This is a genomic window from Arenibacter latericius DSM 15913, from assembly GCF_000424985.1.
GTDB lineage: Bacteria > Bacteroidota > Bacteroidia > Flavobacteriales > Flavobacteriaceae > Arenibacter > Arenibacter latericius.
The window spans coordinates 20,755-136,097 of the sequence record NZ_AUKX01000006.1; the positions used below are offsets into that span (position 1 = coordinate 20,755).

The window sequence follows — 115,343 nt, forward strand, 5'->3', positions numbered from 1 at the left end:
TGCCGTATTATCATTAGGAAGTTTAACTGCATTTGCCCAAGAGGGAGAAGGAGTAACCCAAGAGGTTGCTACTGAAGTAGCAGTTGCCCAGGACGACTTTACAGCTATTGAAGCAAGTGAACTACCAGAAGCGGTAAGCACTGCATTAGCTACAGATCATCCTTCCGCTACTATTAATAAGGCTGCTGTGAACAAAGAAGAGCAGTATAAATTAGAAGTTGCTTTAGAAGATGGTACAGAGGCTACTTTGTATGCCGATAAAGAAGGTAACTGGATAGAATTAGAATAATAACTAAGGTTATTAGATTGTATAAAAAAAAGGATTTAATTATTAAAACATTAAAAATAAACATTATGAAAAAGATATTATTTGCTGCCGTATTATCATTAGGAAGTTTAACTGCATTTGCCCAAGAGGGAGAAGAAGTTACACAAGAAGTTGCCACTGAAGTAGTAGTTGCTCAGGACGATTTTACTGCTATAGAAACTAAGGATTTACCAGAAGCGGTAAGTGCTGCAGTAGCAACAAATTATCCAACGGCTACTATCAATAAGGCCGCTGTAAACAAAGAAGAGCAATATAAATTGGAGATTGCCTTAGCAGATGGTACTGCTGCAACCTTTTATGCCGATAAAGAGGGCAATTGGATAGAATTGTAGAATAACTTGAGTTATTTTATTTGTATTAAGTTTGGTTTGGTAAGAGAGGGGTCGCATTTAGCGGCCCCTCTCTATTTTTATGATAATTTTTAATTGCAAATCGCTTACTTATGGTATTTTTACTAATTCTAGCAAAAACGGAATAATATCACTATGTCCAAGTTACTTATCATTGAAGATGATGCTGCCTTTTGCCAGATGTTGCAAAAGTTTTTAATCCGTAATGGATATGAGGTTGAGGTGAGTTTTACCGGGGAGGATGCCAAAATTAAATTTAAGGAAACTACATTCGATTTGGTGTTGACAGACTTACGTCTTCCCAATTACGACGGAATGCAGCTGTTGACCGATTTTAAGGAAATAAATCCAACAATTCAGGTAATTGTTATGACCGGATATGCAGAGGTAGGATCTGCGGTAGAGGCTATGAAAAAAGGTGCTTACGACTATATTTCCAAACCCTTTACACCAGAGGACATCTTAATGCAAATTAAAAGTGCCTTAAGTGAAAAAGTAGTTCCCCAGCCCCCTAAAAAGTCAAACGAACCAAACAAATCCTTATCTGTAGAAAGTACGGATTCCGAAGGCGAAGTAATCACGGGATTAAGTGAAGCATCCTTAAAACTTAGTGAGTATATTAAATTGGTAGCTCCTACGGATATGTCGGTTTTAATTACTGGGGAAAGTGGAACAGGGAAAGAAGTTACTGCCAAAGCCATACACGATCAGAGCAAGCGTAAGGATTTTAATTTTGTTGCTGTAGACTGTGGTGCTATCCCTAAAGAGATTGCTACTAGTGAATTCTTTGGCCATATTAAAGGTAGTTTTACTGGTGCGGTGGAAGATAAAATTGGTCATTTTGAAGCAGCCCATAAAGGGACCTTGTTTTTGGACGAAATAGGGAATCTTTCTTATGGAAATCAAATTCAACTCCTAAGGGCATTGCAAGAGAGAAAGATAAAAAAAGTTGGGAGTACTAAAGAGATAAAGGTAGATGTAAGGATTGTAACAGCTACAAATGAAGACCTTGCTGAAGCGGTTGAGCAAGGGAATTTTAGAGAAGATTTATTCCATAGAATAAATGAATTTTCAATAGAAACCCCGTCTTTGGTGGATCGTTATGAAGATCTTATGTTGTTTGCTGACTATTTCCTAAAGAAGGCAAATAAATCCCTAGATAAGCAAGTACAAGGGTTTTCCGATGAGGTAGTTGCTATTTTTGGAAAATATCATTGGCCAGGGAATTTACGTGAGCTACAGAACGTAATTAAAAGAGCGGTGCTTTTGACTACAGGAGACGTGGTGGAGAAAGAAACCTTGCCTAAAGAAGTGTATAAAACCAAGGAAATTGATTTAGTTGATGAAAATTTTTCCAAAGCAGATTATGAAAAGGAGCAGATTATTAGAGCTCTAAAAAAGACCAATTTTAATAAGTCTCAAGCAGCAAAATTGCTTCAGATAACAAGGAAAACCTTATATAATAAGATTAACCATTATAACTTGGATCTTTAGATAAATAAGCTTCTATCGCTAAAATTAGTACCCTAACCTTATTATTAAGACTACTGTAGGTCTGTTGTAATTCTTTTGCATTGAGTTCTAGCGGTTTTAGGGTTTCCAATTGTTCTAGAATAGGGATAATTTCCTTTGCTTTTAACTGTCTGAACATGGGAAGCATTTTGTGCGAAATAGCATTTATCTCACTACTTTTTTCGCTAGCCATTACATCTTTTAGTTTTTCTAGACTGCTAGCGGTGTCTGTAATGAATGTGTTTAGCACTTCTGCAACCGCCTCTTTGTCGTCCCCTAAAAAAGAGGTTATTACTTCCAAACTAAATAGGGTAGAATTAGAACGGATTTTTTCTTCTTCAGCCATTTCTTGGTCTTTGGTGACCATGCTGGGGAAAAGTGCGCCTAGCATTCCTATAAACCTATCCTTGGCGAATGGCTTTTGCATAATCTCCGCGAAACCATGTTGAAGGTAGTCTTGTCTTTTTAAATCTTTTCTTCCTGTCATTGCTACTATAGGCTGTCCCTTATAATGTTTGTATTCTCCGTTCTGGAGTTTTTCTAATACTTCAAATCCACTAATATTAGGCATTTGAATATCGGTTAATACAATATCATATTCTAAATGGGTATTTTGATCAATATCAAAAAAATTGCTGAAGGTTTGTACTGTAAAATTGAGATGAAGACAGACCTCTTTTAGTAATTTCAACATGGCCGGATCATCGTCTAAGATTAGTAATGAGAGCTTGGCTTGTGGGAGAATTTTTATTTTCTCGTCCGGTTGCACTGGAGCTTTTGATATTTCAAAAGGTATATCTAAGGTGAAAATACTGCCTTTCCCTTCCTCGCTTTTCAAGCTGATTTTGCCCTTCAGTAATTCTGTTATCTTCTTGGAAATTGTAAGGCCAAGCCCATAACCACCATATTTTTTATCGGTATGGTCTTCTGCCTGAGTAAATTCCTTAAAAATCTGTTCTTGTTTCTCCTTTCTTATTCCAATCCCTGAATCTATAATCTGAATTTGGGTGCTATAGGTATCACCAGTTTGTTGAAGAATCTTAGCAGTAATCTTGATAAATCCTTCCTCAGTAAATTTATAAGCATTGCCTATAAGATTAGTCAATATTTGCCTAACTCTAAACGCATCCCCGAGAACCGGATTTTTTAAACGCTCATCCAAATCTAGCTGCAAGGCAATTTTTTTTCCGGAATTTAATTCTTTTAAGTTTTCTGCAGTCTCGGTTATAAGATCGGCTAAGATAAAAGGGGATTCTTCGATCTTTATTTTTCCTGCTTCCAATTTTGAAAAATCCAATAGGTCATTTACTAAACTATCCACGTAATGGGAGGCCGATTTTACATTTCTAAGGTAGGAGACTTGTAGTCCCGTAAGTCCGGTAGTTTCCATTAACTCAGAATATCCTGTTATAGTATTTAGTGGAGTTCGTAAATCATGACTTACTGTAGCTATTAGCTGTTCTCGACTTTTTAATAGGGATTCTGAATATTTCTTTTCCTTTTCAAGCTGTTGTCTAAATAATTGTACCTTCCAATAATCTTTTGTAATAAAAAAGGTGAACAAGGCTACAATTGCAAATCCTAATAAGGCTGCAATACCAGCAAGGCGTATACTTCGCTTAAGGGCTTCTTGTTTTTTTAGGTTATCGTTATAGGACTTAGACAAGACTTCCTGTTCAAAAGCGGAGATAATACTACGTAGCTGTTGGGATATTTCTAAATCTGCCCTACTGAGTTCCATCTCCTTTCGAGCTAGGTTCCGTGAAGTTCGTATATTCTGCTTCTTGGCTTCCTCTAATAGTATTTTTGATGCCGTTATAATAGAATCCATTTCTTTTGCAGTAGCTCTATTGCCTTCGTCAGTAGGGACATTTTCACTGAGGTATTCAACGTAGCTTTTGAGAATTTCTCGTGACTTTTCTGGTAGATCAGCGTAGTTGGGATTAAAACTCTCTGGAGGAAGTTTCCCCATAGATTGCTCAATTTTGCTGAGCTCCACTAGAGCATTATCTATAGAGCTATTGTTCTCACTATTTCTTATTAATCGTAATAGTTCTTTACTATTGAGAACCTTTTTTTTAAGCAAGCTCTGTACACTGTCCAACATTTTTATTTGGTGGTCATTGTTGGTTAGTAGTTTTATAGAATCAATGGAAATAAAAATAGAGTCTATTTTTTTACTATAGGCAGTAAAACTTATTTCTGATTTTTTCTGAATTGCTAGTTTAGAAAGGCTCTCTGCTTGGTACAATTCGGTAAGCAGAGATCCTGTTTTTAATAATTTTGTATCGTTTTCTGCATTGATTTCCGTGGAAACGTATACCTTAATTTCAGTGGTAATAAAATAGCCAGCTACTAAAGCTAATATGCCTAGAGTTAAATAACTGAATATTATTTTAAAGGTAAATTTATTTTTTGTTTTGTTCATAGTCGTTTCTCATTGAAAATGACACGTCTAAATTAAGGTTTTGACCTCCTATATGTCTATAAAAAAAGGTTAATTATTAATTGTGAAATATAATTTTGAAATTGATTACAGTGGATGTAAATTTGCGCCCATCTCAAAGGGGTGCTTGCTTTTGTAGGCTGAGATTATTCCCAAGGAACCTGGGCGGGTAATGCTGCCAAGGGATGCGAAAATCGCGTTCGGGAATTTCTAACGTTTTATTTCTGATACCGTTTTGTTGTCAGGAAAAAACAAAAATCAAATTTTAACAAGAATAATAGCCCCTTTTATTCGTAACAAATGTATTACGAATGAAAACTATGTTCACAACGGCTGCCATTTTTGGAGCCTTATTATCGGCCTATGGCCAAGAAACGCCTAAGGATTCTCTAGAAGGCAGTAAGATTACACTAGATGAGGTGCTAGTTTCCGCGGTTCGGGTTACCCAAGAATCGCCAGTTACCTTCACCAACCTCACCAAAAAACAGATGAAATCTAGGAACTTAGGTCAGGATATCCCAGTGCTAATGAATTTTTTACCAGCGGTGGTAACTACTACTGATGCTGGTGCAGGAGTTGGTTATACAGGTATAAGAGTAAGGGGTAGTGATGGAACTAGAGTAAACGTTACCATTAATGGTATTCCATATAATGACTCTGAGTCCCATGGGACCTTCTGGGTAAATATGCCCGATTTTGCCTCTTCCACTCAAAGCCTACAGTTGCAAAGAGGGGTAGGGACTTCAACAAACGGATCTGGGGCATTTGGAGCAAGTTTAAATGTCCTTACCGATGCCGTTTCAGAAGAAGCGTTTGGTGAGATTAACTCGTCTTTTGGGAGCTTTAATACCCTGAAAAATAACTTGAAGTTTAGTACAGGATTGCTTAATGATCACGTAGAAATCGCTGGTCGCTTTTCTAGAATTACTTCTGATGGTTATATTGATAGGGCCTCTTCCGAGTTAGATTCCTATTTTTTACAGGCATCTTATATGGATGATAAGACCTTGATAAAGGCACTTATGTTTGGGGGGCATCAAACAACTTACCAGGCATGGAACGGGATAGATAGGGACCAGCTCGAAAATAATAGAACCTACAACACCGCAGGGGAATATACCGATGAAAATGGGGTTGTTCAGTTTTATGATAATGAGGTGGACGACTATAAGCAGAATCATTTTCAATTACACTGGAACCAGAAGCTCTCCAATAGTTGGAGTACAAACTTAGCCTTACACTATACTCTTGGGGAAGGATATTTTGAGCAGTATAGAGAAGACGATAAGTTTTCTACTTATGGGATAGACCCCTTTATGAAGGATGGTGAAGAAGTAAATAGTACCGATCTAATCCGTAGAAGGTGGTTAGACAATGACTTTTATGGGGCTACATTTTCTGCTAATTACCAAGATGATAATTTAAATGTGATTATAGGTGGAGGATGGAACAATTATACTGGAGACCATTTTGGTGAAATTATATGGGCACGTTTTTCCAGTAATAGAGGCTATAAAGACAGGTACTACGACGATACCTCCACAAAGGAGGATTTGAATATTTACGCTAAGGCTAACTATAAAATAGATAGGAACTGGAGCGTTTATGGGGATGTGCAATTAAGGAATATCATTTATACTGCTAATGGAGAAGAAACAGGCTTAGTAGATGATACCTTTACCTTTTTTAATCCAAAGGCAGGGATTACGTACGATTTAAATACCAATAATAATTTTTACCTCTCTTATGCGAGGGCAAATAGAGAGCCAAACAGAAACGATTACAAAGGTGGAAGTCCTAAACCAGAAAAACTGGACGATTTTGAATTAGGATGGCGCCATACTTCACCGGGAGTTAGATTGAATACTAATTTGTACTATATGAAGTACAAAAATCAATTAGTACTTACCGGGGAGCTTAATGATGTTGGAGGTCCTTTACGTGCCAATGTTGGTGATAGTTATAGAATGGGGTTAGAAGTAGATGCTATATTTACTTTGGGGGATAAATTTATCCTACGTCCTAATATAGCACTTAGTGATAACAGAAATAAAGATTTTGTATTCCAGCGCGATGGAAATCTAGAAAACTTAGGGGATACCCATATTTCATTCTCCCCAAGTGTTATAGCGGGTAACATTTTAACCTATATGCCCAATACCGATTTACAACTAAGTTTACTTACAAAATACGTGGGCAAGCAGTATATGGGGAATATAGACGCTAAGAGTTCTGTGCTAGATGCCTATTCTCAAACCGATATCAATGTGCAATATGTTATTGAGACAAATAGCTTTATCAAGAACATTGTGCTTTCTGGTTTAGTTAATAATATTTTTGATAGCCTGTATGAGTCTAATGGTTACTTTTTTACATATGACGATGATTATTCTAACCCTGGTACTATTACTACCGTGGAAGGAGCAGGATATTATCCTCAGGCAGGTATCAATTTCTTATTAGGAGCAACATTAAACTTTTAGTTTAATATGTAGGCACGGTATAATTAGTTGATTAAAAGGCTGTAAGATTAGGAAGATGGAGACATGTCTTTTTAATTTTATAGCCTTTTTACTTATAGAAAAATCAAAGAAGTAATTTAGAAGGCACTGACAATGATATAATATATGTTTATCTTATTTAGTTTGTGACTGTTTACTTTCTTAGTGGTAAATTATTATCTAAAACATAATCTAAGTTGTATAGCCACAAGGTTATTAGGTGTCGCTTATTACATTTTAACCTTGTAGCTATATATCTGCCTAACCTTATAATAGAGTTTCTAGACCTTATTAGGAACCACATACGGCGCCCTGTATTCTCTAGTTAAAAAAGCATCTGCTTTTTTATTATCAATAAACGTTTCCGTCTTACCATCAAATTTCAAAGTTTCTCCCACGCGGTAGGCAATATTTGCTATTAATGGGAGTACTGTAGAGGTGTGTCCAACTTCAATATCGCAATTCAATACATCTTGATTTCCGGATCGAAGCCCGTCAATGAAATTCCCAAAATGTCCTTTACTGTCCGGAGCGGTGCGGAAGGAATTATCTCCACCAATAGCAGCGCCAGCTCCCATGCCCGATCCTGCAAAAGGTTCGGTTTCCGAACCCTTATAAGCCTTCCAAGTATCACCATTTATTTCTAGCCATCCCTCGGTACCGTAAAATATATTACCTATTTTAATACCTAAATTGGCTTCGTGGTTAGTGTACCTACCGCGAGTTTCAAATTCTAAAATTTTACCATCCGCATACTCTATGACTGAGGTTTGGGTATTGGGTGTTTCTTGAGAACACTCTTCAGGAGATATTCCGAAAATACCACCCATAGATTGTACTTTTATGGGGTGCTCATTCTTGTTTAGGCCCCATCGGGCAACATCAAATTGATGTGGTCCCTGGTTGCCAGTATCCCCATTTCCTGTGTTCCAGTGCCAATGCCAATTATAATGTCCTCTTTTTTCATTGTACGGTCTATACGTGGCCGGTCCTAACCAAAGATCATAGTTAAGGGTTGCAGGGGGAGTGCTATCTGGGGAGATGCCAAAGGAATCTCGTGGTTTAAAACAGGTTCCACGTGCCATGAATACATCGCCTATTCCCCCACTATGAAGGAATTCTATCGCTTGCATCACGTTACTTATAGAACGGTTTTGAAATCCTACTTGTACTAATCGGTTGTATTTTCTAGCCGCTTCCACCATTTTTCTTCCTTCCCATACATTGTGTGAACTTGGTTTTTCTACATATACGTGCTTTCCGGCCTGGCATGCCCAAATAGTAGATAGGGCGTGCCAATGATTAGGAGTTGCAATAACCACCGCATCAATCTCCTTATCGTCATAAACTTTTCGCAAATCTTCTTCCGTTCCTGGCCTGTTGCCATTTTGATGTGTTGCCGCTAAGGCTACCCGTTCTTCTAGAAATGCGGAATCTACATCGCAAATGGTCTTAATCCTCACACCATCATCATACATTTTAGCAAAACTCTCCATTAATCCTTTTCCACGACCCCTAACACCAATAGATGCCATTATAATACGATCATTTGCCCCTAGAATATTCCCGTAAGATTTAGCAGTAAAAGCCGATGCTCCAACGACAATTCCAGTACTGGCCAAAGTGGTTTTTTTAATAAAATTTCTTCTGTTGCCCATGGTATTTTTTTTAATGGTTGATTTTATAATGAAGTGCCTCAATAGGCTGTTAAAGTTGGTTACTCTTGTGAAAACTGGGAGAATTGTGAATCTAGTTCAGATTTCTTCAATTCTTTACTTGCCACAATAATCTTATATTTAAAAGTGATGTCTTTTCCTTTTTGAATACTTAGGTTTAGGCTTTCCTTACCATCACTAAAAATCTCTTGTCCCAAAGGGTTGGCTGCGAACAGACCATAGCCCCTAGCATGCCAATAAGTAGGATAACCTGGGTTATTCTTATGGTCCATTATTACCAAAGAGATTTTCTCTTTACCAATAGAGGAGGTTAAATTGACCCAATTAGACCTTTTTCCCCAACAATTATTTCCTTTAATTCCTTCACTGTTTATATATTTTCCATTTACCCCTTCGTTGTTGAGGGCTGGTACAGCCGTTGGGAGCCCATTAGTGTCAGTGAAAATACTAGGTTTGTCCGAAGGGTGTTCTAATTCTCTGGCTACTCTGATGCCCAATAGACCTTCCTTATTATCATTAAAGAGTACCTCTCCGTTGGGTGCACTTAGGTTTGTAATCCTATCTATGGAATACTCATTTTTCTTAGCTTTAAAAATGAAGGTGGTATTTTCTTGTAGTACTACCTCCCCATTGGGAGTAAGCCAATCCATGGCTACCCTAAGTAAGCCTTGTTCATTGCCGTCCTCCATTTTTAATATTTTATTATGCACTATGGTGCCGTATAAATGCCTATTTTCTAATTTGATGGAATCCGAATTATTCCAAAAATCTAGCCCGTTTACAGCACCATAATTAAACCATACCCCAACCTGGTGCGGATGATCTACGCGTTCCCCAACTGATGGTTCTAAAGGGAATTTTCTGGTTACAGTACTTCCGTTAGGGGTGATTAGTGGATATAGGATTGGTTTTTTAATGTTGTCTGGGTATTGGTAAGCAGTGAAAAGTTTGCCATCAATCAGTACCGTTACTTTTTTCTCGGCATCGTTCCTAACCAATTGAATTCTTTTTTCTTTAACTGTTTTTACCTTAAATTGACTGGATGTTTTCGATTTCTTTGGATTCCAAGAAGCAGTCCCAATAAAAAAGAAAGGGAGTATCAAGAGAAATGAATAGGCTATTATTTTTGGTGTTTTCATATGGTTTCTATTTATTTTACCCTTTATTATTTTAGATTGGCTACCTTAATATTTCTAAAACTTATAGTCATTTTATTATTAGGATGTACTTGTAAGCCAATGGGGCCCTGTTCTATGAAGCTCTCCGAAGTATAGCTCATTACATGGATATTATTTAGCCAAACTTCATAATACCCTGCAATGGCGATAACTTTTATAGTGTTCCAATCTCTTGGTTTTAGAATTTCCTTTATATTATGCGCCTCAACCGGATAACCGAGTCCTGAGATATAGGGAGATGCCGTCATATCTCGTTTTAAGGAACCGGAGATACCAAGCTGAATTTGCTGCTTATCATTTCTAATGAAGATTCCAGAATCTATCGTTCCTTCCCCAAAACGGAAGTCAGTTTCAAATTTAAAATCCCTAAATTCTTTGTCGGTCCATAATATGGAACCCTTAAGCTGAGGATCGCTTTTTCCAATAAGTACTCCGTTTTGTACAGACCACCATAAATTGTCGGTAGGGACATTCCAACCATTGAGGTTTCTTCCGTTGAATAGGTTTTTAAATTTAGGTTGCTGGGAAAATATCGAAAATGTGGATAACAGAATTAGGGTTAAAATAATTTTTCCTCTCATGATTAAAGTGAATTAAGACTGTGTTTTTATTATGAAGACTAATAGTATCATAGGGTGATAATTTATAGATTCAATTGGTCTATAATAATATTCAAAATCAATATCCCATCGGCATAGATAAAAGCAATTAGAGAGATTTGAGGGGAAGTAAAATCCTTAATAATTATTAAGAATAAATGCCTTTTACCTATAAATCTATTTAAAATAATTGTCAATTTGTAATTTTCATCCTCTTAATTCAGGGGTGAATTCACAGATAAGCAATATTCCATTATATAGTGATAAGAAATATGAAGTAAGAAAGTCGGTGGTGCCGAGTTTAAAGGTTTTTTAGTCGAATATTTTTATATTCTACCTTCATTGGTGGTCCAACATGAATTTGTAATCCTAAGTGCCCCGAGAATTTACGGTTAATAGTATCGTTATCGATAACCTCACTCATTAGAATACCATTCACATAGTGTTGTAACCTATTTCCGATCACAATTAATTTAAAGGAATTCCACTCTTCCTTGTTTATCTCTTCCTTCAAGGTATCAGGATTGCCTAGATGATCAACTATTTCCCTGCTTTGCCATGCATTGTGCTTTATATTTTCTTGTAGAGAACTAGATTCATTTAGATTGGGAGGTGATGTAATTTCTGCCTTCTCACCACGGTAAGCTAAGGTGGTCCGTTTTCTTTCTTCGTAATTCTGCCCCGTATAGTTGTTTTTTCCATCAATATCTGCCTGATATCCTCTTAGAGCATAGGGTATATCGTCTAAAATATCACTTCTATAATTTATCCCGCTATTCCCCGATTCAGAGATGCGAAACTCTAGTTCTAATTCAAAATCTTCTGGCTCTCCACCTTTCCAAATTAGAAACGTATTGTTTTTTAGGGTGGCGTTTTCGTCTAATTCTCCAATTAAAACTCCGTTTTTTGCCCGCCAAATACTGCGGTCTCCTTCCCACCCTTCTAAATCTTTCCCGTTAAATAGGGAGAGAAAACCTGCTTCAGTAGTTTGTATATTCTCGGTTTTTTGCTCCTGATTGGTCGTATTTTTTTCTTTACAAGATAGTACGGTGATAAGGGGGAGGAGGAAGATGAGTTTCCAGAAATTAATTAGTGTAATATCTTTTGTGTTTTTCATGGATGGCGACAGATAGTTGGTGGTTTATTATAGTTGGTGGTTTATTTTAGTGTAAAACGGACTATTTATTTGTAATAGCTTTACTAAAATACGGTTTTTATTTATCTCTTAGGTGAGCTCCTTATTATTTTCATTATAACCACCTTCTTATTCTGTTGATAGTAGTAATGTAACTGCTAATCCCTATTTTTGTTAATAGACTAATCAATAAAACACCAATCTTTTATATGGGTAACGATAAGTATCTTCTACCTTTAAAGTGGGGGATTATTGGGTGTGGAGCAGTAACAGAAGTAAAGAGTGGACCACCCTACCAACAAACTCCCAATTTTCAGTTATACGGGGTAATGAGACGTAATATTGATAAAGCAAAGGATTATGCTAAAAGACATGGTATTCCTAAAGTATATTCCAATGCCGATGATCTTATTTTAGATCCAGAAATAGACGCAGTATATATCGCTACTCCGCCAGACTCCCATAAATACTACGCCTTAAAAGTGGCTGAAGCAGGAAAACCTTGTTGTATAGAAAAGCCAATGGCTCCCAATTATGCCGATAGCTTGGCGATTTATAATAGTTTTTCGGTTAAAGGGCTGCCTCTTTTTATAGCCTACTACCGCCGATCACTACCGAGATTTTTGAAAATTAAGGAGTGGTTAGATCAAGAAAAGATTGGAGCCGTAAGGCAAATACAATGGCAGTATTATAGGCCGCCCAATAAAATTGACTTTAATCCATCTTATAATTGGCGTACCGATGAGGTAGTTGCTCCTGGTGGTTATTTTGACGATTTAGCAAGTCATGGCTTAGACTTGTTTTCTCTCTTATTGGGGGAGATGGAAGAAGTGGTTGGAACTAGTACAAATCAACAAGGTCTTTATTCTGCTAAGGATGCTATAGCTGCCTCTTGGCGGCATAAGTGTGGAGCGTTAGGTGTAGGAAGTTGGAATTTTGGTGCTTTTAATAGGGAAGATAAGGTTGTGATAATGGGTAGCGACGGAAGAATTGAGTTTTCAGTATTCAATGAGGAGGATATTGTTTTGGAAACGAAAGAGGGTGTTACTCGTATTTTTATTGAACATCCTCCCCATGTGCAACAATATCATGTAGACAATATTAGGGCACATTTACTAGAGAACAAGGAGCATCCTTCCTTGGGTAGCTCGGGCTTACATACCAGTTGGATTATGGACCGGATTCTAGGAAACTTGTAAGTTTTAATTGGAAATTACAACCGTATTTCCACTAAATGTAGCTTGGTAAAAAAGCAAATCATGGTACCGTTTTCCATCGTTTGGACGGTTCATCAGTTGACCGGTAAATAGATTGTATTCATACCCTTCGCAAGAACAGGTTACAGTTTGCCCATTTAGTGTCATGGTAGAGCAATTATTGGGAGCATGATTGGGGCAGCTGGCCTCCCATGCTAAAAAATTGCTGAATCCGGTATTGATTACAAATACACCACGAGTGCCTACAGCAGTATTACCAACATAAACGGCATTTCCAGTATTTGTAAGCGGACTGTATAAAGGAAGGTTAAGATTAATAGGAAACCTAAAACTTATCTCTTGTAAATAGGGATTCCTATCAGAGTTGTTTTTGTCACAGGATAAAAAAAAGGCTATTAGAAGCAGTCCAAGAATAGGTTTCATATGTCTTATGGCTATTTAAGATAACTTAAACAAAATTGAACAAAAATTATGTATATTTGTCTAAATCCTCTTTAAAAAAAGAGGATTTTCCTATTTATAAAACGCAGAAAGAATGAGCAAAGTATCTTATTATACAGCAGAAGGGCTGAAGAAGTTAAGGGAAGAGCTAAGTTACCTTAAAGATGTAGAGCGTCCTAAAGCCTCAAAGGCTATTGGTGAAGCGAGGGATAAAGGAGATTTATCTGAAAATGCAGAATATGATGCTGCCAAAGAGGCACAAGGCTTGTTGGAGTTGAGAATCTCCAAAATGGAAGAAACATTAGCTAACGCTCGAGTAATAGATGAATCGCAACTAGATACTTCTAAGGTACTCGTTTTGTCTACTGTTAAATTGAAAAATTTAAATAATGGGATGGAAATGAAATACACCCTCGTTGCAGAGAGTGAAGCGGATTTAAAAGCCGCTAAAATTTCTGTAAATTCGCCAATAGGTAAAGGCTTGTTGGGGAAAAAAGTAGGTGAGGTAGCAGAAATTTCGGTTCCTAACGGGGTTCTAAAATTTGAAATATTAGAAATTTCCAGATAAATTAATATATATAATTAGTGAAGACCTTAATTGTTTGCTGCAATTAAGGTCTTTTGTTTTATACTACACTCTCAGGTATCAATGTCTTTTAGTAACTTGTAATCCTAAAGTGAAAATATGGGTTTAATCACCTGAATTTTCACCCTCAAAATTATTTTTTAATAGTAAAACAGACAATTTCTAATGGCTTCTATCTTTACAAAAATCATAAAAGGAGAGATTCCCTCTTATAAAATCGCTGAGGATGAAAATTTCTATGCGTTTTTAGATATTAATCCAAATGCCGCGGGGCACACGTTATGTATTCCTAAGAAGGAGGTAGACCGACTTTTAGACCTTGATGAGGAAACCTATATGGGTTTAATGGCATTTTCTAGAAAAATTGGTCTAGCAATAGAGGCCGCTATTCCTTGTGATAGAGTGGGGATAACAGTAATTGGCTTAGAGGTGCCACATGTACATGTGCACCTTATACCGCTAAATGAAATGCGCGATGCTACTTTTCAGCATAAGGTGCCACATTCTAAAGAAGATTTTATGGAAATTGCAGAGAAAATTAAAGAAAAAATTAAATGAAATTCTGAACTATAAAGTAGGTTCCTGTAGCAATAATAGAGATTAATAGCAGTACAAGTACATAGAATAAGGTAGTAAACCTAATGGTGGCTTTCTGTGGAGTAGCCATCCTACGGTAGTAATCATATACCCTTTCTATATCCTCAGTCCAGGTTACTGGGTAAATTAAGGAATTGCATTTTTTGCACTTAATTTCGTGTGTAAGATCCTTTGTAGTCTTATCGAAAAACCTACCATAGGTGTGTTTTTGATAAAAAGTAAGTTTTAATTCTTGATTAAAACATTCGGGACAGTTATTGGTCAGGTCTGCTTCCTTCAGAACTACCATTTTCTCCTTTGCCATCACCTTATTTTTTAGCTTTTAATGAAATTTGCATTATGGTACCTTCTTTAGAGGACGAAAGTACTTTAATTTTACCATTATGGTATTCTTCTACGATTCTTTTAACCAAAGAAAGTCCTAATCCCCACCCTCTTTTTTTCGTAGTAGCCCCTGGATTAAATATGGATTGGAAGTTTTTCTTAGGTATTCCAGATCCAGTATCTGATATGAGAATTTTAACATTATTGTTGTTTGGAATTATCTCAATATTTATGCTTCCCTTCCCACGCATCGCGTCTATTCCATTTTTCACCAAGTTTTCAATAGTCCAATTGTAAAGGGCTTTGTTTAACAAGACTGGGTAATGGTCTACATGGGTGTGGAAAGAAAAGTTAATCAGCTTAGAGCTTCTTGCCTTTAAGTAATTATAAGCGTTTTCTGTTTCCTCTACTATATCATGTTCTACAAGAATGGGGAGAGATCCTATTTTAGAAAATCGGTCCGTTATAGTTTCTAATCGGTTAATATCCTTTTCAAATTCCTTGGTAATCTCAGGATTTATATGTTCAGATTTTAGTAATTCGTTCCATCCGAGGAGTGATGATAGAGGAGTTCCAATCTGGTGTGCCGTTTCTTTGGCCATACCTGCCCATAGTTTATTCTGTTCCGATGTTTTATTGGTCTTAAAAAGGAAGTAAATTACTGTTCCAAAGAGAAATATAATTAATAGTAGAGCAATAGGGTAAAACTTTAACTTATTCAAGACCTCCGAGTTACCATAATAAAGAGTAGCTAAATTCTCCCCTTTATATTCAACAAAAATAGGATGGTTCTCCGATTTAAACTTTCTAATTTTCTTATTTATGAAAGTGGTATCTGAAATATTAACCCCTTTCATATTATTAACTTTGATAGAGCCGTCCTTGTTCACCAATATCATAGGGGTAGAGGTGTTGTTCTGAAATATGGTGATATGTAGATTGCCAGGGTCTGCCTCTACAGGGAGGGAAAGAAATTCTGACTGAGCAGTGGCCCATATTTCCATTTTATAACGTTCCTCCTCCTTGAACTTTTTAAAAAAACTATTGGTATTCCATAGTATAAGGCTCACTATAGCAAAGGAAGCTATGAGCAAAAGCAGGTTAGACGTTTTCTTTTTTGGACTAAAATTCATCCATCAATATTATTAATCTTGATAGTTTTAATATAACGTAATTTTCGCAAAGATATTCTATTTTAGTAAGGCGTGGCATATTTCGTTTTATCCGTAATTCACTACCTTTGTAAGCTATGAAGAAAATGGTTTCTCATCTCGTTTCAGAAGTCTCGACTGCAAAATTGCATGGGATTTTGTTGGGCAGTGTGGGACCAAGGCCTATTGCTTTCGCTAGTACCGTAGATAAGGATGGGAGGCCAAACCTGTCACCGTTTAGTTTTTTTAATGTTTTTAGTGCCAATCCACCTATTCTAATATTTTCTCCTGCTAGAAGGGTACGTGATAATACTACTAAACATACCCTGGAGAATATTTTGGAAACTAAGGAGGTTGTCGTAAATATAGTAAACTATGCTATGGTGCAACAGGTCTCTTTAGCAAGCACTGAGTACGAGGATGGGGTGAATGAATTTATTAAAGCCGGATTTACCATGTTAGAATCCGATTTGGTAAAACCCTTTAGGGTGGCAGAATCACCTGTACATTTAGAATGTAAGGTAACCAAGGTAGAAGCCTTGGGGAATGAGGGTGGTGCAGGAAATTTAGTTTTCTGTGAAGTAGTGAAAATCCATCTGGATGCCGAGATTATTGATGAAAATGGAAATGTGGATCAATATAAAATAGATCAAGTGGCGCGAATGGGCGGAGGCTGGTATAGCAGAGCTAATTTGGGCTTGTTTGAAGTTCCTAAACCAATATCTACCTTGGGAATAGGTGTAGATCAGATTCCTAAACATATCAGATTAAGTTCTATTCTTACTGGAAACGACTTAGGGATGTTGGGGAATATAGAGCAATTGCCATCTAAAAAGGAAGTGCAAAATTACATAAACGAAAATAGGGAGCTTCGGACTTTAATTAGCTCTGGAGACCCCAATAATTTACATAAAAAAGCACAGCAGCTGCTAAAGTCAAAAAATGTATTGGGTGCTTGGATGGTTCTACTAGCAGAAAACGAAATCTGATAAAAGAAGGTTGTAACTTTGTACAATTACTCTCTAAGTTTAAAGTAGTCACCGTAAAAATGACGGTGAAAGTAAGTTATTAAAAATAAGGATTTAAGAATTGGGATGTTAAAATTAAGGAGCGGTTATAAGATGGAAGCTTTTGTTCTAGGTGTTCCTTCGCAAAATCCTTAATATTGACAAAAAAAGAATATCAATTAGAATTATATATAGAAAAACAGGAAAATGGAAGTACAAGGGAAAATTAAAATGATAGGTGAGACCCAGACTTTTGGTAGCAATGGGTTTAGAAAAAGAGAAGTGGTAGTAACCACAGAAGAGCAGTACCCACAGCATATAATGGTTGAGTTTGTACAGGATAAAACTGATTTGTTAAACAATTTTGGTGTAGGTCAGCCTGTTAAGATTAGTATTAACCTAAGAGGTAGAGAATGGGTAAATCCACAAGGGGAGACCAAATACTTTAACTCTATCCAAGGATGGCGTATAGAAAGCTTACAACAGCAAGAAGGTGGCGCTGGAATGCCTCCGGTTCCTCCAATGGATGCCTTTGAACCAGCAGATAATTTAAATGAGGAGGATCATGACGATCTGCCTTTCTAGGTGAATAAAGTGGTCTGTTAAGCTAGTAGAAATAGCTTAAGGCCTAAAATAAAGTATATAAAGACCTATCTAGTTTATAACTGGGTAGGTTTTCTTATTTTTAAATATCATAAAATATTAATGAATGTTCTTTTTAGATGACCGTTTTTTATTCCCTAATGTCAACAATGCTGATAAGGAAGGATTGCTGGCTGTTGGTGGGGATTTATCACCCCAAAGATTAATTTTAGCCTATAAAAACGGAATTTTCCCGTGGTATAATGAAGAGTCTCCAATTCTGTGGTGGAGTCCCAATCCAAGAATGGTGTTATTTCCAGACGAAGTTAAGGTCTCTAAGAGTATGCGGCAGTTAATTAATAAGAAGCCTTTTAAAATTACATGGAACTCCCAGTTTAATGAGGTTATAAATAAATGCTCCTCTATAAAAAGAAAAGATCAGGATGGTACATGGATAACAGAAGAGATGAAAAGGGCTTACCTCCGTCTCCATGAGTTGGGCGTAGCAAAATCCATGGAGGTGTGGGAAAATGATACCCTAGTGGGTGGTTTGTACGGGATAGATCTAGGGCATGTATTTTGTGGTGAGAGTATGTTTAGTAGCGTAAGTAATGCATCTAAATACGCATTTATTCATATGGCTAAAGAACTAGGGGAAAAAGGTTATAAGGTGATAGACTGTCAAGTGTACAATTCTCATTTGGCTAGTTTGGGAGCAAGAGAAATCCCTAGAGAATATTTTATAAAACTTTTAAAAGACCCTAAACTGGTTTCTAATAAAGAATCCGATCAAAATTAATGGGGAGTGCTTCCCGGACTTGTAAAAGGACACCATTAGAATTGAACAATAGTTTATAGTCTTGCCTAATTTTAGGTGTTATATTCTTCTTACCTCTCACTAATACTTCATAGGTATTTGTAGGGAGAATTAAATTTTGAAATGTACTTCTAATTGCATCGTCCGAATTGGCAGGATACCATTGCAAAATGCGCTTTACTTTTACTTTTAGAAAATTTCTTTCCATATAGTTAGAAATTTCGGAATAGGTGTCTTTTGGAATATCTATCTCTTTTACAACCAATCCCAATTGTTCAATTTCTCCAAATTGGTCTACATCAATTTCATACTTCATTCTTTTTAATGCAAACTTCACCTTAAATAGGGTGTTCGTAGAATCTACTTCCCTGTAATAGCGAATTCTCTTTGCGGCCTCTGGAATAGGATTTGTACTTATTATTGGAAACTGGGATTTTTTAATTCGATGTTCCCGCTCTTGTTTAGTTTGCGAATAACTAAGTGAACAGAGGACTAAAAAGAGTACTAGAAAAGGGAGGTTATACTTCATGATATCTAAAGCAAGTAGTTTCGTGATCGTTAACCATACCAGTGGCCTGCATGTGGGCATAAATTACGGTACTACCCACAAATTTAAAGCCTCTTTTTTTTAGGTCCTTGCTAATTAGGTCGGACAAGGGTGTTGTAGACGGAGCATCTTTGTAATGTTTAACCTTGTTTTTTATGGGCTTTCCATTTACAAAACCCCATATATAGTCACTAAAGCTACCGTGCTCCTCCTGTATTTTTAAATATGCTTGGGCATTGTTTACCGTAGCCCTAATTTTTAATTTGTTTCTAACAATTCCTGAATCTTGTAGTAGCGATGCGATTTTCTCTTCAGAATAGTTGGCGATTTTGTGGTAGTCAAATTGGTCGAATGCCTTTCTGAAGTTTTCTCTTTTTCTAAGTATGGTAATCCAACTTAATCCGGCCTGAAAGGTTTCTAATATTAAAAACTCAAATAATTGAGCGTCGTCCCGTAAGGGAACTCCCCATTCTTCATCATGGTATTTTTCGTAAAGCTCATCTCCCTTACACCAACCGCATCTATGTTTTTCCATCTGATGTTTAAGTAGTTTAGATTTATAAAAATCAATCTATTCAATTTGGATCAATAAATGATTAATTATATCACTTTTTAATTGATATGAACGATATAAAACTCCAATTATTGTAATTCTGAGCTTTTATAATTCTCAGTTTCGAGCTAGTATTTTTAAGGGTCAGATTTCTCTGATGTTACTAAGTTATAATGTTGATAGCGGTATTTAAAGGTTTTTTTTATGCTTTTGTGAAACGCGTTCTTATATCAGTAACTAATTGATTAATGTCATCTTTTATAGTCTTTGAAATTCTTATTTTTGTGGTTTACAATTATTTAAAATAGAATGGAGCAGAAATCAGAAACACTTGTAGATCATCAAATAATTAATCAGAGCTTAGAAAAAAGTATGAGTTATGATGAATATAGGCAACTGACGGCTAAGTTAGCGGCAGATGGTTTATCTACAGGATCGGTTCAGAATGATAATCTTAGTAATTATACCGCGTTAAATGAAAGGCGGATGAAGCGATTGGATAAAACAATAAAAATTGTACCAGAAATTGCGTCTAAAATAGAAGGTGTAGACAGGAAGATTACCTGGTTGGTATTAACTGAAAGTTGGTGTGGTGATGCGGCCCAAACCCTGCCTGTAATGAATAAGATTGTAAACTTAAATTCTAATATTTCCTTAAGGTTAGTGCTGCGTGATGATAATATGGAGCTAATGGAGCGTTTCTTGACCAATGGAGCTATGGCTATTCCTAAGTTGATTGCCTTGGATGATGCTAGTGGAGAAATTATTGGGGAATGGGGATCTAGACCTACAATTGCGAGGAAAATGGTGCAGGAACAGAAGGAAAAGGTTGGAGAATTTACTCCAGAATTTATAGAAGAATTACAACAATGGTATAATAAGGATAAGGGGCAAAATACAATACAAGATCTTTTACCGCTGCTTTTCTTGGAATAGGTAGGTTATAGTGCCTTTTTGTTCAGAGCGTCCGCCCGAATTAAATTTGGACCTTAAAGCGTACTCAATGGCATTGTCTACTAGACAGCCGTTTAAAGTATTTGAGCTTTTTTTGTTTACTTCGGCCTGTGTAACCCTGCCTAATTGGTCTACTCTAATGTTAATTACCACTTTTCCACCTTCTATACAGGTGTAAATAGGAATAGGGAGGCTAGTATGCCTCCTATTTACTAATGAATAGGAAACAGAGGTCTTACGTTTGGCTAAATTATTGGTCATTACTTCCTTGCTCGCATCTAATTCGCCCATAAGTTCTTGCCTTTCCTTACGTCGTTGAGCAAGTTCCTTTACTCTTGCGGCGTACTCGGAGTCCGACATAAGGAAATCTGTGGGTTCTTCACTTGCCGAAGCTTCTTCCTGTTCTTCCAAGATTTCTTCTAAAGTTTTTAAAGGTTCAGGGCTTCCATAACTAGGTTTATTAGCCTCGTTATAAGCCATGTGGCTTTTTATAGGGGCAGCACTTGCCAGATCTTCCTTCTCCTTAACATCTTCATTTAGCATCTCCTCAAGCTCCTCTTCATCGGGTAAAACTAATTCAATAACATATTCTTCCTTGTCCTTTTGCCCAAGGTGGATATTATAAAGGCACAATACCAACAACGACATGGATAAGAATGTTATTAAGAAAGAAAGCTGATTCTTATTTAAGTTCATAGGTTTATAACCGCGTTTATTCAAAAATATTTTAAGTTATCGATAAACGGGCAGCTTGTTTCTCAACAAGATGAAGTGTCTAGCCGTCTATCTCGAGTAATTTACCAAATTCCTCTGGGCTTATGGCTTTATTTACGTTATAATCACCTATTTTGGTTCTTCTGAGAGTAGAAAGATGTGCTCCCGAGGCTAAGGCTTTCCCAAAATCATAAGCTAGAGACCTAATATAGGTGCCTTTACTGCAGGATACTTTAAAATCTACCTCAGGTAGTGCTATTCGGGTAATTTCAAACTTGGTAATAGAAACAATACGCTTTTTAATTTCTACAGTCTTCCCTTCTCTAGCGTATTCATAGAGTCGTTTTCCATCTTTTTTAAGAGCCGAAAATACCGGAGGAATCTGTTCAATATCTCCTATAAATTGCAAGGTGGCCTTCTGGATCATCTCTTCATTTATATGTTCTATAGGATAGCTTTGGTCTACTTCCGTTTCTAGATCATAAGATGGAGTAGTGGCGCCTAAGGTTATAGTGCCTGTGTATTCTTTTTCTTGTCCCTGTAGTAGGTTTATGGTCTTAGTTGCTTTTCCTGTGCAAATTAATAATAAACCTGTAGCCAATGGATCTAATGTTCCAGCATGACCGATCTTTATTTTTTTTAGCTGAAATTTTTTGCGGATAGCCCATTTTAAGGAGTTTACAGCTTGGAAGGAACTCCAACCCATTGGTTTGTCTATGAGTAATACTTTGCCTCCCAAAAAATCTTCCTTGGTCATTATATAACGGTTAATGGACTAATAAAATAATGTATGATTAAGATTGCAACCCCTATAATAACCCTGTAGTATCCAAAAATTTTAAAACCGTGCTTACTTAAATATCCGATAAACGATTTAATAGCGAAAAGCGCCACTATAAAACCAACCACATTTCCTATAATTAAATAGTTAATCTGATCACTGGTCAAGGTAAACCCGTCCATGTAATAGTCGTAAGATTTTTTTAAAGTTGCTCCTAACATAGTAGGTACGGCAAGGAAAAATGAAAATTCTGCTGCAGCAGTTCTAGAAAGCTTTTGCGTCATTCCCCCTACAATACTAGAACCACTTCTAGACATCCCAGGAATCATAGCTAAGCACTGAAAAAGTCCAATTTTAAAAGCAGTGGAATAAGAGATCTCGGTATTTTCACAATCACCAAACCAATCATCAACCTTTAGGAGAACTAATCCACCTAATATTAAGGTAACTGCTACCGTAATAGGACTTTCTAAAAGAGAGTCTATAAAATCGCTTAATAGAAGTCCAAAAACAACTGCAGGGATAAAAGCAACTAATAACTTGAAGTAAAAATCGATGCTTTGAATAAATCGTTTAAAATAAAGTACTACAACTGAGAGGATGGTCCCTAGCTGAATAACGATTGTAAACAATTTAGTGAAATCTTCATGTGCAACTCCAAAAAATGATGACGCAACAATTAAGTGGCCAGTAGAAGAAACAGGTAAAAATTCAGTAAGCCCTTCAATTATGGCGAGAATAATAACTTTTAATATATCCAAAACTATTTTTTCTTATGAGGATTTAACAGAATAGCATAAACTTGAAACCCTAGACCGATTAATACCATGGTAGGGGCAAGACGAATTCTTCTAAAACTATATACTTGTGGGTTAAAAACGGAGGTATCATCCATTCCACCGCCGCTCATTAGGATAAATCCTAGGGCGATAAATGCTAGCCCAATAAACATAAATTGGTAGTTCCTCTTTTGAAAGACAAATTCCCTAGTCGGCTTTTTTACCTGATTATCATTTTTTTTCTTGCTCATGCTGCAAATTTAATAATATAAATCATCTGTCCTCAAGTTTAGGAAGCGTTGTGTTGCAAAAAAGGTGCTTATTAGTGAAATTAATACCCCTAAACTAAAAACTCCGATAAATAGAAGTATAAGAAAGGTAGGGTCTTGGAAAAGATTTAATTCTGGGAAACTCTGATCTACATAATATAGTACTACTCCGAGTGCAATTAATGCAAGAATCGCTCCTAGCATCCCTAGCTTTATATTTGTCCAGAGAAAGGGTCTCCTTATAAAAGATTTAGTGGCTCCAACCATTTGCATGGTCTTTATAATAAAGCGTTTAGAATAAATAGAAAGTCTTATAGAGCTATTTATTAGTAGCACCGCGATAAAGGTGAAGGCTCCACTTGCAATTAATATCCAGAAACTTAATTTCTTAACGTTATCATTAAGTAAAGTAATCAAGGGCTGGTCATAGCTAACCTCTTCTACATACCCTTTTGTGGATATTTCTTTGGCAATATTAGCAATAGAGTCCGTTTCTACGTAGGCTGCATTTAGCTTAACGTCTATGGAGTTTTTTAGCGGATTATATCCCAAAAAGTCTAAGAAATTCTCTCCAATCTCCTCACTGTGTTTCTCTGCTGCCTCCTCTTTGGAAACATAAGTGGCGTTTTTAGTGTATGGCGCCATAGCTAAACTTTTCTGTAATTGGTCTATTTCAATTTCTTTGGCGCTATCCTTTAAAAATACAGATATTGTTATTTGTTCTTTAAAATGGTCAGCCAACTTCTTGGTGTTTAAAACCAACAGCCCCAATATACCCAATAGAAATAGTACTAGTCCAATACTGAGGACTACCGAAAAATAAGAGGTAATTAGCTTTCTTTTTTGGAAACGTTCAAAAGATGTGCTCATAATGGAAAATGAATGTGTAAAAATAGTAAAGTTCATTGAATAAAAAATAGAAGGCACAACTTCATTTCTCAAATTCACTTTTATAAAATGGTGAAAGGAAGAGGCTTCTTAAAATTAGAGGTGAAAGTTGCAAAATTTAAAATAGTTTTAAATGGATATTTCTAACGCAAATGTCATAGATAGAGGGTGCTTAGTTTATAATATCTTTTCACCTTTCATAGATTAGGCTTATTTTTGCGGTTGATAATTCCTGCCGGATATTACGGGTGGGATGGTTGATAGAAACTAGGTACATGAATTACGATTTTAAGAAAATTGAAGAGAAGTGGCAAAGGTATTGGGCGAAAAACCAAACCTTTAAAATAGAGAACAACTCCGATAAGGAAAAGTTTTATGTGTTAGATATGTTCCCGTATCCTTCTGGAGCAGGGTTGCATGTAGGACATCCTTTAGGGTATATCGCTAGTGATATTTATACGCGATATAAAAGACATAAGGGGTTTAATGTATTGCATCCTATGGGGTATGATTCCTTTGGATTACCAGCGGAACAATATGCAATTCAGACCGGTCAGCACCCAGCTATTACTACCGAAACTAACATAAATAGATATCGTGAGCAATTAGATAAAATAGGGTTTTCTTTTGATTGGAGTAGAGAAGTGAGAACTTCTGATCCTAATTATTACAAATGGACTCAATGGATTTTTATCCAACTGTTTAATTCTTATTATAACAAAGATGCTGATAAGGCAATGGATATTGCCGATTTGATCACTGTTTTTGAAAAGGAGGGTAATAGTACGGTTAATGCGGTCTGTGATGATGATGTAGAACCATTTACTGCCTCTCAATGGAACGCCTTTTCAGAAACGGAAAAACAGCAGATCCTTTTACAGTACAGACTAACTTATTTAGCAGAAACGGAAGTGAACTGGTGTCCAGCATTGGGGACTGTCCTTGCAAATGACGAAATGGTGAACGGAGTTTCTGAACGTGGAGGTCACCCTGTAATCCGTAAAAAAATGACCCAATGGAGCATGCGTATAACTGCTTATGCACAAAGGTTATTAGACGATTTGTCTATGCTAGACTGGCCGCAACCATTGAAAGACTCCCAAACCAACTGGATAGGTAGGTCCGAAGGGGCTAGTGTAACCTTTAAAGTTCTTCCAGAAGGAAGTGGAGAGGATATTTCCGTATTCACCACACGCCCAGATACCATCTTTGGTGTGAGTTTTATGACCTTGGCTCCAGAACACGAATTGGTAGCTAAAATTACCACTCCCGAGCAAAAAGAGGAGGTGATGAACTATGTAGAAGCTACCGCTAAGCGTAGTGAACGCGATCGTATGGCCGATGTGAAAACGATTACAGGAGCTTTTACAGGGGCTTATGCAGAGCATCCGTTTACCAAAGAACCTATTCCGATCTGGATAGGGGACTATGTGTTGGCAGGCTATGGTACAGGGGCAGTAATGTCCGTTCCTTGTGGGGATCAGCGCGATCATGACTTTGCAAGACATTTTAATATTCCTATTCCGAATATTTTTGAAGGAGTAGATGTTGATGAAGAGGCTTTTGCCGATAAAGACAATACCGTAATTGCAAATTCAGATTTTCTAAACGGATTGCCCTATAAAAAAGCGGTGAAGCGTGCTATTTTTGAATTAGAACAGCTTGGGCAAGGAGAAGGAAAAATAAATTATAGGCTGCGTGATGCTGTATTTAGTAGACAACGTTATTGGGGTGAACCATTCCCTGTATATTATGTAGATGGAATGCCGCAGATGATAGCGGCAGAACACCTACCTATAGTATTGCCAGAGGTAGAAAAATATCTACCTACCGAAACAGGGGAGCCTCCATTAGGAAATGCTACCCATTGGGCATGGGATGTGGAAAAGTCCGCTGTAGTTAGTAATAAAGCTATTGATAATAAAACTGTTTTCCCGTTAGAGTTGAATACAATGCCAGGTTGGGCGGGAAGCTCGTTCTATTTTAATCGCTATATGGATCCTAATAATACTGAGGAGGTGTTCTCTAAGGAGGCCATTAATTACTGGCAAGATGTAGATCTGTATATTGGAGGTAGTGAACATGCTACTGGACATTTGTTATATTCTCGTTTTTGGCAAAAATTTCTGTTCGATAAAGGAATCGTTCCTAAACCAGAATTTGCAAAGAAATTGATTAATCAAGGGATGATTACAGGAACAAGTGCCCTTGCAAAAAGATTGCAGTTTGAGGTGGATTCTCGTCCGTTCTTTGTTTTTGTAGATGCTGATGTGTTGGATGATTATATAAAATTAGAGGATAAGACAAGTGGAGATAACCCAATAGTAAACCAAGTGAAGAAGCATGGAGAATTTGTGGTGCAGGACATCCATGCAGATGTTACTATGGTAGATATGTCAGATAACTTGGATGTGGAAGCCTTTAAAAAATGGCAACCAGAATATACTGAGGTTACTTTTATTTCTAAACCTGATGGCAGTTTTAAAGTGGCTAGAGAAGTAGAGAAAATGTCCAAGTCCAAATTCAATGTGGTAAGTCCAGATAGTATCTGTGAAGAATATGGGGCAGATTCCTTAAGATTATATGAGATGTTCCTAGGGCCTATAGAACAATCTAAGCCATGGAACACTGCCGGGATTTCTGGAGTGCATAGTTTTTTAAAGAAATTATGGCGCTTATATCATAGTGGTGCAGAAGGAAGTTTTGTAGTTACTGAAGGTGCACCTTCAGCAGACAACCTTAAAACGCTACATAAGACCATTAAAAAGGTAGAGGAAGACATTGAGAACTTCTCTTTTAATACTTCTGTTTCTACCTTTATGATTTGTGTGAACGAGTTAGGAGCACAAAAATGTACCAATAGGGAAGTGTTGGAGTCTTTGGCAGTATTAATTGCTCCATACGCTCCTCATATAACAGAAGAATTGTGGAATAAGTTGGGGCATAGTGATTCTATCGCTACAGCACCTTTTCCTAAATTTGAGCCGAAACATTTAATTGAAAGTAGTAAAGAATACCCTATTTCCTTTAATGGTAAGATGCGATTTAAAATGGAATTGCCAGTAGATCTTTCTAAAGATGAAATAGAAAAGGCAGTTTTGGCACACGACAAAACCCAAGATCAATTGAAGGGTCGTACCCCTAAAAAGGTGATTGTAGTTCCAGGAAAAATTGTGAATATAGTAGGGTAATCATTAAAAGTGAATATTAAATTACAAGGGGTTTTAGACATTTTGGCAGAATAATCCATATTAAAATGGAAAAGTAGACCCGTAATGGATTTGGCGAGGTTTTTGTAATTGATGTTTGAAAGCTTGTAAATGATTTTGTCAAATTATTAGATGAACTTTAAAAGGATATTGTTATGATGATGTATTATATATTGATTGGTGCTATTGCTTTAGTGAGCTGGTTGGTGAGCAATAAGTTGAAAAGTAAATTTAAGCACTATTCCAAAGTGCATTTGCGTAATGGGATGAGCGGGGCTGAGATAGCCGAGAAAATGTTGGCAGATCATGGCATTCATGATGTAAAAGTTATTTCTACCCCAGGAATGTTAACCGACCACTATAATCCAACCAATAAAACCGTGAATTTAAGTGAAGGGGTTTACAATCAACGTAATGCTTCAGCTGCTGCCGTTGCTGCGCACGAGGTAGGCCATGCGGTACAACATGCTACAGCTTACGAATGGCTTACTATGCGTTCTAAATTGGTGCCTGTGGTTAGCGTAACCTCTGGAATGTCTATGTGGGTTGTATTTGGAGGGCTTATGTTAGGTGGTGCCGCTGGTGTTGGACTTGGTTATTGGGTTGCCGTAGCAGGATTGGTGATGATGGGCTTTGCCACTTTGTTTAGTTTTATTACCCTTCCCGTAGAATATGATGCCAGTAATAGAGCTTTGGCCTGGCTAAAGAATAGGAATATAGTATCTCCTGAAGAATATGAAGGTTCTGAGGATGCCTTAAAATGGGCTGCACGTACTTACCTAGTAGCAGCTATAGGGTCTTTAGCTACATTGGTCTATTGGGCAATGCAGGTTTTAGGGGGTAGAGATTAATTCTAGAAAAGAATATAATTATAAAAAAAGGAGATGTTTTGCATCTCCTTTTTTATTTCTAGTGACTTACCTAGAATTATTTTTCGCGTTTATCTACGGCAATAAGCCTAAACTTATTCACCCCTCGTTACACGCTCATCAATTAATTTTAACGCTATGCCATCTCTTCCCATTAATTCAAATAGATCCAATATATTTCTAAGGGATTTTTCTTCTTCTAGTTGCTCCTGAACAAACCACTGAAGGAAGTTTTCTACTACATAATCTTGATCGTTCCTTGCAGTAGCCAATATTTTGTGAATAGATTTAGTTACCATGATTTCATGATCCAATGCGGTTTCAAAAACCTCTTCTAAATTAGAAAAATCATGATTTATATCTTCTACAGTAGGAGAGATGGCAATTCCTCCTGATTCCGAGATAAATTTGAATATTTTCATCATGTGATCCCTTTCTTCAGCAGATTGCGCATAGAAAAATTCAGCGCTATTGGTAAAAGCATTTTGATCACACCAGGAAGCCATCGCTAAATAAGTAGCGGAGGCATGGGCTTCTAATTTTATCTGATTATTGAGTAGGTCCATAGAGCTGACCTTTATGCTCATTTGTTGTCTTGCTATATTTTTCATCTTTCTATATTTTAATAATTAAGTGTTGTGTTTTAATAGGGTTTAAAGCAATATTATCGTCTTAAACAACGTATTGCTAGGTGTGTTTTCCCTCATTTTCTATAAAGGTATTCAAAATGAAACAGAAAAAAGAATGGAAACACTAATATGTAATTGGACTTAGACTGCTTTTAAATAAATGGCTTAAGAAGCAACCATCGTATTTTCAGAAGATATTCCTAAAAGAGCAAATCCATAACATACTAAATTCTTAAGATCTAAAATTTCAAGGGTGTTTAGTAGAAATAAATGTTCTTTATTGCAGAGCATTAATACTTCAAAGCCATGTTTGTTGAGGTCTGCATCAAAATGAGCCTCTATGGAGATGGAATTTACTTTTTGACGAAGCGCCAGTAATTGACAAAAAGATAGCTTAACTACTTTTTGGCCAAAATCTATGTAGAAATATCTATCCGTGTTGGACTGATATAGTGTGTAAAATTTAGATTGATATACTGATGTCATTGGGGGCAAAATTAATGCTTATTTAGATTCAATCCAAATATTATATTGTAATTTGCCGGTCTATTTGTTGATCAAGGGAAATGAAGGTTTCTGTTCTCGATATACCTTCTATATGTTGTATTTGTTTATTCAGTACTTGCATTAAGTGCTCATTGTCTCTGCAGAGTACCTTAATTAATATAGACCAATTTCCCGTTGTGTAATGGCATTCTAATACTTCAGGGATTTTTGAAAGTTCTCTTACAGCTAAGGGGTTGCTCATAGCCTTGTCTAAGTAGATGCCTATATAGGCCATAGTAGTGTATCCTAAAACCTTAGGGTTTATAATGAACTTTGATCCTGAAATTAAACCTGAAGCTTCTAATTTGCGCAATCGTTGATGGATAGCCGCACCAGAAATACCTATGTTTCTGGCAATTTCTAAAACTGGCTTTCTAGCATCCTCCATTAGGAATCTTAGGATTTCCTTGTCTATGCCATCTATTTTAACGCTTTCATTAGAAGATTTCATTTAATGCTTTTAAATTTCAATATAAAGATATTAAAATAGTTTCAGTTTACATTTTATAAAACCTATCGTTGCAATAGAAAATTAGACGTTTGGATTGTAACCAAGGTATGGGACTTTGAATTCCTTAAATTTAATATCGTAATTCTCAAGCTCCTTTAAAATTGGCTCGTAAGCTTCTTTATTGATGGGAATTTGTACTCCAGGGGTGGTTATTTTTTTATTTAAGATAAATAAGGTGGCCATAGCTACCGGTAAACCCACTGTTTTAGACATGGCAGTATGGGTTCTGTTTTCTCCAATTACAACCATATTAGAATCTATCTGCCTTTTTTTGCCATTGAGTACATAGCCAAATTTGTGGTACATAACAATCATGTCCTTATCATGTTCTCCAAGCGTCCAGCTTTCTTCTAGAATCTGTTGTAGTATTTGTGCTGGTGTAGCATTTTTAAGAGTGATTTTTTTATGATCATCAAAAAGATTAAGCTCTTTAAGTTTGTCCCACATGATATCATCTTGGTCTATTTTTAAATAATGGCGCATTTTTAATTCTACGCTATCAGTGGGAGAATAAGAGAGAAATAGATTTACAAATTCCCTATAAGACATGCCTTCTGAGTTCTCTATGGTATAACTATCATCCGTCATTCCCATTTGTACAAACATATTCCACCCTTTAGAAAAACCAACCCTTCTAATGGTTCCTCTATATAAGGTGAGAGCATCTTGTAATCCGTAGGCCTCGCGATATTTAAGAGAATCTCTATTGGCATAGGCCTCAAACTTACCATGGCCTTCTACATCTAGGAATTCTGTACGCCTAAACAACTTGTGGTATGGTATATATTTGTAAGTACCTTCCTGGAAAAATTTTGCGGCGCCACCTTGTCCAGCTAAAACTACATTTCTAGGGTTCCAAGTAAACTTATAGTTCCAGAGATTGTTGTCGCTTTGTGGAGCTACAAGGCCTCCAGTAAAAGATTCAAACAAAATTAGTTTGCCTCCTTTTTTCCTAATTTTGTCTATTGCCTGCATGGCACTCATATGATCTATCCCTGGATCAACGCCAATTTCGTTCATAAAGATTAGTCCATATTCTTTTGCCTTTTTGTCTAACTCCCTAATCTGGTCGCTAACATAAGAAGCTGTAACTAGATGTTTTTTATGTTCAATACAATCCTTGGCTACATTGATGTGTAGATGTGCAGGTAGCATGGAGATAACAATGTCGGCAGACTTTACGCTATTTTTTCTTTCGGTCTCGTTAAATATATCTAGCTTAAGAGTGCTACATGCTTTGTGTTCCTTTATTTTGTTGGGTAACATCTCTGGAAACAAATCACAAATGGTGAGGTGAAGTTTTTCTTCTTCAGATTTCTCTAATAAATAATCAAGTAAGTATGAAGTGGATTTTCCTGCACCAAAGATTACTATTTTTCGTAACATGTGTAATTTTACTTTCTAGTTAGACGGTTACTAAGATATCAAAATGTTATATTTGTAAAAAATACGAGAACATAAGTTATGAACAAAACAATTTTGGGGGCTGGAGTCTTTTTCGGGGCAACTGCGGTTATGTTAGGTGCTTTTGGTGCTCACGGTCTCAATAACTTGGTAGATTCCAAAGCTGTGAATAGCTTTACTACAGGGGTTCAATACCAAATGTACCATGCTTTTTTTCTATTGATTTTGGGGACAATCAATTCTTTGTCAGCTAAGCAAAAAAAAGTGATCTCTTATTTTATTATTCTCGGAATTGTATGCTTTTCTTTTTCTATCTACCTCTTGGCAACTAATGAATTAACTGGATTCGACTTTACTCGAATAGCCTTAGTTACTCCGCTTGGGGGACTGCTATTCATTGTTGGTTGGGTGCTTTTGGGTGTTGCAATTCTGAAAAATAAATCTACTGAATAGACTAAATTCTTATAATTATAACTTATATTATTAATAGCTAATCAAAACTCACTTATTATGGCTTCATCTACTTCAACTACGAAATCGATTTCGTTAAAACAGTATGGATTGAAAAACAGTATTATACACTATCAGTTGCCGCCTTCAGATTTACATCGGATTACCGTTGAAAAGGAGATGGGAGTAACGTCCTCAACGGGTGCTCTCGCTATAAATACTGGAGAATTTACCGGTAGATCACCATTAGACAGATTTATTGTTAGAGATGCCATTACCGAGGATAAGGTTTGGTGGGGAAATGTTAATATCCCTTTTGAAGCCGATAAGTTTGATGCCCTTTATAATAAGGTGATACAGTATCTAGATGAGAAGGAACTTTATGTTAGGGACTGTTTTGCATGTGCAGATGACGACTATAAAATGAATATTAGGGTGATTAACGAATATCCCTGGTCTAATATGTTTGCATATAATATGTTCTTAAGGCCTACAAAAGAAGAGCTAAAAGAGTTTGATCCAGAATGGACGGTAATAAACGCTCCTGGTTTTATGGCTAATAGTGAACTAGATGGAACAAGGCAGCATAATTTTGCCATTTTAAATTTTAGTAGAAAAATTGTCCTTATTGGAGGAACTGGCTATACTGGGGAAATAAAAAAGGGAATTTTTTCAGCGTTAAACTTTATTCTTCCGGTTTATAAAAACTGCCTTCCAATGCACTGTTCTGCTAATGTTGGAGAAGATGGGGAAACTGCTATCTTTTTTGGACTTTCTGGTACAGGGAAGACTACCTTGTCTGCTGACCCCCACAGGAAATTAATAGGGGATGATGAGCATGGGTGGACAAAAGGTAATACAGTCTTTAATTTTGAGGGTGGTTGTTATGCTAAGGTAATTAATCTTTGTGCAGAGAATGAACCCGAGATTTTTGGAGCTATTAAAGAAGGGGCTCTTTTAGAAAATGTAATCCTAGATGCTAATGGTGAGGTAGATTATAAGGATACTTCAATAACGCAAAACACTAGGGTTAGCTATCCCATTTATAATATTGAAAATATACAAGTACCTTCTATTGGTGGCAACCCAAAAAATATTTTCTTCTTAACTGCCGATGCTTTTGGCGTGCTACCTCCAATATCTAAGCTTACCCCTAGTCAGGCTGCTTATCATTTTATATCTGGGTATACGGCTAAGGTAGCCGGAACTGAGGCCGGAGTAGTAGAGCCTGTTCCTAGCTTTTCAGCTTGTTTTGGAGCTCCATTTATGCCCTTGCACCCTACCAAATACGCCGAGATGTTAAGTGCAAAAATGAAGGAGGCAGGGGTGAACGTCTGGTTGGTTAATACAGGTTGGACCGGAGGTCCGTATGGGGTAGGGACTAGAATGAAATTGAAATATACACGCGCAATGATTCGCGCGGTGCTTAACGGTGATCTAGGATTGTATAGTTATGATAAATACCATATTCATTCCGTTTTTGGGGTGGCGCAACCAAGGGAGTGTCCAGGGGTGCCTACAAGTGTACTAAGTCCACGGACTACTTGGAACGATGATGAGGCCTACTATAAAACAGCATTTAAACTGACTAATGCCTTTCGAGAGAACTTTAAGAAGTACGAGTCTTATGCTAATGAAGAAATAAGACGGGGAGGACCGCAGCGATACTCATTCTAAAAATAAAAACCCGAGGGAAGCCTCGGGTTTTTTTATTAATATTATTAGTTCCTTAACTCTTCCCAAGGAAAAGGGAGATTAGTAAGGTGTTACTTTTTGTTAGCTGTAGAAATATACTTTTGCAAGGCCATGGTTAGGGAAGGAGTTTCTGGCGTAGGAGCCTGAATGTCGATCCTTAAACCAGCTTCAGTAGCTGCCTTAATTGTAGAATTCCCATAAACTGCAATTCTAGTATTGTTCTGCTTAAAATCTGGGAAGTTCTTTAATAGTGATTCAATTCCAGAGGGGCTAAAGAATACTAATACATCGTAATAAACATCCCTTAAATCAGAAAGATCACTAACTACCGTTTTGTAGAATATACCTCTAGTCCAATTTATTCCTAAACCATCCAAGGTTTCCGGAACTACAGGTTTTAAAACATCTGAAGAAGGTAAAAGAAACTTCTCGTCCTTATATTTTTTTAATAGCGGTACAAGGTCTGGGAAATACATTTTCCCTACATAAATTTTACGCTTCCTATAAACCACATATTTTTGAAGATAGTATGCTACCGCTTCAGACTGACAGAAATATTTCATGGAGTCTGGTACCTTGAATCTCATTTCGTCTGCAATCCTAAAAAAGTGATCCACAGCATTCCTACTAGTAAGAATGATTGCTGTGAAATTATTAAGGTCTATCTTCTGTTTCCTAACATTTCTAGCATCAACTCCTTCAACATGTATAAACGGCCTAAAGTCTACTTTAACCTTTTCCTTGTCTATAATTCTTGAATATGGGGAGTTTTCAGTCTTGGGTTCTGGTTGTGAAACCAATATTGTTTTTACTTTCATATGCTGCGTTCTAACAAGTAAGTGCCAATCAAAATTATCGGTGCTACTTCTAGGGCGCAAAGATACAAAATAAAATAGACAAAATTGCTGGTAATGAATTTTCTATGACTTTTCAAAGTAGTGAACCAGCCAATGCCATTTATGAAAAGAATCAGTAAACTACTTGCTAAAATAACAATTTTTGACCCAGGATATACGAAATTTAAAATTACACTAGATATCAGCATAATTATGCTACTATAATTAAAATAGGAGAGTTTCTTAAAAACAATTTCAGATATGGGTTGTTCGGAATTAAATATAAAACCGTTCCCCAGTTGGAAAAATAGTTTTAAAACAAAAACAAGCGCTAAACCCAAAAAAAGATACCCGTATGTTTCTAAAGCATATTTTTCTAAGGGAGCGAAGAAAGTTTCGTTTATAAAAAATAGAAAGAGTGATAGATTTAGGACTTGAAAAACAGAAAGGAGTACATTAAACCAATTAAAGATTCTGTCTTTCTTGTTATACATAAAAATGTATTTATTGTTAAAAGGAAGAATAATAAAATCCAGAAATCTTCGGTAGAATAGGTTCTTTGCTAGAACAATTAAAAGAAGGCTAGAGAATAGGATAATGCTTATCCAATCTGCAGTGGTCGGATTTCTTAATATGGCTTCCATGCTTCTAGCTTTATGTTTTTTTCGTTATTTCCTAAATATAGACCGTTTTCAAAGATATCCATTGTTAAACAAACGCTATTAGTAGCTGTTAGTTTAGGAAGTGTTGGTTTAATATATATAGTGATGCGCTGTGCAGAATTTAGTACAGCGCAGGTTAATGCTTTGAAAAATAGTTTAGTTTTTGGTGTTTTTTGATACATTGGATGTGGTTTCCACGGCAAAACTACAAATTATAAAATGACCCTAAAGTTTAAAAATATCATAAATAGGGTCCGATGTTTCCCTACGGAATTTAAAATACTATTTTTGCTAAAAACGGATTTATCTAGATGACGGATAGCTTGGTGATTATACCTACCTTCAACGAGATTGAAAACATTGAGCTTATTATTAAAGCTGTCTTTGCATTGGAGAAGGATTTTAGTATTCTTATTGTTGATGATAACTCCCCGGATGGGACCGCCCAAAAAGTAAAATCATTACAGGGAGATTATATTAATAGGCTCTTTTTAGAGGTAAGACAAGAGAAATTTGGATTGGGGACAGCCTATATTCATGGATTTAAATGGGCTATTGAAAGAAAATATGAGTATATTTTTGAAATGGATGCCGATTTCTCCCATGCTCCTACAGATTTAATAAAATTGCACCAAGCGTGTGTAGAAGGTGCAGATGTAGCTATAGGTTCTAGATATAAAAAAGGGATTAATGTTGTAAATTGGCCCTTGCACAGAATTCTTCTCTCCTATGGGGCATCATTTTATGTTAAAATGATCACCGGAATGAGGGTGCACGACCCAACAGCAGGCTTTGTTTGCTATAAAAGAAAGGTTTTGGAAACTATTAAATTAGATTCCGTTAAATTTATAGGGTATGCTTTCCAAATAGAGATGAAATTTAGAGCCCATCTTCAAAAGTATAATCTTGTTGAGGTGCCTATAGTTTTTACAGATAGGATTCGAGGGAAATCTAAAATGAGTACGTCTATAGTAGGAGAGGCAGTGTTTGGGGTGCTCCAAATGAAGTTAAGAAGTCTGTTTCAAAAAAATAAATTTTAATATGAGCAAAACAATATTAAAGAACGCTACCATTGTTAATGAAGGGCAGATATTTACCGGGGATATTTTATTGGATGGAAAAATCATTCTAAAGATCGATAGCCATATCACTTTAGAGGGGGCTAAGGAAATTAATTTGGAAGGGAAATATGTTTTGCCAGGAATAATAGATGATCAGGTTCACTTTAGAGAACCAGGACTTACCCATAAGGGGACTATTGCTACAGAAAGTAGAGCTGCGGTAGCTGGTGGTATTACAACCTTTATGGAGCAACCTAATACCAATCCTCAAACCACTACAATTGCTAAACTAGAAGAAAAGTTTGCGATTGCTAAACAAACCGCATTTGCCAATTACTCCTTCTTGTTTGGGGGAACTAATGATAATTTAGAGGAGCTTAAAAGACTTGATAAGAATGCCTGTTCTGGAGTTAAGCTTTTTTTGGGTTCTTCTACCGGAAATATGTTGGTAGATGATGAGGTGGTTATTGAAAAAATATTTAGGAATACCGAGATGGTAATTTCTGCCCATTGTGAGGATGAAGCCACAATAAGGAATAATATGGCGCTTTACACTGAACGCTACGGAGATGATATTCCTATGAAGTACCATCCACTTATAAGAAGCGCGGAAGCTTGTTACCTGTCTTCTTCTAAAGCAATAGCCTTAGCGCAAAAGACAGGAGCAAGGCTCCATGTTTTTCATGTCTCCACTGGGGCAGAAACAAGCCTTTTTAGGAATGATATTCCTTTGGAACAAAAGAAAATAACCGCCGAGGTTTGTATTCACCATCTTTGGTTTGCCGATGAAGATTATGAGAATAAGGGTACGCTAATAAAGTGGAACCCTGCAGTGAAGACTGCTGCTGATCGTGATCAATTATGGGAGGCATTACTAGATGATCGCATTGATGTTATAGCAACCGATCATGCACCACATGCCCTAGAAGAGAAAAATAACCTCTACACTTCAGCGCCATCTGGTGGGCCATTGGTACAACATGCGTTGCCAGCTATGCTAGAAAACTACCACACTGGGAAAATAACATTAGAGAAGATAGTGGAGAAAATGTGTCATAATCCTGCAAAGTTGTTTCAGATAGAGAAACGTGGGTTTGTTAAAGAGGGATACTTTGCAGATTTGGTAGTGGTGGATCTAAACGACGCATGGAAAGTAACAAAAGATAATATTGCGTATAAGTGTGGATGGTCTCCTTTTGAGGGGGATACATTTCGCTCCAATGTAAGTCATACTTTTGTAAACGGACATTTGGCATATGAAAATGGCCGATTTTCGGAGGATAGAAATGCAATGAGGTTAACCTTCAATAGATAGTTATGGTAAAATACTTACTACCCATAATTCTTTTATTCCTTATATCCTGTAATGAGGAGGTGGTGAAAAAACCAAATAATCTTATTCCAAAAGATAAGATGGTTACCATTTTATACGATGTCTCCTTATTAAATGCTGGAAGATCTATTAATCAGAATGTTTTGAATGAGTATGATATTGTGCCCATGGAGTATATCTATAAAAAGCACAATATAGACAGCCTTCAATTAGTGGATAGTGATACTTATTATGCTTCGCTTCCTATAGTGTATGAAGCTATTTATACACAAGTAAAGGAGAAAATAGAAAACGAAGAAAAGTCCATAAATGCTAAAAAGGAAGAAGCTGCCAAAAAGGCCTCCGAGGAAGCTAATAAGTTGAAAAAAGCCGATTTAGATAGAAACTAAGGATGTTCTTCCAAAAACTTGGTGCAGGAAAAATCAATAATGTCATCTAAAGGCGTATAGGAATAATCTAAGAGTTCCTTGGATTTATTATTGTTATATAATTGTACTTTTCTGAGTGAGCGTACCGAGTTTTTAGAAAGTTTTCTTCCCCGTTTGGTAAGCAGAGCAGCTAAATAATCTAACCTCCATAGTATTTCCAATTGCCAAGATTTAAGTTGAATGGTAGGTTTGGGTTTGTTAAAGGCTGTAGTTAGCCGATCTAAAATTTCCTTGTAACTAAGGTTTTTTGCAATGGTTATAATTTTTTCGTTCTTAACGGTAGAATCCATTAATTGGATCATTAAAGATACTACATCCTGTACAGCAACAAAAGCAGTGCCCCCAGGAGGATAGAACTTTCTGGCCTTAAATGCATTTTTAAAAAGGAGTCCCGTGCCAGTATCCCAAAAACCAGGACCTATAATAACTCCAGGGTTTACAATCACTGCTGGTACATTTTCTTGTGTTCCGCGCCATACCTCTAGCTCGGCTTCCATTTTGGTTAGGGCATATACATTAGCACGATGGGTGGTCCAGTCCGTTTTTTCTGTAGCGGGTTGTCCATTTAATGTTCTCCCTATTGCCGCTATAGAGCTTACGTAACAGAGCTTTTCTATTTGGTGCGCTATACAAAGGTTTACTATATTTTTTGTTCCTTCTATATTTACGGTCCTCAACAACTCATAGTCGTCGGGATCAAAAGAGATAAGGGCCGCGCAATGATATACGTGAGTAACGTTTTTAAAGGCTGTTTCTAATGCGGGAATATCCATAAGGTCTGCCTCTACCCAGTTAATTTTATTAAATAATAATTGGGATTCCTTACTGTAATAACCAAAAACTTTTTCTACCTGTTTTAGATTACTGGTAGTTCTATGTATGGCCCTTACTTGTTTACCCGACTGTAATAATCGTAAAAGCAAATGTGCTCCTACCAAACCTGTACCTCCTGTGACTAAGATCATGGCTCAAATTTACTCATTTGCATTGATAAATCTAAAAATTCATTAGTACTAATAATCAGGTTGCAATATGGGGCACCCTTCCTCAGAAATTGGCTTGTAGAAAAGGATTATTCCATCATTTGGAAGAAGAAAGCAAGCTATTTACTTTATCTTTGCCGCTATTATAGAAAAGTAAACTTTAAGCATGACTTCAAATTTTGTAGAAGAATTAACCTGGAGGGGGATGTTGCACGATGTAATGCCCGGAACCGAAGAGCATTTGTTAAGTGGAATGCAGTCTGCTTATGTGGGGATAGATCCTACAGCAGATTCACTTCATATAGGACATTTAGTAGGCGTAATGATGCTTCGGCATTTTCAATTGGCCGGACATAAACCTTATGCTTTAATTGGGGGTGCCACAGGGATGATTGGCGATCCTTCTGGTAAATCTAATGAGCGTAATTTACTAGATGAAGCTACCTTGGCAAAGAATCAAGCTGGAATAAAAGCACAGCTTACACGTTTTTTAGATTTTAATAGCGGTAAGGATAATAGCGCTGTCTTGGTCAATAATTATGATTGGATGAAGGAGTTTTCCTTTTTAGAATTTATCCGTGATGTTGGTAAGCATATTACCGTGAATTATATGATGGCTAAGGATTCCGTTAAAAAACGACTAACATCAGAATCTAATGATGGTTTGTCCTTTACAGAGTTTACCTATCAATTGGTACAAGGATATGATTTCTTACATCTTTATAGAACCCATAATTGTACCCTACAAATGGGAGGTAGCGATCAATGGGGGAATATTACCACCGGTACCGAACTAATTCGTAGGATAGGTGGCAGTAAGGGATATGCACTTACCTGTCCATTAATTACAAAAGCCGATGGTACTAAATTTGGTAAATCTGAAGGAGGTAATGTTTGGTTGGATGCAGAAAGAACATCACCCTATAAATTCTACCAGTATTGGTTGAATACCTCTGATGAAGATGCAGAAAAGTATATTAAAATATTTACCTTCCTAAGTAAGGAGGAAATTGAAAGCCTGGTAAATGAACATAAGGAAGCGCCACATCTTAGAGTGTTGCAAAAGCGTTTAGCAGATGAAATTACGGTAATGGTGCATTCACAAGAAGATTTGGACAATGCAAAACAGGCTAGTAATATCCTTTTTGGAAAATCTACTTCAGAAGACCTTAAGAAATTGAATGAGAAAACATTTTTGGATATTTTTGAAGGGGTGCCGCAGGCTGAGATTGCTAGAGAAGAGATTGAAAATGGCTTGGATATGATAGGAGCTTTAGCCGCTAAGACCAACTTTTTGGCATCTAACGGTGAGGCAAGACGTGAATTAAAGCAAAATTCCATTTCTGTTAATAAGGAAAAGGTAAAAGAAGATTACTCCATAACCACAGAAGATTTAATCAATAATAAATTTGTGCTTTTACAGCGCGGGAAAAAGAACTATTTTGTACTAGTTGTGCAATAGTTTCAATTTAATACTGTAAAGTATAAATACCCTGAGGGATAAGAACCCTCAGGGTATTTTGTTTTTATACCCTAACAAAGGGGTGTAGTTAATCCTTAAAAAAGTGTTGGAGCTACTTTTTTTTACCTGTTTTTAAAATTTGGATGATAGCAGAGAAATATATTTTTTCTTTTTCCGTTGTAGAGATAGAATTTTAGAATTTATGAAGAGATATTTGATGATTTTTGCCATTATTGCTGGATTTAGTGCTTGTGATAAGTTAGATGAGCTTACCAAGTTTGAAATGGATTATAGCCAGCGTGTGGTTATTCCATCCTCTACAGGAGTAGATTTACCCTTTGATGTTTATTCACCGGAAACGGAAACCAATTCTTCCTCTGAATTCGCAGTAAACGATACTCGAAAAGATCTTATAGAAGAAATTATTTTGCGAAAACTAACCCTAAAATTGAAATCTCCGGAGGAAGAAGATTTTAGTTTCTTGGAATCTATTAAGGTGTATATGTCTGCGGACGATCTTCCAGAAATCCGAATTGCATGGAACGAAGAGGTGGCTGCTACAACAGGTGGAACCTTGGAATTATTGACCTCTGGGGATGATCTAAAGGATTATATTAAAAAAGACAAATTCACCCTGAGATTAGAAACGGTAACGGATGAATTTTTATCCTCCGACCATGAGATAGATGTACTATCTGTATTCTTTGTAGATGCTAAGGTCTTAGGCTTATAGTACCATTAAATTGCAGCCTCGTACGTCCGAATGATCATAGCGCCCCAAAATTTCGAAGCTTCCATCCATATGTACTTTTCCTAAATCTTGTGTGGCTATAAAAGCGCAAGAATGCACATTGGCAAGATCTATTATGTTCACTCCTCCACTTTTCCCAGGTTCTTGTAAAGATAAGGGGTCTTCCGTTTCTCTAGTGAATATTTTCATCCACTTTGGAGTGTAAAAAATGCCATTCCCATAGGAATATGCTTGAGATAGTAATTCTGTCATCCCATATTCGGAGTGGATTTGTGGAACCCCAAATCCGGACATTAATAATTGATGGAGCTCTTCCCGTATCATTTCCTTTTTACGCCCTTTCATGCCACCAGTTTCCATGATAACCGTGTTTTTCAGCTGTAAATTGTATTTTTCAGCCATATCTAATAAGGCAAAAGAAACCCCAATTAGTAATGTTTTGGTGTTGGCCTCTTCCAATTTAAGCAAGGTCGCTCGCAAGTGTTTTAAATCATCTAGGTAAAAGCCGCTATCAGGGTGGTTACTCTTTTTAATCAGATCGTCGGCCATATATATCAAAGAAGATCCTTCTCGTTCTAAATAAGAAGGAAGAAGGGCCAAGATGCAATATTCGTTTATGTCACCATAAAAAGCTTCAAATGCGCTTAGGTAACTCTTTTCATATATGGAAAGGTCCCTTACAGCATGTTTACTAACCTCGCTTCCCGTAGTACCACTACTAGTAAATATAATCTGGGGCTTAAAATTGCCTGTGACTACTTTGTGAGTTTTAAAAAAGGAGATAGGAAGGAAAGGAATATCTTCTACACGATTAACATTGGATTCGTTTTTTCCTAAATGCTGGCAGAATTCGCGATATACTATATTGTTTTGAAATTGCGAACGAAAGGTCTGTAGTGCCATAGCGTTAAACTCAGCCATACTACTAATCTGAAATATATTCTTATGGAAATTGTTCTGATTCACGGTACAAAAATAGTAATATAAGCAGTGGGCGTGAACCAAAATTTAAATTTTATTGAGTCGCATAAATCGGCGCTCATTTGGAGTACAATTTTATATCAAGGAATACTAATGTGTACTTATTTAATTACCAATTTTCTGGTCATTACTTTTAGATTTTCCGTAACCTGAAGCGCATAAACTCCAGGGGCTAGTTTGGAAACATTTAAATGTGGGGTGGCAATTTTTTCTTGTAATACTAAGGCCCCAAAGATATCGTAGATAACGATTTCTTTTTTCGCATTGTCTTTTGTAGTGATATATACCTTACCATCATAGGATGGATTAGGATATAATTTAAAATTAAGGGTAGGGGTTTCCTTGTTATCTGAGTGATTGGTATTTTCCTGTGCTGTTAGGGCAATGGTAAATAGTGTAAAAACTAGGGTGCAAAGTACTTTCATGGTTGCTATTGATTTGGGGTAAATAACCTAAATATAAAGCAACAATAATAGGACTAGATTAGTTTGTTGTAAACGGACGGATTTTGTATATCAAAATCGTTTTTAAACTCAATACTGCTCTTAATCGTTTAAAGTGAGGTGGTTATGTTCTGAGGAATTTACTTAATGATTAATTTACGGGTGGCGGTTTTGTTATTTTCCGTTACCCTTAACATGTACACCCCAGAATCTAGATTGTCTAATTTTAGTTCCATTCCCAAAAGTGTAGTTTCTAAAACCATGCTACCGAAAATATCAAAAATAAGCACCTTTTTTGGGGCTTTTAAAGTAGTGCTAATATAAACCCTGCCATTGGTAGCCGGATTTGGATATAGCTTGAAGCCATCAATATCCCCGCTTTTCCCTTTGGAATCTTGTCCATAGGAAAAAGAAAGAAATAAGAATGTTACAATTAAGTAAAGTTGCTTCATATAAATTGGATAGACAGCAAATTGTTTATATACAAATGTAATAAATTTTGGGACAGAACGTTAGGTGTCAGACATTTTTAGGGAATTGATAAATTGATTACAGGTTAAACGTATTAATCTTGTAAGTATTTACTGTAAAAAAGCGAAGCTATCTTTTGAGTAGGATGGATAGCTTCGCTTGCAAATAAAATGTAATCTTATTTGGGTTTAAACATATCTAAGTGTATTAGAATTTTATACTGTATCCAAGAGAAAATGTCCTTCCGGGTTTCCTTTTTGAAAAGGTCTTGTTTGTGGCTCCGTAAGATTCATATTCGCTAACAATACTATCATCTAGCAGATTTTCTACTTTAAAGCTTATGCTTTGCTCTTTATTAGCTCCAAAGCTTTTAGAAAAATTAAAGTTTAAATGATTAAAAGGCATTGTATATACGTCTGGAACAAAACCGTTACCAACTACTTGTAACGTTTTCCCTTGAACATTGTAACTGAGACTTAAATGTACTCCATTCTCTTCTCCTTTGTAATGTAATCCGGTATTGATCATATACGGGGATTGTCCCTGTAGTTCCCTGTCTTTGCCTAATTTTTCTCCATCTCTAAGTCCTAGTTCTCTAAGCTTACGCTCACTTTCTCCATATTTTTGTGTTGATTTTATTAACGAGGTGTTTACGTTAAAACTAAAATTGGAAAGGCTAGCAGCTACAAATCCTAAGTTTTTTCGCATTTCAAATTCCAATCCTACAACTTTCGCATCACCTAAATTTTTAGGAGTAAAATTATCTGATGACGACTCAAAATAGGTAAGTTCTATAGGGTCGGTAAACGTTTTATAAAAACTACTTAGGGCAATCATTTCGGCACCTTCCCCAAACCATTCCATTCTAAAATCGAAGTTGTTTATATATGTGGGCTTCAAGTCAATATTCCCTATAAAGGTATTATTAGACAAGGGGTCGTATATTTTAGCAATAGACGCTTCTTTAAAGGAAGGTCTTGCCGTGGTTAGCGCATAGGAACCCCTTAAATTTATGTTTTCATTTAGTTCATAAATTAAATTAGCAGTAGGAAAAATATCTAGCTTATCTATGATACGCTCGTTATTATAGATTACTTTTTGTGGATCGTTAATGTCCTTATTATCTTCCCCTGTATATCTAGATACAAATTGCTCTGCCCTTATTCCTAGGATGGTTCGTAATTTTTGACCAATCTTAAATTCATTAGAAATATACCCTGCAATGTGTTGTTGCTTGGCCTGGTACATATTAGCAGGCTCGGAAATGGAGATGTCCGGATCTATATAGCTACCAGAATTGTTATTAACTGTCCATAGGTTTTCATCAAGTAGTATATTATCTGCAATACCGTTGAATTTCGAGGTTTGACTATTGTTTTCTATTTCGAAATTTAAAATGCCGAAATCTCGATCCTTATACGCTCCATATGCACCAAATTTCAATTTGGCATCTCGGTTAAAAAACTGATATCTTTTGGTTAAGTCCAATTTTGCTATAGCATTCACCTCTTCTAAATCCCTCCATATTCTTTTAGGTTGATTGTTCTGAGGAATGCTATAGACGCCATCTTCTACTCTAAATGAAGTTGTTCTAATGTCTTTATCTTGAATTTTAGAAAGGGTAGGACTTAAGGTCCACTCTGTAGTCCAAGAAGCATCAGAGCTATTGTGAATACCAGAAAGCTGTAGATTGGATATTGCCCTTTGGGTATATTCCAAGTTGTCTTTAGAAAAGTTCACAAAATCGGAAAAATTTAAGCTTTGGCGGAAATAACCGGCTGTAGATTCTCCATTTTGTAAATGTAACATATTAAGCTTGTATTTAGATCTTTTAGTTTTAAATGAAGTGCCTAAAAGTCCGCTAATTAGCACATTGTGCTTACCTAAATCTCCATTCTGAGTTCTATCTGTTTCTAGTTCAAAAACGGAAGTATCCGCATTCCTTCTGTAAAAATTGTTTTCAGCACTCTCATAAAAGGTTGTTTTATTTTTGTAGGATATAGAACCAAAAAAACCAATTTTGTTTTCACTTTCTCCTATTTGATATTGATTTCCAGTGGTGAAGCCCAAGCTGTAGTCCATTCCGCTTTTTTCTCGCATAGCAGATAGTGTTGGATTAAATTTCTTGGTGATAGCCGTTAATAATGGGTTGTACTCAAAAGTGTTAGGGATATATTGGTTACGATTGATTGGAACGCTTCTAGTGCCATTGTCAAAACCTAAGAAATCAGTAGAACTGCCTTTGTAGCTTAAATAGTTCGAATTAAAGTGCATATCTGGGTTGTAACTACCACCTAGAGAGAGACTATGTTCTTTTTTGGTAGGGTAGTCTTTGGTGACAATATTTACGATTCCTCCAGTGAAATCTGCCGGCAAATCTGCGGAGGCCGATTTAAGGATTAATATATTGTCGATGATATTGGTGGGGAATATATCGAGCTGAATTGTATTTCTATCAGGATCAAGACCAGGTATATCCACACCATTTAAAATAGATTTGGTGTAACGATCACCTAGCCCCCTAACATATACATACTTTCCGCCTTGTACAGATACCCCTGGAACGCTTTTGATGGCACTGGCCACATCGCCAGATCCCATTTTTTTAAAAGATTCCGCAGAGAGTCCGTCCAATAGGTTAACGGCTCTTTTTTGGATTCCTAATACAGATTTCTCGGTATTCTTTTTAACACTTACTGAAACTACTACTTCGTCCAGACCTTCAGCAGATGTTTCTAAGGTAACATCTAATTTTATAGTTTCTTGTTTAGAAACTACAATGTCTGTAACTTCTACTGTTTTATAACCTAGATAGGAGAATGCAAGGGAGTAGGTACCTTCCTCTAGCGCTAACTTATACTTGCCGTCAAAGTCAGAAGTGGTCCCAACACTGGTCCCCTTAACAATTATATTGGCAAATGGTACTGGATCTTGGAAATCTGCATCTATAAGAGAGCCGACAACTTCACCGCCTTGGGAATATATAAGTTGAAATAGGAAGTAGGTAAGAATAGAGAGTTTAAATTTCATGTTGAAGTTAGTTAAATTATAAAAAAGACCAATTGCCCTGATATGTTCGTTGGCGGGCAATTGGATAATAGTTTAAGAAGTTGTTGTTAAGAATTAAAAGGCAGCGGCACCTTTACTATTTGCGTAAAAAGTCCATGAGAAAACAGAGGTGTCTGCACCTACAGATTGTGCTCCTTTTTCAACTTTTGTTGTCCAAGATGCTGCTCTTTCTGTAAAAGAAGGTTCTAAGATTATTTTAGACTGCACTTCATTTCCGTTTTCATCCTTTTTTACTTTTTCAGAGAATATAGAATTGTCAAAACCTACCACTTCCCAGGCTTCAAAAATTAATTTTCCGTCCAAATAGTTTTGGGCTACATCATTAGCGTCCAATTCCACATCCTTTCCTTCTGGAAATCCATAGGCATATATATTAGAAGTAGTGCCCATGGCATTACTACGGTAATCTGCATATTCCCCGTCTGCGGCAGTTGCGCTTCCAATAATTGTAGCATTTTTTAAGGTGAAAGACCCTTCAAGTGATCCTTCTGGACCGTCTATTTCAAAAGCGTGATCAGAAGCTTCCCCTAAAATAACTACGGCATTATCTATAGTACCAGAATAAGCCTGATCTATGTCTAAGGCATCATCACCCTGAGCCCATACTAAAAGATTGGTCGCGTCTACGGTACCTCCAAAAAACTCAATACCATCATCTACATTACCTACAATCTCAATGTGGTCTATTTTAGTGCCCTTTCCTACAGACCCTAGAGTAAGTCCGTTTATTTCATTTCCCTCTCCAATTAATGCACCTCCATGACGGATAGAGATATATTTTAGAACTCCAGAATTGTCATTGTCATTTAAATCATCTCCAGGGCCGTAGAGACCATAAGTGTCGTCTGCAGGAATACCTTCTATCTGTACTTCTGAAACATCTCCCTTAAAGGAACCACTAGCTCTACCTAGAACAATAACACCGCCCCAAAGTCCTCTTTGGGTTTCGTCTAAGTTGGTTCCATGTTTTTGACCTACTCCTATATTATCAGCTTCTGCTGTAAAAATAATAGGCTTATCTGCGGTTCCTTCAGCCATAATCTTAGCCCCTCTCTGTACAATTAAGGCAGATGCTAAGGAACCACTACCAGGTTTTCCTTTTATAATGGTACCCGGCTCAATGGTAAGGGTTTTGCCTACTCCCACTACAACTTTACCTGCTAATAGATACATGTTGTCAGCGGTCCATGTAGTGTCTTCGCTTATCTCTCCAGAAATAGTAATTATTTCGGCACAAGAGCCTCCTATATCTATTCCGGTTTCATCCCCGTTTTGAATTCCGTCATTGCAAGTGGCAATCTCATCAACGCAAGGTTGACAGTTGGGGCCGCCGCAATCTATACCCTTTTCTCCTTGGTTGCGAATACCATCATTACATGTGGCAACTTCATCGGCAATTGGTGGCTCGTCGTCGTTGCTACAAGAGGTGATTACAATACTGCTAAAAGCTATTGTGGCTAATAACATTTTTCTTGAATGGAATAATTGTCTAAGATTCATTTTTTAATGTTTTTATCGATTTATAAAACACTGCAAAAAAATGACCTTATTGTAAAGGTGAAGTTAGATAGATATTAAGCATCTGTTGGCTTAAGGTTATGAAAATGTTACTATATCAAGTGAAGGTTAATTGGTTGGGGGATTAGTATTATCTTTACTTCGGATAGTGAATCTCAACAGAAAGCAAGGAAAATATAATCCTATTTAAGGTGTTTAGATTTTCTACGAAATCGACAAAATAATATATCATTCCCTACAATAGGGAGCTGTAAAACAAGTAAATTAAATAGATGAAAAAGAAAGATATTAAGATACTCTTGGTAGATGATGAGCCGGATATATTAGAAATTGTAAGTTATAATCTAACTGCTGAAGGGTATAATGTCTTTACGGCAAAAAATGGGATTGAAGCTGTAGCAAAAGCAAAGAAGAAAAAACCTCATTTAATTATATTAGATGTAATGATGCCCGAAATGGACGGGGTTGAAGCTTGTGAAATTATTCGGAAAACAACCGGCTTAGAAAACACCATTATAACCTTCCTTACCGCAAGGGGAGAAGACTATTCCCAAATGGCAGGTTTTGACGCTGGAGCAGACGACTATATAACCAAGCCTATTAGGCCTAAGCTTCTAGTGAGTAAAGTAAAAGCTTTATTGAGAAGGTTAAAGAATAGGGAGGAGGAAGAGGCAGATATCATTAATGTAGGGAATATTACCATAAATAGAGAAGAGTATAAGATTGTAAATCTGGGGGAAGAGATTATTCTGCCGAGAAAGGAATTTGAACTATTATCACTACTAACCTCTAAGCCTAATAAGGTTTTTAAAAGGGAGGTTATATTAGATAGGGTGTGGGGAAATGAAGTTGTTGTTGGGGGAAGGACCATAGATGTTCATATTCGGAAATTACGTGAGAAATTAGGAGATGATTATTTTAAGACAGTAAAAGGAGTGGGATATAAGTTTGTATTATAATGGGGACGAAAATTAAAAAATCGTACCGATTTGCAGTGCGCTCTAGCCTGTTGATTTCCGCGGTATTAAGCCTGTTGCTTTGGGCGTTACTATCGATATCTGGAAAAGTATTGTGGTGGCAAATAGTTGGATTTGCCATAGGAGCTGGTATCTTTTCGTTTTTTATTCTTCAAATAAGGGTAGAGCGATTTATTTATAGTAAGATAGAGAGGATATATAAAGATGTATCCCTGCTACAATCCACTTCTTTGGCGGCTAGGACCGTTACCACTGATATGCGAACTTTGACCGAAGAGATTGAGAAATTTGCTAAGGACAAAAAAATAGAAATAGATACCCTTAAAATTCGGGAAGAATATAGAAAAGACTTTTTAGGTAATGTTTCTCATGAATTAAAAACGCCGCTTTTTACAGTACAGGGATATATATTAACGTTGTTAGACGGCGCAATGGAAGACAAGGCGCTGCGTAAAAAATATTTGCAGCGAGCTAGTAAAGGAGTAGAGCGGCTAATTTATATCGTCAAGGATTTAGACCTGATTACCAAACTTGAAACAGAAGGACAAAGAATGCATCTCGAGGATTTTAATATTCTGGAATTGGTGCAAAACGTTTTTGAGCTTCTGGAAATGAAAGCTGCCAAAAAAGATATTGTCTTAAGCTTTGATAGAGAGTATAAAAAGCCCATTTATGTAAGGGCAGATAGAGAAAAAATTCAGCAAGTACTTACCAATCTCTTAGTAAACTCTATAAAATACGGGGAGAAAAATGGAACTACGGAGGTGAGTATAGAAAACTTGATTAAGAATAAGGTTATTGTAAGGGTTACGGATAACGGAGAGGGAATTTCCAAGCAGAATCTAGGAAGGATATTCGAACGATTTTACAGAGTAGATAAAAGTGGTAGTCGAGCTGAAGGCGGCTCCGGGCTTGGCCTTGCTATCGTAAAGCATATTATTGAGGCTCATGACGAGAAGATTTATGTGGAAAGCGTTCGTGATATAGGGTCAGAATTCTCTTTTACCTTAGAAAAAGCACTTCATCCTAATACCTAAAAGGGCTAATCTTGGTTTTTTATATTAGTTTTTAAATCTAATTCAAGCGTTTTTATAGTACCTGCTAGTCTAATAATAACTTTGGCGATGGTTATTTTTAATAAGAAGTTGGCGCACTGGTGATGAAGAACTTAGATTTCCTTAGCTTTGCCAAATTATTAATTAGTTGTAATCTGTGGGAAGCAAAAATAAACTTAAAAGATTCAAAGAGAACGAAACCTTTGATAACGTAATTCAGCCTACGAGGGAAGAAGTAGTAAGTGGACAATTTCAGCATAAAGGCAAGTGGAATGAGTTTTTCGGAAACAATAATCCTATTGTTTTAGAACTTGGTTGTGGAAAAGGAGAATATACCGTAGGCTTGGCAAAGCAAAATACGGAGAAGAATTTTATAGGAATAGATATAAAAGGAGCTCGATTTTGGCGAGGAGCTAAAACGGCAATTGAAAAGGAAATAAAGAATGCCGCATTTATTCGTTCGCAGATAGAACTTATAGATCAACTTTTTGCAAAAGATGAGGTGTCCGAAATTTGGATTACCTTCCCAGATCCTCAAATTAAATATAAACGCACCAAGCATAGGTTAACCAATGCTCGTTTTTTGGAAAAATATAAGAGTATTTTAAAAGAAGAGGGTACGGTAAATTTAAAGACCGATAGTGAGTTTATGCACGGCTATACCTTAGGGCTCCTGCACGGTAGTGGTTTAGAAGTGCTTTATGCTAATCATGATGTGTATAAGAATGAAGGTAGTCCTAAAGAAGTTCTAGAAATACAAACCTTTTATGAAAAACAGTATTTAGAGAAAGGAAAGCCAATTACCTACATTAAGTTTAGAGTGCAATAGTATATGACGCATATTTTAATTCTTTTCTTTGCCACCTTTTCAGCGGCTTTTATGGCTACAGTGCCACCAGGTTTGCTAAATATGAATGCTGCCAAAATTAGCGTGGAAAAAGGAAAGACCAATGGTATAATTTTTAGTCTTGGCGTCTCTTGCATGATCATGGTCCAAGCCTATATTTCGGTGTTGATTTCCAAATTTCTATTTAATCACCCAGAAATAATAGATTGGTTATTAAAGATCGCACTTGTGGTATTTGCCTTCTTTGCTATCTTCTTTTTTTTAAAGGCTAAGAATAGTGAAGAGCACGACCCTTTAGAGAAGGTAAAAGTAAGTAAGAAAAACAGCTTTTTTAAGGGGGTGTTATTAGCAGCTGTGAACCTGCTGACTATTCCGTATTACAGTGGTCTTAACGCGATGTGGAATGCATCTGGGTGGATTAAATTCCAGTTTAAAGATATTGCAACCTTTATTTTAGCAGCAGGTTTTGGAACATTTACTGTACTGTACTTATACACTATTTATTTTACCAAGTTAGAGGCAAAATCTAACCGCTTCTCTAAAAACTCTAATTACATTCTTAGCGTTTTAATGGCGCTTTTGCTTGTAATTACCCTGATCCGTATTTTATATACCTAATGAAATCCAAAAACGATAACTTTTTTCAAAAAGTGTATGCCGTAGTTAAGAAAATACCATATGGGCGGGTAACTTCTTATGGCGCTATTGCCAAACACTTGGGTATGGCAAGGAGTGCAAGGATGGTAGGATGGGCAATGAACAATGCACATGGTATGGAAGATGTTCCCGCACATCGTGTGGTAAATAGGAAAGGACTGTTAACTGGGAAGCACCATTTTGAAGGAACTAACCTAATGCAGCAGCTGTTAGAGAGTGAGGGGATTAAAATAAAAAGTGATCAAATTTTAGAATTTGAAAATTTCTTTTGGGATCCTTCTAAGGAGCTAAAATAATACCCTCCTTCCATTTTATACCTACCAATTATAGGGGGAAAGATTTTGGTTGCTCTAAGGAGTTACTTTTCAGTTCCATTTTTCCTATTCTCGGTCCTAAGCCTTATCTTTGTAATTTAGAATCAGTTTTAATAAAGACTGTTTAAGAACGTATTAGGATGAAATTGAACAAGAAGGATGTAGTAAAGGCACTGGAGAAAATTACTGTTCCCGGAGAAGGCCAAAATATGGTTGAAAGCGGAGCGCTAAAAAATGTAATGGTTTTTGGCGATGAGGTAGTTGTAGATATAACTATTGCAAATCCCAGTTTGCAAGCCAGAAAGAAAACAGAGGTGGAGATTTTAAAAATTATCCATGCTGAAGTTTACGAAAAGGCCAAGATAAAAGTTAATATAAAAGTAGATGCTCCTGCCAAACCTAAGGTAAATGAAATTAAAGGGAAGGCTATCCCTGGAATAAAGAATATTATTGCTGTAGCATCTGGTAAAGGTGGGGTAGGGAAATCTACCATAACTGCAAATTTAGCTGTTACCCTTGCTAAAATGGGATTTAAAGTAGGGTTGTTGGACGCAGATATTTATGGTCCTTCCATGCCTACTATGTTTGATGTGGTTATGGAAAAGCCTCTAGCGGTAAACGTAGATGGGAAATCTAAGATGAAGCCAGTTGAGAGTTATGGAGTGAAAATTCTGTCTATCGGCTTTTTTACAGAACCTAATCAAGCAGTAATTTGGCGTGGTCCTATGGCAGCAAAAGCGCTTAACCAGATGATATTTGATGCCCATTGGGGAGAGTTAGACTTCTTATTGCTCGATCTTCCACCAGGGACTGGAGATATTCATTTGAGTATTATGCAGGCGTTACCTATTACGGGATCGGTAGTGGTGAGTACGCCACAAGAGGTTGCTTTGGCTGATGCTCGTAAAGGAGTCGCTATGTTCCAACAAGAATCTATAAACGTTCCCGTTCTGGGGATTGTAGAAAATATGGCCTACTTTACTCCTGCAGAGTTGCCAGATAATAAATACTATATATTTGGTAAAGAAGGTGCTAGAAATTTGGCAGCAGATTTAAAAGTACCTTTCTTAGGTGAAATCCCGTTGGTACAAAGTGTTAGAGAAGCTGGAGATATTGGTAGACCAGCAGCAATGCAAACAGCTACCGTTGTTGAAGAGGTTTTTGAGGAGCTTACCAAGAATGTAGTGAGGGAAGTTGTAGGAAGAAATGAAAGCTTACCACCTACCGAAGCAATTAAAATAACTACTATGGCAGGTTGTTCAGCCGTGAAAAAGAAATAACTATGACGTCTATTGAAATAAAGAATAATGTAGAAAAGGCCTTGGAAGAAATTCGTCCTTTTTTGCAGAGTGATGGAGGGGATATTTCCCTTGTCTCCATTGATAACAATACTTCCGTTAAAGTTAGGTTAGAAGGGGCTTGTGCAGGTTGTAATATTAACCAGATGACCCTGAAAACTGGTGTTGAAATGACCATAAAAAAACATGCACCGCAAATACAAGAGGTGATTAATGTGGAGTGATTATCTGATTATTATCATTTATAGATAACACCTCCTTAAATAGCTTTGTAGCTACTTTAAAATTATTTTCCATGATTAAAACAGATATATTAATAATAGGTGCTGGACCTACAGGACTTTTTGCTGTTTTTGAAGCAGGACTTTTGCAGTTAAAGTGCCACCTTATAGATGCCTTGCCACAGCCGGGCGGACAATGTGCTGAGATTTATCCCAAAAAACCTATATATGATATTCCGGGATTCCCAGAAGTATTAGCGGGGGATTTGGTAGATAATTTAATGGAGCAGATAAGACCGTTTCAGCCTACTTTTACTTTAGGGGAACGCGCGAATACTATAGATAAATTAGAAGATGGTACGTTTGTAGTTACTACTAATAAAGGAACTAAACACCATGCTCCTATTGTAGTGATAGCCGGTGGATTAGGTAGCTTTGAGCCTAGAAAACCCTTAATTCCGAATATTAAAAATTACGAAGATAAAGGGGTTTCCTATTTTATAAAAGATCCTGAAATTTATCGCGATAAAAGAGTGCTTATTGCAGGTGGGGGTGATTCTGCCTTGGACTGGAGTATCTATTTAGCGGATGTTGCTTCGGAAGTAACCTTGGTACATAGAAGAAATGAATTTAGAGGAGCATTAGATTCTGTAGAAAAAGTGCAGTCCCTTAAAAACCTAGGTCGTATTAATCTTATTACTCCTGCAGAAGTTGTAGCGCTCAAGGGAGATGGTAAATTAGAATCTGTAGTAATCAACAAATCAGGAGATACTGAAGAAGAAATTATAAAAGAAGTGGATGAGTTTATCCCCTTGTTTGGTCTTTCTCCAAAATTAGGTCCTATAGCGAATTGGGGGCTCGAAATTGAGAAAAATGCCATAAAAGTAGACACTTTTGATTATCAGACTAACATACCAGGTATTTATGCTATTGGAGATGTAAACACCTATCCTGGTAAATTAAAACTGATCTTATGTGGTTTTCATGAGGCAACCCTAATGTGTCAAAGTGCCTACCAACGTATATTTCCAAATAAAAGGTATGTAATGAAGTATACCACAGTAGGAGGAGTCTCTGGGTTTGATGGGACCAAAAGAGAAGCGCCTAAAGCAGTAGTAAAAACAATAGATTAATAAAGGAATACTAAATTATAATTTTATAAAATTCATCATTTCACCAAACATAATGAGCGATATAAAGATTAAGATTAAAGATAGAGAGGGTGTGTTGCACGATGTAGATGCCCCAACGGATATGAACATGAACCTAATGGAAGTAGTACGTTCTTACGAACTGGCTCCAGAAGGAACTATAGGTGTATGTGGGGGGATGGCTATGTGCGCTTCATGTCAGTGTTATGTGGAATCTGATCATACGCTTCCCGAAATGTCGGATGATGAGGATGCTATGCTAGCAGAAGCATTTCACGTTCAAGACAATAGTCGCTTAGGTTGTCAGATTCAAATGACCGAAGATATGGATGGGCTAGAAGTTACTCTAGCGCCTGAAAGCTAAGGGATATAAATTATCTGTAGTATATATTGTAGCAAATGCCTTTTTAGTTTTCTTGATCATTTAAAGAAACTGAAAAGGCATTTGTATTTATATTAAAGTGCTTAGTTATTTTAAATTCTTGCCTGATAGGTGAATAGGTTGTAATACCTGCCTTCTTTGGCAATTAGTTCGTCGTGGGTCCCCCTTTCAGCTATTCTGCCATTTTCTATAACTAAAATTTTATGGGCCTTTCTAATAGTACTCAAACGGTGAGCAATTACAAAGGTGGTTCTTCCTTCTGTAAGCGTGGCCAAACTTTTTTGTATCAATGCCTCGCTCTCGGTATCTAAATTAGAAGTAGCTTCGTCTAATATTAAGATTTTAGGGTCTGCCAATACAGCTCTAGCTATAGCGATACGCTGTCTTTGTCCGCCCGATAATTTTACTCCGCGTTCCCCAATAAGGGTGTCTAGGCCTTTTTCAAATCTATCGGTAAATTCATCTACATAGGCAGCTTTAACTGCTTTTTGTAACTCTTCTTCTGAAGCATTAGGTCTAGGGAACATAATATTTTCTCTAATAGAACCTTCAAACAAAAATTCATCCTGTAAGACCACTCCTAGATTGCTGCGATAGCTATTGAGGTTTACCTTAGAAAGGTCTTTGTTATCAATGGTTATCTTGCCAGATATGGGGTTCAGGAAGCTTGCTGCTAAGCCAGCAATGGTAGATTTACCAGATCCTGAGCTGCCAACAAGAGCTACCACTTCTCCTGAATTCACCATGAAATTTATATCGTGTAAAACTTCCTTATCTTCTTCATAAGCAAAGGAAACGTTCTTGAAGGCTATGTCACCCTTAACATCTTCTAAGATGATAGTCCTTTCCTCTTCCATAGCTTCTGCAGTCATATTCATAAGTTCTTCAGTACGGTCTAGGCCTGCAAGCGCTTCAGTTAGCTGACTTCCTATATTGCTCATTTGAACTATTGGAGCTACCATAAGCGCTAATAAAAAAGTGAATTCTAAAAATTCACCAATGGTAAGTTGATCCATCATTATCTTGTAACCGCCTATTCCCATGATTCCAGTAGATGCAATACCCAATAAAAAAGTAGAGGAGCTGGTCATAAAGGCAGTGGCTGTTAAACTCTTTTTTACATTTTGAAAAAGTCGCTCTACCCCTTCCTCAAATATTTTGTTCTCCTGCTCCTCGGCATTAAAGCCTTTAATAACTCTAATACCCCCTAGAGTTTCAGTCAGCCTTCCTGTTACCTCAGCATTTATTTTTCCCCTATTCCTAAAAATAGGCCTTATGAATTTAAAGGCTCTTTGGGCTATTAATGCAAAAATACCTAGTGGTACTAAAGTAAAAATAGTCATGGAGGGGCTTATAAGAAATAAAAGTACTAGGGCGACCACGGCGGTTAGGGTGCCGCCTACCAATTGTACCAATCCTGTCCCAATAAGATTTCGCACCCCCTCTACATCAGTCATAATTCTAGAGACTAAGGCGCCGGACTTATGGTTATCGAAAAACCGAATGGGAAGGGTGAGAATCTTTTTTTGTACTTGAGCACGTAGTTCAGAAATTAAAAACTGAGCTTGAACACTAAGTATTTTGGTTAGAAGAAAGGATGTGACTGCTTGGACTAGGATGGACACTCCTACGGCAATTACTAGAATTTTTAGGAAATCTAAATCCTTATTTGGGATGATGTCGTCCATTAAATAAGGTAGTGACATTGGGGCAACAAAACTGGCAGCCCTACTAATAACAATTAATAGCAGGCCTATGAAAACCAATTTTCTTCTGGGCCATATAATTGTTTTAAAGGCGGTAAGCACGCTAACTTTTTTTTGGGACATGTATACTGTTTTATTTAAATTTAAAGTAGAATGCAAAAGTAACTAAGTTATTTTCAACATGTTCTAATTTGTTTGGTAGAGCACTTAATAGGAGAAGATTTTTTGATTTAAGTATTATAGTCCCTTAAAAATTACTATTACCTTAGTCTATAAGCTTTTATAACAGTAAGTTTTAAAATTAGCATTATCGGAAATTTACTGCAAATTAGAATTAAGATATGGGTGCCTCATTACCATAAGTCAAGTTTAACTACCTACCTTTTAAAAGAATACCTGTAATAACCAATAATAATCAATATATGAAACTGTTATATTTTTTTCTTTCCTTTTCCTTATTGTCCTTTAAAGTGAATGATGCCAATACGGAAATAAAAGGGTGGAAGACGCAAGCTGAACGGGTGACTATAATACGGGACGATTTTGGTGTGCCGCATATTTATGGTAAAACAGATGCCGATGCTGTTTTTGGACTGATGTATGCACAATGTGAGGACGATTTTAATAGAGTAGAGCAAAATTATATTTGGGCAACGGGTAGACTAGCGGAGGTGGAAGGAGAGGAGGCAATCTACAGTGATCTTAGGGCCAAGATGTTTATGACAAAAGAAGAGGCTATTGCTAACTATGAGTCTAGTCCCAATTGGCTAAAGGACTTATGTAAGGCATTTGCCGATGGCATCAATTATTATTTGCATACCCACCCCGAAGTTAAGCCTAAATTATTGACCCGATTTGAGCCATGGATGCCAATGTATTTTAGTGAAGGCTCTATTGGTGGAGATATTGAGCGGGTGTCTACTAAGAAAATAAAAGCTTTCTATGAAAGTGGAATGGCTATTCCGAAAATGGAAGAATATAAGTTAAAAGAAGAGAAAAAACAGGAAGAACCTCAAGGTTCCAATGGAATAGCGATATCAGGAAAATTAACGGAATCGGGGAATACGCTCCTTTTAATAAACCCACATACCTCTTTTTATTTTAGAGGAGAGGTTCATGTGGTCAGTGAAGAAGGGCTAAACGCTTATGGTGCGGTTACAAGGGGACAGTTTTTTGTTTATCAGGGTTTTAATGAAAAAACTGGGTGGATGCACACCTCTACCTATACAGATATAATGGACGAATTTATGGAGACCATTGTAAAGCAGGACGATGAATTCTATTATGTGTATGGGGAAGAGCTTAGACCAGTAAAAAGAACTGACGTTATCTTAAAATACAAACAAGATGGGGTAATTAAAGAGAAATCGTTTCATACCTACCGTACCCACCACGGTCCTATTACGCATGTGGCAGAAGATCGATGGGTGGCTACTGCTATGATGTGGGCACCTAAGAAAGCATTGGAGCAATCTTTTATTCGTACTAAACAAAATGGCTATAAAGGGTTTAGGGAAATGATGGATATCCGTACCAATTCCTCTAATAATACGGTTTATGCAGATGCTGAAGGGAATATTGCCTATTTTCACGGTAATTTTATTCCAAAAAGAGATACTGCCTTTGATTATACCAATCCTGTGGACGGTAGTGACCCTAGAACTGATTGGAAAGGATTGCATACGGTAGATGAGAATATATTACTATTGAATCCCGAAAATGGATGGCTTCAGAATTGTAATTCCACTCCTTATACTGCAGCAATGGAATTCAGCCCTAAAAAAGAAGATTACCCTAATTATATGTCTATAGATCAGGAGAATTTTAGGGGAGTACATGCAATTAGCTTACTTAAAGATAGGTCTAACTTCACTTTAGATAATTTAATAACCTTGGCTCATGATCCCTATTTGCCCGCTTTTGAAAAGCTCATTCCTGGTTTGGTAGAAGCCTTTGATACAGTAGCTCCCAAAAATGAAGCCTTGAAAGGTCCTATTGAAGTATTGAGGAATTGGGATTTTAAAACCTCCACTGAAGCTGTAGGGATGACCCTTGCTCATTATTACGGTACATTGTATGGTAGAAATGGTGTGCTGCCACACGAAATGAGTGATATGGAAGCTATGGTTTATTTTGGGACTAAGTCCCCATGGTCAGAGCGATTAGAGATTTTTACAGCTGTTGTTTCACAGTTGGAAAATGATTTTGGGACTTGGAATATTCCATGGGGAGAAGTAAATAGATATCAGCGTTTAAATGGCGATATTGAGCAACCGTTTAACGATGAACTTCCTAGTATCCCAATAGGTTACGCTTCGGGCCGTTGGGGTGCCCTAGCAGCTTATGGAGCTAGATATAATAATAACACCAAAAAAATATACGGTACCCGTGGTAATAGTTTTGTGGCTGTAGTAGAATTTGGGGAGAAGGTAAAAGCAAAAAGTATATTGGCAGGCGGACAGAGTGGGGATTCATCTTCTCCACACTTTAATGATCAAGCCATACCATATGCCAAAGCAGAATTTAAAGATGTACCATATTATAAGGAGGATGTGCTAAAAAGGGCGAAAGAAACTTATCATCCAGGAAAGAGAAAACGCTAATTTTAATAGAGGATGCTTCTGAGAGCCTAGGTAATTATTAATCTTTAACCACAATTATAGTGGCCTTAGAACCAGTAGATAAGTTCCATAAATTGGAATGAATCAACTTTCCTTGGTCATCATAAACATTAACTTGAGCGGTATTGGGGCCAGAAGTTCCTTGGTTTAAAGCCTCAAAATCTATTCTATTAAATCCTTTTTTAAGGTCTAGATTAATGCCTTTAAAAGCACCGGTGAGGAAAACGTTGGGTTCTACTACTTCATCATTTAATATGACTCTTATCCGATCTCCATCAACATATTCATGGTCGCGGTACATAACTCCAACAAATTTGCCATTGGTCTTAACATCTCCCAAATACATATCCCCAAAATAAGTAGAAGAGTTCTTACTTTCTTTTTCTCCTACTTTGGGGTCTAATTTTAAATCGTGACCTGCCTGAACAAGGTTTCTAGTAGGAAGCATATTTATTTGTCTCGCCGTTAAAGAATCCCTTAGATTAGTTTTAGGCTTTTTATCAAGAATTGAAGGGATTTTTAATGGGGTGCTTTCTTCTGGCTTATCCATTATGCTCCTATCTCCTTTTATAATTAAAGGCTGAGTACTAGGAAGATCGGTCTGCGCCATTCCCAAAGCGGAAACTAGAAACACGATATAACATAAATATATAATTCTCATAAGGCCAGATCAAGGTTCAGATGACTTACAAAAATATCAAATACCTTGCCAATTGTATTTTAAATAGTTGTTAAATTAAAGATTGTTATATGGTTAGTGTAAGGAGATAGGTCGGTTTAGTTTTTTTTACTCCCACTTATAGTTATTAGCCAATGCTTTGTGGTTTAAAATAGGATGGTTTTAGATGGAAGCGTATCATGTTTTTTAGATAGTAATGAAGATTTTACTTATTATCTGAATGACACTAGAAGGGGGTATCTCCTTTTTGATGGTTCTAGGAGTTTCTTTTCTGTTGGTCTGCATTAAGGTAAATGTAGCTTCCCCTTTGTTTTCTAATTTTTAGCGTTTTTAGATACTTATTTTATTATTTCGTGCTGCTACTTTCCAACTTCCTGTGATAGTGCCTTCAATGGCCGTTAAGACCTCATTGTACTTTGCAACCGTTGGGCAGATATGTTTAGGGATGGCATAGGCAAGATCGCCCACTCTTGGCTGAGATTTTGGCGGACAAGCTACTACCAAATGTTCTTCGCTCTGACTTATTTGCTCGGTGTTATCAATATTTAAAAATTCTACTCGTGGAAAGTTCATTTCTGAGGCCACCCATTTATGGCCAAGATCAAAACATATTTTGCCCATATTAGGCTTGCTAACCACTCTCGTTAAAAGTACAGCCGCAGGAAGAAATTCTAGCTCACTAAAGGAAGTGCCGTAACCGGAATCCCATAATAATGTGGTTCCTGGACTAGTTTCTACGCCTTTCCGAATCGCATGAAAAGGAAAAGTGGGTGAGCCTCCTGCTATAATATTCGGAACCGGAATTTCCGCATTTTCCAATTCCTTTTTTAGGGATAAAACAGCTGCAAAATCCTGATCGCATTCTTTTTTTCTCTCTTTTGGATCTTTGGCTCGGATATGACCGTCATATACATGTAGTCCGCAAGCGTTAACATTCGGATTATGATGTAGCCATTTATAGAGCTCATGAGCAGACTGGTTAGGTAGTATTCCGCTTCTATCCATACCATTATTAATGTCTAACCACAGGGATATTTTTAGGTTCTTTTCTGCAGCCATTTTTGCCATTTCTTTGGCGGTTTCTATATTATCAGTTAATGTGGAAAAATTGGAATCTGGAAAAGTCGCCATCAAGCTAAAAAACCGGGCAATATTGGCTGCAACAGGTTGCATTGCCAAAAGGATGTCCTTGGCGCTGCATTTGCTTAAGAGCTCGGCCTCTGCAATAGTGGCGCATTTAAATTTTTCAATACCATGATTCATTTGCATGTGAATGATTTGGGCAGTCTTATGGGTTTTAATATGAGGCCTTAAATGCTGGGCGCCTCCTGCTATCCTAATCATGGTTTTAATATTCGCTTCTATCCGCTCCGGGTAGACTACTAGAGCAGGTGTATTGATATGATTGGAGTTGGTTATGGTATACCAATCTTTATTGGAGATATATTTTTTACTTTCCATAGATTATATAAATAAACTTAAGATTAAGACACCTAATAGTCCCATTACTCCAACCGTAGTTTCCATAACAGTCCATGTGCGTAGTGTATCATTTACAGATAAATTAAAATACTCTTTAAATAACCAAAATCCACTATCGTTTACATGGGAGAGCATTAGACTGCCCGACCCAATAGCTAATACCATTAGCTCTGGACTGGTCCCAGTGGCAGAAACAAGAGGTAATACAATTCCTGCCGTAGTTAATCCCGCTACAGTAGCTGAACCTACACATACCCTAATAATTGTGGCTACCATCCACCCTAAAATAAGGGGAGATAAGGCAGAGTCTTTTAAAATTTCTGCAATGTATATACTTACCCCACTATCTATTAGGACTTGTTTTAAGGCTCCGGCCCCCGCTATAATAAATAGAATCATGGTAATCCCAGAGATGCCACTACTTACCGAGTTCATAATTTCCGGCATTTTCTTTCCTCTATTTAAGCCTAAGGTATAAATAGCAACTAAGACTGATATGAGCATGGCCACTGCTGGGTTTCCAATAAAATTGATAAAGGGCATAATGGGATTGTCCGCAGTTATAAAGAGATTAGCGAGGGTTGCTAGCATAATTAAAATGATGGGTAATAGTGCCGTAAAAATACTAGTAGCAATCCCAGGCATTTCGGATTCTTTTAAAATACGAGGGTTTACAAATTCTTTTAAGGGAGTGGCTTCAATAGTTTTTATTGTTCGTGAAAATAAGGGGCCCGCAACAATGATAGCAGGAATGGCGATTATTATCCCATACAGGAGGGTTTTTCCAATATCCGCATTAAAAGTGGTGGCTATAGCAGTAGGAGCAGGATGCGGTGGTAAGTACCCGTGGGTAACAGATAATGCAGCTATCATGGGGAGTCCAACGTACAATAACGGAAGCCGAGTGGAAGCAGCAATGGTGAAAATTAAAGGAATCAAGATTACAAAACCTACAGTATAGAACATAGGAATACCCACAATAAAACCTGTAAGTACCAATGCCCACTGTATATTTTTAATTCCAAATTTAGCTATCAATCTGGTGGTAATCTGCTGGGCAGCTCCGCTATCTGCTACTAGTTTGCCTAACATAGCGCCCAATCCTAATATTATTATTAAAAAGCCAAGCGTACTACCCATTCCATCCTGTATGGATTGTATTAGCATTTTCAGTTCCATACCCTGTGCAATTCCTACCGCAAGAGAAACGATAATAAAGGTAATAAAAGCGTTGAGTTTAATTCTGGCGATTAGGATAAAGAGGAGTAGTATCCCAAGGACTACGATTAGTAAAGGCATAGGGTAAATTTAGTGGTGTATATAGGTTTATGCCATTAAATATACTGTTTAATTTATATAAAAATACTGGACCATTCATGAAGTTTCTATTTAAAGTTTGTTAGAAAGTAGTATGTAGGAATTAAATTAAATTGTTCAGGGGAATGGATTCTAAGTGTAAATTAATAGATAAATGTTTTATATTGGGTGGTTTTAATTAGAACCAAGCTTATTGAATTTTAACCACATTCAGCTATCACCATAGAAATCAATATTTATGAATGAAGTAAATACAAATAACAGCCAAAATTCTAATGGACAAACCATTATTGTAAATCAAAAAACCGAATCTAATGGGTTGGGAACAGCGGGTTTTGTACTATCTATTATAGCTCTTGTTGCTGGATGTTTGCCATTTGTAGGGTGGACTGTTTGGTTTTTAGGATTGTTGTTTTCTTTTATAGGAGTTTTTAAACGACCAAGAGGACTTGCTATCGCCGGCTTGGTTATTTCTTTGATAGGATTTTTCCTTTTCCTATTTGTGTTTTCAACCTTGGCTTTGTTCGGAGCACTTGCAGAAGGAATTTAGGGGTTGAGTAAATTTATATTTTATAGGTGGTTTAAAAAGAGTAAGTGAACCTTAAAGAGTAATTATCCTTATATCTAGAAAAGCCAAGATCAACTCGTTTCTTTTGATGTGGTTTTGTAAATAAGTAGGTGCTTCCAATTCCGATAGCCGCACCGGCAAATACATCCCAAAAGTCGTGAAATCCATCTGGCCCCTCAGTTCTACTTACTGCAACTATAGTAGCAAGTAGATAGGCGGGGATACCATAGTTCCACCCATACCTTCGTTGAATAAAGGAGGCTCCGGAAAAGGCAGATGAGGTATGGCCAGAGGGGAACGAGTCATATAGGTCTCTACCCTCGGGTCTTTTCTTTTTAGTCAATTCTTTTAAGGAGTAAGTGAGGGCTAGGGTAGTAGCATAGGAGAAAGCTAGTTTTTTTGTCCCTTGATAATCTTTATGAACTAAAGTCATTATTCCCGCACTGAGAGGTAACGCCAATTGAAGTACATCTCCAGTGTCTTCTAACACATATTCCCATTTTTCATGCCCCCCTTCTGTATCCTGCGCAACCCCAACACTACTTAATAATAGAAAAGCCCATAATAGGGTAGTAGCAGTGAATTTCATTTGGCGCTGTTTGTATAAGTAAGTTAATGAAAATATGTGGTGTATAAAAAATATACAGCTAGGACCTTAAGGTTTGGATAAAGTAATGTTTAGGTTTACATGGGTTTATTTCGTAACTTTAAATATAGCCCCTAATGAAACGGAAAGCTAGCTACTTCCCTTTTTTGACGTCCCCCGTCGATGGAGAATTATTATTAAATCAACCCCGCCCCTTCATCTTGTATTTGTGAATTTAATAGTCTTCATCTAATAGTTACGCTATGGCACCACCATTCATTCTTATCGTCTTAATTGTTTTATTTTTCTTATCTGGGATCCGAATTGTATATGAATATAAGCGGGCCCTAAAATTTAGGTTCGGGAGGTATGTGAATACCTTGCAACCGGGATTTAGGTGGATTATTCCTATAGTAGAGACCATTCAGGTGGTAGATATCCGGGTAATTACTATCAATATAATTTCCCAAGAAGTAATGACCGAAGATAATGTGCCCTGTAGTATAGATGGAGTGGTGTTTTTTAGGATAAATAGTCCAGAAAAAGCTGTTTTAGAAGTAGAGGAATTCCGTTTTGCCATCACCCAATTATCCCAGGCTGCTTTAAGGGATGTCTGTGGGAAAGTGGAATTGGATACTATCTTATCTAAAAGGGAGGAGATGGGAAAAAATATAAAGGCTATTGTGGAGTTGGAAACCAAGGAATGGGGAATAGAAATTATAGATGTTAAAATAAAAGACATCCAATTGCCCGAAAATATGAAACGTATGATGGCTAACCAGGCCGAGGCGGAACGCTCTAGAAGGGCTAGGATTATCCTAGCATTGGCAGAAGAACAGGCTGCTGGAAAATTGCTAGAAGCCGGGAAACTTATAGATCAGTCTCCATCAGCAATTAAATTAAGACTCTATCAGACCCTTTCTAATATAGCGGCAGAGAAAAATTCTACCATTCTCTTTCCTTTCCCAGAAGAGATGATGCCTAGGAACCCTAAAAGTAAATAATGGAATTTTATGCCATTGTTCGCTAAGCTGGACTTATGTTTCTAGACTCCATAAAACTACACTCTTAAAAATACCTTTTGTTTATATAAGAAGTATAGAAACCACACTTTTACTGCAAGTAAGCATAATATCATAACTACGCCACCATAAGGTTCTCCTATGAGTTGATTTAGCCATTGGAACAAGGAGTTTGTAGTGTATTTCCAATCTATAAATTTATCGGACATATAGATCAGGATAGAATTCATGCCTATTATCTTAAAGATAAACGCCCATTTCTTATATCCTTTTATATCAATTATATAGTAGAAAAGTGCCATTAACAGGCTACTTATTCCTCCACACTGTAAAACAAAAGAGCTAGTCCAAAGGTTTTTGTTAATAGGGAATACTAAATTCCATATTTGCGCAGCTATAATTAGAGTTACTCCAATTATGACTAAACGAAGCGCTGTAGCTTTATTTTTATCGGGAGTAGTGGCCTTTAAAAGATTCCCTACATAAATTCCCAAAAGAGCGGTAGAGATCGCAGGAATGGTAGCGAAAATACCTTCTGGATCGTGAATGCCTTTGTACAGTTTTCCGGGCATAAGCAACCTATCTAAATAGGAGACAAAATTACCTTCCATAGTAAGGTCTCCCATTGGAAAACCGGGTGCAGAATTAAATAGCAACAGAAACCAATATCCTATAAGTAGCCCAAAAAACCAAAAAATTTGAGCTCGCTGTTTACTGTAGAGATAAATAATATTCGCAAACATATAGGCAAGTCCAATACGACCTAATACACTGCCAAAGCGAATCTCTTCTATGGGGCGTAGTTGTAGTCCATTGTTGTAAACAATACCTAAGAGCACTAAAACAATTCCTCGTTTAATTACTTTAATCAATAAATCTTTTTTGCTTGCTCCCCTTTCTAACTGCTTGCCAATAGAGTAAGGGGTTGCTACTCCTGCTAGAAATAGGAAAAGCGGAAAAATTATATCGTAAAAGGAAAATCCGTGCCATTGTGGGTGATGGAATTGATGTGATAATTCATTCCAAAATGGGGAATGGGTAATATCTGCCATACGGTGGAATATTGCATCGGCTCCAATAATCCAAAACATATCAAAACCCCTTAGGGCATCTAAAGAGTAAAGGCGTTGGGTAATAGGTGATTTCACAGTTTGTATTGGTTTGGTTGGTGTGTAAATATGGTTGTGTCATTAAAGATATACTTTTTTTGAAATAATTAAAGCGAACTGATAATTATCATATGAAAGGTGGGATTTTATGGTGAAATTAATGATATAAAATTCTTGGGCCATGAAACTTAAAAAGAACCCCAAAGCAGATTTGAACAAAAAAAGCGGACTTTTTTTTGTTATCGGGCTTGTATTGGTTCTTTTTGTAGTTTGGAGAGCCCTAGAATTACGCAGTTACCCAAACGAGAAAGAATCCATAGAAATATTTACTGTTGTCGATGATATTGATGAGGTAGTACCAATTACAGAAACGCTTAAGTTGCCGCCACCGCCTGCACCTCCTGCCGCTCCAGAAATTATTGAGGTTGTAGAAAACGTAGCTGAGATAGAAGAGACCGTTATCCAAAGTACGGAGATTAATCAAGAAACGGTGGTGGAAGAAGCGACCCTAAAAGTGGAAGATGTTGTTGTGGTTGAAGAAGAGGAGGAAGATGTGGAAGTACCATTCGCAGTAATAGAGAATGTGCCGGTATTCCCTGGATGTACTGGTCAAAATAATGAAGCATTAAAAGCATGTTTCCAAAAGAAAATTCAGGAACACATTCAAAAGCACTTCACCTATCCAGATGTTGCAGTAGAGTTGGGGATAGAAGGTAGGGTGTATGTGCAATTTATTATTGATAATACTGGAGAGATTATTCAAATAAAAACTAGGGGCCCAGATAAGTTGTTAGAAAAAGAGGCCAATAGAATTATAGCTGCATTGCCACAGATGGTACCAGGGAAACAACGCGGAAGATCCGTTAAGGTATCATATATTATTCCCATAACTTTTAGACTACAATAATAAAAATATACGGTTTGGATAGTTTTATGTAAAACCTGCAGAAAAGGTTTTCCCTTACGGCATCATTAATAGGCTGATCTTTTTGTAATTTTACGGCCTGATATAAGACTAAGTCTTTATTAAAAGTGGATACATGGAAAAGATGTTGCCTTTACAACATATCATCAGCTTTAATAAGTTGTTGCAGCAATATGAGGATATAGCCAAAGGTTCAGATGAATATTTGGCCAAAAGGGCTAGGTATATTATAGATAAGCAAGCGCCATTCCCAGAACTTAGAGCAGGTTTTACTGAATTATCTCTTTTGGAAAAACATAAAGAGATAATAGATTTGTTGTTACAGGATTCTTTTTCTCCCTTGTTGTCTGATAACGAGATTAAGACAGCATCCTTGCCCTATAGCGATATCATCTTTAATGCTAGTAATCGGTTTAATCGTATTTTAGAGGCTGCAGGTCCAGATTATAAACCTAAGATAACTAATCTAGAGCAAGGAGTTGACTATATTATGGCCTGTGTGGTTATCCTTAATTATTATTATGGTTTTAAACTCGATTTTAAGCGAATTTTTTTCTATAATATACCGGACGCCCAAGGAGTAATGCGTCATTATCGAATTTTGTATAATGCAGAATTTATGGAAATAATTCCCAACGGCACTCCCTTGGAGATTACTCAGGATGATGTTGATGAATTATTGGTAAATATAGACGACTTAGCACTTTGGAAGCAGAAAATACCTCCCAATAGCTTTATAAGCAAAGGCTTTGTAATTTCAAATATGTTTGATGTTACTGCCGAGCATGTTATCTCTGAAATTAAATCGAACTTAATAGTTTGGGATTATAATAGTGGAAACAATTTCTTGAAAGAGGTTGAGGAATCCTTTAAATCCCTTTTCGGTCTCTCTGGATTGAGGTTAGGATTTGTAAAGTACAATGCTAAACTACAGCAATTTGAAAGTGCTTTTTATGAAGGGATAAAAAGCTATCTTTTAAAGAAGAACAACTTAGAAAAATGTAATACCTCGCTGTGTTTAGAAGCCTATGATAAATTGTTGGAGCAGAATAGCATGTTCGTAATTTCCGATGTGGAAAAAGAATATATACGTACCGAAGGAAAGGCACCATTTAAAAATTTATACGATCAAAATATTAAAAGTGCATTGTTTGCACCTATTGCAAAAAAAGGTAAACTAATTGGAGTTTTAGAACTGGTTTCCGATAAAGCAAATGACCTTAATAGTATAAATGGACAAAAGTTAGAGGATATAATGCCCTATATTGTATCTGCCGCACTGCGCTCTATGGAGGAGGAAGAAAATTTAATAGACGCGGTAATTCAGAACGAATGTACCTCGGTGCACCCATCAGTATCTTGGAGATTTGAGGAAGAGGCCAAACGCTTTATTAAAGAGAAATATTTAGGGAACGAGCCCTCCTTTAGGGAAATTGTTTTTAATGATGTGCATCCATTATATGGGCAAATAGATATTAGGAATTCTTCCCAAATAAGGAATGAAGCTATACAGCGTGATCTAACAATCCAACTGTCTGAAATTAAAAATGTACTAACTAAGGTATTGGAGAGTCATAAACTCCCTATTTATGAGGAGCTTATCTTTAGGGTGAATAACTATTTGGCCGATATAAAAGATTCGCTTCATAGTACTAGTGAACAGGATATTTTTGATTTTGTTACCAAAAATATAAATCCTGTATTTGAGTATTTGTCTAATTCTGATGATGAGATAAAGAAGCGCATATCTTTATATAACTCACATATTGATTTGAGCACTGGGACGTATTATGATCATCGTCGTAATTATGATGAGAGCGTTACTTTTATTAATAAAAAGTTGGCTGGAGTTTTAGATAAAAGTCAGGAACAGGCCCAGAAAATGTTTCCTCATTATTTTGAGCGCTATAAAACCGATGGCATAGAACACAATATGTATATTGGAAGTGCTATATCTGCAGAAAAGAATTTTGCCCCAATATTCCTAAGTAATTTGCGTTTATGGCAGTTGCAAATGATGTGCGAATTGGAAAACGCCCATTATAGGTGTAAGCCAGAATTGAAGGTAAAATTGGATGTGGCTTCATTGATTCTGGTGTATAACACCTCACTGTCTATTAGGTTTAGAATGGATGAAAAACGTTTTGATGTGGATGGTACCTATAACGCCCGTTATGAAATTATAAAAAAACGTATAGACAAATCTTTTATAAAAGGTACTCAAGAAAGGCTAACACAATCGGGAAAGCTGGTAATCGTATACGCTCAAAAGCGAGATGAGTCGGAATATCTTAGGTATATAAACTTTCTACGTTCAAAAGGCTATTTTAATTCCGACATTGAGATTGTGGAACTAGAAGGATTGCAAGGTGTATCTGGACTAAAAGCTATCCGTGCCGGGATTTTGTACCGAACAGAGAAGAAAAGCGATAAAACCTATACCTATCAAGACCTAATGAACGAACTTAAAGCATAATCTTCTCCTAGATTATAGTAAAGACATATGGTAATTAAAGGATATAAAGAAAGCAACCACAGATAAGATCATCCCAATCATAAAAATAGTATAGGTCCATCTTAGTAATTTGTATTTCCTGTCTAATACCAAACCTAAAAAGTATAGATCTTTGGTAAGGGAGTTGTATACGTAGTCTTGGTCTTTAATCATTTCCTGAATGGCCCATTCAAAATCTTGAAGCTCCATCTTATGGAAATTTCCAAAAAATAATAGGTTTACCTTTTTTTGTTTTACATCTTCCTTGGTGAATTCTCCTCTAGTGATATTGGGTCTTGTGGCCATAATAGACATAATCATAGATACCACGCTAAAGAGAATAAAGATAGATGTTGGATAGATAAGAAACTCGTTCTTAGGACTATCCATTTTTGGAATTAGGTTGGTAAGTAAAAGAGAGATGATGATTGCATTTACAGAAAGAAGAATGTTGGCTTTTGTGTCGGCTATATCACTTAATTTTAAATGATTTTGCATAGCAACTCGAAACATAGTTTGAATGCCTCGTTCGGGGCTTTCATTTTTTAATTTAACTTTTAACTTCTCTTTGCTAGCTGTACGTTTATGCTTAGCCTCCCTTTTAATCAGTTTATTAAGATTCTTAGTTTTAGTTTCTTGCCACTGCTTTTTTGCATGGCCAGTATAAAATCTATGCTCCTTACCCAACATCTTTATGTTTTCTTGGTCCCACTCTTGGGGGGTGAATTCAGCAATTCCAAGAAGGAATAGTTCTTCCCTAAGTAATTCAGACGTTTCTGCATAATTACTGCTTCCCAGATGGGAAGTGTCTGCGTCTTTAATTATATCTTCGGATAAGTTGGTAGGAGTATGGTGCCTATTGGTGGCCATAATGAGCTGTTGCACCTGTTGAATATCATGAGAGGAATAGTTCTTTTCAGCAAGAAATTTGGATGCAATGGCAGCGCTTTTCTTTTCGTGATTTTCATAACCTTGGGTATATCCCGTGTCATGTAACCAAGCAGCCAAAGTAATTATTTCGTTTTCTTTTTCATCCAAATCATAAGCTTCCAATAATTCTTTAGTAATTTTGACTACTCTTTGGGTGTGGCGAAGATTATGGTATAAATAGTTGGCATTTAGTTGTGTTGTCAATAACTCAACAACAAAATCTTCGGTATCTTTAATTATATCTGGCATTCGTTATTTTTATAACTCACAAATTACAAAATTAAATTATCTATTTTATTTCGATGAACAAACTTATTTCAGTTTTCAGCTTGTTGTTATTTTTTTCGAGTTGCGCAACTTACGAATCAAAGTATAGCTTAGATAATAAGGATGTTAGGGATGTGCCTACCAACAAGGAAATTGCTCATACGTTCTATTTAATCGGAGATGCGGGATTGTCACCAATGGAGGGAATGAATCCTGCCCTTAAAACGTTTAAGACCAAGTTAAATAAGGCATCTAAAAATAGTACCGCTATTTTTTTAGGAGATAATATTTATCCTGCTGGGCTACCAGACCCTGACGAATCTAAACAAGCTTATTTGGAAGCTATAAATCATTTGGATGCGCAGTTAGCGTCCTTATCCGAATTTAAGGGGAATTCTATTTTTATCCCAGGAAATCACGATTGGTATAGCGATGGATTAAAAGGCTTGGAAAGACAGCAAGATTACATCCAAGAAAAGTTGGATAGTAAAGATGTGTTTTTCCCGGAGGATGGTTGTCCTATAGAAAAAATAGATATAGATGATAATATTGTACTAATCGCTATTGACTCGGAGTGGTATCTTACCAATTGGGATAGGCACCCTACAATAAACGATGAGTGTGAGATAAAGGATAGAGAGACATTCTTTGAGGAAATAGAAAGTCTAATCAAAAAAAATAGGGGAAAGACTACCCTATTGGCACTCCACCATCCTTTGTTTACATATGGTTCTCACGGAGGACAATTTTCCTTTAAAGAAAATTTGAATCCCGCAGGAAAGGGCTTCCCCTTTCCTATTTTAAGCTCTATTTTTAATCTGTTAAGAAAAACAAGTGGGGCTTCTATTACAGACCTGCAGAATAAACGGTATCGAGAACTGAAAAATCGACTGATTACTTTGGCGCAATTTTCAGATAAAGTGATTTTAGCTTCTGGTCATGAACATTCCCTTCAGTATATTGTTGAGGATAACACTCCCCAGATTGTAAGTGGTTCTGGAGCTAAAGAAGGTACCACAAGATTATTGAATGGCTCTATGTTTTCTACGGGAAGAATGGGTTTTGCACAATTGATAGTATATGTAGACGGCTCCTCTGAGGTAAAGTATTATGGAGTTGGTCAAAATAATGAAGCAGAATTTCTTTTTGCCACACAAGTGTTGCCACCAGATAGGAATAAAGACTATATATTTCATAGTGTAGATTTTCCGAAGGAAGTAAAGGCATCGGTTTATACTGAAGATGAAATCGATAAAAATGGATTTTTTAAAACTGTTTGGGGTGACCGCTACCGAAAGTATTATGCCATTGAAGTTACTGCTCCCACTATAAATTTAGACACCCTGTATGGGGGAGTAAAACCGGTTAGAAAAGGAGGGGGAAACCAATCTAAATCGTTGCGATTAGCCGATAGTTCTGGAAAAGAATATGTGATGAGGGCTGTTAAAAAAAGTGCTGAGGTATATCTACAAGCGATGGCCTTTAAGGAGAAGTATGTGATGGGTGAGTTTAAGGATACCTATACTGAAGGCTTATTAATGGATTTTTATACGGGTGCCTTCCCCTACGGTCTTCTTACCGTGAGTACACTTTCCAATGCAGTAGATGTGTATCATCCCATCCCTACATTGTACTATATTCCTAAGCAATCTGCCTTGGAGGAGTTTAATGAGGAATTTGGTGGTGAACTTTACATGCTAGAAGAGCATGTAGGTGATGGGCATGGAGAAAAGGAGAACTTTGGTTATGCCAATAAGATTGAAAGTACTACGGATATGCTAGATAAGATTAGACGTGATGAAAAGTATGAAGTAGATACCGATAGATACTTAAGAGCACGTTTGTTTGATATGGTCTTAGGGGATTGGGACAGGCATGATGATCAATGGCGTTGGGGAGAAGTTAAAGATAAGAAATCAGGAAAGATTATTTTTAAAGCAATTCCTAGAGATCGTGATCAAGTGTATTCCATTTGGGGAGATGGAGCCCTAATGGGCGTGGCGACCAGAATAATACCAGGCCTAAAAATGATGGAGGGATTTAATAATGATATTAGAAATATTGAAGCCTTTAATAAAAGTGCTTATGCGCTAGATATGACATTGTTGTCTCAAACAACAAAGGTAGATTGGGAACGGCAAGTAGCAATTATTCAAGAAAACCTTACTCCAGAAATTATAGACGAAGCGTTTACAAATATTCCTAAAGAAGTTTTGGACGATGATATATTAAATCTTAAAAGCATTCTTTTATCACGAATACAAAACTTATCTAAGAATGCAGATGATTATTATAAATACCTCAATAAGTTCGTTATCATAAAAGGTACCGACAAGGATGATTGGTTCGAAATTAATAACCTGTCCAAAAATGAAGTTGAAATTAAAGCTTATCGCAATATAAAAGGTGAAAAGGAAAAATTGTTTTTTCAAAAGACCTTCAATAGAGATATAACAAAGGAAATATGGGTGTATGGGCTAGATGATACCGATATTTTTGAAGTTCGTGGCAGTAATAATAATCGGATTAAGGTTCGACTTATCGGCGGTCAAAATAATGATACCTACGATATATCCGGAGGAAGAAATATCTGGATTTATGACTATAAGACTAAAAAGAATACGGTAGATAAGATTGATGTAGCTAAGCTTAGGCTTACGAACGATTATGAAACCAACACCTTTATACCCTTAAAAACAAGGAACAGTACCCAACAATTTATACCTACAATAGGGTATAATCCTGATGATGGTGTTAAGCTTGGCGTTAGTGCTACAAATACCTTTTATGGATTTAGAAAGAATCCTTTTACTCATCAACAAAATTTTAACGCTGCTTATTATTTTGCTACTAATGGGTTTGAATTTGGCTATAATGGCGAGTTTGCCCATGTCTTTAATAATTGGAACTTAGAGTTGGCTGCCCGTTTTACTAGTCCTAACTTCAGTATTAATTTCTTTGGAATTGGCAACGAAACCGAGAATTTTGATGACACCTTAGGGATGGATTATAACAGGGTAAGAATAGAACAATTTAGATTTTCCCCCTCTTTGGTATGGCGTGGACATTTGGGGGCAAAATTTATGGCAGGTCTTTCCCTAGAAAGTTTGGAAGTAGAAGAAACGGTAGATAGGTTTGTAAATACTTTTTATCAAGCTAATGGAGAGGAGAATAGAAACAGTTTTCTGGGAGTGAATGCAGCTTATTCCTTTGAGAGTCTAGACAATAATGCTTTTCCAACTATGGGAATGTCTACTGAGCTGCTTGTTGGATATAAGACTAGTTTAGCGAATAGAGATCAACATTACGCCTATATTGTCCCTAGTCTAGCTTTTAATTATAAGTTAGTGGCAGATGGAAGATTGGTCTTGGCAACCAAATGGAAGGCGCATTTTAATCTGGGTGAGGAATATGAGTTTTATCAAGCTGCTAGCTTAGGTGGAACTGATGGCCTTAGAGGATATAGAAATCAGCGATTTACTGGAAAAACCAGTTATTATCAAAATACCGATCTAAGATATAGTCTAAAAGAATTAAAGACAGGATTGCTACCTGTTACTATAGGTGTTTATGGTGGATTTGATTATGGTAGAGTTTGGACCTCAGGTGAAAACTCAGATTTATGGCATACCTCTTATGGGGGAGGTTTTTTCTTTAATGGAGTTGATGTGCTAACAGCAAGACTCGCCCTATTTGCCTCAGAAGAAGGAGGCCGATTCACATTTGGAGTAGGTTTTGGATTTTAATAGGGTTGAATGTTGAAGGTGTTTAAATAAGGGTGATAAAAATATATTAATGACCTAGTATATTTTTATCACCTTATTTATAGATAAAGGACTACGCCTGATTGATTATTAAAGGTTATTGTTTATTTGATGCAAGTTCATTGGGCTTGGTCATAGATAGTTTGTCCACAACAAAATTCCCTAAATCTTTACCTTGCTTAATCCCTAATTCAATGGCGCTCCTGTAGTGTATTCCTCCGTACAATCTACTCATAGCGGCTTCTTCTGCCGCATGCTTAAATGAATTAAAGCTTCTAATGGGGAGTCCATACGGTACTTCAGTATCATCATCAAATGAAAAATCATCTCCGAAGATTTCGGTTAGTGCAATGGACGCAGCTCCTGAAACAACAGAGTGACCACTGGTGTACTCTGGAAATGGAGGTGTTTGCAATATTGGTAGCCAATTCTCATCTAAATATTGATTGATTAACGTTTCTGGACGGATGAGATTGCTACGGTATTTTTCATCCCAACAACTGATAAAAGCATCGGCAATGGCAATTGAGGTTTTAGTATAAGCATATATAGTTTTAGCAAAATCCGACTCTGCTTTCTTGCTTGCAATTTTAGTAATACCCATCCAATGTGCCCCAGGAGATATTTTCTTGGTCGCAAACATCAGATGCCCCCTTGTAACCGATACATAGGGATTGCAATCCCAAAATTTTGCCATTGCAATTTCCTCGGAATCGTCACCTTTTGCGGTTATCTCTTTGCTAATTTCATATACCTCCACAACTTCTTTGTAAAATTCCGAATCCTTTTCCATAGAGAATGGTGGTGGAGAAGAAGGAGTGAACTGATTGGCGGAGTCCAACACAAAGGGCCTAATCTTACCCCAGTGAGGCTCAATTCCGTCCATATAACCAGGCGGGGTAGGTTGCCATCGGGAAGGGTCGTCTGTATCTACCGTAAATTTTTGCATGGTCCGTGTCTGATTGTAATTGTCCTTACTCATCCACTGGGCAATATGCTCGCTTACTTGAAGTCCATAATCCTTTGAAGCATTAAATAATTTAGGGTTCTTCTTATTCCATTTTTGATACAGGCTGTCCCTAAAGGTTACGAGGGTCTCTTCTGAAAAAATCAACCTTCTTCCCAGCTCCATATGGGCTATTAAAGCAGACAGTTCGTAATTTATAGTTGCTTCTGCTGCGGGTTGGGGAATAGGGGTTAAGTCGGTTACTTGTCCTGCTAAAGAGGTATAGTCCTCGTTGTTGAGTGCCATAATCTCGTAAGCAGCAATATTTGGATACGCAAAGATTCTACTGGCCACTGGCGGAGAGAAGATATCGTGTACCATAATGTCTGTTACCTTCTGTATAGACTGATGTAGGTCTTCGGTGCTTACTATTATAGGTTCAGAATTATCATTACAGCCAAGGAGGTAAAATACTATAATAATATAAGTAAGTTTTTTCATAGATATATTTTTCAACTAGTTCTCTTGGGTAGCAATATTGTATTAGGTTATAAATTTAGGATGATTAAAATCTACCCAACCTAGCCTATCAAAAATACATCATTTTTATAAATAATGACCACTGTAGATTTTGGAGGTAGATTTATCAAGTACAACTAATGAATTATATATACTTGTGTTCTCTCTTTTATGCATCAGCAATTCTTTCTATTATACTTGCTTATCTAGTTCAAACAGGTTAATGATGATAGCTATTATTTTAAATTAAATGGAGATAAAATCTGGAAAGCCCCTTATTATTTCTAAATAATCCAATATATTTAGCCCTATCAATCCAATTAACTCTTATTTACCATGTTAGGAATAATTTCTTTTGTAGGCTTTACATTACTGGTAGCCATAATAGCTTATTTGGCAACAAGAAAAACAGATGAAACTTCCTCTGATGGTTATTTTTTAGGAGGTAGAAGCCTTACTGCTGGGGTGATTGCAGGTTCCTTGCTATTAACCAACCTTTCTACAGAACAAATTGTTGGGCTTAATGGAAGTGCCTATACCGACGGATTATCGGTTATGGCTTGGGAGACTTTGGCAGCTATTGCTATGGTGGTTACTGCAATATTTTTATTACCTAGGTATTTAAAAGGCGGACTAACGACCATTCCACAGTTTTTGGCAAAACGTTTTGATGTAACCACTAAGACAATTACTTCGGGCTTGTTTCTAACAGGTTATGTGGTGGTATTGTTGCCTGTGATTCTTTATTCAGGTTCTGTCGCTATTAGTGGGATGTTTGATTTGCCGGGACTTTTAGGAGTTTCAGACAGAACTGCTTTAATAATCTGTATTTGGGGGATTGGGGTTATTGGATCTATTTATGCAGTTTTTGGAGGATTAAAAGCCGTTGCGGTTTCCGATAGTATTAATGCAATTGGACTTTTAACTGGGGGACTTTTGATTCCTATTTTTGGTTTGATGGCAATCGGGGACGGTAATGTATTTGCAGGGTTAGAAAATTTGATGACCACTAATGCAGATCGGTTCGATTCTACGGGTGAACCCGGACAAGAAGTGCCTTTCTCTACCATTTTTACTGGAATGATGTTGGTGCAGCTCTTCTATTGGGGAACCAATCAACAGATTATTCAACGTGCCTTGGCAGCCAAGAACTTGGCAGAAGGACAGAAAGGATTGTTATTAGCTTCTTTTCTAAAAATATTAGGACCTTTAATTTTAGTGCTTCCTGGAATGATTGCTTACCATTATTTTGATGGTAGCCTTGCTTCTAGTGATCTTGCCTACCCAGAATTGGTTAGGGCCGTACTTCCAAAACCAATGGTTGGTTTTTTTGCCGCTGTACTTTTTGGAGCAATTTTAAGTTCGTTTAATAGTGTGCTTAATAGTTCTGTAACGCTTTTCGGAATAGATATCTACAAACAGCACATTAATCCAGAGGCTCAAGAGCGGACTATTGTTAAATACGGAAAGGTATTTGGAATTTGTTTAGCACTAGCAGCTATGTTTATTGCACCGATGATTGCAAATGCAGGAAGTTTATTCAATTACTTGCAAGAAATAAACGGTATCTACAGTATACCTATATTCACTATTATAGTAGTGGGATATTTAACGAAAAGAGTACCTGCAATTGCAGCTAAAATTGGAATTTTTTCAGGTTCTATCCTTTATATTATCAGTCAATTTTTCCTTAAAGACCATTTTGTAGATAAAGCTTTGGTAGCGGCGGAAGAAGCAGGTATTACAGATGCCGCGGCGCTAAAATTGATAGAGGCCGATGCGTATCCCCATTATTTACATATTATGGCAATCTTATTCCTATTAAATGCTGGAATAATGTTGATTATCGGAAAACTATACCCTAGAAAAGAGGCCTTTAAATTGGAGTATACCAACCAAGTTTCTATTGAGCCTTATAAATATGTTTATCAGGTAGGGTTAGCTATCTGCGCAATTGTTATTGGAATCTATATCTATTTTGCAAAATAAAAGTTTCTATGTGCACATTTTGGCTAACCTCCCCTTGTTAGGGTAAATACCACTCTAAGGTATAGGCTTTGCCATTATTAGAAATCACTAAATATTTATTGTTGGCTATTTTCTCTATTCTACGAACGCTTAATCCTTTAGGGAGGTTCAGGTTTTTATAGGTAGTGTATGTCTCGTTATTAAAATTGGTGAGCACGCCTCCAGAGTTAGCAAGACTGTTCCCTAGCTCGTTAACATAACCCAAATAGTTGCCCACAAAGAATAGTGCGGGGGAAGACAAATCCTCATCTAAATGAAACCCTTCAATTGTACTCATTTGCGCCTCTTTAGGGAGTGGGGATCCTGTAAATCCATTTCCTGAGTTCATATATACCATAGACCTAAGTTCCTTAATATGCTTAATCTCTAGGATGTCTGATTCCTTTTTTCCAGTTAGATCCTCAATATTTTTGATTTTAGAAAAATCGGAATAGCTTAAGAATTTTTTTTGAAGCATGGGTAATTGCCGCATAAGTTGATCCTTGGAGGCAAAGGGAACAGGATTGCCAAAGTAATCATAGAAAATAATGGGGTCCGATTGTTCGTTACCGTCATAATCATCTATATAGAGTTTTACTGGATGGTCTTCGGAAGCTTTCCATTTAAAGTTAAGCCCTGCATTCCCTGCAATGATATCTAGATAGCCGTTCCCGTCTAAATCGGCAAGTAGGATAGAATTCCACATTCCTGTGGTGTTCTGCAGTCCTAGCTCTTCTGTGCGATTAGTAAAACTAGAATCTCCGTTGTTAATTAGCACAGTAATAGGCATCCAATCCCCAACCATAATTAAATCTAAATGCCCATCGTTATTCAGATCTGCCCATTGGCTGTCGGTATTCATTCCGTAGGCACCACTGTCTACTATTTCAAAATTGTTTTTCCCAGTATTTTTAAGGATTAGGCTTATTGGTGAAAGTCCATAACCTCCGGGTATAGATCTAGAACCAATAAAAAGATCCATGTATCCATCTTGGTTAAAATCTCCTGCTGCAATACTCCCTCCATTTGTCCTTGGCAAAGCTGCTTTTAGTCGTTCAAAATTCCCTTTACCATCGTTAATGTACACGCGGTCTTCAAGGTAGGTGTCTCCTTCCGGAACGTCGTTACCTCCGCTCATTACATATAGATCCAAATCGCCATCATTATCTAGGTCAAATGCTACGGCATCTACATCTTCAAAAGTTTTATCGCTCTCAAAAGTAGCTCTAAAAGAGGTGGTATAAGTGCCATCAGGTTGTTGAAGGAATAAAGTGGCGGACTGATATTTTGCTCCTCCAATGAATATATCATCTAGGCCATCAGAATTAAAATCGGCCACCACTACCGCAGGGCCTTCCTCTGATAACTTTTCTGGCATTAAAGGTTCCAGTTCATAATCATAATAAACATTCTCAAAATGGATATAAGGAAATTCTTCAACTACAAACTCCGACTTTTTTTCTTGCTCTTTTAGGGGTAGCGATGCGGAACTATCCCGTTTAATTATATGATATTGACCCGATGTTGGTTCTGTCACTATTTGGCGCAACCCATCGGGCCAAATAATGGAAATTGAATCTATTGTAGCGGCGATACCCAATCCAAAATGGAGCTTATGTGAGGAGGAAGATTGAAACCCCCTAGTGGTAATCAGTTCCTTAAAGAAGAGTTGCTCTTTGGAATGTACCGTTACCTTGGATCCGATAGTTACTGGGTATTCTTTGTTGCCAATTAATTGTACCCCAATCCAATTATTTTCAGGGCCGCTAACGGTTTTATTTTCCAGGATAAAGGATTTTTCATTAAGATTGTTCACTACTAAATCCATATCTCCATCATTATCTAAATCTGCTGTGGCAGAGCCGTTAGAGTATGAGGGGGCGAATCCGGCTTCCTCGGCATATCTGTCAAACTCAAAATTCCCTTTGTTATGGAAGATAACATTAGGAATCTTTAAGGAAGGCATGGTCTCTATTAGTTTTTGCTCCGCTTCTAAGGATTGGTTTTGATTGTATTGACTAAAATTAGTACTGCTTAGATAATTTATATAGTCTAAGTCATTGGGGCGTTTATAGATGCCATTTGTAATAAAGATATCCTTAAGTCCGTCATTATCAAAATCTTCCAACAGAACAGACCAGCTCCAATCCGTAGCATGAGTTTCGGTCATCAAAGCAATGTCAGAAAAGGAGTTGTTATCTTGGTTAAGTTGAAAATGGTTACGAGCATACTGGGTCCCAAAACCAAAATTTTCTTTTATTTTACTCACCTTGTCCGAATCTTCGCCACCAGATTTCAAAAAGATATTGTGTTGGTTAGGCATCATATCTAAGGAAAAGATATCCTGTCTACCATTGTTGTACATATCCCCCACATCTACTCCCATGGTAAATCTACTAGTGTGATCTAATAACTCTTCTCCAACCTCCTTAAAGGTTTTGTCGCCTTGGTTGAGGTATATATAGTCGTTTTCATGGAAATCGTTTCCTACATAAATATCTATCCAACCATCTTGGTTTATATCAGTTGCGATTAATGCAAGTCCGTATCCCAAAGGACTACTATAAATTCCTGCACTTTCCGTTACATCTACAAAGGATAGCGTTCCTGTTTCTAGTTTGTTTTCAAATAATCGATCTCCTGCCAAGGAATCTACTTCCATTCTTTTATTAACCTTACCATAGCTTCTATTGCTGTGAATGGAGTGATTCATAAGATACATGTCTAAATCCCCATCCCTATCGTAATCAAAGAAAGCTACTTGGGTAGAGAATCCCGAGAAATTTAGTCCTACACTTTCAGATACTTCAGTAAAGGTGTTATCTCCATTGTTGAGGTACAGTAAATTATGTGCCTTTAGATCCTTATAATTCCCCACTTTAGATACATAGATGTCTAGGAAGCCATCATTATTTACATCAGCCATTGTAGCCCCAGTAGACCAGGTGGAATCCATTTTTATGTTTGCAGATTGGGTAATATCTTTAAATTTAAGATCACCGAGGTTTAAGTAGAGTCTGTCCGGTGCCTGATTGGCAGTAAAATATAGATCATCTAAACCATCGTTGTTAATATCCCCTATGGCCACACCGCCACCATTGTAATAATAGAGATACTCTAAAATGTTTAAGCTGTCTTTTAAATTCAACTGATTGATAAAATCCAAGCCACTGATGCTCTCGGGAACTGGCTCAAAATATATGGGGGCTTTAGTTATGGAATCCTCACTTTTTTTACAACCAAGGAAAAGTAAGGTGAAAGCCAATATAGAAAGAAGATTTTTTATCATGATTTAATCCTAAAATTTAAACACATCAATTGAATCGTTGTTTTTAGTCACGATTAAATATCGTTCCATTACTTCCATATCTCTAATTTCCCCATCCAAGAAGAGGCCGCGACCATCTCTGTGGTATTTAAATTGGTGATCGCCCAAATTTTCCAAATATATCCCATAGGAAGCATCGTATCTTCCCAGCTCTGGCTTTACGCCGTATAAATTTCCACCCATTACAATATCTACATCTCCATCCTGGTCATAGTCGTGTGCATGTATGGCATAGATAGGAGAGAACTGCGCCTCTATGGGAAGCTCTACCACTTTGAAATTGAAATTGCCTTCATTTATTAAAACAATGGAGGATAAGGTATTGGCCTCTAACTTTAAGGCGCCTTGTAATTCCTCCTCTGTGAATATTTCGGTAATACTAGCATCTTTAAAGGATTCGTAGTTAGGGAATTTCTTTTTAAGGTCCTTTAATTGCTCAATTAAATTGTGTCTCAAATTGTAAGGGTAGTGTTTTCCATTTTTAGCGGTAAAGGTCATAACTGGGTCGCTAAATCCGTTTTGGTCAAAATCTTTAACAAATAAATTTATAGGTTTTTCTGCACTAGCTCTAAACCTAGAATTTAATCCATGATTGCCAACTATTAAGTCTAGGTCCCCATCATTATCTAAATCTACGGCATGTATTACATTCCACCATCCTTTTAATTGGGACAGCGGGTTATCTTTTTTACGAACTAATTTCCCTTCTTTATTGAGGAATATTTCTATTCCCATAAACTCTCCAATAACAATAAGCTCCAGAGTTCCATCTCCATTTAAATCTTCAAATTTGGCATCGGTGATCATTCCTATATCAATAAGTTCAGGAGCCACTTCTTTAGTAACGTCCTCAAAGATTCCTTTGCCATTGTTTCTCAAAATAAATCCCGACCCAGGTAGGCCGTACTGTCCGGGGACCGACCTTTCACCTACTAATAAATCTAGATCCCCATCCATGTCTAAATCTGCGGCGATGACTATGGAGGTACTATGGGTTCCTGTTACCGTGGGTAAATGTTGATCAGAGAGGGTAAAATTCCCCTTTCCATCATTAATATAGAGTCGGTCTTTTAAATAACTGGAAAATTGAGAAAATTCTACTCCACCGCTACAGATATATAGGTCTAGGTCCCCATCATTATCTGCATCAAAAAAGAGCATTCCAGCATCTTCGTATTCGGTATCATTTATAAAATCGGTGCCTTCTGCGGCAACAAATTTATCACCCTTTCCAAGCAATAAGGTTCCTGGGCTGCCTTTTGATCCGCCAATATAAATATCGTCCACTCCATCATTATTAACATCGGCAATAGCCATTTTTGGACCCTGGGTGCTTAGCATGTGGGGTATTAGTCGGTCCCGATCAAAGTCCACAAATCGGTTCTCTTTATGTTTGTATTCTATTTTTAAATCGGAACGTACAAATATAGGCCTTGGTGTTGGAATAGATTCTAAAACAGGAGGGTGCCCGTCTTTCTCGTGTAATGTTATAGTTTGGTTGACCGGAATTTCCTTTAATTCTGTAACTTTTCCTGAAGGCCAGGTAACCTGTAAAGCTACAGGGAGGCTATCCTTTAGTCCAAAGTTAGGCCTTAGATCTACACTAGATTGGAACCCTCGTATGGGTTGTTGCTCCAAATATTGATTCCCCGATTTTGAAGTGAGTTTTAATTTGGCTCCTATGGCGTGCGCATTTTTATTTTCGCCTTTGAGGATAACTTTTAAATAATTATGGTTCGTCTGCGAATCAGCATTGTTTCTATAAATAAACGAGGGCATATTTACGTTGTTTACCACTAAATCTAAGTCCCCGTCATTATCCAAATCCCCATAGGCGGCTCCGTTAGAAAAACTTAAGGTGTTTAGGCCGGAGTTCCATTCTCTAGTGAATTTAAGATTACCCAAGTTTTTAAAAGCGTGATTCTCTACCATATTGGAAGGAATGATGTCTATCAATTTATTATAATCTACTTTATTATTGGCCACGATGGATTGTATTACTGCCTCACTGGAAACGTACTGTAAATAATCTTGGTTAGTGAGGTCTTTGTATATTCCGTTGGCAACAAAAAGGTCTTTCTGGCCATCATTGTCCATATCAAAAAGTAAGGCACCCCAGCTCCAATCAGAGGCTTCTACGCCGCTTAATCTACCAATCTCACTGAAGGTGTCATTACCATTATTCAGTTGTAGCATATTGCGGGTGAACTGATGATAATAATCGTTCCTTAAATTCAGTTGATATTTGTTCCAATCCTCAAAGGTGGTAACCGTCTTTAACCGCGAGTATTCTGAGGGCAGCATCTCGGTGACAAATATATCGTTTAACCCATCGTTATTAATATCCGCCATATCTGCTCCCATGGAGGCACCACTAATAGATTTAATCTGTTCTGTAAGGACCTCCTTAAAGGTGCCGTCTTGTTGGTTGATATATAAATAGTCCCGTTCAAAGAAATCGTTGGAAACAAAAATGTCTTCCCAGCCATCGTTATTTACATCTCCAACGGTAACTCCTAAGCCAAAACCAATTATACTACCGTAAATTCCTGCTTCTTCGGTAACATCTACAAAAGTACCTCCATCGTTTCTTAGGAGTTTATCTCCGCCTAGCACGTCGCGTTCATATCTTTCGTTCCGTTGTAGATTAAAACTCCCTATAGATCTATAGGAGTTATTAAGTAAGTACACATCTAGATCCCCGTCCTTATCGTAATCAAAAAAAGAAGCGTGAGTGGAAAATCCTTGGTCGTCTAAACCATATTCTGCTGCCGCTTCGGTAAAGGTAAGATCACCATTATTTATAAAGAGTTCGTTTTGCTTATTATCTCCTGCAATATCGCCAGAATTACATACGTAAATATCCAAATGACCATCCCCATTAATATCTACCATGGTAACTCCAGTGGACCACGCTTTTTGTCCGGCTACCCCTGCTATTTCAGTAATATCTTCGAACTGAAAATTCCCCTTATTTAAATAAAGTTTGTTTCCGGTAAGATTGGCGGTAAAATAAATGTCCAATAATCCATCATTATTAATATCGCCAATAGCTACTCCGCCTCCATTATAGAAATTACGGTACCTATATACATTAAACTCTTGGTCGTAACTAAGGTCATTTTCAAAGTTGATTCCTGTATGGGTGCTATCCATTAATTGAAAGAGGGGGGTTGTATCGGTACTGGGGCTATTTGTTCTGGAACAGGACAATATAAACATTCCCACACATAATAAGTATATATAGACCTTCATTCGCATAATCATCATTAATTATATTTTTTTGGGTATTTCAGCCTAAGATCCTCAATTTTTACCACAACATCCTTATCATCTTTAGCATAAGTCATTATTTGCCGATTCCCATCGATCTTAACGAAAGCTGACTTTTCTGTTTGATCTGACTTCACTGCTATAAAATCATTCCCAGGGAACCATTTTATTAAGGTATCCTGCACAATAGGCAATAGTTTTTGGGCCGATAGTTGGGAGTTCCAAGGAGACCATGCGGTGTATGAAAACGACATATCCATTCCTATCATGGTGTTTTGTTCATCAAAAGCACCATAGAACAATAATGTTATGGCAGATGTGGATTCCTGTTCTGCTGTCATTGGAAGTTGGTACTTTACCGAATTATTATTGGGACCGTGGGTTACTGTCCCTTTCTGGTTTAGCTGCCAACAACGCTTAAAAAAGTCGGCTTTCTTATCTCCCAAGGTCATTCCAAAGATAAGGCTATCCTTCAGTATGTTCTTTTTTGCCTCCTCGTTTAACATTTGAGAATATTTGGATTCACATCCAACAAGACCTAATGTTAATGATGAGATGATAAATACTATTATTAATCTAGGGTACTTCATGGAAAAGTAGGTCATTATTGTTTATTGCTGTCAGTAATAGTTGTTTTTCCTTATATGGGATTAATTGAAATCCTCGTATTTGTCCTGGTATTCCTAGGGGTTTTACATCTCCGAAACCAAAATCATTTTCTTCTTTACTTTGCCCAATTACCATCCAACCCTTAGATGCATCTAATCTACCAAATTGAGGTTTTACTAGATATTGATTCCCTCCCAAAAGTATATCCATTACACCATCTTTATTAATATCCATAACCGCTATGGCACTAACATTTGAGTATTGTATTTCTGGCGGCAATTCCTTTTGGATAAAATGATCTCCGTTATTTAAAAATAAGCTAGAAGCCGTAACTTGAAGGTCAAGCTTATAGGCCTTATCTAAATGCTCTTTCTCAAAAATATCGGTCATGGTAGCTTTAGCATAATCCTTATAGAAAAGTAATTTGTTTTTCAACTCCGGCAATTGTGCAATAAGTTCATCCCTATCTACAATTGGATAGTAGTTGTCGTTTAATTTATGGCAAATGATCTGTTCGGCAAAACCATTACGATCAAAATCATTTAAATATAATCTGGTGCCGGGTTTGTAAAAAGAATTTTGGCCAATATTACCTGCCAAAATATCCTTTTTTCCGTTTCCGTTTATATCGGCAATTTTTAAGGTAGACCACATGCCTGTGGTGTTAGAGAGGCCGTAGGATGCAGTCTGATCAATGAATTTACCCTCTTCATTAATAAAGATTTTTATGGGCATCCATTCTCCCACTACTATTAGGTCTTGCCATCCGTCTTGGTTAATATCTACCCAGGCGGCATCGGTAACCATTCCTATATTTTCTAGTTCTGGAGCGTTGTATAAAGCATATTTATTTTGGCCCAAGTTTTCTAAGATGTAACTCGTTACAGGACTTCCATAGGTTTGTGGATTAAATCTTCCACCGATAAAGAGATCCAAATCCCCATCATTATCAATATCCACAGCCTGTACTGTGGAGGTGCTTAAGGGGAGTGTAAAGGGTAGTGGAGTAGGTGAGATAGTAAAATTACCATTTCCATCATTTATATATAAGCGATCGTTTAAAGCCCAATCGTAGGTAGAGAATGCCTTTCCACCGCTACTAACATATAGATCTAAATCCCCATCATTATCACTGTCAAAAAATAGGGCATAGGTATCCTCCGAGCTTTTATGAGGCAAAAAGGGTTCTTTAATTTCTGTATAGCCAGAAGAGTTTGGAATGGAGAGAAAAAGACTTCCAGGTTGATTTTTAGCACCTCCTATATACACATCTATAACACCATCCCCATTAATGTCAGCCGTCGCCATAGCGGGACCTTCATTATTAAACATTTGTGGTAAAAGTCTTTCCCTATTAAAATCTACATAGTTATTTTCCTTGTGGGTGAAATTGAAGAGGGGCTGAATAGGATGTAGAGAGTTAGAGTTTTGGAATTTTTTAACAGCTACGCCCAGGTTACCTAAATCGGGCTCCAAAAATGTATAGGTTTTGTTGGAGTCTAGATTAACCTCTTTTGAGGTAGCTCCATTAGGCCAAATTATTTTTAGACTGTCTATAATATCATGTGATCCCATCCCAAAGTGAACGCCATGATTTACGGAACTCTGAAACCCCCTTGATGGAAAGTTCTCTGCCATATCTCTTTTGTCATCTCCGTAATATATAATGGCTTTGGCTCCTATGGCCTTGGTGTTTTTTGTGTTGGATTTAAAGTTGATGTACACACTTTTATGGGTAGTGGTATCCGTTTTGTTTTCATAGATAAACGCAGGCATATTTACATTGTTGACTACTAAGTCCAAATCTCCGTCGTTATCTAAGTCTGCATAGGCACTTCCATTGCTGAAACTAGGGGTTCCTAGTCCTAAGCTATCCGTATTATTAATGAACCTAAAATCGCCCTTGTTAATAAATGCCGCATTAGGTACCGCTTGTGACGGCATTAGGTCAATCAGCTTCATGATTACCTCCTCTTCGGTCTTCATCATGTTCTTTACCTTCTCCTCATTAGCCATATAGGTAAGATAGTCTCTGTCCAATAAATCCTTGTAAATGCCATTGCCAATAAAAATATCGCGTAGTCCGTCATTATCCATATCGAATATTAAGGAAGCCCAACTCCAATCTGTTGCAGATACCCCAGCGTATCTTCCAATCTCATAAAATCCGTCTTCACCCATATTCCTTTGCAGTACATTTCTTGGGAATTGATTAGCATAACCTTGTTTTACCATTAAGCTGTATTTGTCCCAAGAATCGTAAATAGCTTTGGTACGTTGTCTTTCTATGGTAGAAGGAAGCATTTCTGTAACCATTATATCGGGCATTAGGTCATTGTTAAGGTCGCCAGCATCTGCGCCCATAGATCCCATGGAAAAAGAGGAGATATATTCTTCTGCTACTTCATCAAATCCTCCTTTTTGGTTGTTGAGGTAAAGATAATCGCGTTCAAAAAAATCATTGGAAATAAATAGGTCCGGCCAAGAATCCCCGTTAAAGTCGCTCAGCGTAATTCCCAAGCCAAATCCAATACCACTTGTATATATTCCTGCTTCTGAAGAGATGTCTACAAATTTACCGTTATCGTTTCTTAAAAGTTTATTTCCAGTAGCGCTGGGTATATTGCGTTGATCTTTGATTAAATCGAAGGCTCCCACCGATTTTATGGAATTATTTAAAATATAACAATCTAAATCACCGTCTTTATCAAAATCAAAAAAAGCGGCATGTACGGAAAGCCCTTCTATGTCTAGCCCATATTCTGCGGACATTTCGGTAAAGGTGAGGTCTCCATTATTGATAAAAAGTTCATTATGCCTATTGGCTCCCCCAGGCTTTCCTGATTTACAGACATACAGATCTAGTAGACCATCATTATTAATGTCTACAAAGGTTGCTCCTGTAGACCATACGTCTTTACAGGCTACCCCGGCCAAATCTGTAATATCCGCAAACTCCCAATTGCCCTTATTTAGATAGAGTTTGTTGTCTACCATATTTCCAGTGAAGTAGATGTCTGGTAGGCCATCGTTATTTATATCGCCAATAGCTACGCCACCCCCATTGTAAAAATTGCGATAAGTATATGGGTTAAAATCTTCTGTATAGGTGAGTTCGTTTTGGAAATTTATTCCAGAATTAGTCCGCAACTCAAATAAGGGGGAATTTATATTACTTGGAACTTCCTTTTCCTGAGTACAGGAAAGTAGGAAAATAAAGTAGAGGGGAATTAAAAAGTAACATTTCATTCTAGTGGTAAAATTAAAAGAGGGTTACCCGAAGATACCCCTCTTTTTAATATAAACAGCTTTAGGATTAATATCCCGGATTCTGCGTTAAAGTACCGTTACTGGCATCAATTTGTGGTTGTGGGATTGGGAATAGTTTTTTGTGAGGGTCACTATTTGTTTTTTCCCACCATGGATCATTAAATTTCCCGAAGCGTATTAAATCCTGCCTTCTAGTAGTTTCCATAAACATTTCACGTCCACGTTCTTCCAAAAAGTTATCGGCGTTTAATCCAGCAAGTGGGGCTAATCCTGCTCTAGCTCTAATAGTATTTACATCTGCTTCTGCCAAAGACCAGTTATTTGCTGCTCTTGCTCTTCCTTCCGCTCTGATTAAATAAAGGTCACCAAGTCGAACAATAGGCATATCATTATCTTGGTCGTCCCTACCGAAGAGTCTAAAACTAAACTTTCCTAGACGTGCACCACCTTTACGGGAGGCATTAGGTTCCAATTCATCAATATCTGGTGTATAGTTTAATTCTAACTGACCATCGGTGGCAGCATAATCTAAAATTGCCGATCCATTATAATCAAACTGAGGACCTACAATAAAGTTTGCTTTTTTTCTAGCATCATTATCGTCATAAGAATTGTAAAAATCTTCTAGTGCAGAATACCCGTTCCATGGCTGTGACACCAAATTCCAAGTAAATTGACTAGAATAATGCAAGGTCATATGTGCAAAATTCATTCCTCCACCAGTAACACCATCATAAGCAATAGACCAGATAATTTCTGGGTTGTTTTGGTTGTTTGGAGCAAAGACTGCTGCATACCCTTCTAAGGTTTCGGGATCGGAATCTACCGCAGGTCTTTTTCCAGGGTTGGGAACGCTACAGCCAACACCGCAAAGTACATAGCCAGAATTGTCTATTACATAAGAGGCCGCATTAGCTGCTTCGGTATATCTTGGTGTCCCAGTATATACTTCTGCATTTAAATATAATTTAGCTAAAATACCTAATGCTGCATACTGGTTAACTCGATAAGGATTTACGTCTGTAGTCAATGGGCTATTAGTTAGGTCCATGGAGGCACTTACAGAGGAAACACCAAGCGCACTTAGTAATTCGCTTTCTACAAAGGCAAATACTTGTGCACGGCTAGATTGTGGAGCATCCTGCCCTGGGGTGGTAACTAGTTTTACTCTACCATAGGTGTCTAATAATCTGTAGTAAAAGAATGCTCTTAATACTTTAATCTGTGCTTTCTGATTGGCATCTAAGCTAGTTTGCAAAAGATCGTTACAAGCTGCTATAGCTCCATACTGAGAGGTCCAAGTGTCATTGATTGGTCCGTTTGATGGGCCAAAGGTATGTCGGTGCATATCTATCCAGATACCTCCATCATACCAATCTCCTCCTTTTTGTGTTACGGCCACTTCATCAGAAGAAACAGATTGGATCGCCCAATAACCACCACTAGATGCGCTACCGTCCCTTAATTTGCTGTAGGCCACACTAAGGGCGTCATTTCCGCCATTGCCACCGCCATCAAAAGCAGTGCTAGGTTCGTCTATACTGACAGGGCGGTCAATTGCTCCGATTAAATCTTCTTCTAAGTCCGTACAGGACCAAAATAGGAGACCGCCACATAGGAATAATGCTTTATAGATATTTTTCATTGTGAGTCTTTTAAAAGTTTATGTTCAGTCCCAATGTATAGGTTCGGGAGGAAAAATAGTTGTTTCTACGATCAATACCGGGAATAAGAGGGTCATAGCTTGTTCCTGGGAAACCTCCGTTATCAATGGTACCAGCATCCTGTAACGCTGGTTCCGGGTCAGAACCTGTATAGTTGGTTATGGTAAATAAGTTTTGCCCACTAGCGGTTACGCGTATTCCTTTAATATAGTTGTTTTCCTTAAGATTAAAGGTGTAGCCTAAGGAAAGGTTGTCTAGTTTAAAGAAATCTGCTTTTTCCACATATAGAGAGCTGAATTTTGCATTGGTGATTTCTGGATTTGCCAATTCGGTATTTACAAAGTTATAGGAACCCTGACTTCCTACGCGAGGCTCGTAAAATGCTCTGTAAGTGTTTATAAGGCTATGTCCAAACGCCCCTCTGAAGAAAGCATTTACATCCCAATTTCCAAATTGTAGTTGGTTGGTCCAACCCAACTCAAAATCGGGAGTTCCTTTTCCTAGTACTTTAAAATCTCCGTCAGGATCCAAGGCGTTATTTTGGTTGGTAAGTAATTGTCCGTCATTGTTGATATCTACAAATTGCTGACTTCCATCCACTACTTCTCCGCTAAATACCGGGCCCCAAATCTGACCTATTTCTTCCCCTTCTTTAATACGAATCATATCCGTATCATTCTGACCAGGGGCTCCTAGAGAACCTCTCATCTCTTGTGGGGTAAGATATTCTTTAAGTATGGTTTTATTTCGTGAAACTATGATACCAGCATTATATTTTAACTTCTCATTTCGCAGGATATCATAATTTAATGCAATTTCAAATCCACTAGAGCGCAGTTTTCCTGCGTTTTCTACACGTCTTCCAGTAGGGTAAATGGTAACATCCACATCTCTTTCAAGGATAAAATCACTCACATCCCTAGAATAAATATCTATGGTACTAGATAGTCTGTCCATTTTAAATTCTACACCAAAATTGGTTTCTGCTTTCTCCTCCCATTTAAGGTCTGGGTTGGCGTCTGTACTCTGGTTGCTACTTAGCTTACCATCTGCAGGGGTATACAAAGCCCTAGACAACCCATTAGAAGCAGGTAGTGCACCAGTTACACCATAACCTACTCTTACCTTTAAGAGATCTACATTGTTAAGTTCCAAATAGTGATTAAGGTCTGCACCAAGTCCTACAGCCGGAAAGTTCGCCCATCTGTTGTTTTCACCAAATTTGGTAGAACCTTCCCGTCTTAGGGAAGCGTTTAAAAAAATGGCGTTGTCATAAGTTGCGTTAATCCTTCCAAAGAACGCAATAATACGATCGTCAGGAGAAGCATCACTACTAGCGTTTATGAATCCCGCATTTGCTAAATCTTGTGACCACTCCAGGGCATTGATGTATTCTATATCGTTATTTGGGAAATCGCCCATTTCCAGAAAGTAATTGTACTGATTTTGCTGTTGCCACGAATACCCTCCTGTAAGCGAAAAATCTATCAGTCCAATACTCTGGTTATAGGTACTGTATAGTTCAAATAATTTGAAATCCCTGTTTTCCGTATAAAGTCTAGCTCTACCTTTTCGGTTAGGGCTAGTAGCATTACCTCTAAAATGGGAAGTTGTTCTATAATAGTCCTGATTAGTTAGTTTATTGGTCTGTTGTGAAATAAGAGCGTTTACTTCCCAATTATCTAGGATATCATAGTTGAAGTTAGCACTATAGGTAAACTCATTTTTATCTCCTGTATTGGTGTTCTGATTTACGATGGAGAGTGGGTTAAAACTATCGAAGAGTCCTAATGTTTCAAAATACCCACCAAAAGTAGGGGAGTCAAATTGAAATGGAGAATCCTTTCCAAATACTGGAGCGGTAGGGTTATACAGCAAGGCATAACGCAATGCTTCCTCATAACTAAATTCACTTTTTCTATTGGTAAAAGAAATATTGAAATCAATTTTTAACTTGTCGTTAAACGTTAGGGTAGATATACTTCCTCTAGTGTTAAATTGTTTAAAACCAGATTCTCTCAATATACCTTGTGCATCTCTAAAGTTTCCAGAAAACCTATAGCGAGTATTTCCGTCCCCTCCAGAAATAGAAACATTGTTCACTTTTGTGCTTCCATCTATAGTTACTAGGTCTAACCAATCATTTCTACTTCCCAAATCTACACCCCCAGAGGCTACAAATTCATCTGCAGTCATTACATCTACATGGTTTGCTATAGTAGATAAGGCAAGTGACCCACTATAATCTACACTAACACCGCCAGGTGTTCCTTTTTTTGTAGTCACTAGAATTACCCCACTAGAACCTCTTGTTCCGTAGATAGCTGCGGCAGAACCGTCTTTTAAAACGTTGATGCTTTCAATATCATTTGGATCCACGTTGTTTAAGGAGGCACCAACTACACCGTCTATTACAATAAGTGGTGAGGAGTTAGCCCCTACTGAAGAAATACCTCGAAGTCTAATTACAGCATCTTTATTGGGATTACCTCCTTTGTTGTAGATACTTAAGCCGGCAACTTTACCCTGTAATAATTGGGAAGCATCGTTAACCGTTCCTTGGTTAAAGTCTTCATTACTAACTACGGTTACAGCAGAGGTAATTTCCTTTCTTGTCTGAGATCCATATCCGGTTACTACCACTTCATCCAATGCTTGAGCATCTTCGGTAAGAACAATATCTATGTTAGTTCTACCATCCAGAGATACTTCTAAAGGTTGATATCCAATATAGCTAATAAGCAAAATGGCGTTACTTTCTACATTGGATAAGGTAAATAATCCATCAAAATCTGTTTGTGCGCCATTTGTAGTACCTTTTACCACAACGCTGGCACCAGGTAAGGGTCCAGAAGCATCAGATACCGTACCTGATACCTCTTGTGCTACTGCCATTCCGAAGCATAAAAAAACTCCAAAAAGCAAAAAGCTCTTTCTAAGAAATCTGATTTTCATAAATAATTGGTGTTAGTTGAGTTATTTAAAATATTAAAATTCCGTTAATATTTTTAGCTTGGCGCCAACGCTGTTAACGAAAACGTCTTTGTAAAATAAAACTATAATTGCTTAATAGTTGTCAATATATCACATTTTTAGTATGTAATCCTAATTATTAATCAATAAAAAACAGTGATATTTATTATTTTCTATGCAAATGTAATTTTTTTAAGCATATGTTGTATTTGCAATTTACGATATTTTTTTTGCCTACCCTTCTTCTTGCTATAAGGTAATAATAGGTTGCAGAGGGCTTAATTTTCTTTTTTAGTATTATCTTTCAATCCTATTACCGATAACAAGGAAAAAACTGGAATTTGAAAAGAAAAATTACACTGAAACACATTGCGAGAGAATTAGGAGTTTCTATTTCTACCGTATCCAAAGCGTTGAAAAACAGTGAGGAAATTGGGGCTGAAACAAAAGGAAGAATCCAGGCTTATGCCAAATTGCATAACTACAAGCCCAATAATATAGCCATTAGTTTAAAGAACAAAAGAACTAAAAATATTGGAGTTATTATTCCTGATATTGTTCATCATTTTTTTACTACTGTTTTTAGAGGGATAGAGAACTATGCTAATGCTAAGGGCTATAATGTAATTGTATGTCTTTCCGATGAATCTTTTGATAAGGAAGTCATAAATATGGAGTTATTGGCAAACGGGAGTATAGATGGATTTATTATGGCGTTATCTGCAGGCACGCAACAGAAAGGCGATTATAATCACTTAAAAGAAGTTACAGATCAGGGTATACCCTTGGTATTGTTTGATAGGGTTGCAGATGAGATTAACTGTGATAAAGTAGTCATAAACGATAGGGAAGGAGCATACAAAGCAGTTACAAAGTTTATTAAAGATGGCAGGAAAAAAATAGCCTTGATTACAACCGATGAGCATTATAGTGTAAGTAGAGATCGTGCAGCAGGTTATAAACAAGCGTTATTAGATCATAATCTTGAGTATGATGAGGGCTTAATCCTTAAGTTTCCAACTATGGAAATAGATGAAAAAGCCATTGAGGACTTTTTTAATAAAACTGAGGTAGATGCAGTGCTAAGCGTAAATGAAATTTTTGCCATAGCTAGTATGCGTTTTGTTCAAGCCAAAGGTCTGCAAATTCCGGAAGACATCTCCTTTATTGGTTTTACAGACGGAATATTATCTAAATATGCTACTCCCGGACTTACTGCAGTAGCACAGCATGGAGAAAAAATGGGAGAAATTGCAGCCCAATTGCTTATAGAAAAAATTGAAGTAGAGGTAGAGGAGGAAATTTATGTTACAAGAATGTTAGAGCCTACTCTAATAGAACGGGGATCCACTAGAAATAATAAATAGAAAGTTGGAATGAGGAAAGCAGGATTCATTTTTGATCTGGACGGCGTAATTGTAGATACTGCCAAATACCATTATTTGGCTTGGAGGAAATTGGCCAATGAATTGGGGTTCGAATTCACGAAGGAACAAAATGAAATGTTTAAAGGGGTGAGTCGCAAGAGATGTTTAGAAATTCTTTTGGACATTGGGGGAGTAACGGCAACGACTGAACAGTTTAATAGGTGGTTGGTAGAAAAGAATGAAGATTACCTTTCCTATATTGAAAAGATGGATGAATCAGAAATCTTACCAGATGTGAATAGGGTGTTGTCTTACCTAAAGTCTAAAGACATACCTATCTCATTGGGATCTGCAAGTAAAAATGCGATTCCCATATTGGAGAAGGTTAAACTGACAGATTATTTTGATACGGTGGTAGATGGAAATCACGTAACCAAAGCCAAGCCAGATCCAGAAGTTTTTTTAATAGCGGCAAAACAACTCGGAGTTCTTGCCCATAATTGTGTTGTTTTTGAAGATGCAATTGCGGGAATAGAAGCTGCAAATAATGCAAATATGGTTAGCATCGGAATAGGAGATGTCCAAGTTCTTACTGAGGCAGATTATGTTTTTAATAATTTCACAGAAATGGATGCTTCATTTCTAGATAGACTTATTGGGAAAGTGAATTAAATATTAGATTTACCTATCCCAATGATTATCCATTTCAATAAAATCTCACTAGGATATTTATTGTTAAGAAATGAAAAGGGTATTTCTCTAAATGCATCACCAAAACTAAACAGTATATGACCAATACCAAGAAAAATGAAGGAGGGAAGCTAGTGGTATACCAAGTTTTCACTAGGTTATTTGGAAACACCAACACTACAAATAAGCCGTGGGGAACCATCGAAGAAAATGGGGTGGGTAAATTGGCCGATTTTACCAAAAAAGCACTAGAAGAGATTAAGGATTTAGGAGTTACCCATATTTGGTATACCGGTATTCCTCATCACGCTCTAATTGGTGATTATACGGCTTACGGCATCTCCAATGACGATCCCGATATTGTAAAGGGTAGAGCGGGATCGCCGTATGCAGTAAAGGATTATTACAGTGTAAATCCAGATTTAGCGAAAGATCCTAGTAAAAGGGAATCTGAATTTAAGGCTCTAGTGAAAAGGAGTCACGCCGCAGGTTTAAAGGTAATAATAGATTTGGTGCCCAATCATGTGGCCCGAAAATATGAGGGAAGGAATAACCCCAAGGGGGTGGTAGATTTTGGTGCCAATGATAATAGAGAAGTAGATTACGATAAGCACAACAATTTTTATTACAATCCACATGAGGTGTTTAAACTCCCAGAATGGCGTAATGGATACCTGCCGTTAGGAGGTGAACAATATGATATGGGTGAGGGAAAATTTGTGGAAGATCCCGCAAAGTGGACCGGTAACGGATCCAGATTATCACAACCCGATTTTAATGATTGGTATGAGACTGTAAAAATTAATTATGGTATTCGTCCCGATGGTACTAGGGATTTTGATTCTCTTCCGGAAGACTATCATCAAAAGCATTATTCCGATCACTTTGCCTTTTGGAAAGATAAAGAAGTGCCCGACTCTTGGATTAAGTTCAGAGATATTGCACTGTATTGGTTAGAATTGGGGGTAGATGGATTTAGGTATGATATGGCCGAAATGGTGCCAGTAGAATTTTGGAGCTTTCTAAATTCTACGATAAAAATGAATAACCCCGAGGCCTTTCTAATGGCCGAGGTTTACCAACCCCATCTTAATAGGGATTATATTTTTAAGGGGAAGATGGATTATCTCTATGATAAAGTGGAATTTTATGATGGTTTAATTCCGATTATGCAAGGTTATGGATGGACAGACCATATTCCAGTGGTGCAAAAAGGTGTGCTAGATATTGAACACCATATGCTTCATTTTTTGGAGAACCATGATGAAGTGCGGATTTCAAGCCCTGAGTTTTTGGGTAATGCCGAAAAAGCAAAGCCTGGGATGGTAGTATCTGCAACTATTGGAACCTCGCCAACAATGATCTATTTTGGTCAGGAAGTAGGGGAGCCAGCCGTAGAAAACCCTGGATTTGGATCTCCTGGGCGTACCTCTATATTCGATTATGTGGGAGTGCCCCACTTGCAACGATGGGTAAACAATAAAAAGTTTGACGGCGGACAATTATCTACTCAAGAAAAAAACCTTAGGGAATTTTATAAAAGTCTATTGAATTTCACTATAAATAGTAGCGCTTTAATGGGGGAATATAGGGAAATCCACTTTTATAACCGGGACCATACTGAATACTATAATTATCGGGTGTTGTCCTACGTTCGATGGTCTAAAAATGAAAAACTAATTATTATCGCTAATTTTGACGCCCATGACGGTTTTGGTTTTGAGCTAAAACTCCCCGAGGATGTTATTAGGGAATGGGAACTACAAAATGGAGTTTATCAACTACGAGACCAGTTGTCAGGTTCAATAGAAAAGTCCTTGAATGTTCATAATGGTGTTGGGGAAGTTAGAATAGATTTACAGCCATTGGAATCGTTTATTTTAAGATTAGAAAAATAGAATCATACATATATGAAGTCATTAAAAACATTCGGATTTTTCTTTGTCGTATTATTGATCTTAAGTTGTGAAAATATGAATACACCATTGGTAATTGGACATAGAGGAGCTATGGGCCACGAAACCGAAAACACTTTAGCCTCCATTCAAAAAGCATTGGATTTAGAGGTAGATATGATTGAAATAGATGTTTTTAAAATTAGAAGTGGAGAAATAGTGGTGTTTCATGATGGTAATGTGGAAAAACTTACAGACGGGACAGGAAAAATTGAAGGCTACAATTATAATGAGCTACAAGAACTAACACTAGAGGGAAACCATAAGATTCCCACCTTGCAGGAGGTCATTAATCTGATAGATAAAAAAGCCCATTTAAATATAGAGTTGAAGGGAGCTAACACTGCAGATAGAGTAAACTTTATAATTAATTACTACGTAAAGGAAAAGGGATGGCCACTTGATAAGTTCTTGATTTCTAGTTTTAAATGGGAGGAATTAAAGCGAATGAGGGCATTAAATCCGCAGATAGGCATAGCTATATTAACAGATAAAGATCCCTTACAGGCAATTTCTATTGCCGAGGATTTAAAGGCCATAGCTATAAACCCGTATTATAAAACCCTGACCTTAGAGAATGTAGATAAAATACAAAAGGCAGGCTTTAAAGTATATCCTTACACTATAAATGAAAAAGAGGATATAAAATCCATGAAACAAATGGGAGTAGATGGTATTATTACCAATTATCCCGAACGCATAAAATAATGTACGACGTACTTATATTGGGAGGAGGAGCAGCCGGATTTTACGCTGCAATTCATATAGCAGAGGCAGATCCAAAATTAAAGGTGGCCATTATTGAAAGGGGTAAGGATGTTTTGGGGAAAGTAAAAATTTCTGGTGGAGGTCGATGTAATGTTACTCATGCCGAGTTTGACCCTAGGGAGCTGGTTAGATTTTATCCCCGAGGGGAAAAGGAATTGTTGGGGCCCTTTCATTCTTATTGTAGCGGAGATACCGTTGCATTCTTTGAAGAAAGAGGCATCGCATTAAAAATAGAGCCAGACGGACGTATGTTTCCCACTACCAATTCTTCCCAAACTATTATAGATTGCCTAGTAAATGAAACCGATAGATTGGGAGTTAAAGTTTTTAGGAATAGTTCCGTATCAGGTATTACCAAGGTTCTTGAGGATGAAAATAAAGAATTAATCAGTTGGAATGTCCAAACCATAAGAGGAACTTATAATACAAGAAACCTCTTGGTAAGTACAGGAAGTAATCCTAAAATATGGGGGATGCTACAAAAACTAGGACACACCATTGTTCCGCCTGTTCCCTCTCTGTTTACTTTTAATATTAAAGACGATAGAATTTCAGGAATCTCAGGAGTAAGTACTCAAGCCAGGATAAATATTATTCCTAGTAAGGGTCATCTAGAGAAGTTTCATGCAGCGCTAAAAAAATACAGCTTACAGCTTTCTGATTTGGAAACAGAAGGTCCTTTATTGATTACCCATTGGGGGATGAGTGGACCTGGGATTTTGAGGCTATCTGCTTGGGGAGCCTTATTTTTAAATGAATTAGATTATAAATTTACTATACGAGTAAATTGGTTGCCTAGTTATCACGAAGGGGCAGTAATGGATAAACTACAACAGGTAAAAGAGATAGAAGGCAAGAAAACGGTGCTCCGCACCAAATGTTTTGATCTTCCCAAAAGACTGTGGAGTAGCTTGGTTAAAGCTTCCGGAATAACAGAAGCCCATAAATGGGCCGACATTACCAAAACCCAATTGCAAGACTTGGCTAAGGAATTAACGGAATGTCAATTTCAAGTAAATGGCAAAAGTACTTTTAAGGAGGAATTTGTTACCGCAGGCGGAATTGACCTCAAGGAAATAAATTTTAAAACCTATGAAAGTAAATTACTCCCCAACCTGTATTTTGCTGGGGAAATTATCAACGTAGACGCTATTACTGGCGGCTTTAACTTTCAAAATGCCTGGACAGGAGCCTATATTGCAGCCCAAGGAATTGTGAAAAACAGCAAGTCTTAGTTTAAAGCTAACATTAAAAGCCCTGCTAGTATAGCTCCTAATATTGGGCCAACTACCGGAATATACGAGTAGCCCCAGTCGTTTCCTCCCTTGTTTTTCATTGGAATAAGAGCGTGTACAATTCGCGGGCCTAGGTCTCTAGCTGGGTTTATGGCATACCCAGTGGTGCCACCAAGGGAAAGGCCAATAGACCATACCAAAAACGCAACAGGCAGTGCGCCTAAAGATCCTAGTCCTATTGCTGTGCCCGTCTCTACAATGGTAGCATCGGTAAAATAGAGTACTACAAATACTAGGGCAAATGTGCCTACTACCTCACTGAAAAAATTAGATATGGGATTTCTAATCGCAGGAGCTGTACAAAAGACAGCCCTCTTTAGTTCTTTATTTTCTGTAGCATCAAAATGATCTTTATATACTAACCATACGATAAATGCACCCAACATGGCTCCTAAAAATTGGGCTAACGTATAGGAGGGTACCAAGGCCCAGCTAAATTTTCCGGCTACTGCCAAACCAATACTTACTGCGGGGTTTAGGTGAGCACCGCTATAGGGGGCAGCAACTACGACCCCTACAAATACGGCTAGTCCCCAAGCAGTGGTAATTACCATCCACCCAAGGTCGTTAGATTTCGTTTTTTCAAGAACAACATTGGCAACTACACCTCCACCAAGTAGAATAAGAAAGAAGGTGCCAATAACTTCGGCAATAAATGGACTCATATAAGGTTGGTTTATTATTTAAGAATTTTGATCGGACCAGAATTGTACAGCTTTTACGGCTCTATACCAGCCCTTAATGTTTTTATCAATCTCTTCACGCTCTTTACTAGGCTCAAAATTGGCATCCGTCTGCCATATTTCCTGAATTTCTTCTAAACTTTCCCAAAAGCCCACGGCTAGTCCTGCAAGGTAAGCGGCTCCCATAACGGTAGTTTCTACTACTTTGGGGCGTACGGTAGCTGTATTTAGTACATCGGACTGAAACTGCATTAGCATTTTGTTTACAGTAGCTCCACCATCTACACGTAATTCTTTTATTTCTATATTGGAGTCGGCTTCCATTGCTTTTAGCACATCCATGGTTTGAAAAGCGATAGATTCTATAGCAGCTCTTGCTATATGTGCATCAGTACTGCCCCGGGTGAGGCCAAAAATGGTGCCTTGAGCATGCTGATCCCAATGAGGAGCGCCCAATCCTGCAAATGCAGGAACAAAATATACCCCATCTGTGCTCTCTACAGATTCGGCTAGAACCTCTACGTCAGATGACTTCTTAATAATCTTTAAGCCGTCCCTAAGCCATTGTACTACGGCGCCAGCTATAAAAATACTCCCTTCTAGAGCGTATTGCGTCTTTCCGTTGATTTTCCAAGCAATGGTGGTTAGGAGGTTATTTTCGGAAACAATAGGTTTTTCTCCTATGTTCATCAACATAAAGCAACCCGTGCCATAGGTGTTTTTTACCATACCCGGTTTGGTGCACATTTGTCCAAATAAAGCGGCCTGCTGATCCCCTGCAATTCCAGCAATAGGAATTTTACAAGCGAAAAAATTAGGGTTAGTAAGGCCGTAAACTTCGCTAGACTGTTTTACCTGTGGAAGCATTGACTTTGGAATGGTGAACAAGTCTAGTAGCTCTTGGTCCCACTCTAAGGTATTTATATTAAATAGTAAGGATCTAGAAGCGTTAGTGACATCAGTGATGTGTAATTCTCCTTTGGTCATATTCCAAATTAACCAAGAATCTATGGTCCCCAATAATAAATCACCGGCCTCAGCTTTTTCTCTTGCGCCTTCAACATTATCCAATATCCATTTTACCTTGGTGCCAGAAAAATAGGAATCTATAACTAATCCTGTTTTTTCACGGATCATTTGTGATTTCCCTTCCTTCTTTAATTGGTCACAGTAACCTGAGGTTCGCTTATCTTGCCATACAATTGCATTGTATATAGGTTGACCACTATTTTTGTCCCATACTACTACAGTCTCTCGTTGGTTAGTGATGCCAATTGCAGCAATATCGGTACCGTAGATGCCCTTTTTAGAAGTTGCTTCGGCTGCCATGCCTGCTTGTGAAGACCATATCTCAATAGGATCATGCTCTACCCAACCGGGCTTTGGGAAATATTGGGTGAATTCTTTTTGAGCAACAGAAACTATGTCGCCCTTTTTGTTAAAAACAATTGCGCGAGAACTTGTAGTCCCTTGGTCTAATGCCAAAATGTAATTTGCCATATTGAAGTGTTCTTTTTTTATAAAGGGTTTAAGATAATAAATTAAGTATTCAATCTTAAAAAGTCTTCATTATAATTTAAAATAGGGGAAACAATCAATACTATCGTGCTATCCGAGAAACAGCTATTCTCTAGATTTAAATGGGTGGGGTGCTAGATCTCTTAATCGTTTTTTGGTCTGTGGGCCTTTTATTTAATTAAAATGGTGAGAGCTAATTTTTCAACAATTGAAGTGTTAGGATATAGATTAGCTTTAGCTGAAATTGGAATTCTTGGGCCTGCCCATAGGAGGGACTCAATACTTAAAACTGAAAGGCTTAATTTAATTCCCAAATTTTGTAGTTTAGAATAGCGGCAAAACAAACCCATAGTAAGTAGGGTATCATGAGATAAGCGGAAGTCTTATTTACTATTTTAAACCACTTAATAGTAAAAATTAATAAGACCAAAAGAGTAAGGATAATTAGTAAGGCTCCAAAGATATTTTGAAATCCAAAAAATACGATGCTCCACAGGGCATTGAATAAAAGTTGTATCCCAAAATGATATAGGGCGGTTTTTACCCAGATATGATAAAACCCTTTCGCCCATACTAAACCAACGGCAATGCCCATTAAAATATAAAGAAGGGTCCATACAGGTGCGAAAATCCAACTAGGAGGATTAAACCAAGGTTTGTTAAGTTGTAAATACCAATCGTTTACCGAACTTTGCGTGGCAAAACTAGATAGAAATCCGACCAAAAGGCAAATTGCTACGGAAATTGCGATATAGGTATATTGCTTTTTCAAAAACTGGCAGTTATTCCCCCTAAAGTAGGAATTTATTTTAACAGCAACTAGGGCAAACCCCCTTAAAAGCTATCTTTGTACAAATTTTTAGCATTATGAGGGAAAAAGACTTTGTTGCGGGGAAATATTCTGCCTCCGTTATAGATGGAAAGGTAACTTATAAATCTCCTAGTAATATTGCCTTGGTGAAATACTGGGGAAAAAAAGATAATCAGGTGCCAGCAAATCCTTCTGTTAGTTTTACACTGGATTCTTGTGCTACCACTACCAGCCTTACTTATTCTAAGTTGGAAGAACCAGGAAAGGATTTTTCTTTCGAATTGCTATTTGAAGGGAAGCCTAAGCCAGATTTTAAACCCAAAATCCAGACGTTTTTTACTAGAATATCCAATTATTTGCCATTTTTAAAGTCCTATCATTTTGTTATAGAGACTTCTAATTCCTTTCCTCACAGTAGCGGGATAGCCTCATCTGCAAGTGGAATGTCTGCACTAGCATTATGTTTAATGTATATAGAGAATCAGTTAGATCCAGCAATGGAAGAGGATTATTTTAATGCGAAAGCCTCATTTTTGGCCAGATTGGGATCTGGGAGTGCAGCAAGGAGTATTAAAGGACCTATAATGCAATGGGGTCACCACCAAGATACAGAGGGTAGTTCGGATTTTTATGCCATAAACTATCCTTATAAAGTGCATGAAGTATTTAATAATTACCAGGATACTATTTTGTTGGTAGACAAAGGACAGAAGCAGGTAAGTAGTACCGTTGGTCATAACCTTATGCACGGCCACCCCTTTGCTGAACAACGTTTTAAACAGGCACATGATAATCTATCTAAATTGCAGAGGATTTTTGCCGAAGGCGATCTTCCAAATTTTATAAAGGTGGTAGAGAGTGAAGCCTTAACGCTACACGCCATGATGATGAGCAGTTTACCGTATTTTATGTTGATGAAGCCGAATACTTTGGAAATTATCAATAAAATATGGGAATTTAGGGCAGAAAGTAAGTCGCACCTCTGCTTTACTTTAGATGCAGGGGCAAACGTACATGTGTTGTACCCAGAGTCAGAAAAAGATTTGGTATTGCAGTTTATTAAGGATGAGTTGGTTGCATATTGTGAAAACGGGCAGTATCTTTGCGACCAAATCGGGAATGGTGCGGTTGAAATTTAAAGGAGTGATATAATTAAAATGGTGAAGCTATAAGTAGGTGTGACTTGTCTGCCTAAGGGATAGTAGCTTGCTATCAATTATCGATTCTTCAATTTTAATTATAAAATAATTAGTAACTTAATAGAATGAAAGGACCACTATTTTACTCTAAAATTCTGCTATTTGGGGAGTATGGAATTATTAAAGATTCCAAAGGACTTTCCATACCCTATAATTTCTTTAAAGGTGCCTTAATATCATCGAATAAGGACACGGAACAAGCTAAGAAATCTAATGCCAGTCTTAAAGCTTTTGCTTCTTATTTAGAGGAAATGCAAAAGGATAATGCGTCCTTAGTGAGTTTTGATCTAGAGGCCTTGAAGGAGGATCTTGATAACGGAATGTATTTTGACAGTTCTATTCCGCAAGGGTACGGAGTTGGGAGTAGTGGTGCATTAGTAGCTGCTATTTACGATAAATACGGGATAGATAAGATTACGGTCTTAGAAAATCTTACCAGAGAGAAATTATTGAAATTGAAAACTATTTTCGGTAAAATGGAATCCTTTTTTCATGGCAATTCCTCTGGATTAGATCCTTTAAACAGTTATTTAAGTCTTCCTATTTTAATAAATTCTAAGGACAATATAGAGTCTACCAGTATTCCTTCCCAAAACCTCGATGGTAAAGGAGCTGTTTTCTTGTTAGATAGTGGCAGTATTGGAGAGACCGCTCCCATGGTAAATCTTTTTATGGAGCAAATGAAGCAAGAAGGGTTTAGGGCCATGTTAAAGAATCAGTTTATTAAACATACCGATGCCTGTGTAGAGGATTTTATTACCGGTAATATTAAAAGCCTCTTTGGAAACTTAAAACAGTTGTCTAATGTAGTCTTGGATAATTTTAAGCCTATGATTCCTGTAGAATTCCATAATCTTTGGAAACAAGGAATAGAGAGTAATGATTACTATCTAAAATTATGTGGTTCTGGTGGTGGTGGTTACATCCTAGGGTTTACAGAGGACATCGATAAAGCCAAAAAAGCACTAAAAAATTATAATTTAGAAGTAGTTTATAACTTCTAAGAATCCAAACTATGTTTAGTAGACAAAATAAGCTCTTACTTTTAAAGTTTTTGAGCTTGTTTTCGGTTATTCGAGGGTATAATATCCTGATAATAGTTCTAGCACAATACCTGGCATCTATTTATATTCTTGCGCCAGATTTGCCTTTAAGAGAGGTGCTCCTAGATTTAAACCTCTTTGTTATAGTGGTTGTTTCTGCTCTAGTAATTGCAGGCGGTTATATTATTAATAACTTCTATGATGCGGAAAAGGATCTTATTAATAAGCCTAGGAAGAGCATGTTAGATCGGTTGGTAAGTCAGCGTACCAAGCTTACTACCTACTTTGTGCTAAATTTTATTTCTGTTTTTTTAGCAAGTTATGTGTCTTTCAGGGCAGTTTTGTTTTTCTCTGCTTATATTTTTGGAATTTGGTTTTATTCTCATAAACTAAAAAAGGTGGCTTTTTTAGGGAATTTTGTTTCAGCTACCTTGGCCATTACTCCGTTTTTTGCCGTTTTTGTTTACTATAAAAATTTTGACACGGTTATTTTTGTACACGCTCTATTTTTGTTTTTGTTGATTATAACTAGGGAGTTCATTAAAGATCTTGAGAATATTGCAGGAGATTTGGCCCAGAATTATAAGACCATACCTATTCTTTATGGGGTTTCCTTCTCTAAAGTCTGCATTACAATCCTTATGGTGCTTACCTTAGTACCTTCGTTTATGTTGATAGAATATTTTGATATAGGTTATATGTATCTGTATTTTATAAGCTGTATCTTTTTTCAGATCGGATTTTTAATATTATTGATGAAAGCCAATAGCAAAAAGCACTACGTTTGGCTTCATGCTATTTTAAAATTGATTATCCTTACCGGGGTGTTCAGTATTTTGTTAATCGATATTGATCTTGTTTTAAATAGAATTCTTCACTAATAACGAATTAGCCATTCTTTCTCACAATCATCCAATAACCTTTGTTATCTTTGCCTCAAATTAATTAAGTATGAGTAGGTCAAGTTCAAATGGCGATAAGAAGGCATCAGGAAGACAAGGTGGAAATTTTCGCAAGAAAAGTTACGCTAGAGGTAATGCGCCAATAAAGAAAAAAGATGAACCGAAGGCACCATCCGATCCCAATGTAATGAGATTAAATCGGTATGTAGCCAATTCTGGAGTGTGTTCGCGTAGAGATGCAGATATCTTTATAAAAGCGGGTAGTGTTACGGTAAACGGAAAGCCGGTCACTGAAATGGGATTCAAAGTAAAACTTACCGATGAGGTGAAGTTTGATGGACGTTTATTAAATCCCGAAAAAAGAGAGTATGTACTTCTTAACAAGCCTAAAGATTTTGTAACCTCTACAAAAGATGTGTATGGTAGGAGAGCAGTTTCTTCTCTAATTTCCCAAGCTTCTAAAGCTAAACTTACCCCAATCGGGAAAATGGATAAAACCACTACTGGCTTATTGTTGTTTACCAATGACGGGGAGATGACAAAGCGTCTTACTAAGCCTAAAAACGGACTTAGGAAAATATACCATGTAGAGCTTAATAAAAACCTTAGAGGAGAAGACCTTAAGAAAATTAAGGAGGGCATAATGGTAGATGATAAAGTAGTTAAGGTAGATGACATTAGCTTTATTGATAATTCTCCTAAGCGAGAAATTGGAATTGAGCTGAGAAGTACCCGAAGTAAAATTGTACAACGTATTTTTGAAACCTTGGAATATGAGGTTGTGAAAATGGACCGAGTTGTCTATGCCGGACTCACTAAAAAGGATTTGCCAAGAGGACATTGGCGATACCTTACCAAGCAAGAGGTTATTAATCTAGGAATGATTAAATAATTTTATTTCAACAATATAAAATGCCCTTTGGAGAATTGCTCCAAAGGGCATTTTTGTTTTCTTCAATCCTTTTTCTTCCCATCATTTATTATAAGTTGCTGTAAAGAAATAATTACATATCTTGCCGCCATGAGAAAGCTTCTTTTAATTTTATTGGCAGTACCGCTCCAAATGATGGCGCAGGAGGTGCCTGGATCTGTTCAGTTTTGGAATACTTTAACTACGCATTGTGGCAAAGCCTATGAAGGGGAGATTGTTGCCGGAGGAAAGGAAGGCGATGGCTTTACAGGTGAAAAATTGGTGATGCATGTTCGTGCATGTGGGGAAAAGGAGATTAGGATTCCATTTTTCGTAGGTGAAGACAAATCTCGGACCTGGGTGCTTACCATGGGGGAGGATAATTTAATTCTCTTAAAACACGACCATAGATTAAAAGACGGTTCCGATGATGAGGTAACTATGTATGGTGGACTTAGTCCAAACACAGGATTGGCAGGGATTCAGTTTTTTCCAGCAGACCAATTCACTTCAGACCTAATTTCCTATGCTTCTAATAATGTGTGGTGGATTACTGTAGACGATACCTCTTTTACCTATAATCTTCGTAGAGTAGGTTCGGATAGATTTTTTTCGGTGAAGTTCGATCTTACTAAAGAAGTGGCCACACCAGGTGCTCCTTGGGGTAGTGAGAATTAATTATAGGTAGGAAGTTGATCCAAATACCCACCTAAGTTCATTTTCTAGTTAAGCGGGTGCAACTGCATATTACCAAAGCATTTTCCTAGACCGAATAAATTTCGATATCTTGTTTGTTCACTACGGACAATCAATAATGAGTTTAGGAAGGATGAAAGAAACATTTGCTGCTAAAATTATTAGTTTTAATAAAGAACTCAATTTTTCTAAGGAACTGTATAAAGGAATACAGGTATTAAATCCTTTTAAGGATAATGCCGAAATCTTAGATATTATGGATTCCTTCTACCGTAAATTCTATAACGATACTAATAAAAGAAAATTAATTGTTGGTATTAACCCTGGTAGATTAGGTGCCGGTGTCACTGGCATTCCATTTACAGATACTAAGAGGCTGACGGAAATTTGTAACATTTCCATAGATTCCGTTAGCAGCCATGAACCCTCCTCTGTTTTTGTATATGAAGTAATAGAGGCATATGGGGGCGTAGAACGGTTTTACGGGGACTTCTTCATTAATTCAATGTCACCCCTAGGTTTTATTCAGCAAAACACCAAAGGGAACTGGGTGAACTGCAATTACTACGATTATCCGCAGTTGTTTGAGCAAACTAAGCCATTTATTATATCGAACTTAAAAAAACAGATTGCAATGGGAGTCGATACTTCTAATTGTATTGTGCTAGGTAAGAAAAACGCCAAATATTTGAAATCTATCAATACCAAAGAAAAGCTTTTTGATTCTATTACAGTCTTAGACCATCCCCGCTATATTGTACAGTACAAATCCAAAGAAAAGGATAAGTATCTCACCGAATACTTAAAGGCATTGAGTTAACATTCCTGTTGGTTATTTTCAATACTTGGGAAGAATGCTATGTTGTTAAATATAAAAATGATCTTAATGCTAATAACAATTATCCCCCTCTGTAATGGAGGGGGATAAGTTAAAATATATTAGGAGGTACACTAAGCAATCCGCTCCATCTTTTTTTGGATCTCTGCTAGGCACAAATTTCCTAGGCTTCCCTTGTGGGTGTGTTTTATATCCCGTTTTGGAGTAAAGGTCCCTTCATTAATTTCTTTCCCCATTTTTTTATAGGCATCTCTAAACGGGACTCCGCTCAATACCAGCTCATTTAAAGTGTCTACGCTGAATAGATAATCGTATTTAGGATCTTCTAAAATAGCGTTGTTTACTCTTATCTCGCGTAAGCTGAAGGTAAGGATCTCTAAACAGGCTTTAAGATCTTGAATGGCTGGTACAATCACTTCTTTTACCAATTGTAAATCTCTATGATAGCCGCTGGGTAGGTTATTAGTTATTAGGATTAATTGATTAGGTACTGCCTGTAGTTTGTTACACTTACCTCGTACAAGTTCAAAAACATCTGGATTCTTCTTATGAGGCATAATACTACTTCCTGTAGTAAGTTCATCTGGGAAGGAAATGAAATCGAAATTCTGACTCATGTACAGGCAAATATCCATCGCCATTTTAGATAAGGTAGCGGCAACATTACTCATTCCGAATGCTGCTGCTTTCTCTACTTTACCACGTCCCATTTGAGCGGCCACAACATTGTACTTCATGGTTTCGAAGCCCATTTCCTCTGTAGTGAAATCACGGTCAATTGGGAAAGAACTTCCATATCCTGCTGCACTACCTAACGGATTCTGATCTGCCACCTTGTAGGCGGCATCTATGAAGTACAAATCGTCTACCAAACTTTCTGCATAAGCAGAAAACCACAGCCCAAAAGAAGAAGGCATTGCAATCTGTAAGTGGGTATAACCAGGTAATAAAACGGATTTATATTTATCGGCTAAGTTTATAAGTAGATCAAAAAGAACTTTTACCTCACTTTTTATTTCTGCAAGTTCGTTTTTAAGATAGAGGTGCATGGCAACTAAAACCTGATCGTTCCTAGATCTTGCCGTATGTATCTTTTTACCGGTATCGCCCAATTTTTTGGTTAGGACATATTCAATTTTGGAATGCATATCCTCAAAATTGTCTTCTATAACAAATTTCCCCTTCTCAATAGTTTTTGCGATATTATCTAACTCCTTTACTAAATCCTGGGTTTCATTTGGCGTAATTAGGCCAATTTTACCCAGCATCTTGGCATGTGCCTTAGAGGCGATTACATCATACTTTGCTAAGAGCAGATCTAATTCTCTGTCGTTTCCTACTGTAAAATGATCAATTTTTTTATCCGTGCTAAAGCCTTTGTCCCAAAGTTTCATTTTCTATATGTTTTTATTTCCCAATAAGAGGGAATATGGTTTGTTGTTGTTAATATCTATCAATCTTTGCTTAATTGACTATTTATTCAACAGAAATCCTTCTAATATTTTGATGTACAAGTCAACTCCTTCTTCAATTTCGCTAAGATAAATAAATTCGTCTGCAGAATGAGAACGCGTACTATCTCCAGGCCCTAATTTTAAAGACTGGCAATATAAACATGCCTGATCCGATAGGGTAGGAGAGCCATAGGTTTCTCTGCCAAGTGCTATACCTGATTGTACCAAAGGGTGTTCCTTGGCTATAGAGGATGAGTTTAGACGTAAGGACCGCGGTTCCATCTCGCAAGGGGCTTCTTGGGCTAGAATGTCTGCAATTTCCTGATTGCTATAACGGTCGTTTACCCGTACATCAATAACTAAATCTACATGACCAGGGACAACATTGTGTTGATTGCCGGCTTTTAGTTGAGTTACCGTAAGTTTTACTTCACCTAATGCTTCAGAAACTTTAGGGAATTTATAATCTTTAAACCATTGCAATACCTCAATAGTATTGTAAATAGCATTGTTGTTGTTAGGATGTGCCGCGTGCGAAGGCGTACCACTCACTTTTCCGTCGAAAACTACCAGTCCTTTCTCGGCAATGGCCAATTGCATTAATGTAGGCTCCCCAACTATAGCAACGTCAATTTTAGGAAGAAGGGGTAACATACTGTTTAGTCCATTTGGGCCCGAACTTTCCTCTTCTGCAGAAGCCACTATAATAATATTATGGCTTAAGTTTTCTTTGTCATAAAAATAGGTGAAAGTAGCCAGGAGAGATACTAGGCATCCTCCCGCATCATTGCTTCCCAATCCATAGAGTTTCCCGTCTTCTACATGTGGATGAAAGGGGTCTTTGGTATAAGATGAATTGGGTTTAACAGTATCATGATGCGAGTTTAATAAGAGGTTTGGCTTATTAGCATCATAGTGTTTGTTAAAGGCGTATACGTTATTTTTCTCCCTTTTAAATGGGATGTTGAAATCGCTCAACCATTTTTCAATGGTATCCGCGGTTTTATCTTCTTCGGAAGAGAAGGACTGAATACTGATCAATTGATGAAGTAATTCAATAGCTTTTTCCGTTCGTTGTTTCTGATCCATAATAATTTATAAGGTAATTGTGGTATACAAAGTTGCGTTGGGAGCTAACATGCTAATATTTCCAATGCAAACCTTGCCTACGTTTTTATGAAGCGCATGAAAGCAATTTTCCAATTTGGGTAGCATGCCATCCGCTATAATTTTCTTTTCTAATAATTCTTGATAGTTGCCTGGCTCCAAGTGTTTTACTACGGAGTCTTCGTCTGCTATATCAAACAATACCCCTTTCTTTTCAAAGCAATAATATAAGGTGGTGTCAAAGGCGTCACTCATCCCAATAGCTACTTCTGAAGCAATGGTATCTGCATTAGTGTTTAATAATTGCCCCTCTTTATTGTGGGTGATTGCGCAGAATACCGGAGTAAAATCCGCTTGCAGTAATTGATAAATAGCAAGGGTGTTTACTTCTTCTACATCACCAGCAAAACCGTAATCTATATCTTTTACTGGGCGTTTTACAGCTCTGATGGTATTGCCATCGGCACCGCTTAATCCTATTGCATTGGTGTCGCGAGCTTGTAATTGGGCTACGATATTTTTATTGGCTAGGCCGCCATATACCATAGTGATAACCTTTAAACCTTCGGCATCCGTAATTCGGCGTCCTCCAATCATTTTGGATTCTACTCCTAGTTTGTTAGCTATTTGAGTAGCTAATTTACCTCCTCCATGGACCAATATTTTTGGGCCTTCCATGGTGGAAAAGGCATCTAAGAATTTATGGAGTTCTGCTTCGTTCTCTATTACGTTGCCTCCAATTTTCACTATGGATAACTTCTTTTTCATAAGCCCTAATTAGTCGCTCCTATTCGGAGAAATTGATATATCTTATTTCCTTTAGCCTTTCATTAGGCATCGGAATATGCAGATTACTTGTCTAAACTATGTAAAACCTTTTTTAGCACTATTTGTGCGGCATAGGTCCTGTTGTTGGCTTGTTCTATCACTAAGGATTGTTCCCCATCTAATACTTCGTCTGCTACTACTACGTTTCGTCTAACTGGTAAACAGTGCATAAACTTGGCTTTTCCCAATTTTTTTTCGGTCATAGTCCAGTTTTTATCCTGATTTAATACCTTCCCGTAGTCCTGGTAATTGCTCCAGTTTTTCACGTATACAAAATCGGCATCTTCTAAAGCCTTGTCTTGGTCGTATTCAATTTTTGTATCCTTGGTGATTTCGGGGTTTAAATCGTACCCCTTAGGATGAGTAATTACAAAATCTGCATCTTGTAATTGCATCATCTCTATAAAAGAATTTGCTACAGCATGCGGTAGCGCTTTCGGATGCGGAGCCCATGAAAGAACTACCTTGGGTTTTTTCTTGGTATTATTTTCGGAGAGCGTAATGGCGTCTGCTAATGCCTGTAACGGGTGCCCAATGGAGCTTTCCATATTAATTACAGGTATACCAGCATATTTTTTAAAATTATTAAGTACTACCTCGGCCTCATCTTGTTCCTTGTCGGTTAAGGAGGCAAAAGCTCGTATACCTACAACATCACAATACTGTGCTACTACTTTAGCGGCTTCCTTAATGTGTTCGGATGTGCCTTGGTCCATAATAGTGCCATCTTCATACTCTAAGGCCCAGCCCTCACTACCAAAATTCATAACTATAACTTCCATTCCAAGGTTCATTGCCGCCTTTTGAGTGCTAAGGCGGGTTCTTAGGCTATTATTAAAAAATAATAGGCAAATGGTTTTGCCCGCACCTAATGTTTTGTATTGCATAGGAGCAGCTTTTAAGGATTTTGCTTCTTCTACCCATTGGGGAAGCGAGTCAATGTCTTGTAAGGATAAATAATGTTGCATGTTTTTATTTTATTGTGGTAAAGGCAATTTTATTTTCTAAAGCGTTAATTATAAAATTTTCCTGGATGCCGTTTACTATCCAGGTTTCTATATTTGCGTTTTGTGCAATGGTGGCTGCTTCTATCTTAGATTGCATTCCTCCGGTTCCGTGCGAGGATTTGGAGTTGCTGATCTCCTTTTCTAAAGATGCCAAGCTTTGGACTTGCGTTATAGTTTTGGGATCGTTGGTTTCTATAGACTCCTTAGTGTAAATACCATTAGTATTGGTGGCAATAATCAATAAGTCTGCATTGATTAGAGCCGCAGTAAGAGCGGCAAGTTTATCATTGTCACCAAATTTTATCTCATCAGTTGCCACGGTATCATTCTCGTTAATAATTGGGATAAAATTATTAGCAACTAGGACGTTTATGGTATTACGAATATTTTCTTTGGATACTTGTTTTTCAAAATCGGAATAAGACAATAGGCATTGGGAAGTAAACAATCCTAATTCTCTGAAATTTTCTTGAAAAATTCGCATTAGATGGGGTTGTCCAATGGAGGCCAAAGCTTGTTTAACCGTTATTTCTTCCCCATTATGCTCCAGTTTTACAAATTGTTTTGCTGCTGCAATAGCACCTGAACTTACTATTATAAATTCGTATTGGTCATTCAGTTTAGCAATTTGTCGGCCAATATCCTCAATTTTTCCTCGTGATATATGATCGGTTTCCTTGGTGAGGGTATTAGATCCTATTTTTAATAATATTCTTTTTCGTTTCATTTTCCTTGCTTTAACCGATTTGTCCAAAGTACTCTGGTGACGTACAGGTCATTTTGCTCCCCTATGACCTGTACTTTATTACTCTAACTCTTTTTTAAGAGCATCGAAAAATTGATCTAGATTTTCCTTGGTTATATTCAATGCCGGTAATATTCTTAATACATGTTTGTTATTGGCACCACCGGTAAACATATGCTGGTTGTAAATTAATTTCTTTCTCAGTTCGCCTACCTCAAAATCGAACTCTAGCCCCAACATAAGTCCCATTCCTTTTACCTGTTTTACTTGAGGTATAGTAGCTGCTTTTAATTTAAAATATTCAAAGAGTTCAGCTGAGTTTTCTATGAGATTTTCTTTTTCAATCACCTCTAAAACAGCTAGCCCTGCAGCACATGCCAAATGATTTCCTCCAAAAGTGGTACCCAAAAGTCCGTAAGATGCTTTTATGCTATCATGAATCAACACCCCACCTATAGGAAAACCATTCCCCATTCCTTTAGCTACGGTAATAATATCTGGTTTAATATTAAAGTGTTGGAAAGCAAAGAACTTACCACTCCTTCCATATCCACATTGCACTTCGTCTGCAATCAGGATAACCTCATACTCCTTACATAGTTTAGCAACATTCTCATAGAAGTCTGGTGAAGGCATATCTAAACCACCAACTCCTTGAATTGTTTCTATGATTACGGCACAGACGTCTTTTTTACTAATCTCGCTGATAAAAGCTTGTAGGTCATTAAAAGGAAGAATGCTTACCTTTTGTTGTTTGTTGATAGGGGCATTAATTTTTTCATTATCGGTAACAGCTACCGCCGCTGAGGTTCTACCGTGAAATCCATTTTTAAAGGAAATTACACGCGATTTTCCGTTTTGGAAGGAAGCTAGTTTTAAAGCATTTTCATTCGCTTCTGCTCCAGAATTACAAAGGAACAGATTGTAGTCTTCACAATTGGAAAGTTTACCCAATTTGCTAGCCAACTCCTCCTGAATAGGGTTTTGGATGGCATTACTATAAAAACCAATTTTCTCTAACTGATCTTTTAATCGGTTTACGTAGGTGGGATGGGAGTGCCCTATAGAAATTACAGCGTGACCTCCATAAAAATCTAAGTAATCTTGGCCTTTGTCATCGGTAACCACGATTCCCTTTGCTGATACGGGGGTTACATCGTAAAGTGGATATACGTCAAATAAATTCATCTGTTATAATTCTTTTTTTGGCTCTTAAAGGCTAGCCTTTAAGAGAAATTAGTAAAGGGCTATTCCTTTTTAATTTCGTTTATTTTATCAAAAGATGCTAAGATCCCCCTAATTAAGGAAGAGCTCAGACCTTGGTGTTCCATTTCGTTAAGTCCAGATATGGTACATCCCTTTGGGGTGGTTACCTTATCTATTTCGTGTTCTGGATGGCTTTCCGATTCTATTAATAAGTTTGCAGCTCCGTTACAAGTGTGCATCGCTAATTCTTGAGCCTCTTTAGCATCAAACCCTAGTTGGATTGCGCCTTGAGTGGTGGCGCGTATCATACGCATCCAAAAGGCGATTCCACTAGCGCAGATAACCGTAGCAGCTTGCATTTGTTGTTCAGGAATTTGTAGGGAATGCCCCATTCTGTTGAAAATAGCTTTAGCTAGCTCTATACGTTTAAGCCCCTTTTCATTGCTACATATACAGGTCATGGATTTTCCCACTGAAATAGCGGTATTGGGCATAGCTCTAATAATATAGTTATCGGACCCAATAACTTCTTCCATTTTAGCAATACTAAATCCAGTTATGGTAGAGATAATCACATGCTTGTCTGTAAGAAGGTCTTTTACCTCATTCAAAATTTTTGTGAATTGTCCCGGCTGAACGGTAAAAATTAAAATGTCGGACTTGCTTACTGCCTCTCTATTGTCGGAGGTGGTGCTTACAATACCATATTCTTCCAACTCTTTAAGATCGCCCAAATTTCTTTTGGTGAGGACCATGGAGGTAGCGCCATTAGTGCTCAAAATACCTTCGGCAATGGACATCCCTAAATTTCCGGCCCCTATAATGGCTATTTTCATTTCCTTAATGTTTAATTACCGATTTGGACTATTATGTAAAAGCCCATTTCGGAAAAGTTTGATGGTTATTAGTGGAGCTCATTTTTGCTGTTGACAAGAATGAGCTCCATGGTTTTTATGTTGACTAAAAGACACCTGCTTTCAATTGTAAGCCTGCATTCTCTTCCAGGCCAAAAGCCAAATTCATGTTTTGCACTGCCTGTCCCGATGCTCCTTTTAAGAGGTTATCTATGGCAGAGGTAATTAATAAGGTATTATTGTGCTTATGCAAATGAATGTGACATTGGTTGGTGTTCACCACTTGTTTTAGGTTGAGGTCTTCTTCGGTAACCTGAGTAAATACCGCATCCTTATAAAAATCATAATACAAGGAATAAGCTTCTTCTAGGCTTCCTTTAAATTCAGTATAAGCAGTTGCCAAAATACCTCTGGTGAAGTTCCCTCTATTGGGCAGAAAGAATAATTCTCCTGTTTCTTTTTGTAGGCTTTGCAAACTTTCTTTTATCTCCCCTAGGTGTTGGTGAGTAAAGGGCTTGTACCAGGAAACATTATTGTTTCTCCAACTGTAATGAGCAGTAGGAGAAAGGCTTGCCCCCGCACCAGTACTGCCAGTAACAGCATTTATATGTACTGGGTTATTCAATAGGTTTGCCTTTGCTAAGGGTAGTAAAGCCAGTTGTATACCGGTAGCAAAACACCCAGGATTGGCAATATAATTTGCAGATTTAATTTCTTCTTTCTTTAGTTCTGGCAACCCATATACAAAGTTTTTACCATCAAAAAGAGCATCTGCAGCCAACCTAAAGTCGTTGCTTAGATCTATAATCTTGGTAGCCTTAGAAAATGGGTTTTCCTCTAAGAACTTAGTAGAATTACCATGCCCTAGGCATAGGAATACCACATCTACATCTGGATTTACGGTGCCTGTAAATTTTAGATCTGTTGTCCCTAGCAGGTCGGGATGGGCAGTCGTAATCTTTTTGTTAGCCCTAGTGGTGCTATAGACAAAGTCTATTTTGGCATTAGGGTGGTTTAAAAGTATTCTAATAAGTTCGCCGCCTGTATATCCGGATCCCCCTATGATTCCTACTTTAATCATCTTGTTGATTTACATGATTGTATATTTTTCCAGGGTTGGAAAGAATTTTTATGAATCCTTTAGCGTCGTCAGCTGTCCAACCTTCATTCATTTCTCCATAGCTACCAAATGAAGCATTCATCAGATCGTGAGGAGAAGATATTCCGTCTAATTCAAATCGATACGGGTGGAGGCTTACAAAA

Annotated in this window: 100 protein-coding genes (1 of these 100 running past the window's edge); 47 read left to right on the forward strand and 53 right to left on the reverse strand. The window is 37.2% G+C overall.

The features are described from left to right. The 3 genes from H344_RS19680 to H344_RS0103900 form a co-directional block, all read left to right on the forward strand. The coding region (locus H344_RS19680) for a hypothetical protein (protein ID WP_034256132.1) at window positions 1-289 on the forward strand (289 nt) is incomplete at its 5' end. Window positions 290-354: 65 nt separating this feature from the next. Beyond that, complete coding sequence (locus H344_RS0103895) at window positions 355-660, forward strand: hypothetical protein (RefSeq protein ID WP_026809092.1); 306 nt, start codon at window positions 355-357, stop codon at window positions 658-660. A gap of 153 nt (window positions 661-813) precedes the next feature. Beyond that, window positions 814-2,172, forward strand: a complete 1,359-nt coding sequence (locus H344_RS0103900; RefSeq protein ID WP_026809093.1) for a sigma-54-dependent transcriptional regulator — start codon at window positions 814-816, stop codon at window positions 2,170-2,172. Here the strand turns inward: H344_RS0103900 and H344_RS0103905 are convergent. Next, window positions 2,147-4,618, reverse strand: a complete 2,472-nt coding sequence (locus H344_RS0103905; protein WP_026809094.1) for a hybrid sensor histidine kinase/response regulator — start codon at window positions 4,616-4,618, stop codon at window positions 2,147-2,149. The genes H344_RS0103900 and H344_RS0103905 overlap by 26 nt on opposite strands. A gap of 329 nt (window positions 4,619-4,947) precedes the next feature. Between H344_RS0103905 and H344_RS0103910 the strand changes: the two genes are divergently transcribed. Further along, window positions 4,948-7,119, forward strand: coding sequence for a TonB-dependent receptor (locus tag H344_RS0103910; protein ID WP_026809095.1), 2,172 nt, complete (start codon window positions 4,948-4,950; stop codon window positions 7,117-7,119). Window positions 7,120-7,418: 299 nt separating this feature from the next. On the opposite strand, the gene H344_RS0103915 is transcribed toward H344_RS0103910, so the two are convergent. From H344_RS0103915 to H344_RS0103930, 4 genes are all read right to left on the reverse strand, one after another. Next, the gene (locus H344_RS0103915) at window positions 7,419-8,795 is read right to left on the reverse strand and encodes a Gfo/Idh/MocA family protein (protein ID WP_026809096.1); all 1,377 of its coding nucleotides are present in this window, start codon (window positions 8,793-8,795) and stop codon (window positions 7,419-7,421) included. A 59-nt stretch (window positions 8,796-8,854) separates the two neighbouring features. Then, window positions 8,855-9,952 carry a DUF6807 domain-containing protein gene (locus H344_RS0103920; RefSeq protein WP_084148734.1) on the reverse strand — a complete coding sequence of 366 codons (1,098 nt, stop codon included), beginning with the start codon at window positions 9,950-9,952 and terminating at the stop codon, window positions 8,855-8,857. 26 nt (window positions 9,953-9,978) lie between these two features. After that, on the reverse strand, window positions 9,979-10,572 hold the full coding sequence (locus H344_RS0103925) for a 3-keto-disaccharide hydrolase (RefSeq protein WP_026809098.1): 594 nt from the start codon (window positions 10,570-10,572) through the stop codon (window positions 9,979-9,981). 319 nt (window positions 10,573-10,891) lie between these two features. Beyond that, complete coding sequence (locus H344_RS0103930; RefSeq protein ID WP_026809099.1) at window positions 10,892-11,707, reverse strand: 3-keto-disaccharide hydrolase; 816 nt, start codon at window positions 11,705-11,707, stop codon at window positions 10,892-10,894. 227 nt (window positions 11,708-11,934) lie between these two features. On the opposite strand from H344_RS0103930, the gene H344_RS0103935 reads away from it, so the two are divergent. Further along, on the forward strand, window positions 11,935-12,924 hold the full coding sequence (locus H344_RS0103935; RefSeq protein ID WP_026809100.1) for a Gfo/Idh/MocA family protein: 990 nt from the start codon (window positions 11,935-11,937) through the stop codon (window positions 12,922-12,924). 3 nt (window positions 12,925-12,927) lie between these two features. On the opposite strand, the gene H344_RS0103940 is transcribed toward H344_RS0103935, so the two are convergent. Further along, window positions 12,928-13,365 carry a Rieske (2Fe-2S) protein gene (locus H344_RS0103940; RefSeq protein WP_026809101.1) on the reverse strand — a complete coding sequence of 146 codons (438 nt, stop codon included), beginning with the start codon at window positions 13,363-13,365 and terminating at the stop codon, window positions 12,928-12,930. A 112-nt stretch (window positions 13,366-13,477) separates the two neighbouring features. Between H344_RS0103940 and greA the strand changes: the two genes are divergently transcribed. Both greA and H344_RS0103950 read left to right on the forward strand, forming a co-directional pair. Then, window positions 13,478-13,951 (forward strand): transcription elongation factor GreA, encoded by a 474-nt coding sequence (gene greA, locus H344_RS0103945; RefSeq protein WP_026809102.1) that lies wholly within the window; start codon window positions 13,478-13,480, stop codon window positions 13,949-13,951. A gap of 183 nt (window positions 13,952-14,134) precedes the next feature. Beyond that, on the forward strand, window positions 14,135-14,527 hold the full coding sequence (locus tag H344_RS0103950) for an HIT family protein (protein ID WP_026809103.1): 393 nt from the start codon (window positions 14,135-14,137) through the stop codon (window positions 14,525-14,527). Here the strand turns inward: H344_RS0103950 and H344_RS0103955 are convergent. Both H344_RS0103955 and H344_RS0103960 read right to left on the reverse strand, forming a co-directional pair. Continuing rightward, entirely contained in the window at window positions 14,520-14,870 is a 351-nt protein-coding gene (locus H344_RS0103955) for a hypothetical protein (protein WP_026809104.1), read from the reverse strand. The genes H344_RS0103950 and H344_RS0103955 overlap by 8 nt on opposite strands. 4 nt (window positions 14,871-14,874) lie before the next feature. Then, window positions 14,875-16,023, reverse strand: a complete 1,149-nt coding sequence (locus H344_RS0103960) for a sensor histidine kinase (RefSeq protein ID WP_026809105.1) — start codon at window positions 16,021-16,023, stop codon at window positions 14,875-14,877. 125 nt (window positions 16,024-16,148) lie between these two features. Here H344_RS0103960 and H344_RS0103965 point away from each other — a divergent pair, with 125 nt between their 5' ends. From H344_RS0103965 to aat, 3 genes are all read left to right on the forward strand, one after another. Then, window positions 16,149-17,030, forward strand: coding sequence for a flavin reductase family protein (locus H344_RS0103965; protein ID WP_034256134.1), 882 nt, complete (start codon window positions 16,149-16,151; stop codon window positions 17,028-17,030). A 225-nt stretch (window positions 17,031-17,255) separates the two neighbouring features. Then, the gene (locus tag H344_RS0103970) at window positions 17,256-17,633 is read left to right on the forward strand and encodes a DUF3127 domain-containing protein (RefSeq protein WP_026809107.1); all 378 of its coding nucleotides are present in this window, start codon (window positions 17,256-17,258) and stop codon (window positions 17,631-17,633) included. A 124-nt stretch (window positions 17,634-17,757) separates the two neighbouring features. Next, window positions 17,758-18,429, forward strand: a complete 672-nt coding sequence (gene aat / locus H344_RS19685; RefSeq protein ID WP_051254093.1) for a leucyl/phenylalanyl-tRNA--protein transferase — start codon at window positions 17,758-17,760, stop codon at window positions 18,427-18,429. Here aat and H344_RS0103980 read toward each other — a convergent pair. After that, window positions 18,404-18,976, reverse strand: a complete 573-nt coding sequence (locus H344_RS0103980; RefSeq protein ID WP_026809108.1) for a hypothetical protein — start codon at window positions 18,974-18,976, stop codon at window positions 18,404-18,406. The genes aat and H344_RS0103980 overlap by 26 nt on opposite strands. After that, entirely contained in the window at window positions 18,966-19,529 is a 564-nt protein-coding gene (locus H344_RS0103985; RefSeq protein ID WP_026809109.1) for a DNA-3-methyladenine glycosylase I, read from the reverse strand. Before H344_RS0103985 ends, H344_RS0103980 begins: the two co-directional genes overlap by 11 nt. Window positions 19,530-19,856: 327 nt before the next feature. On the opposite strand from H344_RS0103985, the gene H344_RS0103990 reads away from it, so the two are divergent. Further along, complete coding sequence (locus H344_RS0103990; protein ID WP_026809110.1) at window positions 19,857-20,483, forward strand: thioredoxin family protein; 627 nt, start codon at window positions 19,857-19,859, stop codon at window positions 20,481-20,483. Here the strand turns inward: H344_RS0103990 and H344_RS0103995 are convergent. From H344_RS0103995 to H344_RS0104015, 5 genes are all read right to left on the reverse strand, one after another. Further along, window positions 20,460-21,197, reverse strand: a complete 738-nt coding sequence (locus H344_RS0103995) for a hypothetical protein (RefSeq protein WP_026809111.1) — start codon at window positions 21,195-21,197, stop codon at window positions 20,460-20,462. The genes H344_RS0103990 and H344_RS0103995 overlap by 24 nt on opposite strands. 79 nt (window positions 21,198-21,276) lie before the next feature. Then, window positions 21,277-21,972 (reverse strand): tRNA pseudouridine(55) synthase TruB, encoded by a 696-nt coding sequence (gene truB, locus H344_RS0104000; RefSeq protein ID WP_034256123.1) that lies wholly within the window; start codon window positions 21,970-21,972, stop codon window positions 21,277-21,279. Beyond that, window positions 21,972-22,757: an undecaprenyl-diphosphate phosphatase gene (locus H344_RS0104005; protein WP_026809113.1), complete on the reverse strand. Its 786-nt coding sequence runs from the start codon at window positions 22,755-22,757 to the stop codon at window positions 21,972-21,974. The genes truB and H344_RS0104005 overlap by 1 nt, the downstream gene beginning before the upstream one ends. Before the next feature lie 2 nt (window positions 22,758-22,759). Next, window positions 22,760-23,026, reverse strand: a complete 267-nt coding sequence (locus tag H344_RS0104010; RefSeq protein ID WP_026809114.1) for a DUF3098 domain-containing protein — start codon at window positions 23,024-23,026, stop codon at window positions 22,760-22,762. A 9-nt stretch (window positions 23,027-23,035) separates the two neighbouring features. Continuing rightward, window positions 23,036-23,914, reverse strand: coding sequence for a cell division protein FtsX (locus H344_RS0104015; protein ID WP_026809115.1), 879 nt, complete (start codon window positions 23,912-23,914; stop codon window positions 23,036-23,038). A 293-nt stretch (window positions 23,915-24,207) separates the two neighbouring features. Here H344_RS0104015 and H344_RS0104020 point away from each other — a divergent pair, with 293 nt between their 5' ends. Then, complete coding sequence (locus H344_RS0104020) at window positions 24,208-27,123, forward strand: leucine--tRNA ligase (RefSeq protein ID WP_026809116.1); 2,916 nt, start codon at window positions 24,208-24,210, stop codon at window positions 27,121-27,123. 173 nt (window positions 27,124-27,296) lie between these two features. Continuing rightward, entirely contained in the window at window positions 27,297-27,992 is a 696-nt protein-coding gene (locus H344_RS0104025; protein WP_026809117.1) for a zinc metallopeptidase, read from the forward strand. A gap of 113 nt (window positions 27,993-28,105) precedes the next feature. Here the strand turns inward: H344_RS0104025 and H344_RS0104030 are convergent, their stop codons facing one another. The 4 genes from H344_RS0104030 to H344_RS0104045 form a co-directional block, all read right to left on the reverse strand. Then, window positions 28,106-28,621: a ferritin gene (locus H344_RS0104030; protein ID WP_026809118.1), complete on the reverse strand. Its 516-nt coding sequence runs from the start codon at window positions 28,619-28,621 to the stop codon at window positions 28,106-28,108. Between the two features lie 183 nt (window positions 28,622-28,804). Continuing rightward, a complete protein-coding gene (locus H344_RS0104035; protein WP_026809119.1) occupies window positions 28,805-29,125 on the reverse strand; it encodes a hypothetical protein in 321 nt (106 codons plus the stop codon). A 40-nt stretch (window positions 29,126-29,165) separates the two neighbouring features. Then, window positions 29,166-29,636, reverse strand: a complete 471-nt coding sequence (locus tag H344_RS0104040) for an Lrp/AsnC ligand binding domain-containing protein (RefSeq protein WP_026809120.1) — start codon at window positions 29,634-29,636, stop codon at window positions 29,166-29,168. Between the two features lie 81 nt (window positions 29,637-29,717). Beyond that, entirely contained in the window at window positions 29,718-31,082 is a 1,365-nt protein-coding gene (locus H344_RS0104045; RefSeq protein WP_026809121.1) for a saccharopine dehydrogenase family protein, read from the reverse strand. A gap of 78 nt (window positions 31,083-31,160) precedes the next feature. Here H344_RS0104045 and H344_RS0104050 point away from each other — a divergent pair, with 78 nt between their 5' ends. Next, window positions 31,161-31,553, forward strand: coding sequence for a DUF423 domain-containing protein (locus H344_RS0104050; protein ID WP_026809122.1), 393 nt, complete (start codon window positions 31,161-31,163; stop codon window positions 31,551-31,553). 57 nt (window positions 31,554-31,610) lie between these two features. Further along, window positions 31,611-33,227, forward strand: a complete 1,617-nt coding sequence (pckA, locus tag H344_RS0104055; protein ID WP_026809123.1) for a phosphoenolpyruvate carboxykinase (ATP) — start codon at window positions 31,611-31,613, stop codon at window positions 33,225-33,227. A gap of 89 nt (window positions 33,228-33,316) precedes the next feature. On the opposite strand, the gene H344_RS0104060 is transcribed toward pckA, so the two are convergent. Next, window positions 33,317-34,063 carry a uroporphyrinogen-III synthase gene (locus H344_RS0104060; protein ID WP_026809124.1) on the reverse strand — a complete coding sequence of 249 codons (747 nt, stop codon included), beginning with the start codon at window positions 34,061-34,063 and terminating at the stop codon, window positions 33,317-33,319. Further along, window positions 34,060-34,725, reverse strand: coding sequence for a DUF4271 domain-containing protein (locus H344_RS0104065; protein ID WP_026809125.1), 666 nt, complete (start codon window positions 34,723-34,725; stop codon window positions 34,060-34,062). Before H344_RS0104065 ends, H344_RS0104060 begins: the two co-directional genes overlap by 4 nt. Window positions 34,726-35,054: 329 nt before the next feature. Here H344_RS0104065 and H344_RS0104075 point away from each other — a divergent pair, with 329 nt between their 5' ends. Genes H344_RS0104075 through H344_RS19690 form a run of 3 tightly spaced genes read left to right on the forward strand, consistent with a single transcriptional unit; the run spans window position 35,055 to window position 37,526 of the window. Then, window positions 35,055-35,783, forward strand: a complete 729-nt coding sequence (locus H344_RS0104075; RefSeq protein ID WP_026809127.1) for a polyprenol monophosphomannose synthase — start codon at window positions 35,055-35,057, stop codon at window positions 35,781-35,783. 1 nt (window position 35,784) lies between these two features. Then, window positions 35,785-37,119, forward strand: a complete 1,335-nt coding sequence (locus H344_RS0104080) for a dihydroorotase (RefSeq protein ID WP_026809128.1) — start codon at window positions 35,785-35,787, stop codon at window positions 37,117-37,119. Window positions 37,120-37,121: 2 nt separating this feature from the next. After that, window positions 37,122-37,526: a DUF4296 domain-containing protein gene (locus H344_RS19690; protein ID WP_051254094.1), complete on the forward strand. Its 405-nt coding sequence runs from the start codon at window positions 37,122-37,124 to the stop codon at window positions 37,524-37,526. Here the strand turns inward: H344_RS19690 and H344_RS0104090 are convergent. Beyond that, window positions 37,523-38,530 (reverse strand): NAD-dependent epimerase/dehydratase family protein, encoded by a 1,008-nt coding sequence (locus tag H344_RS0104090; RefSeq protein WP_026809129.1) that lies wholly within the window; start codon window positions 38,528-38,530, stop codon window positions 37,523-37,525. The genes H344_RS19690 and H344_RS0104090 overlap by 4 nt on opposite strands. Window positions 38,531-38,714: 184 nt before the next feature. Between H344_RS0104090 and tyrS the strand changes: the two genes are divergently transcribed. Further along, on the forward strand, window positions 38,715-40,010 hold the full coding sequence (gene tyrS / locus H344_RS0104095; RefSeq protein WP_026809130.1) for a tyrosine--tRNA ligase: 1,296 nt from the start codon (window positions 38,715-38,717) through the stop codon (window positions 40,008-40,010). Between the two features lie 202 nt (window positions 40,011-40,212). Then, window positions 40,213-40,743, forward strand: coding sequence for a hypothetical protein (locus H344_RS0104100; protein ID WP_026809131.1), 531 nt, complete (start codon window positions 40,213-40,215; stop codon window positions 40,741-40,743). On the opposite strand, the gene H344_RS0104105 is transcribed toward H344_RS0104100, so the two are convergent. The 5 genes from H344_RS0104105 to H344_RS0104125 all read right to left on the reverse strand — a co-directional run bounded on the left by H344_RS0104105 (window position 40,738) and on the right by H344_RS0104125 (window position 47,225). After that, window positions 40,738-41,727, reverse strand: a complete 990-nt coding sequence (locus H344_RS0104105) for a LuxE/PaaK family acyltransferase (protein ID WP_026809132.1) — start codon at window positions 41,725-41,727, stop codon at window positions 40,738-40,740. The two genes, H344_RS0104100 and H344_RS0104105, sit on opposite strands and share 6 nt — an antisense overlap. 116 nt (window positions 41,728-41,843) lie before the next feature. Beyond that, entirely contained in the window at window positions 41,844-42,167 is a 324-nt protein-coding gene (locus H344_RS0104110; RefSeq protein ID WP_026809133.1) for a T9SS type A sorting domain-containing protein, read from the reverse strand. A gap of 158 nt (window positions 42,168-42,325) precedes the next feature. Next, window positions 42,326-42,637: a T9SS type A sorting domain-containing protein gene (locus H344_RS0104115; protein WP_026809134.1), complete on the reverse strand. Its 312-nt coding sequence runs from the start codon at window positions 42,635-42,637 to the stop codon at window positions 42,326-42,328. Window positions 42,638-42,863: 226 nt separating this feature from the next. After that, window positions 42,864-45,686, reverse strand: coding sequence for a TonB-dependent receptor (locus H344_RS0104120; RefSeq protein WP_026809135.1), 2,823 nt, complete (start codon window positions 45,684-45,686; stop codon window positions 42,864-42,866). 93 nt (window positions 45,687-45,779) lie between these two features. Next, window positions 45,780-47,225 carry a hypothetical protein gene (locus H344_RS0104125; protein WP_026809136.1) on the reverse strand — a complete coding sequence of 482 codons (1,446 nt, stop codon included), beginning with the start codon at window positions 47,223-47,225 and terminating at the stop codon, window positions 45,780-45,782. A 290-nt stretch (window positions 47,226-47,515) separates the two neighbouring features. Here H344_RS0104125 and H344_RS0104130 point away from each other — a divergent pair, with 290 nt between their 5' ends. From H344_RS0104130 to H344_RS0104170, 9 genes are all read left to right on the forward strand, one after another. Then, complete coding sequence (locus H344_RS0104130; protein WP_026809137.1) at window positions 47,516-48,202, forward strand: response regulator transcription factor; 687 nt, start codon at window positions 47,516-47,518, stop codon at window positions 48,200-48,202. Next, window positions 48,202-49,257: a sensor histidine kinase gene (locus H344_RS0104135; protein WP_026809138.1), complete on the forward strand. Its 1,056-nt coding sequence runs from the start codon at window positions 48,202-48,204 to the stop codon at window positions 49,255-49,257. The genes H344_RS0104130 and H344_RS0104135 overlap by 1 nt, the downstream gene beginning before the upstream one ends. Before the next feature lie 175 nt (window positions 49,258-49,432). Beyond that, on the forward strand, window positions 49,433-50,104 hold the full coding sequence (gene trmB, locus H344_RS0104140) for a tRNA (guanosine(46)-N7)-methyltransferase TrmB (RefSeq protein WP_026809139.1): 672 nt from the start codon (window positions 49,433-49,435) through the stop codon (window positions 50,102-50,104). Window positions 50,105-50,107: 3 nt separating this feature from the next. Beyond that, window positions 50,108-50,740: a LysE family transporter gene (locus tag H344_RS0104145; RefSeq protein WP_026809140.1), complete on the forward strand. Its 633-nt coding sequence runs from the start codon at window positions 50,108-50,110 to the stop codon at window positions 50,738-50,740. Then, window positions 50,740-51,075 carry an MGMT family protein gene (locus H344_RS0104150; RefSeq protein WP_026809141.1) on the forward strand — a complete coding sequence of 112 codons (336 nt, stop codon included), beginning with the start codon at window positions 50,740-50,742 and terminating at the stop codon, window positions 51,073-51,075. The genes H344_RS0104145 and H344_RS0104150 overlap by 1 nt, the downstream gene beginning before the upstream one ends. A gap of 158 nt (window positions 51,076-51,233) precedes the next feature. After that, window positions 51,234-52,373, forward strand: a complete 1,140-nt coding sequence (locus H344_RS0104155) for an Mrp/NBP35 family ATP-binding protein (RefSeq protein WP_026809142.1) — start codon at window positions 51,234-51,236, stop codon at window positions 52,371-52,373. 2 nt (window positions 52,374-52,375) lie between these two features. Next, window positions 52,376-52,615 (forward strand): NifU family protein, encoded by a 240-nt coding sequence (locus tag H344_RS0104160; protein ID WP_026809143.1) that lies wholly within the window; start codon window positions 52,376-52,378, stop codon window positions 52,613-52,615. Between the two features lie 71 nt (window positions 52,616-52,686). Continuing rightward, the gene (locus tag H344_RS0104165) at window positions 52,687-53,745 is read left to right on the forward strand and encodes an NAD(P)/FAD-dependent oxidoreductase (protein WP_026809144.1); all 1,059 of its coding nucleotides are present in this window, start codon (window positions 52,687-52,689) and stop codon (window positions 53,743-53,745) included. 52 nt (window positions 53,746-53,797) lie between these two features. Continuing rightward, window positions 53,798-54,127, forward strand: a complete 330-nt coding sequence (locus tag H344_RS0104170) for a 2Fe-2S iron-sulfur cluster-binding protein (protein ID WP_026809145.1) — start codon at window positions 53,798-53,800, stop codon at window positions 54,125-54,127. A 110-nt stretch (window positions 54,128-54,237) separates the two neighbouring features. Here the strand turns inward: H344_RS0104170 and H344_RS0104175 are convergent, their stop codons facing one another. After that, window positions 54,238-55,974 carry an ABC transporter ATP-binding protein gene (locus tag H344_RS0104175; protein WP_026809146.1) on the reverse strand — a complete coding sequence of 579 codons (1,737 nt, stop codon included), beginning with the start codon at window positions 55,972-55,974 and terminating at the stop codon, window positions 54,238-54,240. Window positions 55,975-56,273: 299 nt separating this feature from the next. Here H344_RS0104175 and H344_RS0104180 point away from each other — a divergent pair, with 299 nt between their 5' ends. After that, window positions 56,274-58,454: an acylase gene (locus tag H344_RS0104180; RefSeq protein WP_034256125.1), complete on the forward strand. Its 2,181-nt coding sequence runs from the start codon at window positions 56,274-56,276 to the stop codon at window positions 58,452-58,454. Between the two features lie 37 nt (window positions 58,455-58,491). Here the strand turns inward: H344_RS0104180 and H344_RS0104185 are convergent, their stop codons facing one another. From H344_RS0104185 to H344_RS0104195, 3 genes are all read right to left on the reverse strand, one after another. Then, window positions 58,492-59,133, reverse strand: a complete 642-nt coding sequence (locus H344_RS0104185; RefSeq protein WP_026809148.1) for a hypothetical protein — start codon at window positions 59,131-59,133, stop codon at window positions 58,492-58,494. Window positions 59,134-59,481: 348 nt separating this feature from the next. Continuing rightward, entirely contained in the window at window positions 59,482-60,612 is a 1,131-nt protein-coding gene (locus H344_RS0104190) for a D-TA family PLP-dependent enzyme (protein WP_026809149.1), read from the reverse strand. Between the two features lie 3 nt (window positions 60,613-60,615). Then, on the reverse strand, window positions 60,616-61,932 hold the full coding sequence (locus H344_RS0104195; protein WP_026809150.1) for a gluconate:H+ symporter: 1,317 nt from the start codon (window positions 61,930-61,932) through the stop codon (window positions 60,616-60,618). 256 nt (window positions 61,933-62,188) lie between these two features. Here H344_RS0104195 and H344_RS0104200 point away from each other — a divergent pair, with 256 nt between their 5' ends. Next, on the forward strand, window positions 62,189-62,500 hold the full coding sequence (locus tag H344_RS0104200) for a hypothetical protein (RefSeq protein WP_026809151.1): 312 nt from the start codon (window positions 62,189-62,191) through the stop codon (window positions 62,498-62,500). A 31-nt stretch (window positions 62,501-62,531) separates the two neighbouring features. Here H344_RS0104200 and H344_RS19695 read toward each other — a convergent pair whose 3' ends face one another. Further along, window positions 62,532-63,107 (reverse strand): phosphatase PAP2 family protein, encoded by a 576-nt coding sequence (locus H344_RS19695; RefSeq protein WP_051254099.1) that lies wholly within the window; start codon window positions 63,105-63,107, stop codon window positions 62,532-62,534. Window positions 63,108-63,367: 260 nt separating this feature from the next. On the opposite strand from H344_RS19695, the gene H344_RS0104210 reads away from it, so the two are divergent. Beyond that, a complete protein-coding gene (locus H344_RS0104210; RefSeq protein ID WP_026809152.1) occupies window positions 63,368-64,108 on the forward strand; it encodes a slipin family protein in 741 nt (246 codons plus the stop codon). Window positions 64,109-64,164: 56 nt separating this feature from the next. On the opposite strand, the gene H344_RS0104215 is transcribed toward H344_RS0104210, so the two are convergent. Then, window positions 64,165-65,274 (reverse strand): acyltransferase family protein, encoded by a 1,110-nt coding sequence (locus H344_RS0104215; protein WP_026809153.1) that lies wholly within the window; start codon window positions 65,272-65,274, stop codon window positions 64,165-64,167. A 142-nt stretch (window positions 65,275-65,416) separates the two neighbouring features. Between H344_RS0104215 and H344_RS0104220 the strand changes: the two genes are divergently transcribed. Both H344_RS0104220 and H344_RS0104225 read left to right on the forward strand, forming a co-directional pair. After that, the gene (locus tag H344_RS0104220; RefSeq protein WP_026809154.1) at window positions 65,417-66,142 is read left to right on the forward strand and encodes an energy transducer TonB; all 726 of its coding nucleotides are present in this window, start codon (window positions 65,417-65,419) and stop codon (window positions 66,140-66,142) included. A 133-nt stretch (window positions 66,143-66,275) separates the two neighbouring features. Beyond that, the gene (locus H344_RS0104225) at window positions 66,276-68,636 is read left to right on the forward strand and encodes a GAF domain-containing protein (RefSeq protein ID WP_026809155.1); all 2,361 of its coding nucleotides are present in this window, start codon (window positions 66,276-66,278) and stop codon (window positions 68,634-68,636) included. A 12-nt stretch (window positions 68,637-68,648) separates the two neighbouring features. On the opposite strand, the gene H344_RS0104230 is transcribed toward H344_RS0104225, so the two are convergent. Then, window positions 68,649-69,833 carry a Pycsar system effector family protein gene (locus H344_RS0104230; protein WP_026809156.1) on the reverse strand — a complete coding sequence of 395 codons (1,185 nt, stop codon included), beginning with the start codon at window positions 69,831-69,833 and terminating at the stop codon, window positions 68,649-68,651. 53 nt (window positions 69,834-69,886) lie between these two features. Here H344_RS0104230 and H344_RS0104235 point away from each other — a divergent pair, with 53 nt between their 5' ends. Continuing rightward, the gene (locus tag H344_RS0104235; RefSeq protein WP_026809157.1) at window positions 69,887-73,597 is read left to right on the forward strand and encodes a metallophosphoesterase; all 3,711 of its coding nucleotides are present in this window, start codon (window positions 69,887-69,889) and stop codon (window positions 73,595-73,597) included. A 115-nt stretch (window positions 73,598-73,712) separates the two neighbouring features. On the opposite strand, the gene H344_RS0104240 is transcribed toward H344_RS0104235, so the two are convergent. Continuing rightward, complete coding sequence (locus H344_RS0104240; protein ID WP_026809158.1) at window positions 73,713-75,062, reverse strand: vanadium-dependent haloperoxidase; 1,350 nt, start codon at window positions 75,060-75,062, stop codon at window positions 73,713-73,715. 354 nt (window positions 75,063-75,416) lie between these two features. On the opposite strand from H344_RS0104240, the gene H344_RS0104245 reads away from it, so the two are divergent. Next, window positions 75,417-77,069, forward strand: a complete 1,653-nt coding sequence (locus H344_RS0104245) for a solute:sodium symporter family transporter (RefSeq protein ID WP_026809159.1) — start codon at window positions 75,417-75,419, stop codon at window positions 77,067-77,069. A 37-nt stretch (window positions 77,070-77,106) separates the two neighbouring features. Here the strand turns inward: H344_RS0104245 and H344_RS0104250 are convergent, their stop codons facing one another. The 6 genes from H344_RS0104250 to H344_RS0104275 all read right to left on the reverse strand — a co-directional run bounded on the left by H344_RS0104250 (window position 77,107) and on the right by H344_RS0104275 (window position 92,186). Next, the gene (locus H344_RS0104250) at window positions 77,107-80,376 is read right to left on the reverse strand and encodes a VCBS repeat-containing protein (RefSeq protein WP_026809160.1); all 3,270 of its coding nucleotides are present in this window, start codon (window positions 80,374-80,376) and stop codon (window positions 77,107-77,109) included. A gap of 9 nt (window positions 80,377-80,385) precedes the next feature. Then, on the reverse strand, window positions 80,386-83,685 hold the full coding sequence (locus H344_RS0104255) for an FG-GAP-like repeat-containing protein (protein ID WP_240484943.1): 3,300 nt from the start codon (window positions 83,683-83,685) through the stop codon (window positions 80,386-80,388). Continuing rightward, window positions 83,685-84,278 (reverse strand): hypothetical protein, encoded by a 594-nt coding sequence (locus tag H344_RS0104260; RefSeq protein WP_026809162.1) that lies wholly within the window; start codon window positions 84,276-84,278, stop codon window positions 83,685-83,687. The genes H344_RS0104255 and H344_RS0104260 overlap by 1 nt, the downstream gene beginning before the upstream one ends. Beyond that, window positions 84,265-87,546 (reverse strand): VCBS repeat-containing protein, encoded by a 3,282-nt coding sequence (locus H344_RS0104265; protein WP_026809163.1) that lies wholly within the window; start codon window positions 87,544-87,546, stop codon window positions 84,265-84,267. The genes H344_RS0104260 and H344_RS0104265 overlap by 14 nt, the downstream gene beginning before the upstream one ends. Before the next feature lie 67 nt (window positions 87,547-87,613). Next, window positions 87,614-89,212 (reverse strand): RagB/SusD family nutrient uptake outer membrane protein, encoded by a 1,599-nt coding sequence (locus H344_RS0104270; protein ID WP_026809164.1) that lies wholly within the window; start codon window positions 89,210-89,212, stop codon window positions 87,614-87,616. Window positions 89,213-89,222: 10 nt separating this feature from the next. Further along, complete coding sequence (locus tag H344_RS0104275; RefSeq protein ID WP_026809165.1) at window positions 89,223-92,186, reverse strand: SusC/RagA family TonB-linked outer membrane protein; 2,964 nt, start codon at window positions 92,184-92,186, stop codon at window positions 89,223-89,225. Between the two features lie 359 nt (window positions 92,187-92,545). Here H344_RS0104275 and H344_RS0104280 point away from each other — a divergent pair, with 359 nt between their 5' ends. From H344_RS0104280 to H344_RS0104300, 5 genes are all read left to right on the forward strand, one after another. Then, entirely contained in the window at window positions 92,546-93,571 is a 1,026-nt protein-coding gene (locus tag H344_RS0104280; RefSeq protein WP_026809166.1) for a LacI family DNA-binding transcriptional regulator, read from the forward strand. A 9-nt stretch (window positions 93,572-93,580) separates the two neighbouring features. Continuing rightward, window positions 93,581-94,243 carry a beta-phosphoglucomutase gene (gene pgmB / locus H344_RS0104285; protein WP_026809167.1) on the forward strand — a complete coding sequence of 221 codons (663 nt, stop codon included), beginning with the start codon at window positions 93,581-93,583 and terminating at the stop codon, window positions 94,241-94,243. Between the two features lie 116 nt (window positions 94,244-94,359). Continuing rightward, window positions 94,360-96,159: an alpha-amylase family protein gene (locus tag H344_RS0104290; protein ID WP_026809168.1), complete on the forward strand. Its 1,800-nt coding sequence runs from the start codon at window positions 94,360-94,362 to the stop codon at window positions 96,157-96,159. A 12-nt stretch (window positions 96,160-96,171) separates the two neighbouring features. Continuing rightward, window positions 96,172-96,924 (forward strand): glycerophosphodiester phosphodiesterase, encoded by a 753-nt coding sequence (locus H344_RS0104295; RefSeq protein ID WP_026809169.1) that lies wholly within the window; start codon window positions 96,172-96,174, stop codon window positions 96,922-96,924. Beyond that, entirely contained in the window at window positions 96,924-98,219 is a 1,296-nt protein-coding gene (locus H344_RS0104300) for a BaiN/RdsA family NAD(P)/FAD-dependent oxidoreductase (protein ID WP_034256127.1), read from the forward strand. The genes H344_RS0104295 and H344_RS0104300 overlap by 1 nt, the downstream gene beginning before the upstream one ends. Here the strand turns inward: H344_RS0104300 and H344_RS0104305 are convergent. From H344_RS0104305 to H344_RS0104315, 3 genes are all read right to left on the reverse strand, one after another. Further along, entirely contained in the window at window positions 98,216-98,944 is a 729-nt protein-coding gene (locus H344_RS0104305) for an MIP/aquaporin family protein (protein ID WP_026809171.1), read from the reverse strand. The genes H344_RS0104300 and H344_RS0104305 overlap by 4 nt on opposite strands. 18 nt (window positions 98,945-98,962) lie before the next feature. Continuing rightward, window positions 98,963-100,462 carry a glycerol kinase GlpK gene (glpK, locus tag H344_RS0104310; protein WP_026809172.1) on the reverse strand — a complete coding sequence of 500 codons (1,500 nt, stop codon included), beginning with the start codon at window positions 100,460-100,462 and terminating at the stop codon, window positions 98,963-98,965. A gap of 316 nt (window positions 100,463-100,778) precedes the next feature. Next, window positions 100,779-101,252 carry a TspO/MBR family protein gene (locus H344_RS0104315; RefSeq protein ID WP_026809173.1) on the reverse strand — a complete coding sequence of 158 codons (474 nt, stop codon included), beginning with the start codon at window positions 101,250-101,252 and terminating at the stop codon, window positions 100,779-100,781. Window positions 101,253-101,347: 95 nt separating this feature from the next. Here H344_RS0104315 and H344_RS0104320 point away from each other — a divergent pair, with 95 nt between their 5' ends. The 6 genes from H344_RS0104320 (at window position 101,348) to H344_RS0104345 (ending at window position 106,861) form a co-directional block, all read left to right on the forward strand. Next, the gene (locus H344_RS0104320) at window positions 101,348-102,430 is read left to right on the forward strand and encodes a diphosphomevalonate/mevalonate 3,5-bisphosphate decarboxylase family protein (RefSeq protein ID WP_026809174.1); all 1,083 of its coding nucleotides are present in this window, start codon (window positions 101,348-101,350) and stop codon (window positions 102,428-102,430) included. Window positions 102,431-102,555: 125 nt separating this feature from the next. Beyond that, window positions 102,556-103,494 (forward strand): mevalonate kinase family protein, encoded by a 939-nt coding sequence (locus tag H344_RS0104325; protein WP_026809175.1) that lies wholly within the window; start codon window positions 102,556-102,558, stop codon window positions 103,492-103,494. Window positions 103,495-103,505: 11 nt separating this feature from the next. Further along, on the forward strand, window positions 103,506-104,414 hold the full coding sequence (locus H344_RS0104330; RefSeq protein ID WP_026809176.1) for a geranylgeranylglycerol-phosphate geranylgeranyltransferase: 909 nt from the start codon (window positions 103,506-103,508) through the stop codon (window positions 104,412-104,414). Between the two features lie 70 nt (window positions 104,415-104,484). Continuing rightward, on the forward strand, window positions 104,485-105,327 hold the full coding sequence (locus H344_RS0104335) for a pseudouridine synthase (protein ID WP_026809177.1): 843 nt from the start codon (window positions 104,485-104,487) through the stop codon (window positions 105,325-105,327). Between the two features lie 129 nt (window positions 105,328-105,456). Continuing rightward, window positions 105,457-106,023 carry a hypothetical protein gene (locus H344_RS0104340; protein WP_026809178.1) on the forward strand — a complete coding sequence of 189 codons (567 nt, stop codon included), beginning with the start codon at window positions 105,457-105,459 and terminating at the stop codon, window positions 106,021-106,023. A 151-nt stretch (window positions 106,024-106,174) separates the two neighbouring features. Continuing rightward, entirely contained in the window at window positions 106,175-106,861 is a 687-nt protein-coding gene (locus tag H344_RS0104345) for a uracil-DNA glycosylase family protein (protein WP_026809179.1), read from the forward strand. 131 nt (window positions 106,862-106,992) lie between these two features. Here H344_RS0104345 and argH read toward each other — a convergent pair whose 3' ends face one another. From argH to argG, 9 genes are all read right to left on the reverse strand, one after another. After that, window positions 106,993-108,273, reverse strand: coding sequence for an argininosuccinate lyase (gene argH, locus H344_RS0104350; protein WP_026809180.1), 1,281 nt, complete (start codon window positions 108,271-108,273; stop codon window positions 106,993-106,995). 78 nt (window positions 108,274-108,351) lie between these two features. After that, on the reverse strand, window positions 108,352-109,422 hold the full coding sequence (locus H344_RS0104355; protein ID WP_034256128.1) for a M20 family metallo-hydrolase: 1,071 nt from the start codon (window positions 109,420-109,422) through the stop codon (window positions 108,352-108,354). Window positions 109,423-109,428: 6 nt separating this feature from the next. Next, window positions 109,429-110,208 (reverse strand): acetylglutamate kinase, encoded by a 780-nt coding sequence (argB, locus tag H344_RS0104360; protein WP_026809182.1) that lies wholly within the window; start codon window positions 110,206-110,208, stop codon window positions 109,429-109,431. A gap of 83 nt (window positions 110,209-110,291) precedes the next feature. Continuing rightward, window positions 110,292-111,236, reverse strand: a complete 945-nt coding sequence (locus tag H344_RS0104365; protein WP_026809183.1) for a Rossmann-fold NAD(P)-binding domain-containing protein — start codon at window positions 111,234-111,236, stop codon at window positions 110,292-110,294. A gap of 4 nt (window positions 111,237-111,240) precedes the next feature. Beyond that, a complete protein-coding gene (gene proB / locus H344_RS0104370; RefSeq protein WP_026809184.1) occupies window positions 111,241-112,002 on the reverse strand; it encodes a glutamate 5-kinase in 762 nt (253 codons plus the stop codon). Window positions 112,003-112,080: 78 nt separating this feature from the next. Then, the gene (locus H344_RS0104375) at window positions 112,081-113,208 is read right to left on the reverse strand and encodes an aspartate aminotransferase family protein (RefSeq protein WP_026809185.1); all 1,128 of its coding nucleotides are present in this window, start codon (window positions 113,206-113,208) and stop codon (window positions 112,081-112,083) included. A gap of 59 nt (window positions 113,209-113,267) precedes the next feature. After that, entirely contained in the window at window positions 113,268-114,062 is a 795-nt protein-coding gene (gene proC, locus H344_RS0104380; RefSeq protein ID WP_026809186.1) for a pyrroline-5-carboxylate reductase, read from the reverse strand. Window positions 114,063-114,186: 124 nt separating this feature from the next. Continuing rightward, window positions 114,187-115,161 carry an N-acetyl-gamma-glutamyl-phosphate reductase gene (argC, locus tag H344_RS0104385; protein WP_026809187.1) on the reverse strand — a complete coding sequence of 325 codons (975 nt, stop codon included), beginning with the start codon at window positions 115,159-115,161 and terminating at the stop codon, window positions 114,187-114,189. Continuing rightward, window positions 115,154-115,343, reverse strand: the final stretch of a protein-coding gene (gene argG / locus H344_RS0104390; protein ID WP_026809188.1) for an argininosuccinate synthase. 1,001 nt of this gene lie beyond the right edge of the window; only the last 190 of its 1,191 coding nucleotides appear in the window; the start codon falls outside the window, past its right edge; its stop codon occupies window positions 115,154-115,156. Before argG ends, argC begins: the two co-directional genes overlap by 8 nt.

Excerpts from the sequence above, each read along its gene's own strand:
- H344_RS0103895 (WP_026809092.1), top strand. The coding sequence starts at position 355 with ATGAAAAAGATATTATTTGCTGCCGTATTATCATTAGGAAGTTTAACT.
- H344_RS0103900 (WP_026809093.1), top strand. The coding sequence starts at position 814 with ATGTCCAAGTTACTTATCATTGAAGATGATGCTGCCTTTTGCCAGATG.
- H344_RS0103905 (WP_026809094.1), bottom strand. The coding sequence starts at position 4,618 with ATGAACAAAACAAAAAATAAATTTACCTTTAAAATAATATTCAGTTAT.
- H344_RS0103910 (WP_026809095.1), top strand. The coding sequence starts at position 4,948 with ATGAAAACTATGTTCACAACGGCTGCCATTTTTGGAGCCTTATTATCG.
- H344_RS0103915 (WP_026809096.1), bottom strand. The coding sequence starts at position 8,795 with ATGGGCAACAGAAGAAATTTTATTAAAAAAACCACTTTGGCCAGTACT.
- H344_RS0103920 (WP_084148734.1), bottom strand. The coding sequence starts at position 9,952 with ATGAAAACACCAAAAATAATAGCCTATTCATTTCTCTTGATACTCCCT.
- H344_RS0103925 (WP_026809098.1), bottom strand. The coding sequence starts at position 10,572 with ATGAGAGGAAAAATTATTTTAACCCTAATTCTGTTATCCACATTTTCG.
- H344_RS0103930 (WP_026809099.1), bottom strand. The coding sequence starts at position 11,707 with ATGAAAAACACAAAAGATATTACACTAATTAATTTCTGGAAACTCATC.
- H344_RS0103935 (WP_026809100.1), top strand. The coding sequence starts at position 11,935 with ATGGGTAACGATAAGTATCTTCTACCTTTAAAGTGGGGGATTATTGGG.
- H344_RS0103940 (WP_026809101.1), bottom strand. The coding sequence starts at position 13,365 with ATGAAACCTATTCTTGGACTGCTTCTAATAGCCTTTTTTTTATCCTGT.
- greA (WP_026809102.1), top strand. The coding sequence starts at position 13,478 with ATGAGCAAAGTATCTTATTATACAGCAGAAGGGCTGAAGAAGTTAAGG.
- H344_RS0103950 (WP_026809103.1), top strand. The coding sequence starts at position 14,135 with ATGGCTTCTATCTTTACAAAAATCATAAAAGGAGAGATTCCCTCTTAT.
- H344_RS0103955 (WP_026809104.1), bottom strand. The coding sequence starts at position 14,870 with ATGGCAAAGGAGAAAATGGTAGTTCTGAAGGAAGCAGACCTGACCAAT.
- H344_RS0103960 (WP_026809105.1), bottom strand. The coding sequence starts at position 16,023 with ATGAATTTTAGTCCAAAAAAGAAAACGTCTAACCTGCTTTTGCTCATA.
- H344_RS0103965 (WP_034256134.1), top strand. The coding sequence starts at position 16,149 with ATGGTTTCTCATCTCGTTTCAGAAGTCTCGACTGCAAAATTGCATGGG.
- H344_RS0103970 (WP_026809107.1), top strand. The coding sequence starts at position 17,256 with ATGGAAGTACAAGGGAAAATTAAAATGATAGGTGAGACCCAGACTTTT.
- aat (WP_051254093.1), top strand. The coding sequence starts at position 17,758 with ATGTTCTTTTTAGATGACCGTTTTTTATTCCCTAATGTCAACAATGCT.
- H344_RS0103980 (WP_026809108.1), bottom strand. The coding sequence starts at position 18,976 with ATGAAGTATAACCTCCCTTTTCTAGTACTCTTTTTAGTCCTCTGTTCA.
- H344_RS0103985 (WP_026809109.1), bottom strand. The coding sequence starts at position 19,529 with ATGGAAAAACATAGATGCGGTTGGTGTAAGGGAGATGAGCTTTACGAA.
- H344_RS0103990 (WP_026809110.1), top strand. The coding sequence starts at position 19,857 with ATGGAGCAGAAATCAGAAACACTTGTAGATCATCAAATAATTAATCAG.
- H344_RS0103995 (WP_026809111.1), bottom strand. The coding sequence starts at position 21,197 with ATGAACTTAAATAAGAATCAGCTTTCTTTCTTAATAACATTCTTATCC.
- truB (WP_034256123.1), bottom strand. The coding sequence starts at position 21,972 with ATGACCAAGGAAGATTTTTTGGGAGGCAAAGTATTACTCATAGACAAA.
- H344_RS0104010 (WP_026809114.1), bottom strand. The coding sequence starts at position 23,026 with ATGAGCAAGAAAAAAAATGATAATCAGGTAAAAAAGCCGACTAGGGAA.
- H344_RS0104015 (WP_026809115.1), bottom strand. The coding sequence starts at position 23,914 with ATGAGCACATCTTTTGAACGTTTCCAAAAAAGAAAGCTAATTACCTCT.
- H344_RS0104020 (WP_026809116.1), top strand. The coding sequence starts at position 24,208 with ATGAATTACGATTTTAAGAAAATTGAAGAGAAGTGGCAAAGGTATTGG.
- H344_RS0104025 (WP_026809117.1), top strand. The coding sequence starts at position 27,297 with ATGATGATGTATTATATATTGATTGGTGCTATTGCTTTAGTGAGCTGG.
- H344_RS0104030 (WP_026809118.1), bottom strand. The coding sequence starts at position 28,621 with ATGAAAAATATAGCAAGACAACAAATGAGCATAAAGGTCAGCTCTATG.
- H344_RS0104035 (WP_026809119.1), bottom strand. The coding sequence starts at position 29,125 with ATGACATCAGTATATCAATCTAAATTTTACACACTATATCAGTCCAAC.
- H344_RS0104040 (WP_026809120.1), bottom strand. The coding sequence starts at position 29,636 with ATGAAATCTTCTAATGAAAGCGTTAAAATAGATGGCATAGACAAGGAA.
- H344_RS0104045 (WP_026809121.1), bottom strand. The coding sequence starts at position 31,082 with ATGTTACGAAAAATAGTAATCTTTGGTGCAGGAAAATCCACTTCATAC.
- H344_RS0104050 (WP_026809122.1), top strand. The coding sequence starts at position 31,161 with ATGAACAAAACAATTTTGGGGGCTGGAGTCTTTTTCGGGGCAACTGCG.
- pckA (WP_026809123.1), top strand. The coding sequence starts at position 31,611 with ATGGCTTCATCTACTTCAACTACGAAATCGATTTCGTTAAAACAGTAT.
- H344_RS0104060 (WP_026809124.1), bottom strand. The coding sequence starts at position 34,063 with ATGAAAGTAAAAACAATATTGGTTTCACAACCAGAACCCAAGACTGAA.
- H344_RS0104065 (WP_026809125.1), bottom strand. The coding sequence starts at position 34,725 with ATGGAAGCCATATTAAGAAATCCGACCACTGCAGATTGGATAAGCATT.
- H344_RS0104075 (WP_026809127.1), top strand. The coding sequence starts at position 35,055 with ATGACGGATAGCTTGGTGATTATACCTACCTTCAACGAGATTGAAAAC.
- H344_RS0104080 (WP_026809128.1), top strand. The coding sequence starts at position 35,785 with ATGAGCAAAACAATATTAAAGAACGCTACCATTGTTAATGAAGGGCAG.
- H344_RS19690 (WP_051254094.1), top strand. The coding sequence starts at position 37,122 with ATGGTAAAATACTTACTACCCATAATTCTTTTATTCCTTATATCCTGT.
- H344_RS0104090 (WP_026809129.1), bottom strand. The coding sequence starts at position 38,530 with ATGATCTTAGTCACAGGAGGTACAGGTTTGGTAGGAGCACATTTGCTT.
- tyrS (WP_026809130.1), top strand. The coding sequence starts at position 38,715 with ATGACTTCAAATTTTGTAGAAGAATTAACCTGGAGGGGGATGTTGCAC.
- H344_RS0104100 (WP_026809131.1), top strand. The coding sequence starts at position 40,213 with ATGAAGAGATATTTGATGATTTTTGCCATTATTGCTGGATTTAGTGCT.
- H344_RS0104110 (WP_026809133.1), bottom strand. The coding sequence starts at position 42,167 with ATGAAAGTACTTTGCACCCTAGTTTTTACACTATTTACCATTGCCCTA.
- H344_RS0104115 (WP_026809134.1), bottom strand. The coding sequence starts at position 42,637 with ATGAAGCAACTTTACTTAATTGTAACATTCTTATTTCTTTCTTTTTCC.
- H344_RS0104120 (WP_026809135.1), bottom strand. The coding sequence starts at position 45,686 with ATGAAATTTAAACTCTCTATTCTTACCTACTTCCTATTTCAACTTATA.
- H344_RS0104125 (WP_026809136.1), bottom strand. The coding sequence starts at position 47,225 with ATGAATCTTAGACAATTATTCCATTCAAGAAAAATGTTATTAGCCACA.
- H344_RS0104130 (WP_026809137.1), top strand. The coding sequence starts at position 47,516 with ATGAAAAAGAAAGATATTAAGATACTCTTGGTAGATGATGAGCCGGAT.
- H344_RS0104135 (WP_026809138.1), top strand. The coding sequence starts at position 48,202 with ATGGGGACGAAAATTAAAAAATCGTACCGATTTGCAGTGCGCTCTAGC.
- H344_RS0104145 (WP_026809140.1), top strand. The coding sequence starts at position 50,108 with ATGACGCATATTTTAATTCTTTTCTTTGCCACCTTTTCAGCGGCTTTT.
- H344_RS0104150 (WP_026809141.1), top strand. The coding sequence starts at position 50,740 with ATGAAATCCAAAAACGATAACTTTTTTCAAAAAGTGTATGCCGTAGTT.
- H344_RS0104155 (WP_026809142.1), top strand. The coding sequence starts at position 51,234 with ATGAAATTGAACAAGAAGGATGTAGTAAAGGCACTGGAGAAAATTACT.
- H344_RS0104160 (WP_026809143.1), top strand. The coding sequence starts at position 52,376 with ATGACGTCTATTGAAATAAAGAATAATGTAGAAAAGGCCTTGGAAGAA.
- H344_RS0104165 (WP_026809144.1), top strand. The coding sequence starts at position 52,687 with ATGATTAAAACAGATATATTAATAATAGGTGCTGGACCTACAGGACTT.
- H344_RS0104170 (WP_026809145.1), top strand. The coding sequence starts at position 53,798 with ATGAGCGATATAAAGATTAAGATTAAAGATAGAGAGGGTGTGTTGCAC.
- H344_RS0104175 (WP_026809146.1), bottom strand. The coding sequence starts at position 55,974 with ATGTCCCAAAAAAAAGTTAGCGTGCTTACCGCCTTTAAAACAATTATA.
- H344_RS0104180 (WP_034256125.1), top strand. The coding sequence starts at position 56,274 with ATGAAACTGTTATATTTTTTTCTTTCCTTTTCCTTATTGTCCTTTAAA.
- H344_RS0104185 (WP_026809148.1), bottom strand. The coding sequence starts at position 59,133 with ATGAGAATTATATATTTATGTTATATCGTGTTTCTAGTTTCCGCTTTG.
- H344_RS0104190 (WP_026809149.1), bottom strand. The coding sequence starts at position 60,612 with ATGGAAAGTAAAAAATATATCTCCAATAAAGATTGGTATACCATAACC.
- H344_RS0104195 (WP_026809150.1), bottom strand. The coding sequence starts at position 61,932 with ATGCCTTTACTAATCGTAGTCCTTGGGATACTACTCCTCTTTATCCTA.
- H344_RS0104200 (WP_026809151.1), top strand. The coding sequence starts at position 62,189 with ATGAATGAAGTAAATACAAATAACAGCCAAAATTCTAATGGACAAACC.
- H344_RS19695 (WP_051254099.1), bottom strand. The coding sequence starts at position 63,107 with ATGAAATTCACTGCTACTACCCTATTATGGGCTTTTCTATTATTAAGT.
- H344_RS0104210 (WP_026809152.1), top strand. The coding sequence starts at position 63,368 with ATGGCACCACCATTCATTCTTATCGTCTTAATTGTTTTATTTTTCTTA.
- H344_RS0104220 (WP_026809154.1), top strand. The coding sequence starts at position 65,417 with ATGAAACTTAAAAAGAACCCCAAAGCAGATTTGAACAAAAAAAGCGGA.
- H344_RS0104225 (WP_026809155.1), top strand. The coding sequence starts at position 66,276 with ATGGAAAAGATGTTGCCTTTACAACATATCATCAGCTTTAATAAGTTG.
- H344_RS0104230 (WP_026809156.1), bottom strand. The coding sequence starts at position 69,833 with ATGCCAGATATAATTAAAGATACCGAAGATTTTGTTGTTGAGTTATTG.
- H344_RS0104235 (WP_026809157.1), top strand. The coding sequence starts at position 69,887 with ATGAACAAACTTATTTCAGTTTTCAGCTTGTTGTTATTTTTTTCGAGT.
- H344_RS0104240 (WP_026809158.1), bottom strand. The coding sequence starts at position 75,062 with ATGAAAAAACTTACTTATATTATTATAGTATTTTACCTCCTTGGCTGT.
- H344_RS0104245 (WP_026809159.1), top strand. The coding sequence starts at position 75,417 with ATGTTAGGAATAATTTCTTTTGTAGGCTTTACATTACTGGTAGCCATA.
- H344_RS0104250 (WP_026809160.1), bottom strand. The coding sequence starts at position 80,376 with ATGATAAAAAATCTTCTTTCTATATTGGCTTTCACCTTACTTTTCCTT.
- H344_RS0104255 (WP_240484943.1), bottom strand. The coding sequence starts at position 83,685 with ATGATGATTATGCGAATGAAGGTCTATATATACTTATTATGTGTGGGA.
- H344_RS0104260 (WP_026809162.1), bottom strand. The coding sequence starts at position 84,278 with ATGAAGTACCCTAGATTAATAATAGTATTTATCATCTCATCATTAACA.
- H344_RS0104265 (WP_026809163.1), bottom strand. The coding sequence starts at position 87,546 with ATGAAATGTTACTTTTTAATTCCCCTCTACTTTATTTTCCTACTTTCC.
- H344_RS0104270 (WP_026809164.1), bottom strand. The coding sequence starts at position 89,212 with ATGAAAAATATCTATAAAGCATTATTCCTATGTGGCGGTCTCCTATTT.
- H344_RS0104275 (WP_026809165.1), bottom strand. The coding sequence starts at position 92,186 with ATGAAAATCAGATTTCTTAGAAAGAGCTTTTTGCTTTTTGGAGTTTTT.
- pgmB (WP_026809167.1), top strand. The coding sequence starts at position 93,581 with ATGAGGAAAGCAGGATTCATTTTTGATCTGGACGGCGTAATTGTAGAT.
- H344_RS0104290 (WP_026809168.1), top strand. The coding sequence starts at position 94,360 with ATGACCAATACCAAGAAAAATGAAGGAGGGAAGCTAGTGGTATACCAA.
- H344_RS0104295 (WP_026809169.1), top strand. The coding sequence starts at position 96,172 with ATGAAGTCATTAAAAACATTCGGATTTTTCTTTGTCGTATTATTGATC.
- H344_RS0104300 (WP_034256127.1), top strand. The coding sequence starts at position 96,924 with ATGTACGACGTACTTATATTGGGAGGAGGAGCAGCCGGATTTTACGCT.
- H344_RS0104305 (WP_026809171.1), bottom strand. The coding sequence starts at position 98,944 with ATGAGTCCATTTATTGCCGAAGTTATTGGCACCTTCTTTCTTATTCTA.
- glpK (WP_026809172.1), bottom strand. The coding sequence starts at position 100,462 with ATGGCAAATTACATTTTGGCATTAGACCAAGGGACTACAAGTTCTCGC.
- H344_RS0104320 (WP_026809174.1), top strand. The coding sequence starts at position 101,348 with ATGAGGGAAAAAGACTTTGTTGCGGGGAAATATTCTGCCTCCGTTATA.
- H344_RS0104325 (WP_026809175.1), top strand. The coding sequence starts at position 102,556 with ATGAAAGGACCACTATTTTACTCTAAAATTCTGCTATTTGGGGAGTAT.
- H344_RS0104330 (WP_026809176.1), top strand. The coding sequence starts at position 103,506 with ATGTTTAGTAGACAAAATAAGCTCTTACTTTTAAAGTTTTTGAGCTTG.
- H344_RS0104335 (WP_026809177.1), top strand. The coding sequence starts at position 104,485 with ATGAGTAGGTCAAGTTCAAATGGCGATAAGAAGGCATCAGGAAGACAA.
- H344_RS0104340 (WP_026809178.1), top strand. The coding sequence starts at position 105,457 with ATGAGAAAGCTTCTTTTAATTTTATTGGCAGTACCGCTCCAAATGATG.
- H344_RS0104345 (WP_026809179.1), top strand. The coding sequence starts at position 106,175 with ATGAAAGAAACATTTGCTGCTAAAATTATTAGTTTTAATAAAGAACTC.
- argH (WP_026809180.1), bottom strand. The coding sequence starts at position 108,273 with ATGAAACTTTGGGACAAAGGCTTTAGCACGGATAAAAAAATTGATCAT.
- H344_RS0104355 (WP_034256128.1), bottom strand. The coding sequence starts at position 109,422 with ATGGATCAGAAACAACGAACGGAAAAAGCTATTGAATTACTTCATCAA.
- argB (WP_026809182.1), bottom strand. The coding sequence starts at position 110,208 with ATGAAAAAGAAGTTATCCATAGTGAAAATTGGAGGCAACGTAATAGAG.
- H344_RS0104365 (WP_026809183.1), bottom strand. The coding sequence starts at position 111,236 with ATGCAACATTATTTATCCTTACAAGACATTGACTCGCTTCCCCAATGG.
- proB (WP_026809184.1), bottom strand. The coding sequence starts at position 112,002 with ATGAAACGAAAAAGAATATTATTAAAAATAGGATCTAATACCCTCACC.
- H344_RS0104375 (WP_026809185.1), bottom strand. The coding sequence starts at position 113,208 with ATGAATTTATTTGACGTATATCCACTTTACGATGTAACCCCCGTATCA.
- proC (WP_026809186.1), bottom strand. The coding sequence starts at position 114,062 with ATGAAAATAGCCATTATAGGGGCCGGAAATTTAGGGATGTCCATTGCC.
- argC (WP_026809187.1), bottom strand. The coding sequence starts at position 115,161 with ATGATTAAAGTAGGAATCATAGGGGGATCCGGATATACAGGCGGCGAA.